We start from the raw sequence: 87,951 nt of genomic DNA, 5'->3' as shown, positions 1-87,951 counted from the left end.
CATGCGCGTGCTCCTGGTTCGCCTCAATGCCATGGTCAGAGACGGCACTCCATGGCGCGAAGTTGCCGGGTAGAAGACAGTTGCTCCTACACAAACCGACATGCTCGCTGCCATTCCTGGCGTGCAGCATCCAGCCGCAGGAGCGCACCCGGGCGCGACAGGGCTTTCCCGTGATGGCCGCATCTTGTTGGTGAGTTCATCGATCACGCATTCGCCGGAATGACAAAGCGCGCTGCGTACGCAAGCAAAAGCCCGCCGGATGGCGGGCTCTCGGGTTGCGGCATCGGGCCATTGCGTGCACCGATGCCGCGCTCTGCGCGGGAGTTACTTCGCGGCAGCAGCATCGCCCGCCTTGGCCTGCAGGGCCTCGGTGGTGATGCGGATCTTGACCTCGTCGCTGACGTTGGGCGCGTACTGGCCCACGCCGAAATCGCTGCGCTTGATCGTGGTGGTGGCGTCGAAGCCGGCAGCCGGGACCTTCTTCATCGGGTGCTCGCCGGCACCGTTGAGGGTGACGTCCAATACCACCGGTTTGGTCTGGTCCTTGATGGTCAGGTCGCCGGTGACGGTGAGCTTGTTGTTGCCAGCCGCTTCGACCTTGGTGCTCTTGAAGGTGGCAGTCGGGAACTTGGCCGCATCGAAGAAGTCCCCGCTCTTCAGGTGTTCGTCGAACTTGGCGGTGAAGCTGTTCAAGCCGGACAGCGGCAGGGTGACCTGCACGGTGGACTTGGTCACGTCGGCGGCGTCGTACACCAGGGTGCCGTCGACATTGCCGAAGTGCGCGCTCGGGTTGGAGAAGCCGAAGTGGCTCCACTGCGCGATCACGTCGGTGTGGGTCGGGTCCAGGGTATAGGTGCCGGACGCCACCTGCACCGCCGGCGCGGTGGAAGCGGGCGCTTCGGCAGCCGCAGGCGCCGGGGCGGCTGCAGTCTCGGCCGGGGCGGTCGCCGCCGGCGTTTCGGCAGCGGGCGCGGCGGCGTTGTCGGCCGGCTTGGAGCAGGCGGCGATGGCAACGGTCAGAGCGAACGGCAGCAACAGCTTATGGGTGGTCTTCATTGAAACTCCATGGGATGAGAGACGCGTCGGAGAACGCGGGTGGGACAAACGCAGACGGACGAGGACTGCAGGAAACCTGAAACGGGCACACCGGTGCGACGCAACCACCCTAACGACCGGCCACCGGCCGGACAAGCACGCAGCGCAAGCAATGCACACGCGCCACGACCAGCCGCACGGCTGGCAGCGCACCGCAGCGAGGCAGCGCGCCGCCCATGCCGGCATCATTCGAACCGCGCGGCCTCCTCGAAGCTCAGGCGCGGCAGACGCGGGAACACCGCCGACGGATCGCCGTAGCCAAGATTGACCAGGAAATTGGATTTGATCGGCGTGCCGGCGAAGAACGCCGCATCCACCTTGGCGTTGTCGAAGCCGGACATCGGGCCGGCATCCAGCCCCAGCGCACGCGCGGCCAGGATCAGGTAGGCGCCCTGCAGCGAGCCGTTGCGGAACGCCGACTCGGCGCGTCCCTCGCGCGGGCCGTCGAACCAGCTCTTCGCATCGGCATGCGGGAACAGATACGGCAGCTTTTCGTGGAAGTCCTCGTCATGCGCCACGATCACCGTCACCGGCGCGGCCAGGGTCTTGGCGGCATTTCCTTCGGACAGTGCCGGCTTGAGCTTGGCCTTGCCTTCGGCGCTGGTCACGAACACGAAACGCGCCGGGCCGCTGTTGGCGGCCGTGGGGCCCCACTTGACCAGCTCGTAGAGCTCGCGCAGCAGCTCCTGGCTGACCGGCGTGTCGGCAAACGCGTTCTGCGTGCGGGCGGTACGGAACAGCTGGTCCAGTGCGGCGGCGTTGAGCGAATCGGACATGGGCACTCCTGACGAAGGGGGAACGGCGCGACGGTCGGCTGCGGCATCGGCGCCAGCGTGAAGAGTGCCAGTGTAGAGTGGCGCGATTGCCGCCACACGCATGCAATCTGAAACAAATCTATGTCGAATGTGAAACGATGCCGGTGACCTGGGCGCTGAGCGATGGCCGCGCCGGCAATGCGCGCCAGGCCGAAGCCCTGGCGCGCGCGCTGCAGCCCGAAGTGTTCCAGCCCATGCATCTGCAGGCCCTGGCGCCCTGGCGCTGGCTGGCGCCGCGGCGGCTGCCCGGTGCGCAACAGGCGTTTGGCGCAGCGTTCGCCCGGCTGCAGCAACAGCCGCCGGCGCTGGCCATCGGTTGCGGCCGCCAGGCAGCATTGGCCACCCGGCTGCTGCGTGCCCGTGGCAGCCGCAGCGTGCAGATCCTGGATCCACGGCTGGCGCCGCATCACTGGGACCTGCTGATCGTGCCCGAGCACGATGCGCTGCGCGGCAGCAACGTGCTCACCCTGCTCGGCAGCCTGCATCCGGTGGACGATGCCTGGCTGGCGGCCGGGCGCACGGCCTTCCCCGCACTCGGCCGGCTGCCAGGCCCACGGCTGGCATTGCTGATCGGCGGACCCACCGCGCAGGTTCCGTGGACGTCACCGGCGCTGGCGGCGCTGTGCACCCACCTGAGCGCCCAATTGCGCGCGCTCGGCGGCAGCCTGCTGGTCACCACCTCGCGCCGCACCCCGGTCGAGGCATTCGCCCCGCTGCGTGCGGCCTGCGCCGGATTGCCGCATCTGCTGTGGTGCGATGAACGCGACGGCCCCAACCCGTATGCCGGCCTGCTGGGCTGGGCCGACGCGATCGTGGCCACCGCCGATTCGGTCAACCTGCTCTCCGAAGCCTGCGCCACGCGCGTGCCGGTGGCGGCCGCCTTCGGCGACTGCGCAAGCGGCCGGGTCGGCAGCTACCTGCAGTCGCTGCGCAACCGCCAACGGCTGCATGCCGTCGATGCACTGCTTGGCGCCGAAACCGACATCGCGCCGGTGCGCGAAACCGAGCGCATCGCCGAACAGGTGCGCGCGCGCCTGTGGCGATGATCCATACGCGGCGCACTGGCGTCTGGAACACGACCACAGCAGTCAATCGACACGGAATCCAGCTGCAGGCGGCTCGCGCAACGCAGTCGATCGAGGAGAAGTGTCGTCGCGCGTGATGCGCCGACCGTTGCGCAAACGCTGGCTGCGGCTGCAGTCGCCACGCACGACGCGATGCGCCGATCATGCAGGCGCGGCACCATCGCGCACGAGACGTCTACCGCCTACCGCCTACCGCCTACCGCCTACGGACGATGACTCGCAGCGATGCCTGCCGACTGCGAGCTGCTTCAATGCGTGCGACAGCGGCATCCTGCCAACAATGACTGATGACACTGCTGCGTGATCGGCAGACTTGCACACACTGCGTGCCACGCTCGTCACCGGACCGATCGTGCAACACACTGCGATGCCACCCTCACGCCTGTTGCCGGTCTCGCTCGCCACCGGTGCTGCGCTGTGGTTCGGGGTGGGCCTCGCCCCTGCATGGTGGTGGGTGTGGCTGGCACCAGTGCCGCTGTTGTGGTTGGCCTTGTCGATCCAACGCACTGGGCAGGCGCGGGTAGCGGTGGCGATCGCCACCCTGTTGGCGGCCACGCGCTATGCATCCTATTTCGACCTGGTGATGCCGCTCCCGGCAGCGGTGCTGGCTACCTGCGGCGTCGGCGCGCTCTGGTATGTCGTCGTGATGACCACGCGCGCACTGGTGCAACGCCTGCGCACCGGCTGGAGCGTGCTGGCCTACCCGCTGGTATGGGTCACCGTGGATCTGTTGATGGCCCAGCTACTGCCCGATGGCAATTGGGGCAGCCCTGCCTACACGCAGGCGGCGGTCCTGCCGTTGCTGCAACTCACCGCAGTGACCGGCGTGTCCGGCCTGCTGTTCGTGCTGTGCCTGCTGCCATCGCTGCTGGCAGTGCTGCTGTGGCGCGGCCACCGGGTGCAGCGCCCGGTGGCGCTGGCAGGTGCGGTAATCCTGGTCCTGGCGGCGGGCACCGGTGGTGGCCTGTGGCGTCTGCAGACACCGCCGGCAGGCACCCCGACGAAGATCGGCCTGGCCTCCATCGACGAGCCCATCAATGCAGTGGCCACGCCGACGTATTGGCGTCCCATTCGCGACCGCTACGATGCGATGATCGGCGAACTGGCTGCGCAAGGCGCACAGATCGTGGTGCTGCCGGAAAAGATCGCCGTGCTGCCGCCGGCAGAGCTGGCACGCTGGCAAGCGCACTTCGCGGCGCTGGCCCGCGCGCATGGGCTATGGCTGGTGGTGGGGATCGCCGAACACGGCTCACACCCCCACAACCTGGCATGGCTGTTCGATCCCGCTGGGCAGCGGGTGCTGAATTATGACAAGCATTTCCTCGCACCGCCCGAACGCGCGCAGGCGTACGCGAGCGGCACGGCGTACGCGCTGCATGCCATCGGCGATGCGCGGTTCGGTCTGGCCATCTGCAAGGACATGATGTTCGCGCGGCTCGCACGCGCCAACGGTCAGCGCAATGCGGCGATGATGCTGGTGCCGGCATGGGATTTCGCCTATCGCGATGCGTGGATGTCGGCGCACATGACCGTGCTGCGCGGGGTGGAAAACGGCTATGCAGTGGCTCGTAATGCGCGCGAGGGATGGTTGATCGTCAGCGATGCACATGGCCGCGTGCTCGCACAGACCGCCAGTGCGCCGCTGCCGGGTACCAGCATGCTGGTCAGCGTACCGGTGGGGTCACAGCTGCCAACGCTGTACACCCGTGTGGGCGATCTGTTTGGCTGGCTGTGCGCATTGGCCGTGCTGGTGCTGGCAGGTGTGGCGTATCGCGGTGCTGCAGGCATGCGACATGCACCTGCCGATCGCTGAGTGCGCTGTTGCCAGATGAGTCCACGGCCACTGTTCGCTGCGATCACGGTGCGCCGGTTTGTCAGCGTCCTTGCCAGTTTTGCAGGCGCACCCGGGCGCGACGGGTGTTATCGGTAAGGCCCGTCGCGCCCGGGTGCACTCCTACAGCAGGTTGCTGCGCTGGGCGGTCTCGATGGCTGCGTGACCGGCGGGTGTCATGGGTAAAGCTTCTCGCGCCTGGGTGCGCTCCTTCCGCGGGTTGCTGGGCTGGTCCGGGCTGGGCGCCATGCGGATAATCGGCGCCTCGCCCGCCGGTCGTCGCCATGCCCACCATGCCCGCTCCCCCGTTCGCACCGCTCACCGCCCGCGCTCTGACCTGCGCGGTGCTGGCGATGGGTGCGGTGGTGTTGCTGTCCAACGTTCTGGTGCAGTATCCGATCAACGCCTGGCTGACCTGGGGTGCGTTCTCGTATCCGCTGGCCTTTCTGGTCAGCAACCTGATCAATCGTCGCTTCGGCCCGCGCGCGGCGCGAACGGTGGCCTGGTGCGGATTCGCGCTGGCGGTGGCGTTGTCGGTGTGGCTGGCGACGCCACGCATCGCGGCCGCTTCGTGTACGGCCTTCATCGCGGCCCAGCTGCTCGACATCAGCGTGTTCGACCGGCTGCGCGCCGGCAGCTGGTGGCGCGCGCCGATCGTGGCCACTGCCTGCAGCGCCACCCTGGATACGGCGATCTTCTGGAGCGTGGCCTTTGCCGGCGCGGCATTGCCATGGGTGAGTTGGGCGGCAGGCGATCTGGCGGTGAAGCTGGGCATGGGCGTGCTGCTGCTCGGGCCATTCCGCGCACTGCTATGGCGAAGCGCACCACGCCACCTTGCCTGAACGGCAACCACAACGCGCAGCATCGAGGTTGCCGATTCCTTCTCCCGCCAGCGGGGGAAGGTGCCCGAAGGGCGGATGGGGGGAACGCTCCCAACCACCACCACGCAGCTACAACGCCGCTGCATCCTTGCCAACGGGAAACTCCAGTCCCTGCGCACGCGCTGCAGCGAAGATGTGCCGGCGTGCCTGCTGGATGGCCGGCGTCGGCGCGATCAGACGCGGGCGTCGATCCAGGGTGCACCCCAGCCCCGCATCCACCAGCGTGGCATGCGCTTCATGCAGCGGCCGTGCGAGATCGGCCGGCAACCATTGCGCCCGCACCAGCGCCTCGATCAAGGCCGGCGTCTGGCAGACCTCCAGCACGGCCGGGTGCTGCGCGGCCTGCTGCAAGACGCCGGCCTGCAGCAGAAATTCCAGATCGACCAGGCCACCGGCCCCTTGCTTGAGATCCATGCGGCCGGCATCGCCGCGATCAAGTTCGGCACGCATGCGCGCGCGCATCTTGCGCACGTCCTCGTGCAGCAGCGCTGCATCGCGCACGCGGCTCAGCGTGTCGCGGCGCACCTGCGCAAACGCCTCACACAACTGCGCATCGCCGGCCACCGATCGGGCGCGCACCAGGGCCTGGTGTTCCCAGGTCCAGGCGCGCTCGCGCTGGTACTCGCGGTAGCTGGCCAACGACGACACCAACGCGCCCTTGCCACCGTCCGGGCGCAGCCGCACATCGATGTCGTACAGCCGGCCGGCGCCGGTTTCGGCGGCCAGCAGCGCCATCACCTTCTGTGCGAGCCGCGCGAACCAGCGGCCTGCGTCCAGCGGGCGCTTGCCGTCGGAGTGTTCGATCTCGCGCGGGTGGTCGTAGAGGAATACCAGATCCAGGTCCGAACCGAAGCCCAGCTCCCAGCCACCCAGGCTGCCGTAGCCGATGATGGCGAAGGTGCCGCCGGGCACCTGCCCGTGTGCGGCCACCAATTCCCTGCGCGCGAGCTGCAGCACCGTCTGCACCACCGCTTCGGCCAGCCAGGCCAGCTGGCGGGTGCTTTCCACGGCCTGCTGGCGGCCATCGAGCGTGGCCAGCGCGATACGGAAACTCAAGGCCAGCCGGCGTTCGTTGAGCTCGCGCAACGCCGCCTCGGTATCGTCGATGTGCACGATGTCGGCGCAGGCGGCGTGCAGCGTGGCACGGTCAGGAAGTGCTCCCCCGATGCGGGTATCGAGCAATTCGTCCAGCAGCAACGGATAGGCCGCCAGACGCTCGGCCAGCAACGCGCTGCGGGACAGCACATCGACCAGGCGCGCGAGCGCACTGGGTTGTTCGTCCAGCAGTGCCAGGTAGCTGGTGCGGCGCAAGGTGGCCTGCAACAGCCCCAGCAGACGGCGCACCGCCGGATCTGGCTGGCTGGCATGGGCAGCGGCATGCAGCAACGCTGGCACCACCCGATCCAGACGCGCGCGCGCGGTATCGGACAAGGCCTGCACCCCGGAGGACTGCGCAAAATCGCCCAGCACCTGGTGCGCCGCGCCCGGATCGTGCAGGCCGATGCCCAACAGCGGGGCCGCATCGGCATCGGGCAGGGCACGCCAGTAATCGGCCAGCGCGTCGGGGGCGGTGGTGCGTACACGCGGCGCCAGCAATTCGGCGAATTCGGCCGCGACTTGCGTGCGATGGGGCGTCAACGCAGCCAGCAGCGCCTGCCAGTCTGCAAAGCCCAGCCCCAACGCAATGCGCTCGCGCTCCAGCGCCGTGTGCGGCAAGGCATGGGTCTGCGCGTCGCGCAGCATCTGCAGGCGATTTTCCAGCCGGCGCAGGAACCGGTAGGCGGCGGCCAGTGCCGCGCCCGTGTCCGGCGCAACCTGGCCTGCCGCGACCAGCGCCTGCAGGGCGGGCAGCAAGCGGCGCTCGCGCAGGGCGGGCTCGCGCCCACCCCGGATCAACTGCAACGCCTGCGCTAGAAATTCGATCTCGCGAATGCCACCCGGCCCGCGCTTGATATCGTCCAGCCGGTCGTGCCGCGCGACTTCGGCGGTGATGGCTGCCTTCATCTCGCGCAGGCCGTCCAACGCGGTGAAATCCAGATAGCGGCGGTAGACGAACGGTCGCAGTGTTTCCAGCCACGCTTCGCCTGCGGCGATGTCGCCGGCCACTGCGCGCGCCTTGAGCCAGGCATAGCGCTCCCAATCGCGTCCCTCGCGCTGGAAATACTGATCCATGCCGGTGAACGACAAGGCCACCCGCCCGGCGCTGCCGAACGGACGCAGGCGTAGGTCCACCCGGTGACTGAAGCCATCGGCGGTGGTTTCGTCCAGCAGCTTGGCCAACTGCTGGCCCAGCCGCGCGAAATATTCTTCCGCCGCCAGCGGGCGTGGTCCATCGGAGGTTCCGCCCTGCGGATAGGCGTACACCAGGTCCACATCCGACGAGAAATTCAGCTCGCCGCCGCCCAGTTTGCCCAGCCCGAACACCACCAGCCGCTGCACGCTGCCGTCTGCGGCGATCACCTGGCCGTGACGGGTGGAAAACTGCTGCTCCAATGCCCGTAGCCCGGTCTGCAGACAGGTTTCGGCCAGCGCGGTGGCCCCGGCCAGGGTGGCGTCCACGCGATCCATGCCCAGCACGTCGCGCCATACCAGCCGGGTGGATGCGGCGGCACGGTATCGGCGCAATTGCGCAGGCCAGTCCTGCGGCTGCGCCGGGTCCAGCACCGGTAACGGCAGCGGCGGCGGATCGTCCTGCGCCAGATGCGCCAGCAGCGCGGGTTGGCGCGCCAGCGTCTCCAGCGCGAAGTCGCTGGCAAGCGCCACCCGTTCGAGCTGCCTGGCGAGCACGTCGCCCGGCCATGGCTGCACGGCAGAGACGACCTGCCGGACACGCGCCACTGCCCGTTCGATGAGGGCGGCCAGCGCAGGAGAAGCGGATGCAGTGGGGAGTGACATGGGCCGATTCTGGCATCCCGGGCACCTGGCGGCATCCTGGTTGCGTTGCGGGATGCGCTGCTGACGCGCGCATCGTCGATGCCGTGCGCGATGGGCGAACGGAAGCGCACCCTGTACGGCGCATCCAACCGCACTCGACCCACATCGGCAGGAATCGTCGCCAGCGATGCCGCGCCATGAAGAGTACAGTTACAACGGCGCCCCCTGCACGAACGCCGGCCCATGCATGAACGGCCGAACGCCAGGCAATAAAAAAGCCCGCTTGCAGCGAACTGCCAGCGGGCTTTGCTCCCTCCCCCACGTCGGGATGCAGAAGCATAGTGCGCGCCCCGAATGCGACTTGCACGCTGCACTGCAAAACAATACCAGGCGGTACAGAACTGCAGTTTCTTCACGGCTGCGCGTTACGCGATGGCTGCGCCGGAAGCAGATCCGGCTGCGCCTGATACCACTGCGCCGCGCGCAGCAGATGCCACTGCGCAACGTCGCTGCGCAGGCCGACCGCGGCGCTCAACACGCCCCACCGTGCGAGCAGGCTGCCATCGCGCCGGCGTCCCTGCAGGCGCAGCCGCGCGTCGACCTGAAAGCGTGCGTTATGCGCCTGCAGGCGATCCACGACAACGGTGTCGCCCTGCCAATGGAGACGGCCGGTGGCCTGTGCCTGGCCGGCATCCACCATCCGCAGCATCCAGTCCGGAACCGAACGATCGCGCGCATACAGCGCCAACAGGAACGCCAGATCGCGTACCTGCAGACGCACCCGCCCGTCCACGCCGACCGGCCGGTGCCAATGCATGCGGGTATCGTCCAATGCGATGCGCGCCCACCAACCGTCGCGGCGCCGGCCATCGGGCCCGGTGAAACCGACATTGCGCAACTGCACGGTACTGGCATCGAGACGGAAGTTTTCCGCGCGCAGGTCGCCGCGTTGCAGACGCAGATCCGCGTCCACATGGCCACGCAGCGCCAGACCTGCGAAGTGCAGCCGCGCCGCACGCGCGCCGATGCGTAATCCGCCCTTGCCGATACGCCCACCGGGCTCGATCTGCAGATCGCCACTGAGCACACCGTTACCGCCGTCGAAGCGCAGTTGCTGCTGCGGCAGATAGCGGTTGTAGGCACGCAGGTCCGGCACCCGCGCGTCGGCAAAGGTCAGATGCGCGCGCGTGGCATCGCGCAGGCTGCTGAGGTTGCGCGCATCGGCACGCGTCTGCAGATCCAGCCGCAGATCGCGGCCCTGCACGAACGGGCGAGTCGGCGCATCGGCATGCGCAATCGAGAACCGCTGCATCTGCAGAGCCAGCGCGGGCAGCAATTGGCCACCCGCATCGGCGTCCACGCGCAGATCGGCGCTGGCCTGCCCGTCGATCGCATGTCCCATCACACCGACTTGCGCACGCGCATGCGGCACCTGCAGACGGCTGCCTGCACCGAGCTGGCCACGGTCGATGCGCAGGTCGGCATCCACTACCCCGTCACCTTGCAGGGTGAGCCAGTCGACATCGGGGAACAGCGCAGGAATCCAGCTCAACGAAGCCAGCTGCCAATGCAGCCGCGCATGCCCGCTGGTACGCGGCAGCAACGCACGCAGCCCGCGCAACGGCAGCTGACGCCCGCGCACACGCAGGTCGGCATCCAGCGTCAGCCCGGCATTGGCGGGCTCTGGCATGGCAACGGTCAGGCGGATGTCGTCATCGACCTGCAACTGCGCCTTCAACTCGCCCAGCAACGCTGCCGGCGTGCGTGCGCTGTCGTGCAACGGGGCACGCCATTGCAACCGACTGCCCGGCTGCAACGCACCACGCGCCCAGTGCAGCTCGCCATCGGCGCGCCCCTTGCCTGGACCGGTCGCAACCGCATGACGACCTTGTGCGCTGCGCACGACATCCAGCGCTGCAGTGTCGCCGTGTACCGACAGCAGGGCATCGGTCAGCTGCACGATCGCGAGCCCAGGCGCGGCGTCGGGCGCATGCCGCGCGATGCCGGCTTGCAGCCGCAGCTGTGCGTGACGCAGCAGCTCGCGGTCGCCCCAACGCACGCGCGCGCGCTCGAACACGACGCGCGAGGGAAACAGCTCCAGCGGCCCACCGCGAAGCTGTTTGAACAGGCCAAGCTGCAGTCGGCCTTCGCCTTCGATGTGCAGGCGGTGCAGCGCCAGTGCGTGCACCTGCTCGGCGTCGATACGATCGAATTGCAGGATCCAGCCTGGCTCTGCCGGCGTCTGCGTGCCTGCAACGGAGGTTGCAGATGGAAGCGCCGTCGATGTCGGCGCTGGCATCGTTGGAGCAGTGGTTGCCGGCGGTGCTTCTGTCTGTGCCCATGGCGCCGCTCGTGTCGGCATCGCCAGCGGCGCGGAGGCTGGACGCCCCTGCGCTGGCGTTGCGCCCTCGGGCACCGCAGACTGCGGCCCGCGTTGAGTAGCCGCTGCTTCGGCCGGAGGACCGCCACGCGGAGCGCTGGCGCCGCTCGCCATGGCAGGGCCACGCGCCACTGGGCGCGCCACCACGGCGGACGGTGCAGAAGGTACTGCAGGCTGCAGGCCTGCACGCACGCCATCGGCGTGAAGCTGCGGCACCTGCAGTTGCCGATGCAGCAACGGCAGTATGCGGATCTGTCCACCCAGGCGTCGCGCGCTCACCGTCCAATCGTGACGCTTCGAACGCCCCTGCAGATCCACGTTCCACAACACCAACCGCCCGGGCCACCAGGTGAGCGCGGGCCCCCAGTGCATGGCGAAGGCATCCGGTTTGCGATTGACCACCGCAGGACCGAGCGGCGTATTGAGCAGCAGATTGCCCAGCAACAGATAGCTCGCATACAGCCACAACAGCGTCAGCAACGGCCAGCGCACTGCGCGTGGCAACGCACGCCAACGGGCGTGCACAGGCATCGTCATGATCACAGGCTCCCGAGCACCGCGCACGCGGCGCCAGGCAGTGTGCCAAGCCTTGCGTGATCGCGGCGCACATCATCACGTGGCGGCAGCGCCTGCTGTACACGCCTGTGCGTGCATGCCGTGGATGGAGGGCCTCGTCGTGCGCACGCCGCCAGACGGGCATATCTTCGCGATACACCCTGGACGGCCTCGGCGACGCATCGCGTTCGCAGCCCAGGGGCGCCGGCTGCGGCACGGCGTGGACCTGCGGCGATGCGGAGCAATCGCCCAAGCCCACACCGATCATCGTCGCAGCGCTCGCGCCTGTGCATGGCCCAGCGCAGCCCATTGCGATGCTGGCAACGGATGCGACGATGCGCTGCGGAGAACGCGCGCGTCAGGTCACTGGCTGCCGGAAACCGGCGGCAGCAAGCCGGGGCGCGCCTCGTACCATTCGCGTGCGCCTGCCAGGTGCCATTGGCGCTGCTTGCCATCCAGCTCGATACCGGCGCCCAGCACGCCCCAGCGCAGATACAGGTCGCCGCGGCGCTGTTCGTCCTGGATCGCCAGCCGCGCGCGCAACGACAGCCGTGCGTTCTCCGCGTGCAGCGCATCCACCGTCAGCTGCTGCTTGCGCCAGCGGAGCCGGCCGGTGGCCTCGAGTTCGCCGGAATCCAGCAGCCCTACCACCCAACGCGGGTAATCGGTGCGCTGGGCAAATACCGACAGCAGCGGTGCGGCATCGCGCATGCGCAGTGCGGCCTGCGCATCCAGCTGGAATGGCGCACGGGCCTGGATGGTACCGGCCCCGACCTGCAGTTCGCCCCACCAGCCGGCATCGGCGGCGTCATCGCCCACCTGCATGTTGCGTAGCCGGATGCGCGTGCCGCTGAGGTCGAAGAACTTGTTCTTGAAGTCGGCGCGCTGCAGCTGCGCCTGCAGTTCGGCATCGCCGCGCATCTGCACGCCGGCCAGGGCCAGATGCGCGCCTTGCCCGCGCAGGTGTGCGTGACCGCTGCCCACGTCGCCGGAGGCGTTGAGCGCGACGTCGCCACTCAGGCTGCCGCGTCCGCCCAGCAGGCGTACGTTCCTGCCGGGCAGATAGCGGTTGTAGACGGTGAGCTCGGGCACCTGCGCATCGCTGAAGCGCAGCTGCGCCTTGAGCGTATCGCGCAGGCGCGCCAGTTCGGCATCGCCATGCATGGCCAGCCGCAGATCGCGGCCGTCCAGCAACACCTGCCCGGGCGCATCCTGCGCGCTGGCCTTGAAGGTGGGGATACGCACGTCCAGGTGCGCCTGCGGCGTGGCGGCATCGTCGATGCGCCCATGCGCGTTGGCGATGCCTGCCAGACGCGCATCGAACACCTGCGCCACCGCTTCCACGCGCGGGATGTCCAGGCGGCTGCCGCCGGTCAGGCGCCCTTGTGCCAGGCGCAGATCGGCCTCGAGCAGACCGCCACCTTCGAGCTGGAACCACGGCTTGCGCACGAACAGCTCGGCAATCCAGTTCAGCGATTCGAATTGCCAGCGTCCGCGCACCTGGCCGGACAGGCGCGGCAGCAGCTGCGCCGGCTGCTGGAAGGGAATGCTGCGCCCGGCGATGCGCAGATCGGCATGCAGCTCGCTGCCGGTGTCGGCATCGCGCGGCAGCCGGGCCTGCACGCGAATGTCCTGCGCCACATCCAGTTGCAGGGCCAGCATGCCGCGATCGGTCGCGCCGACGCCGGCCAGCAACGGCAGCCGCCACACCGCACGGCTCCCCGGCTGCAGGGCGCCGTTGGCCAGGGCGATGTCGGCCTCTACCCGCGCGGTCGACGGCCCGCTGCGGATGTCCACGTTCGGCGCGCCGGTGTCGATCTTCAATGCCGCCGTGTTGGCCTTGATTTGCAGGCGCGCGCGGGTGATCTCGAATTTGCGCAGGCCCGGCGCCCGGTCGCGATAGTGGCGCGGGAACTGGAACTGCGCATCCACCTGGGCGCCATTGAAGACCTGCACTCCGTCGTAGCTGACCACCGCATCGCTGAAGCCCGCCTCGGACGGGAACAGCTCCGACGGCCCGCCCTTGAGCTGCTTGAGGAAACCGACCGTGCCGTGACCGTGGCCGGCGATCAGCAGCTTGCCCAGGCGCGCACTATGGATGCTGTCGCTGCTGATCGCATCGAAGCGCAGCGTCCAGCCGCGGTTGCCACGTGGCGGCGGCGGGATGGGCGTGTCGGAGGTGTCGACCTCTGCGCTCACATTGACCGCGTGCAGCCACGGCAGGCGCACCTCGCGCCGGAACAAGGCCAGCAGTGCGATCCGCGCATGCGCCCGATCGGCATGGAAGACGTATACCGTACGGTTGGCCTGGCCACGCATGCGCACGTTCCAGGCCATCACCTGGCCCGGAACCAGCGTCAGTGCCAGACCGGTCTGCATGCTGAACTTGTGCGGCTGTCGGTTGGTGGTGGCGTCGAACAACGGCGTGTTGAGAAAGACGTTGCCGGCCAGCAGATACAGCGCGTACAGCGCCAGCAGCACGATCACTGCGATGCGCCACGGCCGGGGCCAGCGCTGGAAGCGATCGCGAACAGAGGGCATGGGCGTAGGCAGGAGACGAGTCTGGCGCCACTATCGCGGGTGCGCCGACGCAGGCGCGTGAATGCGCGCGGGCCGCTGCCCTGGCCTGCCCATTGCGCGAGCCGGCGCGCACGCCATCGTGGCATTGCCGTGGCTGCGCCCGATCGCACCGCTCCCCGGACCGGAGTGCAGCAGAACAGGACCGATTCCCCCGCGCGCGCGAATGCCGCATCACGGCGCCGTCCGCAGCGGTCGCCCGCTACGTGGTGCGCTGGCCACGGCCCTGGTCGGCCCGCAGTCACACGACGGCCAGGCATCTCACCCCATCGACGCAGGATGGCCAGGCGCCCGCGCGCGATGTCCCGGCAGCGCGCGCCATGCGGCTTGGCCCGCAGCCGGTGGCGTCGCTGGCGCCTCGCGCACCCTGGCTACGCGCTCACGCGGCCTCGTCCACCCGCCGCGCGCGACGTACCCGCACCGCCGTGGCCAGACGCTCCAGCACCTGCAGCGAGGCGTCCCAGCCGATGCAGCCATCGGTGATGCTCTGGCCATAGGTCAGCGCGCATCCGGGCACCAGTTCCTGGCGGCCGCCCACCAGATGGCTTTCGACCATCACCCCGACGATGCGCGTTTCGCCGCCTTCCAGCTGCGATGCGATGTCCTCCACGACCTTGGGCTGGTTCTCGGGATTCTTGCCGCTATTGGCGTGGCTGGCATCGATCATCAGCCGCGCCGGCAGGCCGGATCTGTTCAATACCTGGCTGGCTGCTTCCACGCTGGCTGCATCGAAGTTGGGCTGCTTGCCGCCACGCAGGATCACATGGCAATCGGGGTTGCCGGCGGTGGCCGCCACGGCCGTGTGGCCGTCCTTGGTCACCGCCAGGAAATGATGCGGATGCGAGGCCGCGCCCACCGCGTCCACCGCGATCTTGACGTCGCCGCCGGTGCCGTTCTTGAACCCCACCGGGCACGACAGCCCCGATGCCATCTCGCGATGGACCTGGCTCTCGGTGGTGCGCGCGCCGATCGCGCCCCAGGCCACCAGGTCGGCGATGTATTGCGGAGAGATGATGTCCAGGAACTCCACGCCGGCCGGCAGGCCCAGGTTGTTGATGTCGCGCAACAGCCCGCGCGCAACGCGCAGGCCCTTGTTGATCTGGAAGCTGCCATCCAGATCCGGATCGTTGATCAATCCCTTCCAGCCGATGGTGGTGCGGGGCTTTTCGAAGTACACCCGCATCACGATCTCCAACGCATCGCCAAACTGGTCGCGCAGCGGGCGCAGACGCTGCGCGTAGTCCATCGCGGCGACAGGGTCGTGGATCGAGCAGGGCCCGATCACCACCGCCAGGCGATCGTCTCGCCCGTGCAGGATCTCGTGCAGCGCGGCGCGCGCGCTGCTCACGGTGTCGGAGGCACGCTCGTCGCAGGGCAGCAGGGACAGCAGCTCGGACGGCGGGGCGAGGGTTTCGATCTTGCGGATACGCAGGTCATCGGTAACAGGCGGCATGACAGTGTCTCGGTGAGCGGTGTTGCATCGGGGAGCCAGGCGAGGCGGCAACAAAAAAGCCGCCAGTGTGCGCTGGCGGCTTTTCGGGAATGCTGCTGAAGTTTCCTTCAGGGTGAGCGCACTCCTTCCTCCGCCAGCGGCATCGGAAAGCCGTAGTACCAAAAATAAAACTGGCTGCGGGGTGCGTTCATGGGATGCATTGATAACACGCGTTTTTATGTGGTGCCACTGTTTCATCGGCAACAGACCATGTGCATCGAAGCAATGATTGCGTGGCTCGGCAGGAAGCCAGAGGCTTGCCAGCAACGGTTGATCAGGGCAACGGAATGCAATCCGATCGCTAGCGAGCTGCCGATTGCCTTACGTGCAGCGGCACTGCCGCGGGATAGTGCTGCGCGTCACTGGAGCGGTGCGATCAAGGCGCTGGCGTGGGGTTCACCCGCCTGACAGCGCGCACACCAGGTGCAGAGTGCGCTTTTATCCCGGCATACAAATGAGCGTTTAGGCCCGCTCTTCGTGGCAAGCGGATGCGGATACAGTGTCCAGCAGCTGTGATATGAACGGTGCCGCACCGCCGTCTTGTCAGACCTCAGCCGTGGCTGGGGCGCTCCAGCTCTGTGCAAGGTGCGCTCCGGGCATTCTCCAGCCCCGGAACGCCGAAATATCGTTTCACCCCAACGTTTGACGCATCCCTATGCCCTGTAATTTAACCTAAAAATCAAACACTTGTTACAACAGACAAGCCTGATATATCGTTTCACAAATCGTTTCATTGGTGGTTTACATGCCTCAGCCCGAAGCAGTGGAGCGCCTGGTCACCACGCTGCGCGTCAACGGCCCGTTGCGCGGCGCCGATCTTGCCGGGCGATTGGGCGTGAGCAAGGCAACGCTTTCTCGTCTGGTTGCCGCCGCAGGAACTGCGGTGCGGCGCTACGGCAGCGCGCGCGCCACCAGCTATGCCGCCGCAGGCGAGGTGCGGGGCGCGCGCGTCTGGCCGCTCTACCGCATCGACAGCCATGCCCGCGTTGTGGCGTTGGGCCAGCTGCATGCACTCCATCACGACCACTTCTTCGTAGAGCTGCTGCAGGAAAACCCGGTGCTCCTGCATCCGCCGATGCAGCTGGGCGTGTTCGAGTCGCTGCCCTGGTTTCTGGATGACCAACGCCCGCAGGGATTTCTCGGGCACAATCTGGCACGTCGCGTCTCCGGACCGTTGCGGCTCCCTGAAAATCTCACGCTGTGGTCGCCCGGTGACACACTCGTCGCGCTGCTGTCCGATGGTCACGACCAGCTCGGCGACCTGCTTGTTGGCGAGCATGCGCTGGCGCGCGCACTGCCGTCGATCGACCAGCCCGAGTGCATCGACATCCAAGCGCGCCCGCAGGCATATCTCAAGCACGCCGATGCCGCACTGCGCGGCGAGGACGTCGGCTCGTCCGCTGCAGGGGAACAGCCGAAGTTCACTGCCGTGCTGCGCGAACACGGCGGGTATCGTCCGGTCATTGTGAAGTTCTCCGACCGGATCGATCAGCCGGCCGGGCGGCGCTGGGCGGACCTGCTGCAGATGGAGTACCTGGCCAACCAGGTGCTACTTGCCGGTGGCATCGCAGCCGCAACGACGCAGCGGCTGGAGGCCGGCGAGCGCGTCTTTCTCGAATCCACGCGCTTCGATCGCACCCCGACGCTGGGCCGCCACGGCTTTGTCTCGTTGATGGCGATCTTTACCGCGTTCTATGGGCAGTCGGAGGTCGGCACATGGCGCGCGCTTGCGCCGCTGCTCAAACGCGATGGTTGGCTGAGTGCGGAAGATGCCGAGCGTCTTGAGGTGATCAGCTGGTTCGGCGTGCTCATCGGCAACACCGACATGCATCTGGGCAACGCAGCGCTGATTCTTGCCGACACGTTGCCGCTGCGGCTCGCGCCGGTGTACGACATGTTGCCGATGGCGCTGCGGCCGGCATCCAGTGGCGAAATCGTGCCAAGGGACATCGAGAGTCCACCACCCACGGTCGGTCAATTTGCACAATGGCGACGCGCCGCAGCGATGGCCGAACAGTTCTGGCAGCGCTCCATCGACGACGCGGCCTTGAGCGATCAGATGCGCGGCATCGCCACCCGCGCGTTGGCAAGCTTGCGCCGAACCGCATCGCGTCTTGCCTGATCGCATTGCCGCACGCCACGGCAACGGTGCCGTGGCGTGTCCGCAGCAATGACCCTCACTCAGAACGTGAACACATACTCCGCCGCCACTTCGCGGCCGATCGGGTTGAACAAGGTGGTGTTGTAGAAGCCGTAGCCGTAGAAGCGCTCCTTGTTCTCGTAGCCCACTTCGTTGAACACGTTGTTGATGTAGAAATTGAGCTTGGCGTGATCGGTGATCCGGTAGCCGGTGCTGAGGTTCCAGTAGATCGCCGGGCCCACGCGGCCGAAGTAACGCTTGCTGGTCTGGCCCAGATTCACGTTGCCGGTATCGGTGACCAGACACTGGTCCGAAGCGCTGGGCTGGTAGCCATCGTCGAAGCGTGCGCAGGTGCCCCAGTTGACCGCACGCATCGAGCCGAGGCGGCGGAAGAACACGGTCCAGTCCCAGGCGCCGCCGTTGTCCCAGTGCACGCTGCCGCGCACCCGGCTGCGCACGCGCTCGTCGCGTCGGTTTTCGTCGCTGTCGGTGCGGTAGATCTGTTCGCGGTAGGCGATCAGGGTGTTGTAGTCCAGCGACAGCTGGAAGTTGCCCCAATCGGCGGTGGCAAGCCGATACTTCAACGACGCATCGATGCCGGAGGTTTCCATCTGCGCCAGGTTGATCGGGCCGCGCTCGATGGCGGCGATGGTGCCGTCGGCATTGCGCGCCACGCGTGAGGTGATGGTGTCGCAATAGCCTGCCCCGCCGGGATTGTTCCAGGCGCCGCCGCTGATGGTGGTGCCGGTACGGCAACCGGCTTCGGCCGACAGGATCTCGTCGCGATCCAGATCCTTGATCATGTCCTCCAGTTGGATGCGGTAATAGTCCACGCTCAGCGACAGGCCTTGCACGATGTCCCACACCACGCCGCCGGTGAACGAGCGGCCGGTTTCCGAGCGCAGATCCGGAGTGCCGCGCCGGTTCACGTCCACGGTGTAGAAGATGTTGCTGTTCTCGTCGTTGCAGCCGCCGGTCTGATACGCACCGGAGGTGATGCAACGGTACTGATCGATCACCGTCTGATTGGTGGAACTGGGCTCGCCCAGCACGTAGTGCATGTCCGGCGCGCGGAAGCTGGTGGCCAGGGTGCTGCGCACCAGCAGGCTCTCCACCGGCCGCCATTCCAGCCCTGCGCTCCAGGTGGTATCGCTCTGCTCGCCCACTTCGGTCTGGATCGCTGCGGACGAGCGATAGTTGCTGTAGCGGTCATAGCGGCCGGCGATATTGGCGCTGAGTGTGGACAGCAGCGGGATCTGGAATTCCAGCCCAGCCGAACTGCGCAGGCGTTCGCCACCGCCGCTGTCGACCACATCCACCGGATAGCAGGTATTGGCGCAGGGATCGGGGGAGAGTTGATAACCCTGCTTGGCGACTTCGGCCACGGTGGCGAAGCGGATCGGCCCGGCCCAGCCCTGCACCACGTCGCCGCTGAGGCTGAAAATGGCCTGATTCACCCACGAATACGCCGAGTTGTGCGACTTGGCGACAAGCTCGTCGTACTCGTTACCGGACAACGGCGTGTACCAACGCGCCTCGTTCACCGCGCGGATCGGATTACCGGCGGCGCCGGTGCCGAGCGCGCTGCCGAGAAAGTAATCGGTGGCGCGTGCGGTATCCACGGTGCGGATGTATTCGTCCACGGTGTAGCGCGAGCGCCCGACGTTGAACTCCCAATCGAAGCGGTCGGCCCAGACCCCGCGCAGGCCCGCGCCCAGATCCCAGGACTGTTCCTTGTTGTAGTTGGCCAGCCGGTCCCAGCCACCGGCCTCGCGGCGGGTGAGCTGGCGGATGGCATTCAACTGCCGGCCGGTGCGTGCGTCCTGGAACGGCCCCAGCAATACATACGGTGGGTCGTAGGTCCAGCGCCCGATGCTGCGGTTGGCCGACAGCGTGGCCCAGGCCTCGGTCGCCTCGCCGAACTTCCAGGTGCCGTACAGATAGGCCGAATAGTCCTCACTGCCGGTGACCAGCCCCCAATCGCCGTAATCGCGTGCCATCCCGCAGTAGCTGCCCGCATCGGTGAGTACGCCGGTGTTCTGGTTGTAGCTCAGCCGTTGGCCGTCGATGAACTCGCCGCCGAAGCGCGCGCAGGTGCCGGCCGGCGGCGCCAGGCGTTCGTTGGTCGTGGCGTCGACCAGGCTCAGACCGGTGAACGGATTGAAGCCATAACGGCGGTTCTGGCCGGTCCAGTTGGAGTAGGACATATCGTCCGAATCATCCATCTTCGGGCGATCGCGCCCGCTCAGCGGGTCCCGCCGGGTGGCCTGCACGGCGTAGGTCACGCTCCAGTTGTCACCGGTGCGCCCGCCGGCCCAGGAGGCGTCGAAACTGTCGCGCCCGCCCTCGGTGGCGGTGCCGCCGCGCAGGCGGAACTGGTCGCCCTGGTAGTCGCGCTTGAGGATCACGTTGATCACGCCGGCCACCGCGTCCGAACCGTAGATCGCCGAAGCGCCGCCGGTGAGGATGTCGATGCGCTCCACTGCGGCGGCGGGGATGTTGCTGTAGTTGGAGAAGTTGCTTTCGCCGCCGTAGGGCAGCGGGTAATCGGCCACCCGGCGGCTGTTGACCAGCAGCAGCGTGCGGCCCGGTCCCAGGTCGCGCAGGTTGATCGGCGAGGCGTTGGGCGTGTGCGAGCCCCACTGCGTGTCGGCTTCCACCGAGCCCTGCTGGTTCATGCTGTTGAGCACGTCGTAGACGGTGGCGAAGCCTTCCTGCTGGATCTGCTGCGCGGTGATGGTGACCACCGGCTGCGCACCTTCGACCTGCGCGCGCTTGATGCGCGAGCCGGTGACGCTGACCGCATCCAGGGTGGACGTGGCGCGTGGCGAATCCGGCTCGGCTTGCTGGGCCAGGAGCGGCGGCGCAGTGGCGGCCGTCAGTGCAAGGGACAAGGAAATGGACAAGGCAAGGCGATGACTGCGGCAGTTCATAAAATCCCCCGGGAGAAGCCGGACGCGGCCGGCGTGGCGATGCACTGCAACGACGCCTGCCGGCGATGCATGCACCGCCGCCCCTTGTCCGATGGCCCCCCGACCGCTCGGCGCAAACGCCTGCGCAGCGACGCTAGAACTGTGATGACATCGGTGTCAACAGATTGACACGCAAATGTGATGCGTTCCGCGAACTCAGGCGCGACGCCGGACTTCGCACGGTGCGAACCGCACGCCGAGCGAGCGGATTGATGGTCGCGTCCGGCGCGACGTCCGGAGCCCGCCTGGGAGCTTCCGAAGGCGTTGGTGATGCCGCCTCTTCGCGCGCCCGGCGCTGACGAAGCCACGACGCCGGCGTGGCGGTGCGGGCGACAGTCGCCGCGCCTCTGCCGCACGCACCGGCGCCGATTCTCAAGCGGCAATCGCCGCCTGCGCCATCCGTCCAGCGCCCACAAAAAAACCCCGCCTTGCGGCGGGGTCCTTTTTGCTGCGACAGCGTAAGTGGCGTGGATCAGAAATCCATGCCGCCCATGCCGCCCATGCCGCCGCCGGCCGGCATCGCCGGCTCTTCCTTCTTCGGCGCATCGGCCACCATGGCTTCGGTGGTGATCATCAGGCCGGCGATCGAGGCCGCGTTCTGCAGTGCCGAGCGGGTGACCTTGGTCGGGTCCAGGATGCCGAATTCGACCATGTCGCCGAACTCGCCGTTGGCGGCGTTGTAGCCGTAGTTGCCGCTGCCTTCCTTGACCTTGTTCAGGATCACGGACGGCTCTTCACCGGCATTGGCGACGATTTCGCGCAGCGGGGCTTCCATGGCGCGCAGGGCGATCTGGATGCCGTGGGTCTGGTCTTCGTTGGCGCCCTTGAGCTCGCCCACGGCCACCAGCGCACGCACCAGGGCCACGCCGCCGCCCGGGACCACGCCTTCTTCGACGGCTGCACGGGTGGCGTGCAGGGCGTCTTCGACGCGAGCCTTCTTTTCCTTCATTTCGATTTCGGTCGAGGCGCCGACCTTGATCACTGCAACGCCACCGGCCAGCTTGGCCACGCGCTCCTGCAGCTTCTCACGGTCGTAATCGGAGGAGGTGTCCTCGATCTGGGTCTTGATCTGGCCCACGCGCGATTCGATCGCCGCGGTGTCGCCGGCGCCATCGATGATGGTGGTGTTTTCCTTGGAGACCTGCACCTTCTTGGCGCGGCCCAGGTCCTTGATGGTCGCCTTTTCCAGCGCCAGGCCCACTTCCTCGGAGATCACGGTGCCGCCGGTCAGCACGGCCATGTCTTCCAGCATCGCCTTGCGACGGTCGCCGAAGCCCGGTGCCTTGACGGCCACGACCTTGACGATGCCACGGATGGTGTTGACCACCAGGGTCGCCAGCGCTTCGCCTTCGACTTCTTCAGCCACGATCAGCAGCGGCTTGCCGGCCTTGGCCACGCCTTCCAGCACGGGCAGCAGGTCACGCACGTTGGAGATCTTCTTGTCGTGCAGCAGAATGAACGGGTCGTCCAGGTCGGCCGACTGGCTCTGCTGGTTGTTGATGAAGTACGGGGAGAGGTAGCCGCGATCGAATTGCATGCCCTCGACCACGTCCAGCTCGTTTTCCAGGCCCGAGCCTTCTTCGACGGTGATCACGCCTTCCTTGCCGACCTTCTGCATCGCTTCGGCAATGATGTTGCCGATCGACTCGTCCGAGTTGGCCGAGATGGTGCCGACCTGGGCAATCGCCTTGTCGTCGGTGGTGGGCTTGGAGATGTTCTTCAGCTCGACAACCGCAGCCTTCACGGCCTGGTCGATACCGCGCTTGAGGTCCATCGGATTCATGCCGGCGGCCACGGCCTTGGCACCTTCGCGGATCAGGGCCTGGGCCAGCACGGTGGCGGTGGTGGTGCCGTCGCCAGCGTTGTCGTTGGTCTTGGAAGCGACTTCCTTGACCATCTGCGCGCCCATGTTCTCGAACTTGTCGGCCAGTTCGATTTCCTTGGCGACGGAGACGCCGTCCTTGGTGATGGTCGGGGCGCCGAAGCTCTTCTCGAGCACGACGTTGCGGCCCTTCGGGCCCAAGGTGGCCTTCACGGCGTTGGCAAGCACGTTGACGCCACGCACCATGCGGGTACGTGCGTCTTCACCGAAACGAATGTCTTTGGCAGCCATTGGTTGTTACTCCGGGATTTGAGATTGGGGATTGGGGATTGGCTGGAGCGGAATCCGGAGGAGAGGCGGATTGGTGCGGCAAGCCGCGGTGACCAATCCCGAATCTCGACTCCCGAATCCCGCCGGCAACGGCTATCAGCCGATGACGGCCAGGATGTCGTCTTCGCGCAGCACCTTGTACTCGACGCCTTCGGCCTTGTAGCTGCTGCCGGCGTACTGGCCGTAGATGACCTTGTCGCCGACCTTGACCGCCGGGGCGCGCAGGCTGCCGTTGTCCAGCGGCTTGCCGGCGCCAACGGCGACCACTTCACCCTTGGTGGACTTTTCCTTGGCGGAGTCCGGAATCACGATGCCGCCGGCGGAAACTTCGTCGGCTTCGATCGGCTTGACTACAACGCGGTCGTGAAGCGGCTTGATGCTCATTGAGAAAGACCCTCTTAAGTGTTTGATTGGTCTGGAAATTGTCGGCGATGTTAGCACTCGCATATGACGACTGCCAACACAACGCACGGAAAAACCCGACAGAACGGGTGCGGGCCAGAGATTGTGCTGCGCAGGCGGCTTTCAAGGGCCCGAAAGCAAAATTTTTTCGCCTGCCGATGGGGCGGGCCCGGTCTGGCCGCCATCGGCACGCACCGACACGGCTAGGAGGCGAGCAGGCAGAGGCGAGCGAGGACGACAGGCATCGGTGCCGGGTCCGCAGACCAGTGCGTGGGCATGCAATGCACAGCGCACACCTGCCCTGGCGTGCAGCCCATGTTCTGAAATGGAACCAGGGTCCACCTATTGTCATACGCAGGCTCTACAGTCGGCAGCGCATTCCCGATCACAAGGAGCTGTCGATGAGGTTGCCGCTGCGTTCTCTCCCGTTGGCCTGCGCTGCCGTGCTGGCCATTCCCACCGCCCATGCCGCGGTGTTCATCAACGAACTGCATTACGACGACGCGGGCGCCTCCGGCGACAGCGGCGAAGGCGTGGAAGTGGTGGCCACCGCCGGCGAGTCGCTGAGCGGCTACCGCATCCAGCTCTACAACGGCAGCAATCCAGGCGCCGCGACGGTGTACGCCACGACCGCGGTACCGGCCGGCAGCCTGGTGAGTTGCGGCAGTCAGGTCCGTATCGCGGCGGTGAGCTACCCCAGCAACGGCGTGCAGAACGGCCCCAACGACGGCGTGGCGCTGGTCGATCCCAGCGGGCGGCTGGTGCAGTTCCTTAGCTATGAAGGCGCCATCACCGGCAGCGGCGGTGCGGCGGCCGGGGTCGCGAGCCAGAACCTGCCGGTCAGCGAGAGCAATGCCAGCGCGGTGGGCAGTTCCCTGCAGCTCACCGGCACCGGCAGCAGCGCGGCCAACTTCAGCTGGGCCGGCTCGGCGGCGCAGACCTTCGGCGCCTGCAACCGCGGCCAGACCTTCACCGGCAGCGGCGGTGGCGGTACCAGCGGCGCCCCGACGATCACCAGCACCACCCCGACCCAGGGCGCGACCGGCTTCCCGGCGGCCGGCGATCTGGCGGTGGGCTTCAGCGAGGCGGTCACCCTGAGCAGCGGCGCCTTCGCGCTCAGCTGCGCCAGCTCCGGCAACGTGGCACTGACATACCCGACCAGCGGCACCCGCTTCACCCTGTCCACCAACACCGCCCTGGTCGGCGGCGAACGCTGCACCCTGGCCATCACCGCCAGCGCCATCCGCGACGCCAGCGGCCTGAACCCGGCGGCCAACCAGTCCATCGCCTTCACCGTGGCCACCGCCAGCGGCGGCGGTAGCGGCTACTACGCGCGGGTGAACACCGCCAGCGCCAGCCAGCTGCGCTGCTCGCTGCATGCCACCATCAAGGGCCATACGGTCTACCCGTACAGCGGTACCGGCACCAGCACCTGGACCATCCTCGAAATGGCCGACGAGGATCCCAACAACAACGGCCGCATCCTGGATGCCTACCGCAATCGCAGCTATGCCAAGGGCAGCGACCGCGCCGGCACCGGCAGCGGGCTCACCTACAACCGCGAACACACCTGGCCCAACTCGCTGGGCTTCGGCAGCGCCACCGGCGACCGTGGCCTGCCGTACGCGCCCTACACCGACACCCACATGCTGTATCTGACCGACACCGCCTTCAATGCCGACCGCGGCAACAAGCCCTATGCCACCTGCACCAGCAGCTGCGGCGAGCGGGTGACCGAGGTCAACGACGGGAGTGGCGGCGGCAGCGGGCGCTACCCGGGCAATTCCAACTGGGTACGGACGCCCGACGGCAATGGCGGCACCTTCGAGGTGTGGGGCCGGCGCAAGGGCGACATGGCGCGCGCGGTGATGTACATGGCGATCCGCTACGAAGGTGGCACCGATGCAGCCACCGGGCAGTCCGAGCCGGACCTGGAGCTCACCGACGACCGCAGCCGGATCGTGCAGACCTCGGCCTCGCCCGCCTACATGGGCCTGCTGTCCACGCTGTTGGCCTGGCACCAGGCCGACCCACCGGACGATGCCGAACGCGCCCGCAACCAGGTGATCTTCAGCTTCCAGGGCAACCGCAACCCCTTCATCGACCACGCCGAATGGGCCACCAGTAGCCTGTTCACCTCGGCCAGGCCGGCCAGCTGCCAGCTGGCCAACTGAGCAGGACCAGCCCGGCGCCCTGGCGTCGGGCTGGCGCCCTGTGGGCCGCGGATATCGCATGCGCCCTGTTGCTGCGTGCCGGCCCCGTCACTGTCCGCCCGCTGCTGGCGGGCGCGGATGCAATCTGCCGATCCGCGCCCGGCCCGGGCGGGCCCAGGTCGCTGGACGTCAGCGTTTCGCGGTATGCAGAGGCCATCCGGCCACGTCGATGGCGCATGGTGCCCGGCCATGCAGATCGCACGGGCGAAAGCGACGCCGCGTTCCGGAACCTACGGTCGATCCCCCGCAGGCGGGGCATTACACTGCCCGATCCGATGACTGCCTCCTCCCTCCATCTGCTACTGAGCACCTGCCCCGATACCGACAGTGCCGAGCGCATCGCGCATGCGCTGCTGGAGGAGCGGCTGGCCGCCTGCGTCACCCAGCTGCCCGGCGTGCAGTCGCTGTACCGCTGGAACGGGGCGATCGAACGCAGCCAGGAGGTGCAGTTGCTGATCAAGACCTGGGAAGACCGCCTGCCGGACGCCATCGCACGGCTGCAGGCCCTGCATCCGTATGCCCTGCCGGAGGCGGTGGCGGTCCAGGCCAGCGCCGGGTTGCCAGCCTATTTCGACTGGGTCCGGGCCGAAACCCGCTAAGGAATCCTCGACGTCCATGAAGTCCCTGTCCCGCTGCATCGCCCGCTGCACGCTCCTGGCCGCCCCCGTCATCGCCGCCGCGCTCGCGCTGGTTGCGCCTGCCGCGCAGGCGGTCAGCGAGGCCGACCTGCTGCCGGTGGATCAGGCCTTCGCCCTGAGCGCGCAAGCCGACAGCCGCGACCGCATCCAGTTGCAGTGGAAGATCGCGCCTGGCTATTACCTGTATCGCCATCGTATCGGGGTCAAGTCTGGCCAGGGCTTCGCCGCGGGCGAGCTGTCGCTGCCGGAAGGCGAGAGCAAGCACGACGAGTTCTTCGGTCAGGTCCAGACCTACCGCACGCGCTTGCAGGCGACCCTGGCCGGCACCGCCGAGCCATCGACGCAGGATTCGGTGCTGCAGGTGCAGTACCAGGGCTGCGCCGATGCCGGGGTGTGCTACCCGCCGCAACGCCGCGAGATCCGCGTCCGTCTGCCTGCAGCGCCGGGGGACGGCGCCGCCACCGCGCTTGCGGCGCGCCCGCGCGAGAGCCTGGGCGCGCTGGTGCCGCGCGGCCCACGGCTGTTCGGCGCGAACGCCCAAGCGGCCGGCATGGATGCATTGCCGTTGCCTGCCGAGCAGGCATTCCGGTTCGAGGCCATCGTTGGCGATGGCAACAGCCTGTTGCTGCGCTTCACTCCGGCACCGGGCTACTACCTCTACCGCGATCGCACCTCGCTGGCGGTGGAAGGCAGCAACGGGGTCCGTCCCGGCTTGCCGCGCTGGCCGCAGGGCAAGACCCACCGCGATGAACACTTCGGCGATGTCGTGGTGTATTTCGACCAGGCCGAAGTCACCCTCCCGCTGCTGCGCGAGCGTGCCGACCCGACCCCGATGACACTGGTGGCCACCTTCCAGGGCTGCCAGACCGACGGCATCTGTTACCCGCCGATGACCCGCCGCGTGGCGCTGGAACTGCCGTCCGGCACGGTGTCGCCGCCGAACCAGGCGCAGGCCGCCCCCTTGATGATCTCGCCGCTGGCCGCCGGACAGGCGGCGAGCGGCGCGGCACCGGCTCCACGCGCCGACGCCGCGCCCGCCGCGGCATCCGCTGCGGCCGACAATCCGGCGCGCACCCAGCCGCCGCATACCGACAAGGGCTTGCTGGCGATGCTGGCGCTGGCCCTGCTCGGCGGGCTGGTGCTGAACCTGATGCCGTGCGTGCTGCCGATCCTGTCGCTGAAGGTGTTGGGCCTGGCCCACAGCGGCGAGAGCCGCAGCCACGCGCGCAGCCACGCCATCTGGTATTCGCTGGGCGTGCTGGTGTCGTTCGCCGCGATCGGCGGGTTGGTGATCGCGCTGCGCGCGGCCGGGCAGGCGGCTGGCTGGGGCTTCCAGCTGCAGCAGCCCTGGTTCGTGGCCGCCTTGGTCTACCTGATGTTCGCGATCGGCCTGAGCCTGTCGGGCGTGTTCACGCTGGGCAGCAATCTGGGCGGCATCGGCCAGTCTCTGGCCGCGCGCAACGGGCCGCTCGGCGACTTCTTCACCGGCGTGCTGGCCTGTGTGGTCGCCAGCCCGTGCATCGCACCATTCATGGGTACCGCGCTGGCTTATGCATTCACCGCACCCGCGGCGCTGGCGATGCTGGTGTTCCTGGTGCTGGGCCTGGGCCTGGCGCTGCCGTTCCTGCTGATCGGCTTCATTCCCTCGCTGGCGCGGCGCCTGCCCACGCCCGGCGCCTGGATGGAAACGCTCAAGCAGGTACTGGCCTTCCCGATGTATCTCACCGCGATCTGGCTGCTGTGGGTGCTGGGCAAGCAGCGCGGCGTGGACGCGGTGGCGTTGATGCTGGTCGGCGCCACCTTGCTGGCGCTGGGCCTGTGGTGCTTCGAACGCAGCCGCTGGAAGGGCAACCGCCCGGGCCTGAGCCTGGCCGCGGTCATGCTGGTGCTGGCCATCGTGCCGGTGGTCGGGGTCACCCGCCTGCGCCTGCCCGCGGCCACCGCCGCCAGCGAAGGAGTGGTCGCCTTTTCGCCGCAGCTGCTGGATCGCCTGCGTGCCGACAACCGCGTGGTGTTCGTCAACATGACCGCCGACTGGTGCGTGACCTGCAAGGCCAACGAGAAGAACGTGCTGAGCAGCGCCGAATTCCGCGACGCCTTGCGCCGGGTGGATGCGGTGTACATGAAGGGCGATTGGACCAATGTGGATCCGGCCATCAGCACCTTCCTGGACCAGCACCAGGCGGTAGGCGTGCCGCTGTACGTGGTCTATGGCCCCGGCGCCCCGCCGGCGATCCTGCCGACCGTGCTGACCGGCGCGATCACCGAGGATGCGCTGCTGCGCGCGGCGCGCTGAGCCCGGCGGCGCTGTTGCGCCGGCAGCGACGACCTTGAGTTGTGCCGTCGAGATGATCCGCGCAACGTGGATGCCGTTGTCGTCGGAAGCCTGCGCGCCGCCGCATGTCGACGACCATCATCCGGCGCCAGCCGGCCCTCAATTCATTCACTCGGCTGCATCCGAATATTCAGAGCGGCTAACAAAACTACTGCGCCGCCGTCAGGCGGGCGCGGCCGGTGCTCGGAATCCTCATGTACCAGACGTACACTCCGGTTCCTCCGCGCCGTCCACACCCACCTGACGACCGCTCGCTACGTTCTGTTAGCCGCTCTTGAACTTCTGTATAAAGGCCCGCAGTGCGAAGCGCGTTTCTCAAAAGCGCATTTCTCAACAATATTCACTGCGCGACCATCACGCGATCTTCGACTTTATGCTGTCGCCCCCCCTTGGCCGATGGCAACATAATGGTCCCCACGTCCACTCGCACCCTTTTCGGTGCAGCGTTGTTTCTTTTCGGCGTCGCAGGCGCCTGTGCAGCAGCTGCGATGCCCGGCATTACGACTGCCGCAGCCACAACGCCGCCTGCAGACCAGTATCTATGGCTGGAAGACATCACCGGTACGAAAGCACTCGACTGGGTGGAGCAACAAGATGCACGCACCGAGAAACAACTGGCCGATACCGCCGACTTCAAACAGCTGGAAACGCGCATCCGTGAAGTCATGGACTCGGATGCGAAAATTCCTGATGTACAGAAGATCGGTAACAGCTACTACAACTTCTGGCAGGACAAACAGCACAAACGCGGCATATGGCGACGGACCACACCAGCCGAGTACCGCAAGCCTTCGCCGAAATGGGAAACCGTGCTGGACCTGGATGCGCTCAACCAGAGCGAGGGCAAGGATTGGGCATGGCAGCACGAAGACATCGACTGTCTGCGCCCGGCCTATCGCCGTTGCCTGATCACCCTGTCGCGCGGCGGTGCCGATGCTGACGTCACGCGCGAGTTCGACCTGGTCGACAAGCAGTGGGTGCAGGATGGCTTCGTCCGGCCCGAAGCCAAGGGCGAGCTGTCCTGGATCGATCAGGACACCGTCTATGTCAGTACCGACTTCGGCGCTGGCACCACCACCGATTCGGGCTACGCGCGCGTGGTCAAACAGTGGAAACGCGGCACCGCCCTGGACACCGCCACGACCGTCTACGAGGGCAGCCCGCAGGATATGCGCGTGAGGGCCTTCCATGACGACACCCCGGGGTTCGAGCGGGATATCGTGATTCGCGAGTTGGGCATCCGTAACAAGCGTTGGTATCTGCGCGAGCGCAGCGGACGCCTGGTTCAGATCGAGGTGCCGGACTCGGCGAGCAAGCAGTTGCATCGCCAATGGCTCACGCTGGAGTTGCGCGAGCCATGGAGTGTCGACGGCAAGACCTATGCAGCCGGCACACTGCTGGCCACCCGGTTCGACGACTTCATGGCGGGCAAGCGCGCCTTCGAGGTGGTCTTCCAGCCCACCGACACCGCCTCGCTCAGCAGTGCCGTCTGGACCCGCTCGCACCTGGTGCTCAACATCCTCGATGACGTCAAAACGCGGTTGAGCGTGCTGACGCCCGGTGCGCAGGGTTGGAAGCGCAGCGCGTTCGTCGGTGCACCCAGCTTCGGCGCTGCAGAGATCAAGGCGCTGGACGACCTCGACAGCGATGCAGTGTGGCTCACCGTCGCCGACGACCTCACTCCGCCCACACTGTCGCTGGCGCAGATCGGCAAGCAACCGCAGCGCCTGAAAGCACTGCCGGCATTCTTCGACGCCAGCCGGTTTGTCATCGAGCAACACTTCGTCACCAGCAAGGACGGCACCCGCGTCCCGTATTTCCTGGTCCGCCCGAAGGCGCTGGCATTCGATGGCAGCGCACCGACCCAACTCTATGGCTACGGCGGTTTCGAGATCCCGATGCTGCCGTACTACTCCGGCGTCATGGGACGGGCTTGGCTGGAGAAGGGCGGGGTCTTCGCACTGTCCAACATGCGTGGCGGCGGCGAGTACGGCCCGCGGTGGCATCAGGCCGCACTCAAGCAGAACCGGCACAAGGCTTACGAAGACATGGCCGCCATCGCGCAGGACCTGATCGCCCGCAAGGTCACGTCGGCCAGACACCTGGCCGTGCGCGGCGGCAGCAACGGCGGATTGATGGCCGGCAACATGCTGACCCAGTATCCCCAGCTGTTCGGGGCAGTAGTGATCGAAGCGCCACTGCTGGACATGCGGCGCTATAACCATCTGCTGGCCGGTGCATCATGGATGGACGAGTTCGGCAATCCGGACACTGCGGACTGGTCGTTCATCCAGACCTTTTCTCCGTATCACCTGTTCGATCCGAACAAGACCTATCCGCCTACGATCTTCCTGACCTCCACCCGCGACGATCGCGTCCACCCCGGGCATGCACGCAAGATGGCCGCCAGGATGCTGGATGCTGGCAAGGATGTCGTCTTTTACGAAAGCACCGAGGGCGGCCACGCCAACCCCGGCGATAACGCCGCAGCCGCTCACAGCGCCGCGCTGATGTACACCTTCCTGTGGCGAAAGATCGGAAGCGACGCCGCCGCGGCCGAAGGCCGGTAGCGCCCACCGTCGGCGGCGCACCTCGGTGCGGCACCGGGCGTTCGCGCTGCACGCTGCACGCTGCAAGTCCATGCAGCGTGCAGCGTGGGTGGGCACAGCCGCCGCGGCAGGCCGGGCGCGCGATCCCATCGGTCGCCTTACGCTCGCCAGCGGAGAAGCCGAACCTGCTGCCGCCGACACGGCACAGTGACGTGCAGCAAGGGATGATGCTTGGCCAGGCCCTTGCACTTCGCCCTACCACCACCGGGATCGGCACCTGTCGTGCACTCGGGGGCACACGATCGGCGAGTTTGAGCGGCATGGCGGCCACCCAGCGATGCGGATTGCCGCGGCGTGCATGCCGGGCCTCCGGCCCAGGACATGTCCGCCGTTACCGGCAGTGTCCACCGCCACCGGCAATTGCCGCAGATTCAAACGTTAGTTTAAAACAAGCATAACTTCTGCTATCTGGACAGCATCGCCAGCATCGCGCAGACTTCCGGCCTGTCCACTCCGCCGGATCCCATGGCCCACCTGCTGCTGTTGCACGGACCCAACCTCAATCTGCTCGGCACTCGCGAGCCGGAGGTGTACGGGCGCACCACGCTGGCACAGATCGACGCGGCCCTGGTGGATCGCGCGCAGGCGGCCGGACACAGCCTGACCTGCCTGCAGTCCAACGCCGAACATGTGCTGGTGGAACGCCTGCATGCCGCCCGCGAGGACGGCACCGCCTATGTCCTGATCAACCCGGCCGCCTTCACTCACACCTCGGTGGCGCTGCGCGACGCGCTGCTGGGGGTGGGCCTGCCGTTCGTGGAGATCCACCTGTCCAACCCGCATGCGCGCGAGCCGTTCCGCCATCACAGCTATTTCAGCGACAAGGCCGATGGCGTGATCTGCGGTTTCGGCGCCGACAGCTACCGGCTGGCGCTGGAAGCGGTGATCGCGCGCCTGGAGCGCGACGCATGACCTTCCCCCCAGCCGCGCCGGCCCACCCGTCGGCGATTTGACCCCATTGCGCCGGTTCCGCCGGCACCGTCCACCGATTCACTCAAGAGGCCCTCATGGATCTCCGCAAAATCAAGAAACTGATCGACCTGCTCGAAGAATCCAATCTCGCCGAAATCGAGATCAAGGAAGGCGAAGAAAGCGTGCGCCTGGCACGCGTGCCCAAGGGCGCCCAGGTGATGGGTGCCCCGGTGCAGCACTACGCCCCCGCGCCTGCCGCAGCGGCACCGGCGGCGGCCAGCATGCCGATGCAGTCGCCCACCGAAGCCTCCACCGGGGGTGCCAAGCAGGGCGCGGCGCTGCCGGAAGGCCACGTGCTGCGCGCGCCGATGGTCGGCACCTTCTACACCTCCCCGGCGCCGGACAAGCCGGCCTTCGTCAGCGTCGGTCAGCAGGTCAAGGCCGGCGAAACGCTGGCGATCATCGAGGCGATGAAGATGTTCAACCCGATCGAAGCCGACATCGCCGGCACCATCGTGGCCATCCTCGGCGAGACCGGCCAGCCGGTGGAATTCGATCAGCCCTTGTTTGTGATTGGCTGATTTGCCGGGACCCGGGACTCGGGACCCGGGACCCGGAAGAGCAAGGACAGCGGTGAAAACTGCAGCCGGTTGCTTTTTCGGGTCCCGGGTCCCGGGTCCCGGGTCCCGAACACCCCTTGTGTTCGGAATCCCATCCCATGCTCGATAAAGTCGTCATCGCCAACCGCGGCGAAATCGCGCTGCGCATCCTGCGCGCGTGTCATACGCTCGGCATCCGCACGGTCGCGGTGCATTCCACGGTCGACCGCAACCTCAAGCACGTGGCCATGGCCGACGAGTCGGTGTGCATCGGCCCTGCTGCGTCCAGCGACAGCTATCTCAATATCCCGGCGCTGATCGCCGCGGCCGAGGTCACCGATGCCCAGGCCATCCATCCTGGCTACGGCTTTTTGTCGGAGAACGCCGACTTCGCCGAACGGGTGGAAGAATCGGGCTTCATCTTCATCGGCCCCAAGGCCGACACCATTCGCCTGATGGGCGACAAGGTCGAAGCGATCCGTGCGATGAAGGCCGCCGGCGTGCCGTGCGTGCCGGGCTCGGGCGGCCCGTTGGGCGATGACATCGTCGCCAACACCAAGATCGCGCGCGAGATCGGTTACCCGGTGATCATCAAGGCCGCCGGCGGCGGCGGCGGGCGCGGCATGCGCGTGGTGCACTCGGAAGCCGCGCTCAAGGCCGCGATCGAGACCACCAAGTCCGAAGCCAAGGCCGCCTTCAGCAACGATCAGGTCTACATGGAGAAGTTCCTGGAGAATCCGCGTCACGTGGAGATCCAGGTGCTGGCCGACGGCCAGGGCGGTGCGATCCACCTGGGCGAACGCGATTGCTCGATGCAGCGCCGTCACCAGAAGGTGGCGGAAGAAGCGCCGGCACCGGGCATCACCGAAGAACTGCGCAACGAGATCGGCAAGGTCTGCGTGGATGCCTGCATCCGCATCGGCTACCGCGGCGCGGGCACCTTCGAGTTCCTGTTCGAGAACGGGCGGTTCTACTTCATCGAAATGAACACCCGCATCCAGGTGGAACACCCGGTCACCGAGCGCATCACCGGTATCGATCTGGTGTGCGAACAGCTGCGTATCGCCGCTGGCCACAAGCTCAGCATCAAGCAGAGCGACATCGTATTGCGCGGTCACGCGATCGAGTGCCGCATCAATGCCGAGGACCCGGAAACCTTCATGCCCAACCCGGGCCTGATCACCGCCTTCCATCCGCCGGGTGGCCCGGGCGTGCGCGTGGATACGCATATCTACGCCGGCTACAAGGTACCGCCGAACTACGACTCGATGATCGGCAAGCTGATCGTGCACGGCCCGGACCGCGAGACCGCGATCGCACGCATGCGCGTGGCGCTGAGCGAGATGGTGGTGGACGGCATCAAGACCAATATCCCGCTGCAGCAGCGCATCATGCGCGACAAGGGCTTCCAGGCCGGTGGGCAGAACATCCACTACCTGGAAAAGCGCCTGGCCGAGCGCAAGAACAAGTCGATTGCGTTGACCTGATCGCCGGCGCCAAGGCACCGATGAAACGCCCGGGAAACCGGGCTTTTCATTGCTCCGGGTGCAGCGCGCTGGCACTGTGTCGCGCCATCGGCCCTGCAAGCCAGCCGCTCCATGCGTAGGAGTTCGAGGATCTGCAGGCCTTGGTCGTCTGCACACGTGAGAACGGCGGAGCTGCAGCCGCACCTATCCGCCGTTGCCGCCTGCGCTACCGGATGCGCAGCGGCGGCGCGCCTATCGCCGCGCGAGGCACTGCATCGTTCAAGGCCGCGACGCAGGCGCCTGCTGGCTGCCCGGCACCGGCACGATGCCGCTGGACGAGGACGGATCGACCACGGTCATGGTTTCGGTAGAGCCGTCCGGCCAGACCACCTGGAAGGTGGAGCCGGCCGGCAGGGTGGAGAACGGCATCGCGCTGCCGGCGCGGTACACCGCCGCCACCTGGCTGGCGCCATGCCGGCGCTGCTGTTCGTCGGCACCCACGGTCGTCGACCTGACCGACAACGGCTGGTAACGGTGATCGGCGGTATCGATCATCACGATGCCCACCGCCGCGGCCGAATACGCCACGAACAAGACCACCCACAACCAGAACTTGGCGCCGTGCGCCCATCGACGGTAATTCATGACTGCGCTCCCGGCTCGGATACCAATGCATCGACCATCTCATCCACCCTGTCTGCTCCCTGCCGCGGTATCGCGGCATCGAATACAAACGACACGAAATCCTGCGCGCCTGCGCGCGAGCAGATGCCCGCATTGGCGCAATAACTGGTGACCAGCGTGCTCTCGGCACTGCAATCCAGGCCCAGCCGGCACGCAGCCACCTGCCAGGCCAGTTCGGCGAACTGGTCGCCGGCCACATAGCCTTCCAGACTGTCGTCGCCGCTGGCGCGCGCGCCCATCGCCGGAGCCAGTGCCAGATAGGCCTCCGGATCGCGCGAGGCCAGCACGCGCTGCACCAGCGCACGCTTGTACGCCGCGCTGGCCTGCAGCGGCTCGCCCAGCGCCAGCAAGCCGGCCTCCGCTGCCAGGCTGCCGGCGCGCGCGGCGCGCAGACGCTGCTGCGCCACCAGGCGTGGGCTGAGCCCATCGTGCGGAGCGAAACCCGCACACCGCTGCGCCACCCGCTCGCGCGCTGCGTGCATGGCGGCCACACCCGGCGTGGCCTGCGCGGCGATCCATTCGCTGTCGGCGGCATAACCGGCCGGGCTGGCCGCGTAGGGCGCGCAGTAATCGTAGACACGACTCAAGCGCCATCCGGCCTGCGCATCGCCGGCGCGCAGCTGCTGCTGCAATTGCTGCGCATAACGATACAGATCCGGTTGCGCGTCCACCGCATCGCGATACGGCAATTGCAAGGCGATTCCACGTTCCGCACGGGCGCGGGCATTCCCTGGCCGCCCGGCTGCCGGCTGCGCCGCGTCGGCCCCGGTGGCGGCGACCGTAGCGACCGCGGCCGCCGGTTGCGCACGCACGTGCCACCACGCGGCCAGCGCGAGCGCGACGGCAGCGGGCAATAGCCAAAGATGGCGGGCGCGAACGAACGGCATGACCAGCGACACCTCTGCTGCAGGAACGCCTGCAGCGATGGCGCGGAGTCTAGCACCCGGCTGCCTGTGAGGCCGCGGGCAAACGGGCGCGACCATTGGCGCAGATGTTCGACGAACGTGGCCGCCCTACGTGGGCGCAATCGAAAAAAACCGCGTGCGGGAAGCGCTATCGTCCGTGTGCGCTGCGCCGCGCAGGCCGCGCGCATGGCGATCGGTGTTCGGATCCGGATCATCTGAATGGCCTTCCCCAGCTGCCGTTGCTGCGCGGCATGCAGCTCGCACGAGTCACGGGGTTCGCTGCAGGCAACGTGGCATGGATCCGATGGGTTGGACGCCTGCTGCACTGCATTGCTCTGCGTCGCCGCTTCGAGACCCGGCACGCCACCGCGGACACGTATCCGCCAATCGATCAGCGCAACGCGCATCGCATGCCGGACAGATCGAAGTGGCCATCCACGACCGCCCCGCACTGTTCCGTCATGGCCCTCGAGCGGCAACCGGCACGCGACGCGAGGCCGTGGTGCGCAGCGCGAAACGAGGGCTGCGCGACGCCGGCTTGGTAGGATGCACGCTTCGAATTCACCGACCGCCACGATGCCGTTTCTTGAACTGACCCTGCCCTGCTCCGATGCCACCCAGCCCCGTTTCCAGAATGCGCTGGACGATGTCGGCGCGCTGGCGGTGACCCTGCTCGACGCCGATGCCGACACCAGCAACGAGCGCGCCATCCTCGAGCCGGGCGTGGGCGAAACGCCGCTGTGGAACACCCTGGTGCTGACCGCGCTGTTCGATGGCGACAGCGATGCGCTGGTGCTGCTGGCCGCACTGGAAGCCTTCGACCCCGGGCTGGACTGGAGCCAGGTCGCCTTCCGCATGGTCGAGGACAGCGATTGGGAACGCGCCTGGATGGATCAGTTCCAACCGATGCAATTCGGCGCGCGTACCTTCATCGTGCCCTGGAACCACGCACTGCCTGCCGCCGCCGACACCGCCGACGCCGCGGTGGTGCGGCTGGATCCGGGCCTGGCGTTCGGCTCCGGAACCCACCCGACCACCGCGCTGTGCCTGCGCTGGCTGGACCGCCTGGCGACCGACGGCCAACTGCAGGGGCGCAGCGTGCTCGATTTCGGCTGCGGCTCGGGCATTCTCGCCGTGGCCGCTTTGAAACTGGGCGCGGCCACGGCGGTCGGCGTCGACAACGATCCGCAGGCGCTGCTGGCCAGTGCCGACAATGCCGAGCGTAATGCGGTGCAGGCGCAGTTGGCGGTGTACCTGCCCCAGGACGAGCCGGCGCAGACCTACCCGGTGGTGGTGGCCAACATCCTGGCATCGGCGCTGGACGCGCTGGCCGAGACCTTGGCCGCCCGCGTTGCGCCGGGTGGCCGGATCGCGCTGTCAGGCATCCTGCATGGGCAGGAAGACGAATTGCTGCAGCGCTACGCGCCCTGGTTCGAGCAATTGCAGTGCGAGCGCGAAGAAGACTGGATGCGGATCGAGGGCGTGCGTCGCCGCTGAGCCGCCGGCCGGTCAATGCGGCGGACGGCCGGTGCGGATCTGTGCCGTGGTCACCGCGTCGGTCACGCTGATCGCGCGCAGCAGGGTCACCGGCTGCCAGCCGTCGCGCTGCAATGCCGCGCTGCGCCAGCGCCCGGCGTGCCGGCCTGCGTGAACCCGCAACGCACACTCGACCACCAGCAACAGCAGCCAGGCAGCGGGCGTCCATGCCTGGGCGCCGGCCAGTGCAACGCCCGCGGCCCCTGTAACAGGCGGCAGGGCAGCCCACAGCAGCGGCCAGTGCCGGTAATGCATTGCCCAGGCGCGCGGCGCCAGCACGGCCCACCAATGCACGCCGTCGGCGACTGCGGTCCAGGCTTGGCCTCGCCGCCAGACCTGGTAACGCGCGGCGCCGGTGAAGCGCGCGACCGCGGGGTCCAGCGGCGAATCGGCAGGCCATGGCGCCGTTGGCGGCGGCCACTGGGGGGCCGTGCGGCGCGGTTCCGGGGCGGCAGGCTCGACCATGAACATCCTCCTTGAGTTCGGCGTGATCGCATCGTCATCGACGCGAAGACAGTATCGCAAACATAGCGCGATATGAAAGACATACGAACTATCGCCGAGTGCTACTAGGGCTATATCTCCCGGCCCTGTCCGTTTCCTGTCCCGGTGCCGTGTGAGCAAGCTGTACGAACGAGTACGCGAAGCCCGCAGCTTCACCAAGCTGACCCAGGAAGCCCTGGCCGGCGAGCTCGGTGTCACCCGTAGCGCGGTCGCACAATGGGAGATGGCCGAAGGCACCGCGCCCTCGGTTGAGAACCTGATCGGGCTGGCCAAGCGCAGCGGCATGGCCTTCGAATACCTGGCCACCGGCCGCGGTGATCGCGTGTTCGGCCCACCGGTGTCGGCCATTGCCGAGGATCCGGCCCACTATCGCCGCCTGGACGACCAGCAGCGCATGCTGCTGGTCCGCTTCGACACGCTGACGCCGCGGCAGCGCAGCGGGCTGTTGGATCTGCTGCTGGCAGACGGGAAGACGCGACGCAGGCGTTGAGGTTCGGGAGTCGGGCGTCGCGAGTCGGAGGCGATGCCGCTGTAGCCTGGGCTGCATAGAGGATGCAGGCCCTGCGTTCGCCCGCTGGCGCGCACGTGGTTGAATAGAGGCCTTCCCGCTGCACGCCTGCCGATGTCCGAGACTCCGCCACCGCGCCGCCCCCTGGCCACGTTCCTGCGTGCCTCGCCCGCCGCCCCAACGCTGGTCCCGACGCCGGTGGTTCCGCCTGCCGAGCCGCCGGAGCAGACCTTGCCGGTGCCGCCATCCGAACTGCCGCCAGCGCCCGCGCACGAGCCGGTCCCGCCCCCTGTGCTGCCGCTGGTGCCGACGCCCGGCACCGCCCACCTGGAGGCCCGGTTCGACGATCGGCAACACCTGTCCGCGCCGGAAGCCGACAACACCGACCCGGCCGGCATGCCGGGGGTCGTTTCGGTCGCCGCCTCGCCCCCGGCTGCGCTTGCGGACGTGCACGCCGCTGCAGCGTCGCCGTCGGCCGAGACGTCGCCCTCTGCCAGCCTGCACGGCGTCACGCCGCCGGCGCCCATGAGCGGCCGCGCCATCCCCACGGCCGCGGACGCCAGCCTTGCGGACGGCGCAGCCGCCTCCGACGCGGCGCTGCCGGGCGGCCAGACGGCCTCCACCCGGGCTCCCGTTGCCGCGCCGCTGCCCCTGCCCGCCCCCGCGGCTCCGACGTTCGCACGGCGTGGGCTTGGTCGTCCGCGGCTGCGTGCCAGCGGACGGCAGTGGGCCATGCTGCTCGGATTGGCAGCCGCACTGGGACTACAGATCGTCATCGCCGACCGTGCCCGCCTGGCCGGCGATGCGCGCTGGCGCCCGCTGGCGAGCGCGGCCTGCGCAGTGATGCGCTGCAGCCTGCCGGCCTGGCGCGAGCCGGCGGCGCTGACCTTGCTCAACCGCGATGTGCGCCCGCTGCACGGCATGCCCGGCGTGTTGCAGATCCAGGCCAGCTTTCGCAACGACGCCCGTTGGGCACAGGCCTGGCCATGGCTGCAGCTGTCGCTGTCCGATGCCGATGGCCGGGTGATCGGTACCCGCGTACTGGCACCGCAGGACTACCTGGGCCAGGTGCCGCCTGGACAGGACACGCTTGCCCCGGGTCAGGCGGTGCAGGTGGCGTTCGCGGTCCGCGAGCCCGCCGCGAGTACGGCCGCCTTCAGTTTCGACTTCCGCTAGCCGGACCGGACCTGCACGGCTCGCCACACGGGCGTGGCGAGCGATGAGGTCACGCGCTAGACTCACTCCCCCTCGCCGGCCACGCGTCCCGGCTTCGTGACACTGGGAACTTTCGTTGAACGCAGCCTCCTCCCGTCCTGACAGCAGTCGTGGCGTCCCGAAGTCGCCCCTGCGCGAACACGTGGCGCAGTCCGTGCGCCGTTATCTGCGCGACCTGGACGGCAGCGATGCGGACGATGTCTACGAGATCGTGCTGCGCGAAATGGAGATCCCGTTGTTCGTCGAAGTGCTCAACCACTGCGAAGGCAATCAGAGCCGTGCAGCGGCGATGCTGGGGATCCACCGGGCGACCTTGCGCAAGAAGCTGAAAGAATACGGGTTGAGTTGAGGCTCGGGACCCGGGACCCGGGACCCGGGACCCGGGACCCGGGACCCGCAAGAGCATGCGTGCTGCTAGGTCTAATTCAAGTGTTTCGGCAGCCGCGCAATACCGCTCCGCTGTTTCAGAACCGCAGTGTGCGAAGCGCCTGCTGCGCACGTCTGCTTGAAGCTCGCGATCACCCCGAGGTCCCGGGTCCCGGGTCCCGGGTCCCGCTTCCCGCTTCCCGCTTCCCACTCCACCTCACGCCCAGCCGTAACGGATCAGGTGGAAGAACACCGGCGCGGCAAAGCACACCGAGTCCAGGCGGTCGAGCACGCCACCGTGGCCTTCGATCATGTGGCCCCAGTCCTTGATGCCGCGATCGCGCTTGATCGCCGACATCACCAACCCGCCGAAGAAGCCCATCAGATTGGCCACCAGCGCCAGCCCGAACGCATGCCAGGGTGCGAACGGAGTGATCCACCACAGTGCCATCCCGAGCAGGCTGGCCGACAGCACGCCGCCGATGAAGCCTTCCACCGTTTTGGAGGGCGAGAGCTTCGGCGCGATCAGGTGGCGGCCGGCGAGCTTGCCCCAGATGTACTGCAATACGTCCGAGGACTGCACCACGATCACCAGGAACGCGATCAGCAGCAGGTTGCGCCCGGCATAGCCGGGAATCTGCAGGTTCAACAAAGCCGGCACGTGCGAGATGCAGAACACGCAGATCATCAGGCCCCACTGCACCTTGGCAGTGCGCTCCAGGTAGCGCGTGGTATCGCCGCCGATGGTGGCCAGGATCGGCAGCACCAGGAATGCATAGACCGGAATCAGCAGCGTGTACATGCCGTACCAGCCGGTCCACACCAACCCGTACTGCCAGGGCAGCACGATGTAGAACGCCGCCAGCAGCGCGTAATAGTCGCCACGCCGGGTGGGCGTGAGGGTGATGAACTCGCGCAGCGCGAACAACGACACCAGCGCGAACAGCACGACGACGCCGGCGCGGCCGAACACGAACGCGATGCCGACCACCGCCGCCATCACCCACCAGGCGCGAATGCGTGCCACCAGATTGTCCAGTACCGCGCTGGGCCTTGCGCGCGCGCGCCAGCGCAGGGTTTCGGAGATCAGCGTGGCGATCACCAGCACCAAGGCGATCCCGCTGAACAACCACAGCGTCTGCTGATGCATGGACGACTGCTGCAACTGCCCGCTGTACAGATACAGGCTCATGCGCGCGCCTCCAGCTGGTCCGGTGACAACGCCAGCAGCGCCTCACGCGCACGCGCCAGAAATGCGTCCTTGTCTTCGTCGGCATCCAGCCGCAACGGTGCACCGAAGGTGGTGGTGCACAACAGCGGCAGCGGCAGCCACTTGCCCTTGGGCATCACCCGCTTGAGGTTGTCGATCCACACCGGCACGAACTCCAGTTCCGGGCGCTGCCGCGCCAGGTGATACAGCCCGCTCTTGAACGGCAACACGCCTTCGTCGGGATTGCGCGTGCCCTCGGGAAACAGGATCAGCGAATCACCGCCATCCACCGCATCGCACAGGCACTGGATCGGGTCGCGCACGCGCTGCGCCGGGTCGCGCTCGATCAGCACGCCATTGAACACCGCATGGATCAGATAACGCCGCAGCGCAGTGCGTTGCCAGTAATCGGCCGCAGCCACCGGGCGCACTTCATGCCGCAGGCTGGCCGGCAATGACGACCAGATCAGCACGAAATCGCCGTGGCTGGCGTGGTTACCGTAATACACGCGGCGCTCGTTGGATGGCGCGCAACCACGCCACAACGCGCGTGCACCGGTGAGCGTGCGGATGGCGCCGCTGCAAGCGCGTGCGATCAAGCGGGCAATCATGTCTGCTCCAATGTGCGCACGATCGTGCGCAGCCGTAACACCACGGTCAGCACAGCACCGGCCATCAACACCGCCAACGCTGCGATCAGCAGCCACGCCGCAAGACGCGGCTGGCCCGTCCACTGCAGCGGCAAGGCCAGCAAGGCTGCCAGCGACAGCCACTGCATGCGCTGCACGCGGCTCATCGGCCCTTGCCGCGGTTCCGGCGTGCCGCAGGCCAGGCCCAGCATGCGCACATACGCGGTGGCCACGCAGCACAGCGCCGCCGCCCAGCCCAGTTGCGCGGCCCACGGCAGGCCGGCCTGCAAGCCATAGCCCAGGCCCACGCAGACCAGCACGTCGGACAGGCGATCGGGCGCGTCGTTGTAGACCTCGCCGGCACGCGACACCATGCGTGCCTGACGCGCCAGCACGCCATCCATGCGATTGCACCATAACCGCCCCTGCAAGCCGAGCACGGCCAGCAGCAAAGGCCCGGCGCCTTCGCGTGCGGGGGCGCTCAGGCCCACGTAGAACATCAGTGCGGCCAGCGCCGCGAACCCGATGCCCACCCACGACACCCCGTTGGGCGTGGCACCGCGACTGCGCAAGGCCTGTGCCCAGCGCAGCCGTCGCTGCCGTTGCCGTTGCATGCGTTGCATCAGTCACCTCCCCCGCCGCAGCCGCCACAGCCACCACCGCCACCACCGCCATCGCTGCTGCCACCATCACCACCGTCGCCGCCTCCACCACACGTGCTGCCGCTGCCGCCGTCATGGCCGTGCGGGGCACGCAGGCTGTGATAGTCCGCCCATGCGGTGCCTACCAGCACGACGGTGCCATACAGCGCAACCGCTTCGGCGGGATCGCCACCGTTGCGTGCAGCGTCGCGCCGCAGCGCCTGCCGGCATGTCTGCAGGCAGGCATCGCCAGCCAGGGTGCGCCGCACCGGTACCAGCGCAAAGCCGAGGACGAGCGCGCTGGTCAGCACCATCAGGCCCAACAGGTAGCCCACCGGGTGGTTGCCTTGCACCCCGATTACGAGCTTGCAGGCGCCCAGCAGCCACACCAGGGCTACCGGCACGGTGCTGATCAGGCGCAGCCCGGCTGCCGCGCCCCCTGTGAGCCATAACCCCTTGTCGATCAGGCCTTGCTTCAGCGGTGCGGCCTGCGCACGCAATGCGCGCAACGCCAGCAGCGGATCCTCGGTCGTGCGCAGGATCTGCAGCGCCGGCTCGAGTGCGGGCGTCACCGTGGCCTGCGGCTGACACGCCACCCAGCGGTATGCCGGCTCCCTCTCGTCGCGCTGCAGAGACACCGCATCACGCACCAGCAGTTCGGTGCACCACAGGTCGGCCACGCGGTCGGCACCTCCGCTCAGATAGGCCAGCTCGGCGGCCTCCAGTGTCCCGGCCGCGCGGCCGCGCCGCAGCACCCGGCGCAACCAGGCCGCCATCGACCAGGCCACACCGATCAGCGCAATGAACACGCACAGGAACTGAACACCTCGCCATTGCAGCGGCGACACCACCCCGGCACTGGATGCCGCCCCCAGCCATGCCATCACCGCCGCCAGCAGCGTCCAGCCGATCAACGCGCGAGGCAGCTGCCGCGACATGTCCTGGGGCGGCAGGCCGCGCAATGCGCGCAACATGGCCTCGGAGGTGTCGTCAGAGCGCTGCATGCTGACAGCGGGCTGCGGCGGCGCTGGCGGCCAGCACGATGCTGGCGGCTCGCCGAAGTGGGTGCGGTAGCGGTCCAGCGTACGGCGGTACTGCGCCTGGAAGCGCGCGGCGTCTTCCGCGCCCCCGCGCCCAGGCCGATGGTGCAAGCTGGTCTGCAGCACCTGGGGGCAGAACCGCTGCCAGTACTCGCGGGTGTCGGTCAGGTGGGTATGCCAGACCTGATCGACGGGCGGGCTGGGCGTGACATCGTGCGAGTCGGTGCAGGCAAGAAAGCAGAACCGCCGGTATTCCTCCACCAGCCGTTGCGCCTGCGCGGTGCTGCAACGCACCTGGCTGGCCACGCGCTGGACGAAGGCCGGCAGCGCCTGCGCATCGTCGCCGAAGCGGTCATGCTGCAGGCGTTGCCATAGCGCCAGCTGCGCCGGCGTCGCCGCCATTGGCGCGGCGGGAACGGCGTCAGGCCTGTCGGTCATCGCCACACCCGCAACGCCAGCGCTGCAACCAGTGCCAGGGTCTGCACCGCCACGCTCAGCAGTTGCCACCGCAGCAGGCGGCGCATGCCGTTCCAACGGGCAGACCAGTCGCGTGGCGAAGGTGGCGTCGCCACCAGGCCAACCGCATGCAACGCCGCATCCAGCTGTTGCGCGGCGGCGTCTTCGCTGCCGCCACGATGCGCCAGCTGCGCGATCACGCCGTCCAGCAGGTCGGCATCCAGTCCTACCCGAAACGCCCAGTAGCGCTGCAGCATCCCGGCCAGCACGCTGAGCCCATAACTCAACTGGATCAACGGCGGCGCTTCGGCGACGCCGAGCAAGGCAATGGCCGCGGCCAGCAGCAACAACGAGAACCGGTCCAGCATGCCGCCCTGGCGCAGTACCGCGCGCATGGTTGCCAGGGTCATCAGGGAGGTGGTCATGGCGATCTCCGGTCGGGCACGTCCTGGTCGCTGTCATGGCCGCTGCAGGCCGCCGCGATGGCCGCGCGGTGCGCGTGTCCAAGCACGATCGCAGCGCGTACCGCGCGCAGCTGGGCGATGGCGCTGTCCACGTCGGCGGCGCGGCCGCTGCGAACCAGCCAGGTCGCGACGCTGGCCGCGCTACGCGAATAGCCCAGCGCGCAACACACCAGCACCGGTCCGCGCGCACGCGCCGCCGCGATGGCGGCTGCGGCGGTGCGCAGACTGGCAGGTGGCGGTGCCACCAGGTCCAGCATCGCAATCACCTGGTCGTGCGCACGCGCGGCGTGCAGCGACAGCTCGGCGCTGAGATCCACCACGGCTGCGAATGCGGCGCGCTGTGCGGGCAATGGAATGCGGCCCAGCCATACGTCGTCGCAGACCAGGCGTGGCAGCGGGTCGCGGCGCGTCCACAGGCGTGAGTTGCACCATGCGGCCAACAGATACGGCGCATACAACCAGCGCGCGGCAAGACTCAGCTGCCCGTCGCTGCGCTTCTGGAAGCCGAGCGGGCCAAGTGCCGCATAGTTCACTGCGACCAGCCCCAGCGACAGGCTCGGCCACAGCGCCCATAGCCCGGCACCGCCGCTCCAGGCCGCGAGCGCGGCGCTGGCGAGGACGCCGGCCAGGTACGCCGCCGCGAGCTGCCAACGGCGTGCATCGCGGGCCAGCTGCGCCTGCGCGAACGGTGCGGCGATGCGCTCCGGCCATCGCCACACGCATAGCCAGCCCACCGCCAGCCCGGTGGGGATATCCACGAAGTGATGCTGATAGGTCGTCAGTACCGACACCCCGATCAGTGCGAACCAGCCGTGCAGCAGCCAGCGCCAGATGCCAGGCAGATGCTGCGCATAGCGCACCCACAGCACCACCAGCAGCACGATGTGCAACGACGGCGCCTGATTGAACGGCTTGTCGAAGCCCAACAGCACCGCGAACAGCCAGCCGAACACGCCGTCGGTGTCCGGCCGCACGAAGCTGTAGCGCAATGGCCACAGCAGGAAACAGGCCACGCAGATCAGTTGCGCGCCGAGCAGGCGCAGCGCATGCGTGTCCAGTTCGCTCCGGGTACTGCAGACGAAGAACGAGGCGGCGTAGAACAGGTCGATCGACCAGTACGGCACGATGGTCCACGGCCAGAACGGCATGCCATGCTCCCAGTCGAACACCACCGAGGGCACGTCCACCGCGCGCCCGGCCAGCAGATTGGCCAGGCCGTAGCTGAGGAAGAAGAACGGGCCCAGCAACGCCAGCCACAGCGCGGCACGGCCGGTAGGACGCGCGCCTGGCGTCATGCCTGGATCCGCTGCGCCAGCGACACGGTGAAGATGCCGAACGCATCGATACGCTGGGCCACCTTGCGAAAGCCCGCCGCCTCGACCAGGCCGTCCATTTCCTGCTGGCTACGCCGACGCATCACCCAGGCCACGCCATCGCGATGGCTGGTGAGCGCGCGGGCGATGAATTCCAGCTGTGGGTGCCATGGCTGGCCGGTATAGAGCAGATAGCCGCCAGGCTGCACTGCGGCGGCCAGGCCGGCGAGCGAGCGCGCCACCTGGTCGTTGTCGGCAAACAGCTCGTACAGCCCCGACACCACCGCCAGGGTCGGCGCCGGCTGCACCGCGGCCAACGCCGCGGGATCGAACGCATCGCCTTGCTCGAAGCGCGCGATCTCGCCTGCACCCAGCGTCTGGATCAGTGCACTGCCCTGTGTCACGTTGAGTGGGGCGAAGTCGCGCAGCACGATGGCATCGGCACGCTGCGCGCCGCTGCCCAGCGCTTCCAGCACGTAACGGCCATGGCCGGCGGCGACATCCAGCACGCGCACCGGCTGGCCGGCCTGGCGCAGACGGCTGGCGGCATCGCGCAGCAACTCGCCCAGATGCACGCCGCGGATGCGGATACCGCGCCAGCCGATCGCGTCGAGATAATTGCGGTCGATCATGCGACCCAGCGGCCCGCGTCCACGCGCCTGGTTGCGATAGATGTAATCCAGCGTGCTGCCGGAATCGAAGCCGGTCTGCAGGCCGAGCGCGATACCTTCGGAAAGGCTGCCGCCCAGGCGTAGCCCGGCGCGTACGCAGCGCCAGCGCAGGTCCTGCAGGCTATTGCGTTGCGGCGGCCAGGCCAGCCGCTCGGCCTCGTCGAAACTGGGCCCGGCACGATGCGCATCACGCAAGTCGGCACGTACCGGCGGCTGCGCAAAGCGCGCCTGCACAAAGGCGCGGATCGGCGCGAGCGCCAGCGCGCGGTCGCGTTCGCCCAGGGTATCGTGGAAGAAGCCCGGCAGCCAGTGGCGCTGCTTGATCGGCGAACGCAGGTTCTCGTAGAAGCGGTCCTGCGGGCCGCGATGCACCACGAAATCCGCGCCGGACACCAGCAACTGGGTCGGCACGGTGATCGCCTGCGCATCGTCCACCACGCGCGCGGCGGCGGCATACAGACCCAGCAGCACGCGCACCGAGATCGGGCGGGTGATCAGCGGATCGTTGCGGTAGCTCTGCACGCGCTGCGCATCGTGGGTGAGCCACTGCGGTTTGACGTAGCTGTTGACGAAGAAGTTGCCGCGCAGCGCATGCATCAGCTTCAGCCCTGCGCGTGCGAACGGCACGTACAGCTTGACCTTGAACGCCGGTGAGGCCAGCACCAGCGCGCGCAGGGGCGGCGCGTAGTCGTGCACCCAGGTGGCCGCGATCACCGCGCCCACGCTTTGCGCGATCACCACGATGTCCTGCACCGCGATGCCGTGCACGCTGCCCAGGTGCGCGATGAAACTGTCCAGGTCGCGCACCAGCGCCTCGAAGCCGGGCGCATCGCCGCGCGCGCCCGGAGAGCGGCCATTGCCGCGTGCGTCCCAGGCAAAGAATTGCGCGTCGGGCAGGTCCAGCTCTTCGGCCAGATGCATCACCCGCCCGGAGTGCTCATGCCCGCGGTGCAGCAGCACCACCGCCCTGGCAGACGCCACGGCCCCCTGCGTCGGCCAATGCCGATAAAACAACTGCGCGCCATCGAAACTGGCGAACTCACGCTCTACGACATCACGCATGGAATCATCCTGAAAGAGAAGTTGTCTTGGCAACGGCCGAACCGGCACCGGCCAGCCGGAAACAGCCCGGTGCACGCAGCGCGCTCAGCGTGCCGATGCCTCTGCCAGTCCCGCACGCACCCGCCGCCACACGGTGGCCAGGCAGGCCACGCTCAGCGCCAACGCGATCCAGGTGACGGCACCGGCCCCCAGCAGGCCGCAGGCCAGGCCCAGCCCCACCACGCCGATGACGAACGCGCGGTCGCTCTTGCCCATCGGCCCGTCGTAGCGGCGGCTGGCGCCGACCATCAGCCCGAGCACGCCGGCGTATTCGGTCAGTGCGGCCAGCAGCGCAAAGATCCACAACCAATGCGCGCCCACGCCGGGCACGCCGAGCAGGCTCAAGTACAGCGCCGCATCGGCCACCACGTCGCACACTTCGTTGAGGTAGGCACCCAGTTGCGATTGCTGGCCGAACTCGCGCGCGAGCATGCCGTCGATGGCATTGAGGCCCATGCGCAGCAGCATCCACACCGGCAGCAGCAGATACAGCCAGGGCCAGCCGGCGCCGGCGTGATAGACCACCGCCGCGACCAGCAACGACACCGCCGCCGCGGTCAGCGTCACCTGGTTGGCCGTGATGCCGCCGCGGTAGAGCGCGCCCACCATGGGCCGCAGCAGCGCCTGGAAGCGTCCCTTCAGAGCATAGATCGAGGCCATACGGGAATGTTGAGTCCATTCGAGCGCTGGCGCAGCCTACAATATCGGCTGCTCCGCTTCGACATCCCCCACCGATGGCCACTGATTTGCTGCCCGTGCGCCGGGCCCTGCTCTCCGTTTCCGACAAGACCGGCCTGCTCGACCTGGCCCGCGCGCTGGTGGCGCGCAAGGTCGCGCTGCTGTCCACCGGCGGCACCGCCAAGGCGATCCGCGAGGCCGGCCTGCCGGTCCAGGACGTGGCCGATCTCACCGGTTTCCCGGAAATGATGGACGGCCGCGTCAAGACCCTGCATCCGCTGGTGCACGGCGGCCTGCTCGGCCGCGCCGGCACCGATGAAGCGGTGATGGCCGAACACGGCATCGTGCCGATCGACCTGCTGGTGCTGAACCTGTATCCGTTCGAGTCGGTCACGGTCAAGGCCGACTGCACCCTGGCCGAGGCGGTGGAGAACATCGACATCGGCGGCCCGGCGATGCTGCGCAGCGCGGCCAAGAATTTCGCCCGTGTGGCGGTGGCCACCGACCCGGCGCAATACCCCGAGCTGCTGGCCGAGCTGGAGGCCAACGACGGCCAGCTCTCGGCCGCCAAGCGCTTCGCGCTGTCGGTGGCCGCATTCAACCGCGTGGCGCAGTACGACGCGGCCATCAGCAACTACCTCTCGGCGGTGGCCGACAGCGCCGAAGCCGTGCCCACGCGCAGCCCCTTCCCGGCGCAGATCAACTCCAACTTCGTCAAGGTGATGGACCTGCGCTACGGCGAGAACCCGCATCAGGCCGGCGCGTTCTACCGCGACCTGTATCCGGTGCCGGGCACGCTGGCCACCTTCCAGCAGTTGCAGGGCAAGGAACTGAGCTACAACAACCTGGCCGATGCCGATGCGGCGTGGGAATGCGTGCGTCAGTTCGACGCGCCGGCATGCGTGATCGTCAAGCATGCAAATCCCTGTGGCGTGGCGGTGGGTGTGGCCTGCGGCGATGCCTACGAACTGGCCTATGCCACCGATCCCACCAGCGCCTTCGGTGGCATCCTGGCCTTCAATACGCCACTGGATGCGGCCACCGCCAAGGCGATCCTGGATCGCCAGTTCGTCGAAGTGCTGATCGCGCCCGACTACGAGGCCGGCGCGCTCGACTACGCCAGCAAGAAGGCCAACGTGCGCGTACTCAAGATCCCGCACGGCAACGGCTTGAACAACTACGACACCAAGCGGATCGGCTCGGGCCTGCTGATGCAGTCGGCCGACAATCGCGGCATGTCGCTGGGCGAATTGAGCGTGGTGACCCAGCGCGCACCCAGCGAGGCCGAACTGGCCGATCTGCTGTTCGCCTGGCGCGTGGCCAAGTACGTCAAGTCCAACGCGATCGTCTACGCCAAGGACAGCCGCACCATCGGCGTGGGCGCCGGGCAGATGAGCCGCGTGGTCAGCGCCAAGATCGCCGCGCTCAAGGCAGAAGAAGCCAAGCTGACGGTGGCCGGCTCGGTGATGGCTTCCGATGCGTTCTTCCCGTTCCGCGACGGCATCGACGCCGCAGCCGCAGCCGGCATCCAGGCGGTGATCCAGCCTGGCGGCTCGATGCGCGATGGCGAAGTGATCGCCGCCGCCGACGAACACGGCATCGCGATGGTGTTCACCGGCGTGCGCCATTTCCGGCACTGACGGACCGGGATTGGGGATTCGGGAGTGGGGATTGGTGGCACCGCCTCTCGCTCGCTCCGATCCGTGATCCTGCGTTGACCAATCCCTAATCCCGACTCCCAAATCCCGGTACATCCATGAAAATCCTCGTCATCGGCTCCGGCGGCCGCGAACACGCGCTGGCCTGGAAGATCGCCCAATCCGCACGCGTTGGCGAAGTGCTGGTGGCGCCGGGCAATGCCGGCACCGCCAGCGAAGCCAAATGCCGCAATGTCGCGATCAAGGTCGACGATCTGGATGGCCTGCTGGCACTGGCGCAGCGCGAGGCCGTCGCGCTCACCGTGGTCGGCCCGGAAGTGCCGCTGGTGCTGGGTGTGGTCGACCGCTTCCACGCCGCCGGCCTGCGCATCTTCGGGCCCACCGCCAAGGCGGCGCAGCTGGAAGGCAGCAAGGCCTTCGCCAAGGACTTCCTCGCCCGCCACGGCATTCCCACCGCGTATTACGCCGTGCACACCGAGGTGGATGCGGCGCTGGCGTATGTGCGCGAGAAGGGCGCACCGATCGTGGTCAAGGCCGACGGCCTGGCCGCCGGCAAGGGCGTGATCGTGGCGATGACCTTGGCCGAGGCCGAAGACGCGGTACGCGACATGCTCTCGGGCAATGCATTCGGCGATGCCGGCGCACGCGTGGTGATCGAAGAGTTCCTCGATGGCGAAGAAGCCAGCTTCATCTCCATGGTCGATGGAAAGCACGCCCTGCCGATGGCCACCAGCCAGGACCACAAGCGGGTGGGCGATGGCGACACCGGCCCCAATACCGGCGGTATGGGCGCCTACTCACCGGCCCCGGTGGTGACGCCGGAGGTGCATGCGCGGGTGATGCGCGAAGTGGTCGAGCCCACCGTGCAGGGCATGATCGCCGACGGCGTGCCGTTCACCGGATTTCTGTATGCCGGGCTGATGATTGACGCACAGGGCGCGCCCAAGGTGATCGAATTCAACGTGCGCTTCGGCGACCCGGAAACCCAGCCGGTGATGCTGCGCCTGCAGTCGGACCTGGTGGAGCTGGTTGAAGCGGCCATCGACGGCACACTCGACCGCGTGCAGGCGCAGTGGGATCGGCGCCCGTCGCTGGGTGTGGTGATCGCGGCCAGGCCGTATCCGGAAGCACCGGTGACCGGAGAGGTCATCACCGGCCTGGACGCCGTGCCGGCCAGCGCCAAGGTCTTCCACGCCGGCACCACCTTGAATGCCGACGGCCAGGTGCTCAGCGCCGGCGGCCGCGTGCTGTGTGTGGCCGCGCTCGGCGACAGCGTGCAGGACGCCCAGCGCAGCGCCTATGCCGGCCTGCAGCCGATCCACTGGCCCAACGCCTTCCACCGCAGCGACATCGGCTGGCGTGCGATCGCGCGCGAACGGCAGGCGCAGGGCTAAGCAGTGTCCTTCCCCCGCTGGCGGGGGAAGGTGCCCGAAGGGCGGATGGGGGCAAGCACGGACATCCGCTGCTTGTCGGCCGAACAGAGCAACGGCTCGCTGATGGTCACCGAGCAGGCTGTGTTCAACAGGTTGCAAAGTCGCCAAGCGCGGTAAGCGGCCATGCAGCGGGGCTGCGGCGCAATCGCGCACGCCGCTCCAGTCCGCACCCATGCCGGCTACTGACAAAGGACTAGCCCCTGTCCACACCGGCAGCGTGCGGCTGCGGCAATAATGCCGGTCACGCCTGCCCTTGCCGAGACCGTGGCCGCCACGTCCTTCGAAACCCGCCTCAGCCGCCTGTGGGCCCATGAAAAGGCCAGCTACGGCCTGCGTGTGTTCATCGCGCTGGCGGTGGCGCTGGGCGTGTGCTGGCACCGGCAGCAGCTGACCGCGGTGCCGGCGCTGTTCCTGGGCATCATCGCCAGCGCCATTGCCGAGACCGACGACAACTGGCTGGGCCGCACCAAATCGGTACTGCTGTCGTTGCTCTGCTTCGCAGCCGCCGCCGCGTCGGTCACCGTGCTGTTCCCCTACCCGCTGCCGTTCGTGATCGGCCTGGCCGTGGCGACGTTCTCGCTCACGCTGCTGGGCGCGCTGGGCGAGCGCTATGCCTCGATCGCACAGGCCACGGTGGCCTTGTCGATCTACGCCATGATCGGCATGGACCAACATGGCAGCCACGATCCGCGCATCGCCTGGCAGGGTGCGGCGTTGCTGATGATCGGCGCCGGCTGGTACGGGGTGCTGTCGATCCTGTGGACCATCCTGTTCGCCAATCGCCCGGTGCGCGAGCGGCTGTCGCGGCTGTTCTTCGAGCTAGGCCTGTATCTGCGGCGCAAGGCCGACCTGTTCGAGCCGGTGCGCCAGAGCGACCTGCATGCGCGCCGGCTGGCGCTGGCCGAACAGAACGCCCGCGTGGTGGCCGCGCTCAACGCGGCCAAGACCGCCATCATCAGCCGCTTCGGCCGCTCGGGACGGCCGGGCGTGCAATCGGGGCTGTATTTCCGGCTGTACTACATGGCGCAGGAATTCCACGAGCGCGCCAGCTCCTCGCATTACCCGTACGAAGCGCTGACCGATGCGTTCTTCCATAGCGATGTGCTGTACCGCTGCCAGCGCCTGCTCGCGCTACAGGGCAAGGCCTGCGCCGCGCTGGGCGAGGCGATCCGCCTGCGCCAGCCGTTCGACTACGGCGACAACAGCCGCCTGGCCACCGACGACCTGCGTCAGTCGTTGGACTACCTGCATGCGCGTGCCGATCCCGCGCTGACCCGCCTGCTGGGCGCACTGGAGCTGCTGGTCACCAATCTGCAGAGCATCGAACGGCGCCTGTCCGAAGCGGCGCAGTCCGATTCCACCAGCGACAACCTCGATACCCGGCTGCGCGACTCGTCCCCGCACACCTTGCGCGAAATGGCCGCGCGCCTGGGCCAGCAACTCACCCCCGGCTCGGTGCTGTTCCGGCATGGCCTGCGCATGGCCATCGCGCTGGTGGTGGGTTACGCGGTGATGCTGTCCATCCATGCCGACAACGGCTACTGGATCCTGCTCACCACCGCATTCGTGTGCCGCCCCAACTACGGCGCCACCCGGCGGCGGCTGGTGCAACGCATTGCCGGTACCCTGATCGGCCTGGTCGCCACCTGGGCGCTGATGCAGCTGTTTCCCAGCACGCAAGTGCAGCTGCTGCTCGCCCTGGTGGCCACCCTGGTGTTCTTCATCGCGCGCACCGATCGCTACATGCTGGCCACCGCCGGCATCACGGTGATGGCGCTGTTCTGCTTCAACCTGCTCGGCGATGGCTTCGTGCTGATCTGGCCGCGCCTGATCGACACCGTGATCGGCTGCGCCATCGCCGCAGCGGCCTCGTTCCTGATCCTGCCCGACTGGCAGGGCCGCCGCCTCAACCAGGTGATGGCCACGGTACTGGCCAGCTGCGCGCGTTACCTGGGCCAGGTGCTGGAGCAATATGCCAGCGGCATGCGCGACGATCTGCCGTACCGCATCGCGCGCCGCGACATGCACAACGCCGACGCCGCGCTTTCGGTGGCGCTGTCCAACATGCTGCGCGAGCCGGGCCGTTACCGGCGCAACCTGGACGCGGGCTTCCGTTTCCTGGCGCTGTCCAACACCTTGCTCGGCTACCTCTCCGCGCTGGGTGCGCACCGCGCCGCGCTCGACGGCGAACACGATGCCAGCATCGCCCGGGCCGGCGACTACCTGCAGCGCGCGCTCGGCGACCTCGCCACCGCACTGGGCCAACGCCAGCCCTTGCCGCAGCACGACGAGAGCGACGAACTGGCCATGGCCGAAGCGCTCGAACAGCACGCGCTCCAGCTGCCGCCCAAGCAACGCCTGGTGCGCGACCAGCTGGCGCTGACCCTGCGCCTGCTGCCCACTCTGCGTGACGCGGCGCTGGCCGTCACCGAGGCACCGGCCGACAACGCCGCTCCCAAGGACAGGCTTAGAGCGGCTGACAGAACGTAGCGAGCGGTCGTCAGGTGGGTGTGGACGGCGCGGAGGAACCGGAGTGTACGTGTGGTACATGAAGATTCCGAGCACCGGCCGCGCCCGCCTGGCGGCTGCGCAGTAGTTCTGTTAATCGCTCTTACTTCCAGGCGCCCCGCGACACACTGAGCGCCACCCACCCCAACGCCGCCAGCGCCAGCGCCGCGCCACCGATCACCACGCCCGTCCAGCCGGCCTGTGCATAGGCCGCCGTACTCAGGGTCGAGCCCACCGCGCCGCCGATGAAGTAACAGGTGATATAGGCCGAGGTGATGCGGTTGCGCGCCTGCGGATTGCGTTGGTAGATCACGCTCTGATTGGCGATGTGCACGCCCTGTACCGCGATATCCAGCAGCAGCACGCCCACGATCAGCAGCGCCATCGATTGCGGAGCGAACGCCAGCAGCCCCCATGACGCGAGCAGCATCAGCAGTCCGCCCCAACTGACACGGTCGCCATGGCCGCGGTCGGACCAGTGGCCGGAGCGATTGGCCGCCAGCGCGCCGGCCGCACCGATCAGGCCGAACAACCCGATCACCGCCGTACCGTAGCCGTACGCCGGCCCGGACAGCAGGAACGCCAGCGTGGTCCAGAACATGCTGAAGCCGGCAAAGATCAGCCCGCCCAGCACCGAACGCGCACGCAGCACCGCGTCGTCGCGCAGCAGCGTCAGCACCGAGCCCACCAACCGCGGGTAGGACAATCGCGCATTGCCGGGATGCCGCGGCAGCCCGCGCCACAGCAGTGCGGCAGTCAGCAGCAGCAGGCTCGAGGCGATCCAGTACACCGTCTGCCAGCCGCCAACTCCGGCCAGCAGGCCAGCCGCCGTACGTGCCAGCAAAATGCCCAGCAGCAAGCCGCTCATCACCGTGCCGATCGCCCGCCCGCGCTCGTGCGGTGCGGCCAGGGTGGCGGCGAACGGCACCAGGATCTGCGCGGCCACCGAGCTGGCGCCGGTCACGATCGTACCCACCAGCAACATGCCAAAGCTGTGCGACGCGGCACTGACCAGCAGCCCGGCCGCACTGAGCACGAACAGCCCCACGATCAGCCCACGCCGCTCCAGCCGGTCGCCCAGCGGTACCAGCAACAGCAGACCGGCCGCGTACGCCAGCTGCGCGGCAGTCACCACCGCGCCGGCGCTGCGCACCTGGATGGCGAACGCCTGCGCCAGCGTTTCCAGCAGCGGCTGCGCGTAATAGTTGCTGGCCACCGCCAGCCCGGTGGCGGCGGCCATCAGCAACACCAGGCGACGCGGCAGCGGTGGGTGGGCAGTGGACTCGGCGGTCATGGCGTTGGCCTGGAGAAGGAGTGGGCGCAGTGTGGGCAACGCGCCGGCATCTTTCCAATGTATTGTTTTCACTGTGCCCATCTTTTTTTGAGATCGCATGTTCACCCTGCGACAGCTGGAATTTGCCGTGGCCGTGGCCGAAGAAGGCGGCTTCACCGCTGCCGCCCGTCGCTGCAACACGGTGCAATCGGCACTCAGCCACCAGGTGGCCAAGATCGAGGAAGCGCTGGGCGCGCGCCTGTTCGAGCGCGGCCCGCGTCAGGTGCGCCCCACGGCGGCCGGCGAGGTGTTCCTGCATAACGCCCGCCAGACCCTGCGCGCGGCCGAGCGCCTGCATGACGAAATGGCGCAGGCCTTGGGCACGGTGCGCGGGCGGCTCACGCTGGGGCAGATCTCCTCGCTGACTACGGTGCGGGTACCGGCACTGCTGCGCCAGTTCCGCACCGCACACGCGCGCGTGGACGTGCACCTGCGTACCGCTATGAGCGAGGCCTTGCTGCACGACCTGAGCGAAGGGCGCCTGGACGTGGCCCTGGTCGGGGTCGGCCCGCAGGTCGCGCTGCCCGCACAACGCCTGCTGCTGCACGAAGAATCGCTGGCCTTGATCGTGCCTGCCGCCCACCGCTTCGCCACGCGCAAGCGGGTGGCGCTGGCCGAGCTGGACGACGAGCCGATGGCCGGGCTGGTGGCCGGCGCCGGCGTGCGCGGCATCGTCGATGGCGCCTTCGACCAGGCCGGCTTGCGGCAGCGCCAGCAGTACGAAGTGACCCATGCCGACCTGATGCGTGAGCTGGTCGCCGCCGGGCTGGCCGTGGCGATCGTGCCGCAGACCATGGCCGGCAGGATGCGCACCGTGGTGACGGTGGCGCTCAAGGAACGCTTCGTTTTCCAGACCTACGCAGTGTGGCGACCGGACCCCACGCCGGCCGCGCGCGCCTTCGTGGCCTTGCTGGGTGGAGCCGCCCCCGCCTAGCGCGTCCGCGCCGGGCAGGCACACGGTGGCGCGAGGGCCCCGCGCCCCGACGTCCAGCGCTGCCAGGCCGCTACGCAGTCGTCCGGATCTGCGCGGCGGCCGGGTAACCACGCACAGCCTCGGTAAGGCCAGCGCGGCGGGCGCACCGTCCATCCACCAGCACGCCGTGGAAGCCTGCTAGGCTGCGCGCGTTCGCAAAGGAAACTGCATGTCCGGTCACAGTCAGTTCGCCCTGCTCAGGCAGCGCCGCTTCTTGCCGTTCTTCGCCGTCCAGGCGCTGGGCGCGTTCAACGACAACGTGTATCGGCAGGCCATCATCGGCCTGCTGTTCTACCTGGGCATCGACGCGGCCCAGCGCACGCTCTACACGAATCTGGCGCCGGCGCTGTTCATCCTGCCGTACTTCCTGTTTTCCGCATTGGCCGGGCAGATCGCCGAGAAGCTGGAGAAGCAGAAGCTCATCGTGATCACCACCACGATGGAAATCGCGATCATGTCGCTGGCCGCGGTGGGCTTCATCACCGAAAACATGGTGATCCTGCTGGTGGCGCTGTTCTGCACCGGCCTGCAGTCCACCCTGTTCGGGCCGGTGAAATATTCGATCCTGCCGTCGGTGCTGAAGCCGGAAGAACTCACCGGCGGCAACGGCCTGGTCGAGATGGGCACCTCGATCTCGATCCTGTGCGGCATGATCTTCGGCGGGCTGATTTTCCAGATCGCCGGCAGCCATGGTCCGGAGGCGGCCGCCACTGCGGTGATCGTCATCGCCGTCACCGGCAATCTGGTGGCGCGGCTGGTCCCGCGCGTCGACGCCGGCGCACCGGAGCTGACCATCAACTGGAACCCCATTCCCGAATCGCGTGCCATCATGCGCCTGACCCGGCGCACGCCGGCGGTCCGCAACGCGGTGCTGGGCGTGTCGTGGTTCTGGTTCGTCGGCACCGTGCTGACCGCGCAGCTACCCACCTATGCCCAGCTCAATCTGGGCGGCCAGCAAGACCTGTACGTGTTCGCGCTGGCGCTGTTTTCGATCGGCACCGGCGTGGGTTCGCTGCTGTGCGAACGGCTGTCCGGGCGTACCGTGGAAATCGGCCTGGTGCCACTGGGCGCATTCGGCATCAGCGCCTTTCTGCTGGACTTGTACTTCGCCCGTCCCGGCGCTGCGCCGGTGAGCGATCTGTCGATCGGCCAGTTCGTGCAGCAGGCCGGCAGCGTGCGGCTGATCGTGGATCTGCTCGGCATCGGCCTGTTCACCGGTCTGTTCGTGGTGCCGTTGTTTGCGCTGATCCAGAGCCGCACGCCCAAGGCCGAGCTGTCACGCGTCATTGCCGGGCTCAACATTCAGAACGCGTTGTTCATCGTCGCCGCGGCGGTGATCGGCATCGCGCTGCAGTTGCCGCAAGTGGTGCTGTTCGGCGTGCGGATTCCGCTGCCTGGCCTGAGCATTCCGCAGGTGTTCCTGGCGCTGGCGATCGCCAACACGCTGGTGGCGCTGTGGATCTTCACCCTGGTGCCCGAGTTCCTGATGCGCTTCCTCAGCTGGGTGCTGGTGAGCGTGCTGTACCGGCTGCGCGCGCGCGACATCGATGCGCACGTGCCCGACGAGGGCGCCGCCCTGCTGGTGTGCAACCACGTCAGCTACATGGATGCGCTGATCCTGTCGGCGGTGATTCCGCGCCCGGTGCGCTTTGTCATGTACTACAAGATCTTCCGCATCCCTGTGATGCGCTGGATCTTCCGTACCGCCAAGGCCATCCCGATCGCCGGCGCACGCGAAGACCCCGCACTGATGCAGCAGGCCTTCGACCGTATCGACGCAGCGCTGGCCGACGGCGAGCTGGTCTGCATCTTCCCCGAGGGCGCCTTGACCAAGGATGGCGAGATCGCTGCGTTCAAGTCTGGTGTGGAGAAGATCCTGCAGCGGCGCCCGGTGCCGGTGGTTCCCATGGCGTTGCGCGGCATGTGGTCCAGCATGTGGAGTCGCCGCGACACCCGCCTGGGCCGCATGCGCGTGCCGCGTCGGATGCGCGCGCAGATCGGAGTGGTCGCCGGCCCCGCCATCGCCGGCGAACAGGCCAGCGCCGCGCTGCTCGAACGGCAGGTGCGCGGATTGCGCCAGGACCACCCCTGAGCCACCAGATGCGGGCTTTGCGTCCATCGCGCACCGCGAGTAGCCTGTGCGCCACTGCACGCTTTACCGCCGCGTTCGCCAAGCGGACACGGCCGGCCGCATCGAGGGGAATGTCGTTGTACTCAACATCATCGCGCCTGAGGCATCTGCCGTGATCGGCGGGTGCCGTGCATGCCAGCGGCTGGCCATCGTGCCGGCCACGGTAGCCGCGTGGATGCGCGATCGCGGCGCGCCAGGTCGACGCAGACAGGCGCCCAGCACGGCGCCGCAGCATTCGCGTCCGCAGCTGCCGGGCCTCCGATTGCCGCGTACGCACACGCCCGCCTTCGCATCAGGCCCATCCGGCCAGCGTCAGCGCACACCGCACGCACCAGCGCTGCGCCAGGCATCCGGCAACACACCCCACTCACCCATCAGTTCGCTGTTGTTTACCACCCAAGGAGCTTCACCATGAGTGCCATCCCACCGCCGATCCATCCCTCGTCCAGCGCAGCGCCCGGCCCGGTGCCGAACCACCTGATCTGGGCGATCGTCTCCACCGTGCTCGGCTTCTGCCTGTGCTGCCCGGCCCTGATCACCGGCATCGTGGCGATCGTGTTCTCCAGCAAGGTCAACGGCCTGCTCAACCAGGGCGACATCGACGGCGCACGCCGTGCCTCCAACACCGCCAAGACCTGGTGCATCGTGACCAGCGTGCTGGCCGTGATCGGCCTGCTGATCAACATCGGCATGGTCGCCACCGGCGGCATGCAGAGCTACATGGAATACATGCAGCAGTTGCAGCACATGCAGTGATGCAACTGCGTCCACGCCATTGGCTTGGACTGGGGGCGGCCACCGGCGTGGCCGCCCTCGGCGTGTCGTTGCTGTATCGCTTCGATCCGAACGCGAGCAACAGCCCGTTCCCGCCCTGCGTCTTCCGCGCCGTCACCGGCTGCTACTGTCCCGGCTGCGGCATGACCCGCGCACTGTATGCGCTGGTGCATTTCGACCTGCCCGGCGCCTTCGCGATGAACCCGGCAGCGGTCCTCGGCCTGTTCACCCTGCCCGGCCTGATCGCCTGGAAAGCCGGCTGGCGCGCGCGCTGGTTCGCCCCGGTAGTGAACCTGATGTCCGAACCGAAGTTCTGGCTATGGGCATTGCCTACCTACTGGATCGCACGCAATCTGCCGTGGTTTCCGTTTACGTTGCTGGCGCCGGGATAACCAGCAGTCATACACGAGCGATAAACTCTGCGTGGATGAACAACTTGCGACCTAAGTTTTTTTGAGCACCAAAATACTTGACAGCATCGAGCAATATTCTAGATGACGTAATTCGATTTAGTTTTTATATTATTAACTAATATATTAATGGAGACGCAATTGGATCTTGGAACGATTGAGAACGTCAGCCTCAAAAATCTATGGCCAGGTGAAGCCACTCACTTCACACCATGGCTCTCACAGAATTTAGAGGTTCTTGGCAAAAAGCTTGGAATGGACCTCCAGCTGGAATCAACGGAAACGTCGGTCGGCGATTTTTCAGCCGACATCATCGCGAGAGACCTATCCAGCAGTAAATTAATTGTGATCGAAAATCAATTTGGCGCAACAGATCACAAACACTTGGGGCAACTGATTACCTATGCCTCCTATTTAGGCGCTGGCGTAGTGGTCTGGATCGCAGAATCTATTCGCGCGGAACACAAGGCTGCGATGGATTTCCTAAATCTCAACCTCAAAGAAAGTTTGAGCCTGTACGCAATCGAGGCATCTGCAATTCGCATCAACGACTCCAAACCCGCTTTTATATTATCAATCGTATCCAGACCGAACGAAGCCAGCATCAGCGGAAACGATACAGCGCAAAGCACATCGGAAACGCAGGAGCGATACCGCACTTACTTTCAAACACTTATCGACGAACTGCGAGACAATCACAAGTTTACAAATGCTCGTTCTGGGCAACCCCAAAATTGGTATACATTCGCATCGGCAAATTCCAAGGTCTATAAATTTGGCACAAGTTTCACCACCGGCGGAAAGGTTCGAGTTGAAATTTACATAGACTGCGGTGACAAACTAAAAAACGAAGATCTGTTTGACAGAATTTTTTTAGAAAAGGAGAAAATTCAAAGTCAAATTAGACATGAACTTAGCTGGGAACGTCTCGACAACCGTAGAGCTTGCAGAATCGCTGTTTATCGAGATGGGGACATCGACGCAGAAACTGAAGTCCTTAACGAGATTCGTGAGTGGGCAATCCAGCAGCTACTGAAGTTCAAAGAGGTGTTTCCTGCCTTTGTACAGCAGGCGCTTGGATGATCTTGCACTCACCGTAGTGGTGAGATCCTGCAGTGCGGTTCACCCTACCGCACCCACCCCGCAATCACCAGCAACGCCAGTACCACCATCCAAAGCAGCAGCACGCGCCACACCAGGCTCATCGCATCGCGCACTTCCGGCAGGCGGCGCCAGACCGGGACCAAGCCCGAATCGGTGTAGTCGTGGGCTTCATCGCGCAGTTCGGCACTGACGCTGGCACGCGCCACCGCGCCCAGGAAATGCGGCTCCAGCGTCCAGCGGTTTCCGTGCGCTTCGCGCCAGGCCCGGAACACCGTGTCGAAATTGCCCACCAGCGCCATCGACACCGTGATCAGCTGCGCCACCGGCCATTCCAGCACCGCCAGCAACCAACGCGCACCAGCCAGATTGCGTGGCGGCAGCAGCACCGACAGCGGGCTTTCCACCGCCAGGGCGGTCAGGCGGTACAGCACCGCGCCGAACGGCCCCAGCAACAGGAACCACCACAGCACCGCGAACCAGCGGCGCAGACCGTTGACCACCACAGCCTCCACCAGCGAGGGCGCGTCCTCGTGCACGCTGCCACCGGCCGCCTGCAGATGCGAAATCGCCTCGCGTCGCGTACCGGGCTCGTCGGCGTCGATCACCGCCTCGACATCGCGATCCAGATCGCGCGGCCCCCAGGTCCAGGCCAGCACCGCCACGCCGAACAGCAGCGACAGGAAGCCATGCCACACATCGTCCAGCGCCCATTGCAGCAGCACGACCACGAACAGCACCGGCAGCAGGGCCAGCAGCACGCCGTAGCGGCCCTGCCACGCGCCGCGTCCGGCGGCATGGCTGTCCAGCCGGCGCAGCCAGCGCGCGAACCATTCGAAACGCCGTAGACGGGCGACCTGCGCCGGCACCAGATGACCCAACGCAAGGGCGACGACGACAGCAACCAGGGTCGTGAACATGGGGTTCCTCCTCAGCGGAGTCTAGCCGAGCGGACCCAACCCCACTGCAACGGCCGCACGAACGTCGGATGCGCCGAGGCGGCAGGCGCGCCTGCCACGGCCCAGCCGCGGTCGCCGCCAGGACGCCGGCACTCAGCCATGGCTGCGATACCAATGCTCGATCAGCGCCCGCGCGATCGAAATGGCCGGCGGCAACCCGATGCCGTCTTCACCGCCGCGGCCTTCCAGCGCGGCGCCGATCTCGTCATGGCCTACCCAACGCGCATCCTCCAGCTCGCCGGTCACCTGCGGTACCTCGCTGGCCGCCGCCTGCGCCGTGAAGCCCAGCATCAACGCTCCCGGAAACGGCCACGGCTGCGCGCCCAGATAGCGGCAGTGCTGGATCCGCACGCGGGTTTCCTCATGCACTTCGCGCGCCACGGTCTGCTCCAGCGATTCGCCCGGTTCGACGAAGCCGGCGATCACCGAATAGCGTCGCGGCGCCCAACTGGCCTGGCGGCCCAGCAGCAGCCGCTGCCCGTCGCTGACCGCCACGATGATGGCCGGATCCACGCGCGGGTAGTGTTCGGTCTGGCACTGCGTGCAATGCGCGATGAAGCCGGCGCGGCGGAACACGATCGCACCGCCGCAGACGCCGCAGTAACGCGTACGTGCCTGCCAATGCAGCATCGCCCGCGCGAACGACACCGCAGTGGCGATGTCTGCCGGCCATTGCGCCGCCGCCTGGCGCAGGTCCACCCGTTGCGGCGCCTTCAGATCGAGTGGGTCGGCCGACAGGCAGAACCAGCCCTGACCATCGCGCAGCCCCAGGAAGATCGCCGCCTCCGGGCTGTCGGCAAGCGCGGCGCCCTGCAGCAACAGCGGCTGCCCCTGCGCATCGGCCAGGGCGGTGCCCTTGGCATCGATCAACAGCACATGGCCCTGCGCCCACAGCTGCGCCAGGGCAGCCGGGTCGTCACGCAGCGCATCGCCGCGATCCAGCGGCGCGTGGGTGAAGGCGAAACCGGACAACGGAAGAGTGGAGTCTGACATCGGCGCAAGCCTGCCGATAATCGGCGACACCCGCAACCATGCCGCGCACGGTCGTCGCAGAATCCAGGTTGCACGTTCAGACGCTGAGGCGATGGCTGCGAGCGATCAGTACAATGCAAGCGGTTGCGGACATTGCGGCCCTACTGCGCGCTGTTACTGCGGCGCGTACCCAGCCAACGCAAGCGTCCATCAGCGCAGCGCAGGCGGTTGCTGGCAGCGCGGCCCTGCCACAGTGCGCTTGTGCAGCGGCACCCAGCCAGCCGCCGCAAGCACACAGCAGCCAGCAGTTCTCCCGAGTGAACTCCGCCGCTGGATCACTCACCACCGTAGACGCTTGCTACATACGTCCACGCCAGCACGCGTCATGCCTTACACGCTGAAGCTGCTCCCGCAGCCGCAGGTGGTCTTGGCATTGGGGTTGCGGATCACGAACTGCGCACCGGTCAGGCTTTCGGTGTAGTCCACCTCGGCGCCCATCAGGTACTGCAGGCTGAGCGGGTCGACCAGCAACGTCACCCCGTCGGTGGCCACGGCCAGATCGTCGTCGGCGCGGTTCTCGTCGAACTCGAACCCATACTGGAACCCCGAACACCCGCCTCCCTGGATGTACACACGCAAGGCCAGGTCGGCGTTGCCTTCCTCCTGGATCAGCTCGCGTACCTTGGCGGCGGCGGCACCAGAAAAGTTCAACGGCCGGTCGATGGACTGGTAGTCCGGCGCCGGAGCGGCAGTGGGAAGCGAAACGAGCGTACTCATGCCGCCAGCATGGGGGCCGGACGGCGCCACTTCAAGCCGGATGTGTCGGCCACGCGGTCGCGCTTCAGCCGCAGCGCGGCTCAGGCGTCGGCAGTTTCGGGCTGCGCGGCCTTGGCCGGCTCGGCGCGATGGCCTTCCGGTGCCGGCAGCGCCGCGGTGGCGCCTGCGGCGGCGGCATGGATCAGACACCCGGTGAGCTGCGCGCCGGCGCTCATTTCCACCACCTGATAGTGCACATTGCCCTGCACGCGCGCATTGGCGGCCAGTTCGACCCGCTCGGCTGCATGCACATCGCCGGTCAGCTGGCCATTGATGATCACCACCGGCGCACGCACTTCGCCCTCGATGCTGCCCTGCTCGGCCACCGTCAGGGTGGCGCTGGCGCCGTCCTCGGCAATCACCTTGCCCAGGATGCGACCTTCCACGTACAGGCCGCCGCTGAACGTCAGGTCGCCGCGGATGACCACCTGCGGCCCGATCAAGGTGTCGACCACGGTCTGCGCACCGCGGCTGGACTTGTTTCCGAACATGAGCTACTCCCCGGCGCCGCTGGCGGCGACTTTCCAATCGAATGCCTGATTGACCGGCGCCCCCTCGCCGCTCAGGGAGATTTTGACACGTTGCGGGGTGAAATCCTTCGGCAGGATCACGCTGCCGTCCAGTTGCTGGAAATAGCGGAACGAATACGGCTGCCCGGCGGCAGCGGGCTGCTGATGCAGCTCGTTCCAGTTCACCGTCACCAGCTTGCCGGCGCGCACGCCCTCCACCGCAAAGCGCAGCTGGCCCTGACTGATCGCACCACGGTTGAGGTTCTGGGTCAGCACCACGCTGTAGTTCCAGGTGCCGCCGGCCTCGGCGGTGAACTGCACCGAGTGCGCATTGAGCCCCTTGCGCTGCGCGGTGGCGCCCACCAGGCGCTCGTAGAAAGCCACATCGGCGCGCAGCGCGGCGATCTGTTCGTCGCGCTCGGCCAGCGAGGCCTGCACTTCGGTATTGGCCGCGCGACTGATCTTGTCCGACATCGCCAGGTTGACCTGGCGCTGCTGCAACTGCTCGATCTGCCGCCGCTGCTGGGCCTGGCTGCGCTGGGCCTGCTGCAGGGCGGCCTCGGCCTGCACCAGGCGTGGCGCGGCGGTACGCGTGGCCATCCACCACACACCGCCCAACGACGCCAGCCAGAGCAGGGCGATCGCCCCCCATCGCCAGCGTCCGCCGGCATGGCCACTACCCGCCTGACGGTGGACGATCTGGACGCGGGCGGCTGGTCTCATGGGCATCTGGGCCGGACGGGCCGGCGCTGAGGGCGGCGGCGTAGTGTGCCAGAGCGCGGACTGCCGCCACGCTGGCGTTGCGTCGGCCGTTATCCGATAGTTCCGTATTGTCCGCAGGAAGCAACGCCATGAGCGAGGCCCATCTGTTCGTGATCGGCATCCTGCTGGCCTGGCTGGCCGGCATCCGCGTCTACCTGACGGTATTCGGCGTGGGCCTGGCCGGCCTGCTCGGCTGGATCGAGCTGCCCCCGGCCCTGCATCCGGCGCAGTCGTGGTGGGTGCTGGGCACCTCCGGCGCACTGGCGGTGGCCGAATTCGTCGCCGACAAGATCCCTGGTGTGGACTCGGGCTGGGATCTGTTGCAGACCCTGGCACGCGTCCCGGCCGGCGCGTTCCTGGCCGCCGCCACGCTGTCGCCGGATGGCGACCTGAGTACCGGCGCGCTGGCGGCGGGGGCCGGCGTGGCACTGACCAGCCACACCCTCAAGGCCGGTACCCGCGCGCTGCTCAACACCTCGCCGGAGCCGGCCAGCAACTGGATCGCATCGCTGGCCGAAGACACCCTCGCTGCCACCGCCCTGGCCGTGGCCCTGGCGCATCCATGGCTGGCGCTGGGCTTGGCGGTGGGGTCCAGCCTGCTGGTGGCGCTGACGGTATGGTGGGTCTGGCGGTTGCTGTGGCGGGGCATGCGCCGGCTGGCGGCGCCGCTGCGCGCAGCCACCACGCCGACTGCACGCCGCTCCCCGCTATCGTGAAGTTCATCGCATAATCATCGCGACTGTAGGGAGTATCGATGGCCGCCCGAGATCCGGTTCCATTCACCACCCGTGACGACACCGCCACCCGGCAGCGCCCGCTGCGCGCCGAGACCCCGCCGGCCGACCACTGGCGCCGCTGGGCTGGCGACGCCGTGGCCGAAAGCCTTGCACCGGTGAGCGCGGCGATCATTCCCGCACCGGTGCCCGCCGCGGCCGCAGGCCCGGTTCTGCAGGCACCGGCGCAGGCAACGGCCGCCAATGTGCGCGCCGCGCCACCCGCAGCGTCGCCCGCGGCCGCCTCGACGGCCACGCGGCAAGGCGACGACCCTGCCGCCGCCGACGCGCCCTACCGCGTATTGATCGTCGAAGACGACCGCTCGCAGGCGCTGTTCGCACAGAGCGTGCTGCACGGCGCCGGCATGCATGCGCAGGTGGAAATGACCGCTGCCAGCGTGCCGCAGGCGATCCAGGACTACCACCCGGATCTGATCCTGATGGATCTGCACATGCCCGAACTGGACGGCATCCGGCTGACCTCGCTGATCCGTCAGCAACCCGGTCAGCAATTGCTGCCGATCGTGTTCCTGACCGGCGATCCCGACCCGGAGCGCCAGTTCGAAGTGCTCGACAGCGGTGCCGACGACTTTCTCACCAAGCCGATCCGCCCGCGCCACCTCATCGCGGCCGTGTCCAACCGCATCCGCCGCGCGCGCCAGCAGGCGCTGCAACAGACGGGTGACCACGGCAACGCACGCAGCAACCCGGAAACCGGCCTGCCCACGCGCGGCCATGTGATGGAATTGCTCGCCGATGCATTGGCGCGCAAGCAGGCCGGCGGGCTGTTCTTCATCGAGATCGCCAGCGCGCTCGGCCTGCGCGAACGGTATGGCTATGCCGCGTACGAACGTTTGATGACCCAGGCCGGGCATCGCCTGGCCAGCGCCGCCCAGCCCTATCCGCTGGCGCGCCTGAACGACAACAGCTTCCTGCTGCTGGCCGTGGAGATGGACGAGACCAGCCTGGAACAGCGCGCGCTGGAGGTTCGCGAACGGCTCTCCGCCAACGCCTTCCCGGTGCGCGAAGACGAGGCGGTGCACGTGCGCTGCGCCATCGGCGCCGCGCCGCTGAGCCTGGGCTTCGACGACGCCGGCAGCGCACTGGAAGCAGTGGAGCGTACCGCGCTGCAGGCACGCCTGCGCAGCGACGGGGTGCAGACCTATCTGGCGCCCAGCCAGGCCGAGCAGCAGGAGCAGCTGCGCCTGGTCGAAGGCCAGCTGGAACTGGCCTACCAACCCATCGTGGCCGTGGCCGGCGGCGATACCGCGCAATACCAGGTGCTGCTGCGGCTGCGTCAGGCCGATGGCACCCTGCTGTCGGCCGGCCAGGTGATTCCCGCCGCCGAAGCGGCCGGACGCATCGCCGACCTCGATCAGCAGGTCATGGACCACGCACTCGGTTTGCTGCATCTGTACCAGCACGCCAGCCCGCCGCTGCGTCTGTTCGTTTCGCAGTCGCCCCGTACGCTGGCGCGCGAGGCGTTCGCCGACTGGCTGCTCAAGGCACTGGCCGAACGTGGCGTGGCCGGGCAAACGCTGATCGTGGATCTGCGCCTGGACGACGCCCTGATCCACGCGGTCACCGTGCAGCAGTTCTGCGCCAAATTGATGCCAGCCGGCGTGCAGTTCTGTCTCAGCCAGTTCGAGCCCGGCGACGAAGCCAACGCACTACTGGCCCAACTGCCGCTGAGCTTCGTGCGCATGGCCAACCGCTTCGCCGATGCGCATGGCAACGCCGCAGTGCGCGACCAGTTGCGCAGCGTCATCGATATCGCCCACCAGCGCGGCCTGTTGATCATCGGCCAACGCATCGAAGACCCGCAGGCGGCCGCAGCGATGTGGATGAGCGGGGTGGATTTCATTCAGGGCAATCTGGTGCAGACCGTCGGCAAGGAACTGGATTTCGACTTCACCAACGCGGTGCTCTGAGTGACGGCGCCGGCAGGAGGCCGTCGCGCCTGGAACGGCCTGGCCATCGCCACCGCCATCGTCACGGCGGCCGGGGCAGGCCTGCAGTGGGCCGGGCTACCGGGGCCGTGGCGTGCCCTCACCGCCGCTGCGGCTGCCGCCACCGTGGTGTTGGCGATCTGCGCAGCCCTTGCCGCCCACCGTGGCGCGCGCGCGCAGCGTGCGCTGTCCCAACGCGTGGACGAGGCCGAACTCGCCCGCGAGCGCCTGCAGCAGGAACTGCAGCGCCATGGCGAACTCGAACAGCAGTTGCTGCGCGCCAAGCAGGCAGCCGAAGCCGCCGCGCTGGCCAAGGGCGAATTCCTGGCCACCATGAGCCACGAGATCCGCACCCCGCTCAACGGCATCATTCCGATGCTGGAGTTGATCTCGCGCGGCCAGCTCAGCGTGGACCAGCGCGACATGCTGCAGACGGCCACCGGCAGCTCGCTGCAGCTGCTGCGCATCGTCGACGACATCCTCGACTACTCCAAGCTCGAAGCCAACAAGCTCGAACTGGAGATCACCACCTTCAACCTGCGCGAGTTGCTCGACGGGGTGGTGCAGCTGCTTCAACGTACTGCCGAGAGCCGCCAGCTGCGCCTGGGCCTGGATATCGAGCCCTCGGTGCGCCTGCTGGTGCGCGGCGACCCGATCCGCCTGCGTCAGGTGCTGAGCAATCTGATCGGCAATGCGATCAAGTTCACCGAGCGCGGCAGCATCGATATCCAGCTGCGCCGCCTGGGCGAAACCCGCGCCCAGCACCTGCTGCGCTTCCAGGTCCGCGATACCGGCATCGGCATCGCGCCGGACCAGCAGGCCCGCCTGTTCCGCTCCTTCGCTCAGGCCGATGCTTCCACCACACGTCTGTACGGCGGCACCGGCCTGGGGCTGGCGATCTGCAAACGCATCATCGACCTGATGGGCGGGCGCATCGGCGTGGAGTCCGAGCCCGGTCGCGGCGCCACGTTCTGGTTCGAGATCCCGCTGCTCAAGGTGATCGGCGACCTGCAACAGACCAGCGGTGTCGATGCGGCGCGGGTGATGGTGATCAGCTCCGATGCGCGGCTGCAGCAGCGGCTCAAACGCCTGCTCGACGGCTGGGGCGTGTCGCATGTGCTGATGGAGACCACGCAGGAAGCACTCGAGCGGGTGCGCCGCCACAACGACACCGAAGGCTTTCGTTGCGTCATTGCCGACCACGACACGCTGCGCTACAGCGCGCGTGCCGTGCATCGCGCGCTGGCCCGGCCCGAAGATCTGGGCGGCCCCAGGTTGATCTGGCTCTATGGCGACGAACCGGTACCGGCCGACCTGCGGGACCACGCCAGCCTGGTCCCGCGTCATAGCCCGGACGAGCTCCTGCGATCGGTGGTGCTGCCACCGGATCCCAAGCCCGTGCACGCTGCTGCGCCGGCGGTGGCGATGATTCCCGAACCGCTGCCGCCACCGATGGCCGGCGCGCGCGAGGTGCGCATCCTGCTGGTCGAGGACAACCCGGTGAATCTGCTGGTCGCACAGAAGCTGCTGGCGGTGCTTGGCTTCGAGGCCGACACCGCCACCGATGGCGAAGCCGCACTGGGCAGCATGGAATCGACCCGCTACGACATGGTGTTCATGGATTGCCAGATGCCGGTGCTGGACGGCTATGCCGCTACCCGTCGCTGGCGCGCCATGGAAGCCGAAAGCGGCGGTCGTCCGATCCCGATCGTGGCGATGACCGCCAATGCCATGGCCGGCGACCGCGAACGCTGCCTGGCCGCCGGCATGGACGATTACCTTTCCAAGCCAGTCGCCCGCGAACAGCTCGATGCCTGCCTGCAGCGCTGGCTGCCGCGTCAACCGCTGTTGACCGGGCCAACCAGCGGAACCGCAGCGCCCGATCCGGAAAGCACCAGTGCCGCCGCCCAGGCGCGCGCGTTGCCGATCCTGGACAGCAGCGTCATCGACGAACTCTACGAGGTCGCCGGCGCGGACACCGTCACCATCCTGCAGCTGTTCCTGGACGATGCTCCCGGCATCATCGAGCAGCTGGAAGCGGCCGCAGCCAACCGCGACAGCATGCAGTTGCGCGATCTGGCCCATAGCTTCAAATCCTCCAGCGCCAACGTCGGCGCGCAGGCCTTGTCCAACGCGGCGCGCCGTATCGAACTGGCCGCCCGCACCGGCACCATCGAACGCCCTTCGGTGATGGTGGCGTTGGTCATCGCCGAATACGCGCGCGCGCGGCTGGCCCTGCTGGGCCAGGTCGCCCGCCTGCAGGCCGCCGCCGGCATTACGGACAGGTAATCGGGCTGCCGCCAGCAGGACAGCGGCAGCTGCCGCACGCCCACCACCCGCATCGAATGCCCGTCTGCCGCGGCCGTCAAGGCCGTCGGCAGTGGCCACCGGAGTCATCTCCGGCGTCGTACGCGCGCACCACTGCAGATCCGCAGTCCAGCGCGGACGACCACCCCGGCCGATCCGGCGTTCAGTCGTCCAGCTTGGTCAGCAGGTAATTCGGCTCGCCGATGCGCGCCACCAGATCCAGCTGGGTTTCCAGCCAGTCGATGTGCTCTTCTTCCGATTCCAGGATGTCCACCAGCAATTGGCGACTGACGTAGTCGTTGACGGTCTCCGCATAGGCCACTGCTTCGCGCAGCACCGTCACGGCCTCACGCTCCAGCGCCAGATCGCAGCGGAACATTTCGGTCGGGTTTTCGCCGATGCGCAGCTTGCCCAGCGCCTGAAAGTTCGGCAGCCCCTCGAGAAAAAGAATGCGATCGGACAGCTTGTCCGCGTGCTTCATCTCGTCGATGGATTCCTTGTACTCGTGCTCGGCCAGTTCCTTCAGGCCCCAGTTCTTCAGCATCTTGGCATGCAGGAAGTACTGGTTGATCGCGGTGAGTTCGTTGTAGAGCACCTTGTTGAGGTACTCGATGACTTTGGTATCGCCCTTCATGCGATGTCTCCGGGAATGCGCCGGCCGCACTCTATCGCGTCGGCGCGCAGCATGAAGGAACGCGAATCGTGATCAGTTGCGGGACGCGCGCGGCGACATGCCCGCTACGCACAAGCGGGCAGACCAGCGTCACCGCACTTGGGAATCGCACCGTTGGACGCGCTGCGCCGCGAGTGTGCAGCGACGTTGTACGGGCGCTCGACTGGCACGCGGCGCGCGCCAGGACCTGCTCAGTCAGGCCGCGCTTGCCAGCAGCGGCAGCGGTAGCGCACGGCTGGCGTGCGCCTGGTTCAGCAGGTCGGACGCCATGTCCAGACAGGAGCCGCAGTTGGATCCACAGCCGGTGCGCATGGTCAGCTCGGCCAGGCTGGTGCAGCCATTTTCGGCCGCTTCGCGGATCTGGTGGTCGGTGACCCCATTGCAGATGCAGACGTACACGGTATTGGTCGGGTGCTGGCGATCCGGAGGGGATCGGCAGTGATTGCACCGCAAACGAGAATAGGTGTCAATTCCAAACGTTAATCATTATTAATCAGCGCCGGCCGCGGCCCGCCCCGCTTGCGCGGGCGCTTACGTGGACGGTCGTGCCCGGCCGCGCTGCTGCCAGGCAGCCAGGCTTCCAGCGCGCGTTCGGGCATCATTCCGACCGCTGCGTGGCCTGCGATGTTCTGCGCCAGTGGCGCCAGATGCCGCAGCGCGCGCGCATATACGCCGCGCTTGAACATCACCACGTGTTCGACCGGATACCAGAAATCCACCCAGCGCCAGTGGTCGAACTCGGGCGTGTCGGTATGGTCGAGCTTGAGATGGGATTCGTCGCCGGTGAACTGCAGCAGGAACCAGACCTGCTTCTGGCCGATGCAGACCTGCCGTTCGTTCCGCCGCACCGCACGGCTCGGCAGACGATAGCGCAGCCATCCGGGGGTGGCGCCGAGCAATTCCACATGCTCGGGCAACAACCCGGTTTCTTCGCGCAACTCGCGGTACATGGCTTCGACAGGCGTCTCGTCGGTGTTCATGCCACCTTGCGGGAACTGCCAGCCGTCCCTGCGCACACGACGTGCCCAGAACACCTGACCGTCCTGACGCATCAGCACGATGCCGACGTTTGGCCGGAAACCGTCCGGATCGATCACGATGCGGACTCCTGAAAATCTACTGCCAGCGACTCTGCCACGGCCACGCCCGGCTCACAAGCTGAAAACGAAATGCTTGACAACGCCGACGCACATCGTGAGAATTGCCGGCTCCCTAGGCTATGTAGCTCAGCCGGTTAGAGCACAGCACTCATAATGCTGGGGTCGGTGGTTCGAGTCCACCCATAGCCACCACGGTATCCAGGCCCGAACAGGCATGCGATACTCTGGGACAACACAGTTTTATTGCCCCGTCGCCAAGCGGTAAGGCACCTGACTCTGACTCAGGCATTCGGTGGTTCGAATCCATCCGGGGCAGCCAAACACGAAAGGTTCGATCTGACGGTCGGGCCTTTTTTGTTGCCCGATTACTTCTTGCCAGCATTCGTGCAGCAGGCATTCCCGCCCCAAGGCCGAACAGCGATCACCGAAGGCGACACCCCCACCCTGGTCGAAAATGGATACCGGGTCAGACAGGCACCCAACAGTCAGGCACAGAGCCGGCCACGGCGGCATCACCCCATGCCGCCGCGCGCAGGCGCAGCGGCCGGCATACACGAGATGACCAGCCAACGTTTGCGAAAGTCACCAGGCCTGGGCAAGGAAAAATCTACCTCGACACAGCAGGCCATCGACTGCAGGCGCCCACTGCGCAGGCCCCAAAACGACAAAAGCCCGGCATGGCCGGGCTTTTGAAGCAGGCGCCCCGACGAACCGGGGCGCAGCAAACGCGATGGATCAGCGCTTGGAGAACTGGGTCGCGCGACGCGCCTTGTGCAGACCGACCTTCTTACGCTCGACTTCGCGGGCGTCGCGGGTCATGAAGCCAGCCTTGCGCAGCTCGGACTTCAGGGTTTCGTCGTACTCGACCAGCGCACGGGCGATGCCCAGGCGGATCGCACCGGCCTGACCGGTGGTGCCGCCGCCCGAAGCGGTGACCAGGATGTCGAAGCTTTCGGTGTTCTTGGTCAGCTCCAGCGGCTGGCGCACGATCATGCGCGCAGTCTCACGGCCGAAGAACTCGTCCAGCGGACGGTCGTTGACGGTGATCTTGCCAGTGCCCTTGCGCAGGAACACGCGAGCGGTGGAGGACTTGCGGCGGCCAGTGCCGTAGTTTTGCGTGATAGCCATGATTAGATATCCAGAACTTGCGGCTGCTGGGCGGCGTGCGGATGCTCGGCACCCGAATAGACCTTGAGCTTGCGGTACATGGTGCGGCCCAGGGGACCCTTCGGCAGCATGCCCTTGACGGCGATTTCGATCACGCGCTCCGGGTGGCGCTCCAGCGCCTGCTCCAGGCTCTCGGTCTTGAGGTTGCCGATGTAGCCGGTGAAGCGGTGATACTTCTTGTCTTTCAGCTTGTTACCGGTCACGACGATCTTCTCGGCGTTGATCACCACCAGGTAATCGCCGGTATCGACGTGAGGGGTATAAACCGGCTTGTGCTTGCCGCGCAAGCGGCGGGCCAGTTCGGTGGACAGACGGCCGAGCGTCTTGCCGGCGGCGTCGACGAGATACCAGTCGCGCTGGACGGTCTCGGACTTGGCGGTGAACGTAGTCATGAGAAAACTCTTGAGTGGTCGGGCGGATTGCAGCGGCAAGGGCCGCTGGAACTTTGCCACGCGTTGTGAAGGCGAAACAGAAGAGGCGGGATTGTACGCGGCGCCCCGCGCATGCGCAAGTCGGCGCGCGTCTGCGTCGCATGCGGTTGGCAGCGGCGCGGACGCGGGCCAGAATCGCGGCATGATCCAGACCTCTCCATTGCGGCTGCATAGCCCGCTCGACCGGCTGCTCGTCGAAACCCAGCGCGCGCTGGACACGGTATTCGGCAATCCGCCCGCGCAGCGCCCGAATCCCTCCACCGACACCCCCGATGCCTCCCTGACCGCAGACCAGCGCCGGCATGCGGCGGGACTGATGCGCATCAATCACGTCGGCGAGGTCTGCGCGCAGGGCCTGTACTTCGGCCAGGCCGCAGTCGCCCGCGATGCGCATACCCAGCAGCACCTGCTCGAAGCGGCACAGGAGGAGACCGACCACCTGTCCTGGTGTGCGGACCGCCTGCACGAGCTGGACAGCCGCCCCAGCCTGTTCAACCCGCTCTGGTACGCCGGCAGCTACGCGCTAGGCGCACTGGCCGGGCTACGTGGCGACGACTGGAGCCTGGGCTTCGTGGTCGAGACCGAGCGCCAGGTCGAGGCGCACCTGGACGAACATCTGGAAACCCTGCCAGACGTCGATCAGCGCAGCCGCGCGATCCTGCGCGTGATGAAGATCGACGAGGCCCGCCACGCCGACCATGCCGAGCAGGCCGGCGCCCGGATCCTCCCGCAGCCGATCCCCAGCGCCATGGCCCTGGCCTCCAGACTGATGAAGACGGTCGCGTATCGGCTGTAGCCGGTGGGATTCGGGATTCGGGCTGGCGACTGGCAACGCCCAGCAAACCAGGCCCCACCCCTCGCGACATCCCACTGGAGCAGAGCCCCCTTTGTTAAGGGGGCGCGCCGAAGGCGCGGGGATAGGAAGCCACTGCGTTGGGGCCCAAAGTTTGCAAAGCAAACTTTGGGGGGCAGGCCCGCGCAGCGGGGCTGACTAACTCACCAGCTTCAACCCCATCACACCAGCCACGATCAGGCCGATGCAGGCCAGGCGCGACCACGAGACGCTGTCGCCGAACAGCACGATCCCGGCAAGGGCCACGCCTACCGCGCCGATCCCGGTCCAGATCGCATAGCCAGTGCCGACCGGAATGGTCTTCAGTGCCTGGGTGAGAAACCACAGGCTAACCCCGGCCAGACCGATCGTCCCGACCGTGGGCCACAGCCGGGTAAACCCATCGCTGTACTTCAGACCCAGGGCGAAGCCGATTTCGAACAGGCCGGCCAGTACGAGATAGATCCAGGGCATCACGTCACTCCTCTACAAAAAAACGCAAAAAAAAAGCGGCCCAGTGTCTGCACACTGGGCCGCCGTCGGCTGTGGAACGCGAGGTCTTCGCGTGGCGGGCCGTCCCGCCTCGATTCTCGGGCACACCCGCAAGCGGGCGTGCTTTCAGGGCTGCCTGCGCTTACTCGCTCAGGTTACGCCCGTGGAACAGCTCTTCGATCTCGCGCTTGAGCAGCGTCTCGATCTTCATGCGCTCCTTGAACGAGAGGTTCTTGGCGCGCTCTTCGAACAGATATTGGTCCAGATCGAAGTCCTTCAAGTGCATCTTGGTGTGGAAGATGTTTTCCTGGTAGACGTTCACGTCGAACATCTCGTAGCGCGACTTCACGTTCTTGGCCAGGAACTGCTGGATCGAGTTGATCTTGTGATCGATATAGTGCTTCTTGCCCTTCACATCGCGGGTGAAGCCACGGACACGGTAGTCCATGATCACGATGTCCGATTCCAGGCTTTCGATCAGGTAATTCAGCGCCTTCAGCGGCGAGATCACCCCGCAGGTAGCGACGTCGATGTCGGCACGGAAGGTGGCGATGCCTTCCTGCGGGTGCGTCTCCGGATATGTGTGAACCGTGATATGGCTCTTATCCATATGAGCAACCACAGCGTCGGAGATCAACTCCTTGCCGGCCTGCTTCTTGTCGATCACCGGTTCCTCGGAAATCAGGATGGTGACCGACGCGCCCTGCGGATCGTAGTCTTGGCGTGCGATATTTAGGATATTGGCACCGATGATCTCGGCCACATCGGTCAGGATCTGGGTCAGACGATCGGCGTCGTACTGCTCATCGATGTACTCGATGTAGCGTTGACGCTCCTCTTCGGTACGCGCGTAACAGACGTCGTAGATGTTGAAGCTCAACGCCTTGGTGAGGTTGTTGAACCCCTGCAGCCTCAGGCGAGGCAACGGCTTGACCACGTCGGTCTGTCCTTTTGGAAGGCGGGAAAGGAGTCAATTATGAGCCAAAGATCCCAGCAACGAAATGCCGTCATTGAGAATGGTTTACCTTGCATGACTCATGCCGTTAAGCTTCAGGAATCAGACGCGGAACTCCCATGAGCCCAGGAAACACGACGGTTGTGACTACGACGGTACGTAACGCTACCCCCTCGCTGGCGCTGGACGCAGGCACGATCGAGCGTTTCCTGGCGCATAGCCACCGCAGGCGCTATCCGACCCGGACCGATGTGTTCCGGCCCGGAGACCCGGCCGGCACCCTCTACTATGTGATCAGCGGCTCGGTGAGCATCATCGCCGAGGAAGATGACGACCGTGAGTTGGTGCTGGGCTATTTCGGCAGCGGTGAGTTCGTTGGCGAAATGGGGTTGTTCATCGAATCGGACACCCGCGAAGTGATCCTGCGGACCCGCACCCAGTGCGAGCTGGCCGAGATCAGCTACGAGCGACTGCAGCAGCTGTTCCAGACCAGCTTGTCGCCGGATGCGCCGCGGATCCTGTACGCGCTGGGCGTTCAGCTTTCAAAACGCCTGCTCGACACCACCAGGAAAGCCAGCCGCCTGGCCTTCCTGGACGTGACCGACCGCATCGTGCGCACCCTGCACGACCTGTCCAAGGAGCCTGAAGCGATGAGCCACCCGCAGGGCACCCAGCTGCGCGTCTCGCGGCAGGAGCTGGCCCGGCTGGTGGGATGCTCGCGCGAAATGGCCGGCCGTGTGCTGAAGAAGTTGCAGGCCGATGGTCTGTTGCACGCACGCGGCAAGACGGTCGTGCTCTACGGCACGCGCTAACGGCCTGGACTCGAAGGCCGATGCGGCTTGCGCATCGGCCGTTTACGCAATCGCGGCTGCGCCTGGGAATGTCCCACCCGCCTCTGCGCGCGTCGTCCAGGAGGGGCCGGCGTCGTGGGCGACAGTTGCCTGCCTTCGGCGAAACGATCGCCTGCCGCCGGACCCACGAGGTCGTCCTGCCTCGGCTTGCTGGCCCGGATGGCCTGGCGTGCGAAGCCACGGCGGACGCTGCGAGCGACGTCTCGTTCGCTGCATTGAGGTTGCGCCAACTGCCGCGCCCCGTCGCCGCAGGCGCTTGCGCCCGCACTGTCGCTTGCCCGGGCGCTGCTGCGCAATCGTGCGCTGGTAGCGGCTGGGACTAGAGCGCCTTGCCGCCGCGGTCGCGGCATCCCCAGTTGAGGATCGGCGTGCCCGCGGGCAGCACCTGGCGGAACAGGTTTTCCCGGTTGGCCTTGGGATTGACCACCACCGGGGCACGCGCCGCCTTCAGCAAGGGCAGGTCGGCGGTGCTGTCCGAGTACGCCACGGCGATGTCGGCATAGCCGCGTTCGCGCAACATGCGCATCTTCTCTTCGTTATGGCAGTGGCGTCGCGCGGTGACCGCGCCCAGGCGCGGGCCGACCAGACTGCCGATCACCGGTACGTCCTGATGCGCCACGAAGCCGAGAATGGCGCGCGCCAGCTCCGGGGGGGCGCCGGTGGCGACCACAACGCGGTCGCCTGCTGCTCGGTGGTCGGTGAAGACCTTCAACGCATGCGGCAGCAGGCGCTGGCGGATCTGCGCCTCGTGCTTGAGGACGTAGGCGTCGATGAAGCGGTTGAACTCGCGCGCGCGGTGCAGGCCGAAGGTCGCGATCCAGACATAGCCGGACACGCCGCGGCGGCGCGTGGGCAGCATCGCCACCATCGGCCCGAGGATCGGTGAGGCCAGCACCGCGACCAGCAGACGCAAAGGGTTGCGCCGGATCAGCCAGGCGAACAGATGGCTGCCGGAGTCGCCGTCGTACAGGGTGTGGTCGAAATCGAAGACCACCAACGGGGCGTCTTCGCGCGGCGCGGGATACGACTCAGTCATGCGCGAAGAATAGCTGACGCAACGACTCGCCGGGTTCGGGCGCGCGCATGAAGGTCTCGCCGACCAGAAACGCGTTCACACCGTTGCGGCGCATCAATTGCACATCGTCGGGGGTGACGATGCCGCTTTCGGTGACCAGGATGCGGTCGCGTGGCACCGCCGCGCGCATGTCCAGCGTGGTCTGCAGCGAGACTTCGAAGGTACGCAGGTTGCGGTTGTTGATGCCGATCAACGGCACCGGCACCTGCACCGCGCGCTCGAGCTCGTCGATATCGTGCACTTCCACCAGCACATCCAGCTCCAGTTGCATGGCCAGCCCGGACAGCTCAGCCAGCTGCGCGTCTTCCAGTGCCGAGACAATCAGCAGGATGCAATCGGCGCCGAGCGCGCGCGCCTCGTAGACCTGATAGGGATCCACGGTGAAATCCTTGCGCAGAACCGGCAGCGTGCAGGCATCGCGCGCCTGCCGCAGATAGGCATCGGCGCCCTGGAAGAAGTCCACATCGGTCAGCACCGACAGGCAGCTGGCGCCGCCGAACTCGTAGCTGACCGCGATATCGGCGGGATGAAAATCCGGCCGGATCACGCCCTTGGACGGGCTGGCCTTCTTCACTTCGGCGATCACCGCCGCATCGCCGGCCGCGATGCTGGCCTGCATGGCGGCGGCAAAGCCGCGCGTGGTTGGCAGGTCGGCACACCGCGCGACCAGTTCGGCCAGCGGCACGCGCGCATTGCGCTCGGCGACTTCTTCGGCCTTGCGGGCAAGGATGGTGTTGAGGATGTCGCTCATCGTATCGGGTCCTGGCGGGCTGGCATTATCGGTCAAGTCGGCCACACCGCGCTGGGACGACGCGCCAACGCGCGCAGCGCACCGGCGGGAGACAAGAATGCCGCCGCCTCGATTGCCGGGACATTGCGGCGGTATGCGATCACGCCTGCGCGGCGACCTGGCGGGTGAAGGCGACATAGGCATCCAGCCTGGCGCGGGCCGAGCCGTCTGCCAGTGCCGCCCGCGCACGCAGGACACCGTCGGCGATGCTGTCAGCCACACCGGCCACGTACAGCGCCGCACCCGCGTTGAGCGCGACGATGTCCAGCGCCGGGCCGGGGACGTTGTCCAGTACCTGCAGCAGCATCGTGCGCGACTGCGCGGCGTCGGCCACCTTGAGATTGCGGCTGGCCGACATGGCGATGCCGAAATCCTCCGGATGCACTTCGTACTCGCACACCTGGCCATCGCGCAGCTCGCCGACCAGGGTGCCGGCACCGAGCGAGAGTTCGTCCATGCCATCGCGCCCCCACACCACCAGCGCGCGCTCGGCGCCCAGCTCCTGCAGCACGCGTGCCTGGATGCCGACCAGATCCGGATGGAACACGCCCATCAGGATGTTCGGCGAGCCGGCCGGGTTGGTCAGCGGGCCGAGGATGTTGAAGATGGTGCGTACGCCCATTTCGCGGCGCACCGGCGCCACCACCTTCATGGCCGGGTGATGCACTGGCGCATACATGAAGCCGATACCGGTCTGCGCAAGCGACGCGGCGACCTGCTCGGGTTGCAGGTCGATCACCGCGCCCAGCGCCTCCAGCGCATCGGCGCTGCCGGACTTGGACGAGACGCTGCGATTGCCGTGCTTGGCCACCTTGGCGCCGGCGGCCGCCGCGACGAACATCGCGCAGGTGGAGATGTTGAAGGTGTGCGAGCCATCGCCGCCGGTGCCGACGATATCGACCATGTGCCGGCGATCGCTCACCTCCACGCGGCGCGAGAACTCGCGCATCACGGTGGCCGCGCCAGCGATTTCGCCGACGGTCTCCTTCTTGACCCGCAGCCCGGTGAGGATGGCGGCGACCATCGTGTCCGAGACCTCGCCACGCATGATCTGCCGCATCAGCGCGACCATTTCGTCGTGGAAGATCTCGCGATGTTCGATGGTGCGTTGCAGGGCTTCTTGCGGCGTGATGGGCATGGATGAAACCGGAGGAGTGCGGGAGAGGGAATGACGTGCGCCGATGGCCGCACGTTCGGCATTGGGTGACGACGCTGGCGCTCAGCCCGGGCGTTGCATGCGGAAGCGCGCCTGTTCCTGTACTTCGAAGTAGTCGGCGGGGCCGCCCGCGCGCAGGATGGTCTGCACACGCGCAGGATCGTAGATGCCGTCCTTTAGCGCGGCGTGGGCCAGGTGCACGGCCACAACCTCGCCCAGCACCAGCCAGGTATCGACCTGCTGCCCATCGGCGCGCTGCAGGCGTAGCAACTGGCTCAGCCTGCACTCGAAACTGACCGGGCTGGCGGCCACTCGCGGCGCATCGATCAACCGCGACGGCGCCGCCTGCACACCGGCCAGCACGAACTCGTCCACCTCCGCAGGCACGATCGCCGCGCTGGCATTCATCGCCTCGGCCAACGGGCGCGTCGCCAGATTCCAGGTGAACTGCCCGGTGGCCTCGATGTTGCGCACGCTGTCCTTCCAGCCGGTGCTGGCGAAACCGACGATCGGCGGCACATAGTTGAAGGCGTTGAAGAAACTGTAAGGCGCCAGGTTGGCGATGCCGTCGGCATCGCGCGTGCCGATCCAGCCGATCGGACGCGGCCCGACGATGGCATTGAACGGATCGTGCGGCAGGCCGTGTCCGTGGGCGGTTTCGTAGAAGTGGAAGCCCTTGGGGGATTCGGTGGCCGGCAGCGGGCTGGCTTGGGGAGAGAGCGGCATTGCGGTCACCTGGCCTGGTCGATTCGGAGCTCGGCGTCGTCGAGGATTTGCTGCCCCATCGGCAGGCCGTCGGTCCTATCGGCGGCGTCCATCCGCATGCGCGCGCCCGCGCTGCCGACGTGGGAAACCAGCGGTTTCGCGGCCCGTGTGAGCGCCTGCGCAGCGCAGGCGGTCGACGGCGGCTGCGCCGTGGCCTGTGCGGCCAACAGCAGCCCCATCGCTGCGATGCATGCCGGCAGCAGGCGACGCATCAGCGCTCCAGGAAGTTCTTCAGCAGGGCGTGGCCGTGCTGGGTGAGGATGGACTCGGGATGGAACTGCACGCCTTCCACCGGGAACTGACGGTGGCGCAGACCCATGATCTCTTCGATGGAGCCATCCGGGTTTTCGGTCCAGGCGGTGACTTCCAGCGTGGCCGGCAGCGTGGTCTTGTCCACCACCAGCGAGTGATAGCGGGTGGCCTGGTAACTGTCCGGCAGGCCGGCGAACACCCCCTTGCCCTCATGGCGGATCGGCGAGGTCTTGCCGTGCATGATATTGCCGGCGCGGATCACGTCGCCGCCATACACCTGCCCGATGCTCTGGTGGCCCAGACACACCCCCAGGATCGGCGTGGTCTGGCCCAAGCGCTCGATCAGCTGCAGCGAGACACCCGCCTCGTTGGGCGTGCACGGGCCCGGCGAGATCACGATGCGCTCGGGCCTGAGCGCGGTGATCTCATCGACGCTCATCGCATCGTTGCGCACCACCATGACCTCCGCGCCCAGCGCCTGCAGGTACTGCACGAGGTTGTAGGTGAAGCTGTCGTAGTTATCGAGCATGAGCAACATATCAGGCCTATCTATTTGTTTTAAAAAGGGACAAAGCCCGAAACAACTCACCGATACCCGCTCTGATACCCGCTAATTCATTTGGTACCCGAGCTGCTGGGGAGCGAGCAACACCGGATCATATCTTCGCACGGGCTCGCTCGAGCTTTTGGACCCTTGCGCGGTTGCAAGCCTACGAGACTGCCGTACAAGCCGGTTGACGCACTGAACGTGAAGTATGGGCTGTGCGCGTCGAAAGCTATCTTTCAGCCTCGGGGGCCTGATAGTCGTCTGCGCAGCGCCGTCCTGCGTTGCGAAGGCATACGGGCAAGCAGAAGGGCCCTTTTTGCTAGTTCAGTCTTCCAACAAGCCAAGGCCGTGTGGGATAACAGATCAAGCCATCAATGAGATGGCTGATATGACAAAAGCCCCCGAGCTGCGCCCGAGCTGCGTCCGGGCCGAAGCCTTGAACCACCGCGTGAAGAGCATGGAAGCAGAGGCATGACTACGTCCACGAAGTCTTCGTCCAAGAACTCTGGACTGCCCACTCGGCATGGCCAGCGCTGGAGCCCTGAGGAACTTGGAGAACTACTCGACGGCATCAAGCGCGGCCTGGATCTGGACCAGCTTGCCTGTAACCACCAGCGGTCACGTTCAGGCATCAGTGCGGCGGCAGCCCGCCTTCTTCCTGAGCAGATGCGGCCGGCAACGCGAACGCACTCGATTGCCGTCCTAGCCCAGTACCTACTGCAACAGCAGAAGAGTCCACAGACCTCGGCGACCGACAAAGTTCCTACCGACTCCGTATTCCAGAGAGAACCAAGTCTGATTCAGCAGGGGGCTTCAGCAAGTGAGCCTCCGGCCTCAAGTACGAGTGGTTTCACGGCCACGATTGAGGTGTCGAGTTCGAAGGTCCAGGACGCACCAACTGCAGACGAAGCACTGTTAGTTGACCACACTGACGTACCCATGTTGGTCGCCGTCGCGATTGAGAGCCTGAGCAACAAGCGCGACCGTGAAGTTCTGGAAATGCGCTTGGGTGTCGATAGCCAACGAATGACGCTTGCCCGGATCGGCAAGGAATGGGGAGTTACGAGAGAGAGAGTGCGTCAGATCCAGGAACGCGCACTGAAGAGACTGGCCGCTCGGGCACGTCGCGAAGGAACCGCGGGCGCCTCCCTTCGACGACTAATTAACGAGAGTTCCGCTGACTCAAGCGCTTCGGCGCCCTGGTTGATTGAGGCGGCTCGTAGCGGCTTCAACACCGCTCTGCCGCTGGCTTTGAAGTTCATGCTCAGGGCTGCAGGATTCCCAAAATCGGAGGTAGAGAACGCCATCCAGCTACAGTGCGGATTCGAAAGATCGCGCCGAACTGAAACGCGCGTGACGGCGTCTCGCTTCAAGGCAGCGGACAAGGTAGCCAACAAGGTGAGTCAATGGTTGAGTCAATGCGACTGGCCAGACCACATCAGGCCGCCACCACCCATTGAAGACTTGTGGGCGCTAAGGGAGGTTGGGGACACCGATATCGCCGGCAGCTACCACTCGGACAAGCTTGGACGATCTGTCCAGTACGAGTCGGGCCTTGAGCTGGACGTCATGTCACTCCTTGAAAAGAGCGAACAGGTGGCTTACTACCAGGAGCAGCCGGCAGCCATTCGTTATGCTTTCGGAAAGAAACATTACGACTACTATCCCGACCTTCTGTTCGCCACTACTGACGGGCGCTGTGCGCTCGTTGAGGTGAAGCCGACTAGCCAAATGGCACTGAGCATCAATCGGGCTAAGGCGAGTGCAGCTCGGGCATGGGCACACGCTCGCGGCTGGGGGTGGTTGGTGATGAACGAACGGCATACATTTCAGCAGGTGGCCCAGCTTGGGCTACCTGCTGAAAAAAGGTTATCGCTCGATCGAGAGTTGCAGGAACGCGGATCAATCACGTGGAAGGACACTCCGAGCCTGCGAACGCGTTACGGCCTCAGCACTTTGGAGCTCACGGCCTACATCATTCAGTCAGATGCTGAACTCGACCGGTCATATCGGATCACGCACCGAAGCGACAGAGCTTTGAACCGCCCCGACTTTCTTGAAGGCCGCGTGGTTTGAGTCAGGCCGCCTCGGCCTGACCGGTTTGTTGCCGATAGTAAGCCGCTTCGGCTTCCGCTGGCGGGATGTGACCGATCGGCCCCAGCAGTCGCTTGCGGTTGTACCAGTGCACCCAGTCCAGAGTGGCCAGTTCCACCTGCTCGCGATTGCGCCACGATCTGCGGTGGATTACCTCGGCCTTGTATAGCCCGTTGATCGTCTCGGCCAGCGCATTGTCGTAGCTGTCGCGCACGCTGCCCACCGACGGCTCGCCCCCGGCCTCGGCCAGCCGTTCGCTGTAGCGGATGCTCACTTGCTGCGATCCCCTGTCGGAGTGGTGGATCAGCTCCCCGTCCCTCTGTCGGGCATGCAGGGGCTGCTCCAAGGCATCGAGCACAAAGTCCGTCGTCATCGATGTAGAGGCCTTCCAACCCACGATCCGCCGCGCGTACACATCGATCACAAACGCCACGTACACCATGCCCTGCCAGGTCGAGACGTAGGTGAAGTCGCTTACCCACAGTGCATTCAGTCGCTCTGCCTGGAACTGCCGATTCACCCGATCCAGCGGGCAAGGCTGCGCCTTGTCGCTGTGCGTGGTCTTCACCACGTTGCCGCGGATGACGCCTCGCAGGCCCAGCCGGCGCATCAACCGTTCCACCGTGCATCGCGCCACCTGCCAGCCTTCACGCAGCAACTGCTTCCAGAGCTTGCGCCACCGTAGACCTGGCTGTTCTCGTCCCACACCCCGGCGAACCTGCGCCTCCAGTACTCGATCTCGCCACCAGCGGTCCGCACGCGCCTCCGGATCCGCCTCCCGGGCCGCGTGGCTGTAGTACGTCGACGGAGCGATCTCCAGCACCCGGCAGATCAGCTCGACTCCGTGGGCATCGCGATGCTCTGCAACGAACCCGGTCGCGGCTTGAAGCGGCGATCGAGCTCCGCCTGGCCGAAATACGCCGACGCCTTGCGCAGGATCTCGTTGGCCTGCTGCAGCTCGCGCACCTCCCGCTCCAGCGCCTTCATCCGCATCCGCTCGTCCGTCGTCAAGCCCGGACGCAGCCCCTGGTCACGCTCGGCACGACGTACCCAGTTGCGCAGCGTCTGGGCTGTGCACCCGATCTTCCCGGCAATCGACTCGATCGCCGCCCACTGCGAACTGTGCGTATCCTGGTGCTCCAGCACCATCCGCACCGCGCGCTCCCGGACTTCCGGGGAATATTTCATTGGCTTGGTCATCACTCCACCCTCTCAAGAGTTGGAGCCTCCAGGAATCCCGGGGCGGTTCAGAGCGTGGGCAGAATGGTCAGGGCGTCGCCCTGCAGGAGCTGGCTCTTATGGTGAGAGCCTTCCTGGATTCGCCAACGGCGATCGGAGGTGAGGCTCTCGGCCCTCAGGTGATTGAAGCCTCGACCATCCCACAATGCATTGGACATGAAGTCGATCGACCATCCGGCTTTGGGGCGTGCTTCGCATGCCAAAGGTTGTGGATCCAGTGTAGGCACTTGCGCGGTGTTCTCGGCCAAGTCGCGATAGCGCACATTGACATAGCGAAGCTGCTATTTAAACACCTCAAATGAGCGCTCCACTCTCGCACGCAGGCTGCTTGAACCTGTCTCAACTTGCTTCCCAAGCACACCCGCGCATGTTGCCGATGGCATGAATCGTTGATCGCTTGGCAGCGATAATGAGGCGTGCGTATTCGTGGCGCTACAGTTCCTTGCTGTCTCTTGGCTTCGGTGTATGCATCTTCAACAGACTCAAGCATGACAATAGAGGCATACACCTCTTTGAGTTCCGATGCTGCTGTTCTCTAGGTGCCCCTCTCTCTCGATGGACCTATCATAGATAGGTGACTTCCTCGGCTGGTTCTAGTGTTCGAAAATGCAGGGGGAAGCCACTTCCCACCCCTCCTAAAAGTCCGAAACCTCCCAGACTAAAAATAGAGCAATGAGCATAGCAACCGATCGCACTACACCATTCAATGACAGGCGCCTCCGGCATCTTAAACTCCCGATAGTTGCACTGAGCTTGGGCGAGCAAAGCCGCAGTCAAGGCCGCTATGACAGCAGCGCGACGTTGCCGACTACCACGGCCCTCCTTGAACGTACCTTGTTGCAGATCAAAACGATCTACGAAGAACGTGCTGCTGCAGGAGAGTCCTTCGAAGAGCGCTGGCTATCCGCCACAGAGAATCTCCAGGAATACGGCAACGCCACCAGCTACAGGCATTGGAAGGAGGAGCGCGCGCGACCAGAGGACGAATTGAAACTCTTTCTCCTCCCCTTCATCAAGACCCGTAAGGATTCAGCGGCCAGTAGAAAGGAGGGACACGAAAAGTGGCTGCGACAGGCGACGCGTGAAGTCACGGACATCGCCATCGGATACTGGGTTGAATCAAAGAATGCCGCTGATGCCGGCGACGAGACACGGATGCTGCACGCACTGATCGAGTGCCACTACTACATCGGCATCATCAATTCACCGATGACGCACTCCGAAGCAATGAGCGCCCAAGGCAGCAAGCGCGGCTTGCAACAAAGGCAAGCTCTTGAGCAAGCCGCGATTGAGGTACTCACGTCGTGGATAGAAAGCAGACCGAGAGATGCGTCGCCTAACAAGCGCTTCCACAAGGACGCAATGATGGAGCAGGTATCGGAGGAGCTATTGTCTTCCGAACGGTACGCCGCCGTGGTGGCGGACTACGACAAAACCATCAAAGGCCCCCCTGCAGAAGAGGGCGAGCCAGGGCACCGGCTCGCAGGTCCGCTGCTCCGTTGGGCGACCAAGGAAGCCGCCAAATACCCAGAGCTCAGTAAGGTGGCCGAAAAGGCCTCCCGCCTCCTTTCGGACCCATTACTACAAAAACGATAGCCCGTCAAACTCCAGCCTGTTTTTACCATGACAGGATTCAAAAGCAGCTCCAAAGTGCGACCCCTCAGACGGCAATGACGCCGTCTGAGGGACGGGCTCTCAGCCCACAACCACTTGGAGTCAGCATGAACAACATCGCCAACGCACACCGTCACGCCCGTACCCGCATGGCAGAGCCTGCAGCGCGCAGCGCTTCGGCCTCGAGCCTTGATCAGGTCGACCGCGAGTTCCAGGCCATCGTCCTGAAGCATCTCGAACGCATCCTTGCTTCCTTCCGCAGCAATGGTCAATCGAACCAGGCAGACCAGGTTCCTTCACCTCGCGCGGTACGCCTGCCTGAAGTCCTGAAGTTGCTAGGGATCTCGCGCAGCACGCTGTACAACCGCCTCGACGAGGCTTCTCCCCAGTACGACCCTGACATGCCCCGCCCTTTCAAGCTGGGCAAGGGCGACCGCGCACCCACGGCTTGGCTGCACCAGGACATCGTCGTTTACATCGAATCCTGCGTCGCTGCGCGCAGCTCGCACTAAGGAGGCCGACCAATGAACGAGATCAACATCAAGTCAGCTGCCACGAGCGTGCAGAGCCAGGCCGAGCGCATCGCGATGTCCTTGCGTACCCTGAAGCCCAATCCGAAGCAGCAGAAGGAGGAGCTGTTCGCCCTGCTCTACCCGGTGATCACAGAGCTGATGGACCAGGGCATTACGCAGAAGGCCATCCTCGCCATGCTGTCCAAGAAGGGGTTGAAGCTCCACCCGGCTCGTTTCAAGGAACTGCTGGAGCAGCACGCCAAAGAAACGGTCACCTCGGACGTGGAGGACGCAACATGATCCGGCGCAACCCCGACAACTTCCCGACCAATGCGCTGTATCCGCTGATCCGCGACGCCGTGCTGGAGACGCAGGACAACCTGCAGGCACCGCTCGCGCTGATCGCCAGTTCCTTCGGCACGGTCATGTCTGCAGCTTGCCAAGGCCTGGTTGTGGTGGAGACACCTACCGGTCAGGAGCGGCCCGCGTCGCTGTTCTACGCAACCATCGCCGACTCCGGTGAGCGCAAGACTGCCTGCGACAATCTCGTAGGTGATCCTTTGCTCGAGTACGACATTCGCCTCGCATCCACCTCCGAGGGCGATGTCCATACGTACCAGGCAGAGATGACCTGTTGGAAGGCAAAGCACAAGATCCTTCAGCGCAAACTTCAGAAGGCAATCGAGGCAGACTCCGATGAGGAGGTCAACTCGATCCGCACTAAGTTGATCGCACTCAACGCCGAGAAGCCGCAGAAAATTGAACACGCCCAGCTGATCCACCAGAGCATCACCGAACGCCCACTGATGGAGGCATTGCGTGGCGAGGGCAAGTCCGTCGTAATCATGAGCTCCGAGGGTGAAATCATCTTGAAGGGAGGTGTCACCAACAAATTCGGCGTGATCAACGAGGCGTGGGACTGCCCGAAAATCCTAAGCTTCCAGCGCGCCGACGTGAACTATGTTGCACGGCATCCCAACATGACGCTCAGCTTCATGGTGCAGGAGGAGGTGTTCAAGGACTTCATGGACAAGCGTGGCCGGCTCGCGCGCGGCTCCGGCTTCTTGGCTCGGTTCCTGGTCGCTTGGCCGTCTTCAACCATGGGCTTTCGCTACATGACCCTGGATGAGCCAGTGTGGGAGAAGCTGAAGCTCTTCCACGCCCGGGTTCGCGAGCTGCTCGAACTGCGTTTCCAAGCTTGTTCGACGCCGGTGCGGCTGACCTTTACCCAAGAGGCAAAGGAGCTCTGGGTAGACCACCAGAATCGTGTTGAGGCAGCCATGCATAAGGACGGGCAGCTCTTCGGTATCCGCGACTTTGCCGCAAAGGCACTGGACAACGCGAGCCGCCTGGCAGCGATCCTGCATTTCTTTTCGGGCCAGCCGGGGCTGCAGATCAGTCACGAGACGCTTAAGCGTGCGCTGACCATAGTTAACTGGCACATCAACGAGGCACTTCAGATGTTCAGCGGAGACGATATCCCCGAGGATGAGGACGATGCTCACAAGCTGACCGATTTCATGCATCGCAAGTACTACTCACGTGGACGGTCAACGGTTCGCCGCAACATCCTCCGGAAGGAAGGCCCGATCCGCCATCAGGGGCGCTTCGAGGCAGCGCTTGACTACCTCCAAGACACCGGCGTGATACGCGTTCGTTATCACAATGAAGAGAGCGGCAGCGGACCGCTCTGGGTTGAGATGCTGCGGAGCTTCTTTAACAACCCTTCCTTGTAGAGGGGCAGCCCCTCCTCCAAGAGCCGCCCACTGGGCGGCTTTTTTGTTCATCTAAGGCGCTGCACACCATGCACAGTGCCCCAAAAGTAGCGGTGTGCATCGTGTGCACGGCCTAGGGCGAGAAACTTATGCCGGGGCCGACGTCCCCCCGTCCTGAGTAGCAGTCGGGTTTAGAGTCCGGGGTTGATGATATCGCTGTTGGCAAGTTGTTGTGCATAGGCGGCTGGTGTCATACCGCCGATTGCTTTCTTGGGCCGATCTTCGTTGTACTCGCGTCGCCACCGTTCGATTTCGGTGCGCGCATGCAGCAGCGTTGGGAACCAGTGTTCATTGAGGCACTCGTCGCGTAAGCGGCCAT

At 66.5% G+C, this 87,951-nt stretch carries 74 protein-coding genes, 2 tRNA genes, 2 other RNA genes, 1 pseudogene and 1 other annotated feature; of the genes and pseudogenes, 36 read left to right on the top strand and 43 right to left on the bottom strand.

From position 1 onward, the window contains the following. Positions 1–324: 324 nt before the first annotated feature. Together LL962_RS15030 and LL962_RS15025 are read right to left on the bottom strand one after the other, a co-directional pair. Positions 325–1,056 carry a YceI family protein gene (locus LL962_RS15030; protein ID WP_228317487.1) on the bottom strand — a complete coding sequence of 244 codons (732 nt, stop codon included), beginning with the start codon at positions 1,054–1,056 and terminating at the stop codon, positions 325–327. A 224-nt stretch (positions 1,057–1,280) separates the two neighbouring features. Beyond that, complete coding sequence (locus LL962_RS15025) at positions 1,281–1,871, bottom strand: malonic semialdehyde reductase (RefSeq protein ID WP_228317486.1); 591 nt, start codon at positions 1,869–1,871, stop codon at positions 1,281–1,283. Between the two features lie 137 nt (positions 1,872–2,008). On the opposite strand from LL962_RS15025, the gene LL962_RS15020 reads away from it, so the two are divergent. The 3 genes from LL962_RS15020 (at position 2,009) to LL962_RS15010 (ending at position 5,668) form a co-directional block, all read left to right on the top strand. Beyond that, on the top strand, positions 2,009–2,956 hold the full coding sequence (locus LL962_RS15020) for a mitochondrial fission ELM1 family protein (protein ID WP_228317485.1): 948 nt from the start codon (positions 2,009–2,011) through the stop codon (positions 2,954–2,956). A gap of 391 nt (positions 2,957–3,347) precedes the next feature. After that, a complete protein-coding gene (locus LL962_RS15015) occupies positions 3,348–4,808 on the top strand; it encodes a nitrilase-related carbon-nitrogen hydrolase (RefSeq protein ID WP_228317484.1) in 1,461 nt (486 codons plus the stop codon). 302 nt (positions 4,809–5,110) lie between these two features. Beyond that, positions 5,111–5,668 (top strand): VUT family protein, encoded by a 558-nt coding sequence (locus tag LL962_RS15010; protein WP_228317483.1) that lies wholly within the window; start codon positions 5,111–5,113, stop codon positions 5,666–5,668. A 108-nt stretch (positions 5,669–5,776) separates the two neighbouring features. On the opposite strand, the gene glnE is transcribed toward LL962_RS15010, so the two are convergent. The 4 genes from glnE to LL962_RS14990 all read right to left on the bottom strand — a co-directional run bounded on the left by glnE (position 5,777) and on the right by LL962_RS14990 (position 15,546). Further along, entirely contained in the window at positions 5,777–8,602 is a 2,826-nt protein-coding gene (gene glnE, locus LL962_RS15005; RefSeq protein WP_228317482.1) for a bifunctional [glutamate--ammonia ligase]-adenylyl-L-tyrosine phosphorylase/[glutamate--ammonia-ligase] adenylyltransferase, read from the bottom strand. A 391-nt stretch (positions 8,603–8,993) separates the two neighbouring features. Then, a complete protein-coding gene (locus LL962_RS15000) occupies positions 8,994–11,498 on the bottom strand; it encodes a hypothetical protein (protein ID WP_228317481.1) in 2,505 nt (834 codons plus the stop codon). Positions 11,499–11,879: 381 nt separating this feature from the next. Further along, positions 11,880–14,057 (bottom strand): hypothetical protein, encoded by a 2,178-nt coding sequence (locus LL962_RS14995; RefSeq protein WP_228317480.1) that lies wholly within the window; start codon positions 14,055–14,057, stop codon positions 11,880–11,882. Positions 14,058–14,472: 415 nt separating this feature from the next. After that, entirely contained in the window at positions 14,473–15,546 is a 1,074-nt protein-coding gene (locus LL962_RS14990; RefSeq protein ID WP_104585987.1) for a 3-deoxy-7-phosphoheptulonate synthase, read from the bottom strand. 775 nt (positions 15,547–16,321) lie between these two features. Here LL962_RS14990 and yjjJ point away from each other — a divergent pair. Continuing rightward, on the top strand, positions 16,322–17,707 hold the full coding sequence (gene yjjJ / locus LL962_RS14985; RefSeq protein WP_228317479.1) for a type II toxin-antitoxin system HipA family toxin YjjJ: 1,386 nt from the start codon (positions 16,322–16,324) through the stop codon (positions 17,705–17,707). A gap of 59 nt (positions 17,708–17,766) precedes the next feature. Here yjjJ and LL962_RS14980 read toward each other — a convergent pair whose 3' ends face one another. The 3 genes from LL962_RS14980 to LL962_RS14970 all read right to left on the bottom strand — a co-directional run bounded on the left by LL962_RS14980 (position 17,767) and on the right by LL962_RS14970 (position 23,233). After that, on the bottom strand, positions 17,767–20,580 hold the full coding sequence (locus LL962_RS14980) for a TonB-dependent receptor plug domain-containing protein (RefSeq protein WP_228317490.1): 2,814 nt from the start codon (positions 20,578–20,580) through the stop codon (positions 17,767–17,769). Positions 20,581–21,169: 589 nt separating this feature from the next. Further along, entirely contained in the window at positions 21,170–22,810 is a 1,641-nt protein-coding gene (gene groL, locus LL962_RS14975) for a chaperonin GroEL (RefSeq protein ID WP_104585995.1), read from the bottom strand. A gap of 135 nt (positions 22,811–22,945) precedes the next feature. Then, positions 22,946–23,233: a co-chaperone GroES gene (locus LL962_RS14970; protein ID WP_104585997.1), complete on the bottom strand. Its 288-nt coding sequence runs from the start codon at positions 23,231–23,233 to the stop codon at positions 22,946–22,948. A 419-nt stretch (positions 23,234–23,652) separates the two neighbouring features. Between LL962_RS14970 and LL962_RS14965 the strand changes: the two genes are divergently transcribed. The 8 genes from LL962_RS14965 to accC all read left to right on the top strand — a co-directional run bounded on the left by LL962_RS14965 (position 23,653) and on the right by accC (position 34,044). After that, entirely contained in the window at positions 23,653–25,425 is a 1,773-nt protein-coding gene (locus tag LL962_RS14965) for an endonuclease (protein WP_228317478.1), read from the top strand. Positions 25,426–25,739: 314 nt separating this feature from the next. Further along, a complete protein-coding gene (cutA, locus tag LL962_RS14960; protein WP_104586000.1) occupies positions 25,740–26,063 on the top strand; it encodes a divalent-cation tolerance protein CutA in 324 nt (107 codons plus the stop codon). 16 nt (positions 26,064–26,079) lie between these two features. Next, positions 26,080–28,398: a protein-disulfide reductase DsbD family protein gene (locus LL962_RS14955; protein WP_228317477.1), complete on the top strand. Its 2,319-nt coding sequence runs from the start codon at positions 26,080–26,082 to the stop codon at positions 28,396–28,398. Positions 28,399–28,631: 233 nt separating this feature from the next. Continuing rightward, a non-coding RNA gene (locus LL962_RS14950) (sX9 sRNA) lies at positions 28,632–28,707 on the top strand. A gap of 137 nt (positions 28,708–28,844) precedes the next feature. Further along, positions 28,845–31,007 carry a prolyl oligopeptidase family serine peptidase gene (locus tag LL962_RS14945; protein WP_441004876.1) on the top strand — a complete coding sequence of 721 codons (2,163 nt, stop codon included), beginning with the start codon at positions 28,845–28,847 and terminating at the stop codon, positions 31,005–31,007. Positions 31,008–31,511: 504 nt separating this feature from the next. Further along, positions 31,512–31,958, top strand: a complete 447-nt coding sequence (gene aroQ / locus LL962_RS14940; RefSeq protein ID WP_104586005.1) for a type II 3-dehydroquinate dehydratase — start codon at positions 31,512–31,514, stop codon at positions 31,956–31,958. A gap of 95 nt (positions 31,959–32,053) precedes the next feature. After that, positions 32,054–32,539 (top strand): acetyl-CoA carboxylase biotin carboxyl carrier protein, encoded by a 486-nt coding sequence (gene accB, locus LL962_RS14935; RefSeq protein ID WP_228317475.1) that lies wholly within the window; start codon positions 32,054–32,056, stop codon positions 32,537–32,539. A 137-nt stretch (positions 32,540–32,676) separates the two neighbouring features. Continuing rightward, positions 32,677–34,044, top strand: coding sequence for an acetyl-CoA carboxylase biotin carboxylase subunit (gene accC / locus LL962_RS14930; RefSeq protein ID WP_228317474.1), 1,368 nt, complete (start codon positions 32,677–32,679; stop codon positions 34,042–34,044). A 258-nt stretch (positions 34,045–34,302) separates the two neighbouring features. Here accC and LL962_RS14925 read toward each other — a convergent pair whose 3' ends face one another. Further along, the gene (locus tag LL962_RS14925) at positions 34,303–34,668 is read right to left on the bottom strand and encodes a hypothetical protein (RefSeq protein WP_228317473.1); all 366 of its coding nucleotides are present in this window, start codon (positions 34,666–34,668) and stop codon (positions 34,303–34,305) included. Further along, entirely contained in the window at positions 34,665–35,594 is a 930-nt protein-coding gene (locus tag LL962_RS14920; RefSeq protein WP_228317472.1) for a hypothetical protein, read from the bottom strand. Before LL962_RS14920 ends, LL962_RS14925 begins: the two co-directional genes overlap by 4 nt. Before the next feature lie 594 nt (positions 35,595–36,188). Between LL962_RS14920 and prmA the strand changes: the two genes are divergently transcribed. After that, positions 36,189–37,109 (top strand): 50S ribosomal protein L11 methyltransferase, encoded by a 921-nt coding sequence (prmA, locus tag LL962_RS14915; protein ID WP_228317471.1) that lies wholly within the window; start codon positions 36,189–36,191, stop codon positions 37,107–37,109. 12 nt (positions 37,110–37,121) lie between these two features. Here the strand turns inward: prmA and LL962_RS14910 are convergent, their stop codons facing one another. Next, positions 37,122–37,619, bottom strand: a complete 498-nt coding sequence (locus LL962_RS14910) for a hypothetical protein (RefSeq protein ID WP_228317470.1) — start codon at positions 37,617–37,619, stop codon at positions 37,122–37,124. A gap of 145 nt (positions 37,620–37,764) precedes the next feature. Here LL962_RS14910 and LL962_RS14905 point away from each other — a divergent pair, with 145 nt between their 5' ends. The 3 genes from LL962_RS14905 to fis all read left to right on the top strand — a co-directional run bounded on the left by LL962_RS14905 (position 37,765) and on the right by fis (position 39,724). Beyond that, positions 37,765–38,142 carry a helix-turn-helix domain-containing protein gene (locus LL962_RS14905; RefSeq protein WP_104586021.1) on the top strand — a complete coding sequence of 126 codons (378 nt, stop codon included), beginning with the start codon at positions 37,765–37,767 and terminating at the stop codon, positions 38,140–38,142. 132 nt (positions 38,143–38,274) lie between these two features. Further along, on the top strand, positions 38,275–39,336 hold the full coding sequence (locus LL962_RS14900; RefSeq protein WP_228317469.1) for a DUF3426 domain-containing protein: 1,062 nt from the start codon (positions 38,275–38,277) through the stop codon (positions 39,334–39,336). 115 nt (positions 39,337–39,451) lie between these two features. Continuing rightward, positions 39,452–39,724 (top strand): DNA-binding transcriptional regulator Fis, encoded by a 273-nt coding sequence (fis, locus tag LL962_RS14895; RefSeq protein WP_104586025.1) that lies wholly within the window; start codon positions 39,452–39,454, stop codon positions 39,722–39,724. Between the two features lie 234 nt (positions 39,725–39,958). Here fis and LL962_RS14890 read toward each other — a convergent pair whose 3' ends face one another. The 8 genes from LL962_RS14890 to LL962_RS14855 form a co-directional block, all read right to left on the bottom strand. Beyond that, complete coding sequence (locus LL962_RS14890) at positions 39,959–40,933, bottom strand: phosphatidate cytidylyltransferase (RefSeq protein ID WP_228317468.1); 975 nt, start codon at positions 40,931–40,933, stop codon at positions 39,959–39,961. Beyond that, the gene (locus tag LL962_RS14885) at positions 40,930–41,562 is read right to left on the bottom strand and encodes a lysophospholipid acyltransferase family protein (protein ID WP_228317467.1); all 633 of its coding nucleotides are present in this window, start codon (positions 41,560–41,562) and stop codon (positions 40,930–40,932) included. Before LL962_RS14885 ends, LL962_RS14890 begins: the two co-directional genes overlap by 4 nt. Continuing rightward, positions 41,559–42,194 carry a CDP-alcohol phosphatidyltransferase family protein gene (locus tag LL962_RS14880; protein WP_228317489.1) on the bottom strand — a complete coding sequence of 212 codons (636 nt, stop codon included), beginning with the start codon at positions 42,192–42,194 and terminating at the stop codon, positions 41,559–41,561. Before LL962_RS14880 ends, LL962_RS14885 begins: the two co-directional genes overlap by 4 nt. A gap of 8 nt (positions 42,195–42,202) precedes the next feature. Beyond that, positions 42,203–43,699 carry a TIGR04222 domain-containing membrane protein gene (locus LL962_RS14875; protein ID WP_228317466.1) on the bottom strand — a complete coding sequence of 499 codons (1,497 nt, stop codon included), beginning with the start codon at positions 43,697–43,699 and terminating at the stop codon, positions 42,203–42,205. Beyond that, positions 43,696–44,142 carry a hypothetical protein gene (locus tag LL962_RS14870; RefSeq protein WP_228317465.1) on the bottom strand — a complete coding sequence of 149 codons (447 nt, stop codon included), beginning with the start codon at positions 44,140–44,142 and terminating at the stop codon, positions 43,696–43,698. The genes LL962_RS14875 and LL962_RS14870 overlap by 4 nt, the downstream gene beginning before the upstream one ends. Next, on the bottom strand, positions 44,139–45,476 hold the full coding sequence (locus LL962_RS14865) for a phosphatase PAP2/dual specificity phosphatase family protein (protein WP_228317464.1): 1,338 nt from the start codon (positions 45,474–45,476) through the stop codon (positions 44,139–44,141). The genes LL962_RS14870 and LL962_RS14865 overlap by 4 nt, the downstream gene beginning before the upstream one ends. Then, positions 45,473–47,227, bottom strand: coding sequence for a bifunctional alpha/beta hydrolase/class I SAM-dependent methyltransferase (locus LL962_RS14860; RefSeq protein WP_228317463.1), 1,755 nt, complete (start codon positions 47,225–47,227; stop codon positions 45,473–45,475). Before LL962_RS14860 ends, LL962_RS14865 begins: the two co-directional genes overlap by 4 nt. Positions 47,228–47,311: 84 nt before the next feature. Then, a complete protein-coding gene (locus LL962_RS14855) occupies positions 47,312–47,926 on the bottom strand; it encodes a CDP-alcohol phosphatidyltransferase family protein (protein WP_228317462.1) in 615 nt (204 codons plus the stop codon). A 74-nt stretch (positions 47,927–48,000) separates the two neighbouring features. Here LL962_RS14855 and purH point away from each other — a divergent pair, with 74 nt between their 5' ends. The 3 genes and pseudogenes from purH to yccS form a co-directional block, all read left to right on the top strand. Further along, positions 48,001–49,584, top strand: coding sequence for a bifunctional phosphoribosylaminoimidazolecarboxamide formyltransferase/IMP cyclohydrolase (gene purH / locus LL962_RS14850; protein WP_104586042.1), 1,584 nt, complete (start codon positions 48,001–48,003; stop codon positions 49,582–49,584). Positions 49,585–49,700: 116 nt separating this feature from the next. After that, entirely contained in the window at positions 49,701–50,996 is a 1,296-nt protein-coding gene (gene purD / locus LL962_RS14845; RefSeq protein WP_228317461.1) for a phosphoribosylamine--glycine ligase, read from the top strand. A gap of 303 nt (positions 50,997–51,299) precedes the next feature. After that, positions 51,300–53,483 (top strand): annotated as a pseudogene (gene yccS, locus LL962_RS14840) (YccS family putative transporter); the annotation flags it as partial. Between the two features lie 26 nt (positions 53,484–53,509). Here yccS and LL962_RS14835 read toward each other — a convergent pair. Together LL962_RS14835 and LL962_RS14830 are read right to left on the bottom strand one after the other, a co-directional pair. Then, positions 53,510–53,585: non-coding RNA, sX9 sRNA (locus tag LL962_RS14835), on the bottom strand. A 61-nt stretch (positions 53,586–53,646) separates the two neighbouring features. Next, the gene (locus LL962_RS14830) at positions 53,647–54,837 is read right to left on the bottom strand and encodes an MFS transporter (protein ID WP_228317460.1); all 1,191 of its coding nucleotides are present in this window, start codon (positions 54,835–54,837) and stop codon (positions 53,647–53,649) included. Positions 54,838–54,934: 97 nt separating this feature from the next. Between LL962_RS14830 and LL962_RS14825 the strand changes: the two genes are divergently transcribed. The 5 genes from LL962_RS14825 to LL962_RS14805 all read left to right on the top strand — a co-directional run bounded on the left by LL962_RS14825 (position 54,935) and on the right by LL962_RS14805 (position 60,247). Beyond that, entirely contained in the window at positions 54,935–55,810 is an 876-nt protein-coding gene (locus LL962_RS14825) for a LysR family transcriptional regulator (protein ID WP_104586049.1), read from the top strand. Positions 55,811–56,018: 208 nt separating this feature from the next. Continuing rightward, positions 56,019–57,941, top strand: coding sequence for an MFS transporter (locus LL962_RS14820; protein ID WP_228317459.1), 1,923 nt, complete (start codon positions 56,019–56,021; stop codon positions 57,939–57,941). A 450-nt stretch (positions 57,942–58,391) separates the two neighbouring features. Further along, positions 58,392–58,736 carry a CD225/dispanin family protein gene (locus tag LL962_RS14815; RefSeq protein ID WP_104541665.1) on the top strand — a complete coding sequence of 115 codons (345 nt, stop codon included), beginning with the start codon at positions 58,392–58,394 and terminating at the stop codon, positions 58,734–58,736. Further along, positions 58,736–59,146 carry a DUF2752 domain-containing protein gene (locus tag LL962_RS14810; protein WP_228317458.1) on the top strand — a complete coding sequence of 137 codons (411 nt, stop codon included), beginning with the start codon at positions 58,736–58,738 and terminating at the stop codon, positions 59,144–59,146. The genes LL962_RS14815 and LL962_RS14810 overlap by 1 nt, the downstream gene beginning before the upstream one ends. A gap of 147 nt (positions 59,147–59,293) precedes the next feature. Further along, positions 59,294–60,247, top strand: a complete 954-nt coding sequence (locus tag LL962_RS14805) for a DUF4268 domain-containing protein (RefSeq protein WP_228317457.1) — start codon at positions 59,294–59,296, stop codon at positions 60,245–60,247. Positions 60,248–60,291: 44 nt separating this feature from the next. On the opposite strand, the gene LL962_RS14800 is transcribed toward LL962_RS14805, so the two are convergent. From LL962_RS14800 to LL962_RS14780, 5 genes are all read right to left on the bottom strand, one after another. Further along, positions 60,292–61,185, bottom strand: coding sequence for a cobalamin biosynthesis protein (locus LL962_RS14800; protein ID WP_228317456.1), 894 nt, complete (start codon positions 61,183–61,185; stop codon positions 60,292–60,294). A 132-nt stretch (positions 61,186–61,317) separates the two neighbouring features. After that, entirely contained in the window at positions 61,318–62,217 is a 900-nt protein-coding gene (gene nudC / locus LL962_RS14795) for an NAD(+) diphosphatase (RefSeq protein ID WP_228317455.1), read from the bottom strand. 369 nt (positions 62,218–62,586) lie between these two features. Continuing rightward, a complete protein-coding gene (erpA, locus tag LL962_RS14790) occupies positions 62,587–62,973 on the bottom strand; it encodes an iron-sulfur cluster insertion protein ErpA (RefSeq protein ID WP_228317454.1) in 387 nt (128 codons plus the stop codon). A gap of 80 nt (positions 62,974–63,053) precedes the next feature. Continuing rightward, a complete protein-coding gene (locus tag LL962_RS14785; protein WP_228317453.1) occupies positions 63,054–63,503 on the bottom strand; it encodes a bactofilin family protein in 450 nt (149 codons plus the stop codon). A gap of 3 nt (positions 63,504–63,506) precedes the next feature. After that, complete coding sequence (locus LL962_RS14780) at positions 63,507–64,244, bottom strand: DUF6776 family protein (RefSeq protein WP_228317452.1); 738 nt, start codon at positions 64,242–64,244, stop codon at positions 63,507–63,509. A 128-nt stretch (positions 64,245–64,372) separates the two neighbouring features. Between LL962_RS14780 and LL962_RS14775 the strand changes: the two genes are divergently transcribed. The 3 genes from LL962_RS14775 to LL962_RS14765 are packed head-to-tail and all read left to right on the top strand — an operon-like array spanning position 64,373 to position 69,294. Then, complete coding sequence (locus LL962_RS14775; protein WP_228317451.1) at positions 64,373–64,999, top strand: DUF4126 domain-containing protein; 627 nt, start codon at positions 64,373–64,375, stop codon at positions 64,997–64,999. Positions 65,000–65,037: 38 nt separating this feature from the next. Further along, positions 65,038–66,987: an EAL domain-containing protein gene (locus LL962_RS14770; RefSeq protein WP_228317450.1), complete on the top strand. Its 1,950-nt coding sequence runs from the start codon at positions 65,038–65,040 to the stop codon at positions 66,985–66,987. 39 nt (positions 66,988–67,026) lie between these two features. After that, on the top strand, positions 67,027–69,294 hold the full coding sequence (locus LL962_RS14765; protein WP_228317488.1) for an ATP-binding protein: 2,268 nt from the start codon (positions 67,027–67,029) through the stop codon (positions 69,292–69,294). Positions 69,295–69,475: 181 nt separating this feature from the next. Here LL962_RS14765 and bfr read toward each other — a convergent pair whose 3' ends face one another. From bfr to LL962_RS14750, 3 genes are all read right to left on the bottom strand, one after another. Continuing rightward, positions 69,476–69,946, bottom strand: a complete 471-nt coding sequence (gene bfr / locus LL962_RS14760; RefSeq protein ID WP_104586086.1) for a bacterioferritin — start codon at positions 69,944–69,946, stop codon at positions 69,476–69,478. 234 nt (positions 69,947–70,180) lie between these two features. Beyond that, positions 70,181–70,384, bottom strand: a complete 204-nt coding sequence (locus LL962_RS14755) for a (2Fe-2S)-binding protein (protein WP_104586088.1) — start codon at positions 70,382–70,384, stop codon at positions 70,181–70,183. Positions 70,385–70,464: 80 nt separating this feature from the next. Then, positions 70,465–71,082, bottom strand: coding sequence for an RNA pyrophosphohydrolase (locus LL962_RS14750; RefSeq protein ID WP_104586090.1), 618 nt, complete (start codon positions 71,080–71,082; stop codon positions 70,465–70,467). A 118-nt stretch (positions 71,083–71,200) separates the two neighbouring features. On the opposite strand from LL962_RS14750, the gene LL962_RS14745 reads away from it, so the two are divergent. Beyond that, positions 71,201–71,277: transfer RNA gene (locus LL962_RS14745), tRNA-Met, on the top strand. Positions 71,278–71,329: 52 nt separating this feature from the next. Continuing rightward, positions 71,330–71,404: transfer RNA gene (locus LL962_RS14740), tRNA-Gln, on the top strand. A gap of 416 nt (positions 71,405–71,820) precedes the next feature. Here the strand turns inward: LL962_RS14740 and rpsI are convergent. Then, positions 71,821–72,213, bottom strand: coding sequence for a 30S ribosomal protein S9 (rpsI, locus tag LL962_RS14735; protein WP_005990700.1), 393 nt, complete (start codon positions 72,211–72,213; stop codon positions 71,821–71,823). 2 nt (positions 72,214–72,215) lie between these two features. Continuing rightward, on the bottom strand, positions 72,216–72,644 hold the full coding sequence (gene rplM, locus LL962_RS14730) for a 50S ribosomal protein L13 (protein WP_016902424.1): 429 nt from the start codon (positions 72,642–72,644) through the stop codon (positions 72,216–72,218). Positions 72,645–72,825: 181 nt separating this feature from the next. On the opposite strand from rplM, the gene coq7 reads away from it, so the two are divergent. Then, a complete protein-coding gene (coq7, locus tag LL962_RS14725; protein WP_228317449.1) occupies positions 72,826–73,479 on the top strand; it encodes a 2-polyprenyl-3-methyl-6-methoxy-1,4-benzoquinone monooxygenase in 654 nt (217 codons plus the stop codon). A 195-nt stretch (positions 73,480–73,674) separates the two neighbouring features. Here the strand turns inward: coq7 and LL962_RS14720 are convergent, their stop codons facing one another. After that, positions 73,675–73,989: a DMT family transporter gene (locus LL962_RS14720; RefSeq protein ID WP_104586094.1), complete on the bottom strand. Its 315-nt coding sequence runs from the start codon at positions 73,987–73,989 to the stop codon at positions 73,675–73,677. 160 nt (positions 73,990–74,149) lie between these two features. Next, positions 74,150–74,944 carry an adenosylmethionine decarboxylase gene (gene speD / locus LL962_RS14715; protein ID WP_007967854.1) on the bottom strand — a complete coding sequence of 265 codons (795 nt, stop codon included), beginning with the start codon at positions 74,942–74,944 and terminating at the stop codon, positions 74,150–74,152. Positions 74,945–75,081: 137 nt separating this feature from the next. Between speD and crp the strand changes: the two genes are divergently transcribed. Then, a complete protein-coding gene (crp, locus tag LL962_RS14710) occupies positions 75,082–75,774 on the top strand; it encodes a cAMP-activated global transcriptional regulator CRP (RefSeq protein WP_029218612.1) in 693 nt (230 codons plus the stop codon). 358 nt (positions 75,775–76,132) lie between these two features. Here the strand turns inward: crp and LL962_RS14705 are convergent, their stop codons facing one another. The 6 genes from LL962_RS14705 to LL962_RS14680 form a co-directional block, all read right to left on the bottom strand. After that, on the bottom strand, positions 76,133–76,849 hold the full coding sequence (locus tag LL962_RS14705; protein WP_104586096.1) for a haloacid dehalogenase-like hydrolase: 717 nt from the start codon (positions 76,847–76,849) through the stop codon (positions 76,133–76,135). Further along, positions 76,842–77,639, bottom strand: coding sequence for an indole-3-glycerol phosphate synthase TrpC (gene trpC, locus LL962_RS14700; RefSeq protein ID WP_228317448.1), 798 nt, complete (start codon positions 77,637–77,639; stop codon positions 76,842–76,844). Before trpC ends, LL962_RS14705 begins: the two co-directional genes overlap by 8 nt. A gap of 139 nt (positions 77,640–77,778) precedes the next feature. Further along, positions 77,779–78,816 (bottom strand): anthranilate phosphoribosyltransferase, encoded by a 1,038-nt coding sequence (gene trpD, locus LL962_RS14695; RefSeq protein WP_104586100.1) that lies wholly within the window; start codon positions 78,814–78,816, stop codon positions 77,779–77,781. 81 nt (positions 78,817–78,897) lie between these two features. Next, entirely contained in the window at positions 78,898–79,560 is a 663-nt protein-coding gene (locus tag LL962_RS14690; protein WP_228317447.1) for a flavin reductase family protein, read from the bottom strand. A gap of 5 nt (positions 79,561–79,565) precedes the next feature. Next, the gene (locus LL962_RS14685) at positions 79,566–79,811 is read right to left on the bottom strand and encodes a hypothetical protein (protein ID WP_228317446.1); all 246 of its coding nucleotides are present in this window, start codon (positions 79,809–79,811) and stop codon (positions 79,566–79,568) included. Next, positions 79,811–80,389 carry an anthranilate synthase component II gene (locus LL962_RS14680; RefSeq protein ID WP_228317445.1) on the bottom strand — a complete coding sequence of 193 codons (579 nt, stop codon included), beginning with the start codon at positions 80,387–80,389 and terminating at the stop codon, positions 79,811–79,813. The genes LL962_RS14685 and LL962_RS14680 overlap by 1 nt, the downstream gene beginning before the upstream one ends. A gap of 480 nt (positions 80,390–80,869) precedes the next feature. Between LL962_RS14680 and LL962_RS14675 the strand changes: the two genes are divergently transcribed. Continuing rightward, complete coding sequence (locus tag LL962_RS14675; protein WP_228317444.1) at positions 80,870–82,474, top strand: TnsA endonuclease N-terminal domain-containing protein; 1,605 nt, start codon at positions 80,870–80,872, stop codon at positions 82,472–82,474. 1 nt (position 82,475) lies between these two features. On the opposite strand, the gene LL962_RS14670 is transcribed toward LL962_RS14675, so the two are convergent. Next, positions 82,476–83,315: an IS3 family transposase gene (locus tag LL962_RS14670; RefSeq protein WP_441004875.1), complete on the bottom strand. Its 840-nt coding sequence runs from the start codon at positions 83,313–83,315 to the stop codon at positions 82,476–82,478. Beyond that, positions 83,298–83,414 (bottom strand) — a sequence feature (AL1L pseudoknot). It overlaps the preceding gene by 18 nt. Then, entirely contained in the window at positions 83,324–83,692 is a 369-nt protein-coding gene (locus tag LL962_RS21050) for a transposase (protein WP_441004874.1), read from the bottom strand. Its footprint overlaps the feature before it by 91 nt. Before the next feature lie 792 nt (positions 83,693–84,484). Here LL962_RS21050 and LL962_RS14665 point away from each other — a divergent pair. The 4 genes from LL962_RS14665 to LL962_RS14650 all read left to right on the top strand — a co-directional run bounded on the left by LL962_RS14665 (position 84,485) and on the right by LL962_RS14650 (position 87,593). After that, on the top strand, positions 84,485–85,327 hold the full coding sequence (locus tag LL962_RS14665; RefSeq protein ID WP_228317442.1) for a hypothetical protein: 843 nt from the start codon (positions 84,485–84,487) through the stop codon (positions 85,325–85,327). Positions 85,328–85,452: 125 nt separating this feature from the next. Next, positions 85,453–85,857 carry a helix-turn-helix transcriptional regulator gene (locus LL962_RS14660; protein WP_228317441.1) on the top strand — a complete coding sequence of 135 codons (405 nt, stop codon included), beginning with the start codon at positions 85,453–85,455 and terminating at the stop codon, positions 85,855–85,857. A gap of 12 nt (positions 85,858–85,869) precedes the next feature. Beyond that, on the top strand, positions 85,870–86,157 hold the full coding sequence (locus LL962_RS14655) for a hypothetical protein (protein ID WP_228317440.1): 288 nt from the start codon (positions 85,870–85,872) through the stop codon (positions 86,155–86,157). Beyond that, on the top strand, positions 86,154–87,593 hold the full coding sequence (locus LL962_RS14650; protein WP_228317439.1) for a YfjI family protein: 1,440 nt from the start codon (positions 86,154–86,156) through the stop codon (positions 87,591–87,593). Before LL962_RS14655 ends, LL962_RS14650 begins: the two co-directional genes overlap by 4 nt. 170 nt (positions 87,594–87,763) lie before the next feature. On the opposite strand, the gene LL962_RS14645 is transcribed toward LL962_RS14650, so the two are convergent. Beyond that, positions 87,764–87,951, bottom strand: a 188-nt coding sequence (locus LL962_RS14645; protein WP_228317438.1) for an integrase core domain-containing protein, incomplete at its 5' end; no start/stop codon positions are given.

Origin of the sequence: Xanthomonas sp. NCPPB 1067 (assembly GCF_020783795.1) — a bacterium.
In the GTDB taxonomy this organism is placed as follows: domain Bacteria; phylum Pseudomonadota; class Gammaproteobacteria; order Xanthomonadales; family Xanthomonadaceae; genus Xanthomonas; species Xanthomonas melonis.
This window is presented reverse-complemented; position numbering and strand designations above follow the sequence as displayed.

Bases quoted from the DNA above. Each gene is read 5' to 3' on its own strand.
- LL962_RS15030 (WP_228317487.1), bottom strand. From the start codon at position 1,056: ATGAAGACCACCCATAAGCTGTTGCTGCCGTTCGCTCTGACCGTTGCC.
- LL962_RS15025 (WP_228317486.1), bottom strand. From the start codon at position 1,871: ATGTCCGATTCGCTCAACGCCGCCGCACTGGACCAGCTGTTCCGTACC.
- LL962_RS15020 (WP_228317485.1), top strand. From the start codon at position 2,009: ATGCCGGTGACCTGGGCGCTGAGCGATGGCCGCGCCGGCAATGCGCGC.
- LL962_RS15010 (WP_228317483.1), top strand. From the start codon at position 5,111: ATGCCCACCATGCCCGCTCCCCCGTTCGCACCGCTCACCGCCCGCGCT.
- glnE (WP_228317482.1), bottom strand. From the start codon at position 8,602: ATGTCACTCCCCACTGCATCCGCTTCTCCTGCGCTGGCCGCCCTCATC.
- LL962_RS15000 (WP_228317481.1), bottom strand. From the start codon at position 11,498: ATGACGATGCCTGTGCACGCCCGTTGGCGTGCGTTGCCACGCGCAGTG.
- LL962_RS14995 (WP_228317480.1), bottom strand. From the start codon at position 14,057: ATGCCCTCTGTTCGCGATCGCTTCCAGCGCTGGCCCCGGCCGTGGCGC.
- LL962_RS14990 (WP_104585987.1), bottom strand. From the start codon at position 15,546: ATGCCGCCTGTTACCGATGACCTGCGTATCCGCAAGATCGAAACCCTC.
- groL (WP_104585995.1), bottom strand. From the start codon at position 22,810: ATGGCTGCCAAAGACATTCGTTTCGGTGAAGACGCACGTACCCGCATG.
- LL962_RS14970 (WP_104585997.1), bottom strand. From the start codon at position 23,233: ATGAGCATCAAGCCGCTTCACGACCGCGTTGTAGTCAAGCCGATCGAA.
- LL962_RS14965 (WP_228317478.1), top strand. From the start codon at position 23,653: ATGAGGTTGCCGCTGCGTTCTCTCCCGTTGGCCTGCGCTGCCGTGCTG.
- cutA (WP_104586000.1), top strand. From the start codon at position 25,740: ATGACTGCCTCCTCCCTCCATCTGCTACTGAGCACCTGCCCCGATACC.
- LL962_RS14955 (WP_228317477.1), top strand. From the start codon at position 26,080: ATGAAGTCCCTGTCCCGCTGCATCGCCCGCTGCACGCTCCTGGCCGCC.
- LL962_RS14945 (WP_441004876.1), top strand. From the start codon at position 28,845: ATGGTCCCCACGTCCACTCGCACCCTTTTCGGTGCAGCGTTGTTTCTT.
- aroQ (WP_104586005.1), top strand. From the start codon at position 31,512: ATGGCCCACCTGCTGCTGTTGCACGGACCCAACCTCAATCTGCTCGGC.
- accB (WP_228317475.1), top strand. From the start codon at position 32,054: ATGGATCTCCGCAAAATCAAGAAACTGATCGACCTGCTCGAAGAATCC.
- accC (WP_228317474.1), top strand. From the start codon at position 32,677: ATGCTCGATAAAGTCGTCATCGCCAACCGCGGCGAAATCGCGCTGCGC.
- LL962_RS14925 (WP_228317473.1), bottom strand. From the start codon at position 34,668: ATGAATTACCGTCGATGGGCGCACGGCGCCAAGTTCTGGTTGTGGGTG.
- LL962_RS14920 (WP_228317472.1), bottom strand. From the start codon at position 35,594: ATGCCGTTCGTTCGCGCCCGCCATCTTTGGCTATTGCCCGCTGCCGTC.
- prmA (WP_228317471.1), top strand. From the start codon at position 36,189: ATGCCGTTTCTTGAACTGACCCTGCCCTGCTCCGATGCCACCCAGCCC.
- LL962_RS14910 (WP_228317470.1), bottom strand. From the start codon at position 37,619: ATGTTCATGGTCGAGCCTGCCGCCCCGGAACCGCGCCGCACGGCCCCC.
- LL962_RS14900 (WP_228317469.1), top strand. From the start codon at position 38,275: ATGTCCGAGACTCCGCCACCGCGCCGCCCCCTGGCCACGTTCCTGCGT.
- LL962_RS14890 (WP_228317468.1), bottom strand. From the start codon at position 40,933: ATGAGCCTGTATCTGTACAGCGGGCAGTTGCAGCAGTCGTCCATGCAT.
- LL962_RS14885 (WP_228317467.1), bottom strand. From the start codon at position 41,562: ATGATTGCCCGCTTGATCGCACGCGCTTGCAGCGGCGCCATCCGCACG.
- LL962_RS14880 (WP_228317489.1), bottom strand. From the start codon at position 42,194: ATGCAACGGCAACGGCAGCGACGGCTGCGCTGGGCACAGGCCTTGCGC.
- LL962_RS14875 (WP_228317466.1), bottom strand. From the start codon at position 43,699: ATGACCGACAGGCCTGACGCCGTTCCCGCCGCGCCAATGGCGGCGACG.
- LL962_RS14870 (WP_228317465.1), bottom strand. From the start codon at position 44,142: ATGACCACCTCCCTGATGACCCTGGCAACCATGCGCGCGGTACTGCGC.
- LL962_RS14865 (WP_228317464.1), bottom strand. From the start codon at position 45,476: ATGACGCCAGGCGCGCGTCCTACCGGCCGTGCCGCGCTGTGGCTGGCG.
- LL962_RS14860 (WP_228317463.1), bottom strand. From the start codon at position 47,227: ATGCGTGATGTCGTAGAGCGTGAGTTCGCCAGTTTCGATGGCGCGCAG.
- LL962_RS14855 (WP_228317462.1), bottom strand. From the start codon at position 47,926: ATGGCCTCGATCTATGCTCTGAAGGGACGCTTCCAGGCGCTGCTGCGG.
- purH (WP_104586042.1), top strand. From the start codon at position 48,001: ATGGCCACTGATTTGCTGCCCGTGCGCCGGGCCCTGCTCTCCGTTTCC.
- purD (WP_228317461.1), top strand. From the start codon at position 49,701: ATGAAAATCCTCGTCATCGGCTCCGGCGGCCGCGAACACGCGCTGGCC.
- LL962_RS14830 (WP_228317460.1), bottom strand. From the start codon at position 54,837: ATGACCGCCGAGTCCACTGCCCACCCACCGCTGCCGCGTCGCCTGGTG.
- LL962_RS14825 (WP_104586049.1), top strand. From the start codon at position 54,935: ATGTTCACCCTGCGACAGCTGGAATTTGCCGTGGCCGTGGCCGAAGAA.
- LL962_RS14820 (WP_228317459.1), top strand. From the start codon at position 56,019: ATGTCCGGTCACAGTCAGTTCGCCCTGCTCAGGCAGCGCCGCTTCTTG.
- LL962_RS14815 (WP_104541665.1), top strand. From the start codon at position 58,392: ATGAGTGCCATCCCACCGCCGATCCATCCCTCGTCCAGCGCAGCGCCC.
- LL962_RS14810 (WP_228317458.1), top strand. From the start codon at position 58,736: ATGCAACTGCGTCCACGCCATTGGCTTGGACTGGGGGCGGCCACCGGC.
- LL962_RS14805 (WP_228317457.1), top strand. From the start codon at position 59,294: ATGGAGACGCAATTGGATCTTGGAACGATTGAGAACGTCAGCCTCAAA.
- LL962_RS14800 (WP_228317456.1), bottom strand. From the start codon at position 61,185: ATGTTCACGACCCTGGTTGCTGTCGTCGTCGCCCTTGCGTTGGGTCAT.
- nudC (WP_228317455.1), bottom strand. From the start codon at position 62,217: ATGTCAGACTCCACTCTTCCGTTGTCCGGTTTCGCCTTCACCCACGCG.
- erpA (WP_228317454.1), bottom strand. From the start codon at position 62,973: ATGAGTACGCTCGTTTCGCTTCCCACTGCCGCTCCGGCGCCGGACTAC.
- LL962_RS14785 (WP_228317453.1), bottom strand. From the start codon at position 63,503: ATGTTCGGAAACAAGTCCAGCCGCGGTGCGCAGACCGTGGTCGACACC.
- LL962_RS14780 (WP_228317452.1), bottom strand. From the start codon at position 64,244: ATGAGACCAGCCGCCCGCGTCCAGATCGTCCACCGTCAGGCGGGTAGT.
- LL962_RS14775 (WP_228317451.1), top strand. From the start codon at position 64,373: ATGAGCGAGGCCCATCTGTTCGTGATCGGCATCCTGCTGGCCTGGCTG.
- LL962_RS14770 (WP_228317450.1), top strand. From the start codon at position 65,038: ATGGCCGCCCGAGATCCGGTTCCATTCACCACCCGTGACGACACCGCC.
- bfr (WP_104586086.1), bottom strand. From the start codon at position 69,946: ATGAAGGGCGATACCAAAGTCATCGAGTACCTCAACAAGGTGCTCTAC.
- rpsI (WP_005990700.1), bottom strand. From the start codon at position 72,213: ATGGCTATCACGCAAAACTACGGCACTGGCCGCCGCAAGTCCTCCACC.
- rplM (WP_016902424.1), bottom strand. From the start codon at position 72,644: ATGACTACGTTCACCGCCAAGTCCGAGACCGTCCAGCGCGACTGGTAT.
- coq7 (WP_228317449.1), top strand. From the start codon at position 72,826: ATGATCCAGACCTCTCCATTGCGGCTGCATAGCCCGCTCGACCGGCTG.
- LL962_RS14720 (WP_104586094.1), bottom strand. From the start codon at position 73,989: ATGCCCTGGATCTATCTCGTACTGGCCGGCCTGTTCGAAATCGGCTTC.
- crp (WP_029218612.1), top strand. From the start codon at position 75,082: ATGAGCCCAGGAAACACGACGGTTGTGACTACGACGGTACGTAACGCT.
- LL962_RS14705 (WP_104586096.1), bottom strand. From the start codon at position 76,849: ATGACTGAGTCGTATCCCGCGCCGCGCGAAGACGCCCCGTTGGTGGTC.
- trpC (WP_228317448.1), bottom strand. From the start codon at position 77,639: ATGAGCGACATCCTCAACACCATCCTTGCCCGCAAGGCCGAAGAAGTC.
- trpD (WP_104586100.1), bottom strand. From the start codon at position 78,816: ATGCCCATCACGCCGCAAGAAGCCCTGCAACGCACCATCGAACATCGC.
- LL962_RS14690 (WP_228317447.1), bottom strand. From the start codon at position 79,560: ATGCCGCTCTCTCCCCAAGCCAGCCCGCTGCCGGCCACCGAATCCCCC.
- LL962_RS14685 (WP_228317446.1), bottom strand. From the start codon at position 79,811: ATGCGTCGCCTGCTGCCGGCATGCATCGCAGCGATGGGGCTGCTGTTG.
- LL962_RS14680 (WP_228317445.1), bottom strand. From the start codon at position 80,389: ATGTTGCTCATGCTCGATAACTACGACAGCTTCACCTACAACCTCGTG.
- LL962_RS14675 (WP_228317444.1), top strand. From the start codon at position 80,870: ATGACTACGTCCACGAAGTCTTCGTCCAAGAACTCTGGACTGCCCACT.
- LL962_RS21050 (WP_441004874.1), bottom strand. From the start codon at position 83,692: ATGACCAAGCCAATGAAATATTCCCCGGAAGTCCGGGAGCGCGCGGTG.
- LL962_RS14660 (WP_228317441.1), top strand. From the start codon at position 85,453: ATGAACAACATCGCCAACGCACACCGTCACGCCCGTACCCGCATGGCA.
- LL962_RS14655 (WP_228317440.1), top strand. From the start codon at position 85,870: ATGAACGAGATCAACATCAAGTCAGCTGCCACGAGCGTGCAGAGCCAG.
- LL962_RS14650 (WP_228317439.1), top strand. From the start codon at position 86,154: ATGATCCGGCGCAACCCCGACAACTTCCCGACCAATGCGCTGTATCCG.